Origin of the sequence: Pseudoalteromonas sp. H103 (assembly GCF_001469205.1) — a bacterium.
GTDB lineage: Bacteria > Pseudomonadota > Gammaproteobacteria > Enterobacterales > Alteromonadaceae > Pseudoalteromonas > Pseudoalteromonas carrageenovora.
Genome location: NZ_LOFG01000018.1, coordinates 1 through 115,343, shown reverse-complemented (window position 1 = coordinate 115,343; position 115,343 = coordinate 1). Strand labels below are relative to the sequence as shown.

Sequence of the window (115,343 nt, the reverse complement as noted above, 5' to 3'; positions counted from 1 at the left end):
TAGACTCCTAATACAGTGTGTAGTTGATACATTAACACTCTAAATTTAGCTTTAGGTTTTATGGCCAAGCGTTTAACTCTGTTTTTGGGTTTTACCCAAATATAAAAGCCGAGTATTACGTTTACTAAAAGCATTAAAGCACATACAGACATCCAGTTCTTGAAGGGCTTGTTCCCATCACTGTCTTCAAACAATAACCAGCGATGTAAGCCTAAAGTAAAACCATAAAGCGTATCGCTACTTTCGTAGCTGTGCAGCACTTGTCCCGAGTAAGGGTTTACACTCACGTAATGTCTATTTGCTAACCTAAATTGCCACGCGAGTGTTTTATCAGCCTCGGGCATAAAAAAGTTTATTTTTTGCTGTGTATGGCTTTGCACATATTCGATTAGTTTTTGGTTGCTTAATGTTTTTTCCTGAGGGGTAACTTGCCATTTATCTGGTTGAATAAAATGCTGTATATCTTTAGCGTAAATTAATACTGCACCCGTTAAACTTACTATTAATAAAAACAATCCGCTAATTAGGGCTAAACCTAAATGGATTCTGCGTAACCAAAGTTTCAAAAAGTGTATCTCAATGTTGAGCTAATACACTTATTGTAAATGATAATACGAGCAGTTTTCAATTAAATACCGCTCTAGTGTTTCATGCTTCGCTATTAATTGTATAAGGTTGGTTTTCGATTATGCAGTTTTCAATGTTAAAGTTGTCATGCATAAAACGTTTCACGTCAGTAAGTTTAACTCTAGTTTTTGTGCTAATTACTAGCTCACAGTGACTTTGAGTATCATCAAGTAGCCACACTTTTATACTTACTACAGACTCAATATTAAATTCTTTTTTAATAGCGCGAGTTAGCGCATCTGTATCTAAGTTGCTAGGTGCTGCTTGCATTAAAATTTTACAACTTTCTTTTAATAATAAAACGCCGTGGTAAATCACATAGATTGAAATAAGTACCGTGGCTATCAAGTCTACAATATACCAATCAAATAAAATAATGAGCGTACCAGCAATCATCACTACAATAGACGCCATAGCGTCAGAAACGTTATGAATAAATGCAGCTCTAATATTCATATTGTGGTTTGCGCCTGCTTTATAGGTTAGTAATGCCGTAGCTATATCTACAATAAGCGCAATTGCAGCAACCCAAACTACTACCCAGCCATTAATAGGTTGCGGGTTTATGTAATTTGCTATTGCCTCAAAAATTAAATACACACCTATAACTATTAACGTGCTGCTATTAAAAAGTGTGGCGAGTATTTCGGCGCGTTTATAACCAAAATGATGAGTTGAACTTGCAGGTTTAGCACCGATTTTACGAGCGACTAGCGCAATGAATATAGCCCCAGCATCACTTAGATTGTGAAGTGCATCTGCTATTAAGGACAAGCTACCCGAAAACATGCCACCAATAATTTGCACTACACTCAGCAATACATTAATTAAAATAGCGATAAAAAGCTGCTTGTTACTTTGGTTATCATCTACATGGCTATGTGCGTGATTGTGTCCCATAGGGCCTCTTTTTTATGTGCAGACTAATATTAGGGCGTGTTGACCTTTGTGGATTGAAATTTGTTCAATCTAGGGGCGATTAAATCGCGGCGCGAGGTTTGTAACCTAGTGGGCTAAGTAAAAACCGAGCAAAGCTTCCGCGTCCTGCTCACGCCCCTTACCTACATCCATGTAGGCAACAAAGAGTTTATCGTCCCTAGAAAGAACCCAAAGGGCAGCGCATGTTTGGCATTTATGCTGCGTTATCGCCTATTTATGGGGAACAACCACACGACATAGGCTCTGTCTTGCCTAAAAACCAAACATACAGCTGCAAAATTAATCACGAAAGGTCAACACGCCCTAATACCATGCGTATTTTTACATTGTAAGTAAAGTGAATTAACACCATGGGACTAATGATAGTGCATACATATTCAAAATTTAACAAAGCATGCTAAATACTGATTTTTTATAGGGTTTAATGCCAAATACTTGCGAGTTTAGTGATTTAGTGCATTAATGTAAGTAATATAAAATGATTAAAGTTGCTGAGTGAAAGCATGGATAAAGGTTCAAACTTTAGTATGATGTCAGGGAAAGGCCAGTCAATTCGAAGTAAACTAATTATAACCTTTATAATTATTGCTTTAGCTCCACTTTGTTTACTGACGTGGTTTAGCTTTAGTCATGTTAATAGCACGCTTAAACAAAATTTAGATAACGAACTCAGTGAGTTAAGTGATATTGGTAAGCAATTTGCTAATATTTGGTTTACTGATCACATTAAAGATTTATATTTGCTAAAAGCTCAACTCGCGACAGCTCCTTTACAAAAGCAAAACTTAATAGATAAATTTGAGAAGCAGTACGATTTTGTCAATCACGTTGAACTAGTTGATGCTAGCCTTGGAGATACGCAGCCTACCTCTGATTTTTTTAGCTCATTAGAAAAACAAAGTGTTGATAACATTTTTAAACGTGTGTCTGTATCGAGCAAGATACAGTTTCACACGATGGGTCTTTCTAAAAAAGCGATTCACTTAGTTGCAATCCCCATCTTAAACTCTAATCAACAATTAGATGCTATTTTACTGGCAGATGTAAATTTAGCAGGCTTATTAAATAACCTAAATAAAATACATGCAGAAAATAAAGACATAACATTTTACGTTATGCACCATAATAAATTACAGCAACTTATTGAAGGCCCAGATAATTCCCTATTTCTTTTTCAAAATAACTCTGTGCTAGATCGAGTTTTTTCTTACAAAAATACTAATAACGAAACTCTCTATGCCTATAAAAGTAATTTAAATTTTTTAAATGAAGATGGTTGGCAATTATTGGTATCTAAGCCTGTAAGAGTAGCGCTTCAGGGGGCTGATAATTATAAACAGTTAGCACTATTAACTAATGCAGCTGCGTTGATATTAATACTTATTTCATCTTTGTGGTTTGGGCGCAGGCTATCTAGGCCATTAATTAATCTTGCTAAAACAGTAGAAAATATTACTCAAGGTGGCACAGGTAAGGTTGCGATCCTTAATGACAGTAAAGAGTTCAATCAACTTTCATCAGATTTAAATGAACTGGTAGAAGTAAAAGCAAAGCAACAAACTACCTTGCAAGAACAACGTACAGCCTTACAAGTTGCGCTAAAGCAGCTCGCAGAGCAAAAAAGTGCGCTAGATGAGCACGCTATTGTGGCGATAACGGATTTACATGGCACTATTACTTTTGTAAATAAAAAGTTTTGCGAGATCAGTGGCTACGATGAGCATGAGTTAATAGGTAAAAATCATCGCCTTTTAAATTCAGGTAAACACGACAAAGCATTTTTTAAAGAAATGTATCAAACCCTCAAACGTGGTGATGTATGGAACGGCCATATTTGTAATAAAGCAAAACATGGTGGAATTTATTGGGTAGATACCACCATTGCGCCATTTTTAGATGAGCATGGTAAGCCGCAAAGTTACATTGCTATTCGAACTGATTTAACAGCACTTAAACTGCAAGAGCTAGAGCTTGAGCAACATAAAACACAATTACAGCTTGTAATTGACTCAACCGCTGTGGGTATTTGGGATTGGTATGTTGATACAGGTAAAGTTACATTCAACAACAGATGGGCTGAAATTATCGGCTATCAGCTAAGTGAAATTGAGCCTTTCAGTATAAATACTTGGTATAAGTATGCTCACCCCGAAGACTTGATCATATCGGAACAAAAACTCAAAGAGCACTTTACCGGGCAAACAGATTACTATGTGCACCAAGCCCGTATGAAGCATAAAAATGGGCATTGGATTTGGGTGCTAGATACTGCAAAAGTGGTTGAGTGGAATAGTGATGGCTCACCAATGCGTATGATTGGTACTCATTTAGATATATCAGCTCAAAAAGCGACTGAACATGAGTTACAAGGGAGTCGAGACAGGTTTGCATCTTTAGTTGCTAATATACCTGGAATTATTTATCGCTGTAAGTTTGATGAGAAGTTAAGCACTCTTTATATGAGTGAGCAATCGATTGAAATAACAGGTTATTCACCTAATGAACTAATTCATAATGAATCTTTAGATTTTTATGACTTAATACATAAAGATGACGCACTAAAGGTAAAAAATGAAATTTTGCGCTGTGTAGGAGCTAAACAATCTTGGTCTATTGAGTACAGAGTAAATGCCCGTGATGGAAGCTTGCATTGGGTAAATGAAAAAGGCCAAGCAATTTACGCAGATGATGGCAGCGTTTTATATTTAGATGGTTTTATTTTAGATATTACACAGCGTTATAACACACAACTAGAAATAAAACGTCAGCAAAGCCTATTAGAATCAATGAGTAAACAAGGGCAAATTGGCGCCTGGGAAATGGACTTAGAAGCGCATACGCTTTATTGGTCTGACGAGGTTAAAGTTATTCATGATGTGCCTGAAGAGTTTGAACCGAATATTGATACTGCTATTGAGTTTTACAAACCAGGAGTGCATCAAGATACTATAAATACTCTGTTTGAATGTGCAGTGACGCTTGGAGAGAGTTGGAGTGTTGAGCTTATTATTTTAACTCATACAGGGCAAGAGCGCTGGGTTAAATCAATGGGGCAGGCAGAATTTAAAGACGATAAATGCGTACGAGTATTTGGCTCATTTCAAAGTATTGACGCTCATAAACGCTTAGAACTCGAAAGTGAAAAAGCCAACAGATACAACAAAAATTTAGCATCATTAACTGTTGCGCCAGAGGTGCAAAATAGTGAAGTGGCTCAAGTTAAAAAATTAGCCATTAAATCAATGTGTGAAGTATTAGATGTTGCACGCGCATCGATATGGATTTTTAACCCACAACGAAACGCAATGGCTTGTCATGGTCTATATATTCAAGGACAGGGGTTTGTTGATTCTGATGCTGTATTAACCGCTAAAGATTACCCATGCTATTATAATTCCATTTTTGAACATAATTTAGTGGCTATAGAAGATGTATATACGCATCCGGCAACCACTGACTTTACAGACTCATATACTAAGCCACTTAATATTAAGTCAATGTTAGACGCTGTAATTTCTAGCGGAGACGGAAACTTAGGGATTTTGTGCGCAGAAACCGTAGGTGAGCATCATCATTGGAGCCAAAGTGAGGAAACCTATCTTCGCTCTTTGGCGACGTTAGTGGGCAGTACGTTAGTATCTCAGCAACGTAAAGTTATAAGTGAAGAGCTAAAAGTCGCCCTTGTAAAAGCCGAAGAGGCAGCCGTTGCTAAGAGCGACTTTTTAGCCACTATGAGTCACGAAATTAGAACGCCTATGAATGGTGTACTGGGTATGCTTGAGTTGGTGGAGCTTGAGCCGCTATCAAAACCAATCGAAACTAAAGTTGGTATCGCTAAAAAAAGTGCTCACTCTTTATTAGGGGTCATTAACGATATACTTGATTTTTCAAAGGGTGAAGCAGGTAAAATTGAACTTGAAAAAATTAACTTTAATGGCCGTGATTTAATAGGTGAAGTTGCTGCGGCTCAAGCACTGTCAGCACAGGATAAAGGCATTGAGATCATTCTTGATTTAGTCTCGCTAGAGCCTTCACAGTTGTGCGGCGACCCTGGTCGTATTCGTCAAGTTGTAACTAATTTACTCAGCAATGCCGTTAAGTTTACCAGCCATGGAGAGGTGGTGGTTAGTGCAAAAGTTAATAAATTAGCGCAAGGTTTAGCGTTTGTTATTAGCGTGAAAGACTCTGGTATTGGAATTAGTGAGGAAAAACAGCAGCAATTATTTACACCTTTTTCTCAAGTTGATGCATCAACAACGCGTGAATATGGTGGCACAGGTTTAGGTCTTGCTATATGTAAACAGCTTTGTGAATTGATGGGGGGAGAGATTTCTCTTGTCAGTAAACAAGGAGAAGGGAGCGTATTTACAGCCACTTTTATGCTTACTCAAGGTGAGCAAAAAGAGCGCTATATACCTAATGTTAACATGGCTGAGTTAACGGTTTTAGTTGTTGATGACAATGAAACAAATCGTATTGTTATTTCTCAACAACTCCAGCATTGGGGTGCCAAAGTAGTCCTTGCTTCTAACGCTAAACAAGCATTGGATATGTGCGCGCAGCGATATAAAAATGACCAAGAAATGTACAATATAGCAGTGCTTGATATGCAAATGCCCGAAATGGACGGCATTGAGCTGTGTAAAGTATTAAAAGCGGATGAGCGCTACAAATCAATGCCACTTGTAATGATGACGAGTATTGCGGGTATGGAAGGTGCGCAGAAATATTCAGATGTTGGTTTTCAGGCATATTTTCCAAAGCCAGTAACAACGGCCGATTTAATTTCGGCGTTGTCTGTTATTACAAGTAACGAAGATGATGAAGTGCTGCCATTAGTTACACCAGGTTATATTTCTTCGCTTAAAAAAGTAGGAGAGCCTGCGCAAATATTATTAGTTGAAGATAACCCTATCAATCAACAGGTTTCTAAATTAATGCTTAAAAAGCTTAATTGCGAAGTGACTATTGCTGAAAATGGGCAATTAGCCATCGATATATTAAAAGCCCACGAGTCTGACTTTTTTAAAGTTGTTTTAATGGATTGCCAAATGCCTGTAATGGATGGATTTGCAGCCACCGCAGCTATTCGCAAAGGGTTGGCGACGATGAAACACAAAGATATTAAAATCATTGCGCTGACTGCTAATGCAATGGAGTCAGATAAAGAGCGCTGTATTAAAGCAGGAATGGATGATTACTTGAGTAAACCAATTCAATTAGATATTTTAAAAGATAAATTAGAGCAGTATATTTAGGATTAAAAATAAATGAAACAGCCCGTTATTATTCGTGACGCGAAGCCAAGTGACGCGAAAACTATTTTGCATTTTATTACTGAGCTTGCCATATACGAAAAAGAGCCAGATGCTGTAAAAACAGATGAACAAGCCATTATAGATACTTTATTTAGTGAAGGTGCTACCGCTCATAGTATTATTTGTTTACAAGATGATGAACCCATTGGTTTTGCTGTGTATTTTTACAACTATTCTACGTGGCTTGGTAAAAACGGTTTATACCTAGAGGATTTATACGTAAGCCCAGATAGTCGCGGTAATGGCGCAGGCAAAGCAATAATGAAACACCTTGCAAATAAAGCAATTAGTAATAACTGCGGTCGCTTTGAATGGGTGGTACTTGATTGGAATAAACCTGCAATAGACTTTTATGACAGTATTGGGGCTAAACCTCAAAATGAATGGATAATTTATAGGTTAACTGGGCAAGAGCTAATCGACTTTGCTAAGTAGTCTATTATTGCGATTAGATTAGTTAATCTCTTGGTTAGCGCTTTGGTTAATAAATTAAGTGCAATATTATAAACTCATAAAAATTAGGGTTTAATTAAGGTCCGAAAATGGCTAGTAATGTACTATCGTTTCTATAAGCTACTGGCATCTTAATTTATTATACTGAGCAGCTTTATGAATATTCAGCATTGGCAAAAGGCACGTCAAAGTAGAGATGCCCGTTTTGATGGGCTTTTTTATATTGCTGTTAAAAGTACGGGGATATATTGCAGGCCTATATGCCCAGCTCCCACTGCACACGAAAAAAATGTAACTTATTATCAGTTTGCACATAATGCTGCACAAGCTGGGTTTAGACCTTGTATTCGATGCCGTCCCGACAGTGCTCCAGGCAGTGCTGCTTGGCAGGGCACAAAAACGACAGCGCTTAGAGCAAAGCAGTTAATAGATCAAAACGATGAGCACGACTGTGAAAAGCTAGCAGCTCGCTTAGGAATAAGTAGCCGTTATTTAAGACGACTATTTTCTCAATATTTTGGTGTGTCTATTACACAATATAGATTATTTAATCAGTGTCATTTCGCTAAAAAATTAATTCAAGAAACAAGCCTCCCGCTTACGCAAATTGCGTTTGCATCAGGTTTTAAAAGTATTAGACGTTTTAACGACGCTTTTTTACAACAATTAAATATTGCCCCTTCTAAGCTTCGTTCAAGTGACAAACCATCAAGTTCTTCACTTAAACTAACTTTACCTTTTAGGCCCCCTTATAATTGGCAAGCGTTACATGGTTTTTTAGCAAAAAGGCTTATTAAGCCAATAGAGTGGCTTGATGATAAAAGTTATGGTCGTACATTTACCTACGCTAGTTGTAAAGGAAGTTTTAACGCGCGTTTTGTGGAACGTAAAAATTACTTTGTTGTTGAGATAGATATCGATAACACGCTTTACCTGCAACAAGTCATTAATAATATACGGCGCGTACTTGATTTAGACGCAGATATTAATTTAATCGAAAGTCATTTAGCTAATAATATAAATAACGCATTTACACTCACTCATGGTTTAAGAATACCGGGTATTTGGTCAAGCTTTGAGGCCGGAATAAGAGCGGTACTTGGTCAACAAGTAAGCGTTACAGCTGCACATAATTTAGTAACAAAATTAGTGAATGAACTTGGTGAACAACAAGGTGAACAACAAGGTGAACGAGTCTACTTTCCAAGTGCAGATCGCGTTGCTAAAAGTGAGTTTACATTTTTTAAAATGCCGCAAGCGCGAAAAAACGCATTGCACAACTTAGCTGAGTTTTGTGCACTAAACCCTGATTGTAATGATTTAGAACAGTGGCTAAGCTTAAAAGGAATTGGCCCTTGGACGGTTAATTATGCAAAATTAAGAGGGCAAAGCCTGCCCGACATATTACTAGATGGGGATTTAGGGGTAAAAAAAGCACAGGCTGCGGCAACCCCATTTGAGAGTGAAAATTGTGCTCCTTTTCGTTCTTACTTAACGTTTCAACTATGGCAGCAATTATAATGATAATTCAAACACGTATCCCAAGCCCAATAGACGATATTATTATTCAGGCAACTGAAGTAGGGGTTAGCTATGTGGGCTTTTACCCGCATGTAGAATATGTTCATACCCCTTTTGAAGAAGTAACGAATACAGCAATACTTTGCTGTGCTGAACAGCTCAATGAGTACTTTAATAATACGCGTACCACTTTTAATGTACCTCTTGATACAAAAGGCACAGCATTTCAACAAAGTGTATGGCAAGCATTGTTAAATGTGCCTTATGGGAAAACGAACACCTACGGTGATATTGCCACGGCATTAAGTAACCCAAAAGCAGTCAGGGCTGTTGGTGCCGCAAATGGAAAAAACCCTATCAGCATTATTGTACCGTGCCATCGTATAATAGGTGCAAACTCAAAACTTACAGGGTATGCCGGTGGACTTGAGAGAAAAAGTTGGCTACTAAAGCATGAAGGGATAATTTAATAGAGACAGTACTGGCAGCTTTATTATCACAAGCTACAATTTAATATTATTTATTAATAAAAATTATTATGAGTATCAGCAGCTTAAATTATTTATTTATAATTATTTTGATGTTTTCTTCAGCAGTGTTTGCTAAGCCTCAAACGCTTCTATTTTGTTACGAAGATAAAGATATCGCGCCTATGTTTTTAGGCGTAGGGCAAGAAGTACCGATAGATAAACCAGGTGCTTCTATAGAAGTGCTTCGTAAATTAGACGCTGAATTAGACAGTGTTAAGGTTGAATTTGTAAGGAAACCTTGGCGCAGGTGCCTAAACGATCTTGAATTTAATAAGGTAGATGCGGTTATTGCAAGTTACCGCCAAGGTCGTGAGCGGATTGCAGCTTACCCGTTTAATGAAAAGGGAGACTTACAATCGCAATTTGCTGTGAGTCGCTTTAGTAGTTGTTTAATTGGTAATTCTAAGTTTCATAAGGAGTGGCACTCTCGCGAAGTTTTTCAAAACAAAGCATTCACTATTGCTATACCTAATGGTTATGGCCTCAATAGCACCTTAAAAGATGAGCCTTTATTTATTCATAATACGTTTTCTAAAGCTAAAGCATTTGAGCTTCTTGATAAGGGAGTAGTACAAGCGAGTGTTGATTTATGCAAAGTAGATGATTTAAATGTATCGAGCTACCCGCATAATAAAAATGTTAAGGCCATTTATCCTCCTTACGAAACCACAAATGGTTATCTTATTTTTTCTAAACAATTTTACACAGAAAATAGCGCTTTAAGCCTTGAGATGTGGCAATGGTTATCTAGGTTTGATAGCGCACCTGTTTATGTAAAATACTTACAAGCCTTTGAGCAATAACTAGGTTTAATAACGATATGAAATTGGTATTAATGGCATATTAAGGTAGCATAAGCGCACTTTTTCTCTTTAGGCACGGTAATGGCTCAATTATACTTTTACTACTCAGCGATGAATGCGGGTAAATCAACCACTTTATTGCAATCGGCATTTAACTATCGCGAACGCGGTATGGAACCGGTTATTTTAACAGCTGCAATTGATAATCGCTCAGGGGTAGGAAAAGTATCATCTCGTATTGGCCTGCAGGCAGATGCACATATATTTGATGAATCTAAAAATGTATTTGATCTTATTAAAACGCTGCAAGATGAAAAAAAACGCCATTGTGTGTTGGTTGACGAGTGTCAGTTTTTATCAAAAGAGCAGGTAATGCAGTTAACTGATGTAGTGGATGAATTAGGTATTCCGGTACTATGTTATGGCCTGCGTAGCGATTTTAGAGGCGAGTTATTTATTGGCTCACAGTATTTATTAGCGTGGGCCGATAAGCTGATTGAGCTTAAAACGGTGTGTCATTGCGGACGCAAAGCAAACCATGTGCTGCGTACGGATGAAAATGGCAATGCCATTGCCGATGGTAACCAAGTGGAAATAGGCGGCAACGATCGATATGTTTCGGTGTGCCGCAAACACTATAAAGCAGAATTAAATATGGGCCGACAAAGCATTTAAAAATGAATCAATATCTTCGCCCGTAATATCTAAATGCGTTACTAGCCTAAGTTGCTTGCTTGGGCTAATTAATATCCCTTGTTGTGCAAGCTCATTGGCAATTTTACTAATGTTATTGCCGCCTGAGTAACTTGCATACACCATGTTGGTTGTATTGCTCATATCAACGCTAAAACCATTTAGCTCATTTAACTTATTTGCTAAGTAGCGCGCATTACCATGATCATCACTTAAACGGGTTACGTTGTTTTCAAGTGCATATTGCCCAGCGGCTGCCAGCATTCCTGCTTGTCGCATCCCACCGCCTAGTACTTTTCTCCAGCGCCTAGCTTTGTTAATTAATTCTTGTGAGCCTAATAATAACGAGCCTATTGGCGCACCTAAGCCTTTAGATAAACAAATTGAAACAGAGTCAAAGTGCTTTGTAATTGCTGTTATATCAACATTTAGCTCAGCGGCTGCATTAAATGCACGCGCACCGTCTAAATGCAGTGCTAAATTGTGCGTATTAACAAAGTCGCGAGCTTGGGCTAAGTACTCAAGCGGGAGCACTTTTCCACCAATGGTATTTTCAAGGCTAAGCAAGCGAGTGTTTGCAAAGTGGCTATCGTCAGGTTTTATAGCTGCGGCAACTTTGTTAAAACATAAGCTGCCATCTTTTTCGTTTTCGATAGGTTGAGGTTGTATAGAGCCAAGCACGGCCGCGCCACCGCCTTCAAACTTATAATTATGGGCATTTTGCCCACAAATATATTCATCTCCGCGTTCGCAATGTGCCATTAACGCCAGTAAATTAGCTTGTGTGCCAGAGCTGCAATAAAGCGCGGCTTCGAAGTTAAAACGTTCACAGGCGTATGATTCTAATTGGTTTACGCTAGGATCATCGCCGTATACATCATCGCCAACAGGTGCATTGTACATTACATCGCGCATGGCTTTTGACGGTTGAGTAACGGTGTCTGAACGAAAATCTATCATTGTTGTTATTCCTTTATTAGTGCAGGCTTTATTATTTTTATGAGTTTACACAAACTCTTCAAAAATTTGATCACGGGTGGCCTTATCAAAATAACTCCACGCAATAAAGCGACTTATTTTTTGTCCTTGCGCCATATCTATAATTTTATATTCAGCAATAGGTAGAGTGCTTAGCTTTTCTTCTAACGCAGCAAGTGTTTCTTTTTTTGAAACCAAGGAGGTAAACCATATTACTTGCTCTGCAAATTGCTCGCTTTCAGTAATCATATTACTGATAAACTGGGCCTCACCACCTTCGCACCACAACTCGTTATTTTGGCCGCCAAAATTAAGGGCGTTTTGCGGAGCTTTTCCTAAATTTTTCCACTTTCGCTCAGTGCCCTTGTTAGCCTCATCCGCGCTTGCATGAAACGGAGGATTACACAGAGTTACATGAAACAAGTCTTTTTGATTAATAATGCCCTCAAAAATAGAAGATGCATTCTTTTGTTGTTTTAAGGTGATTTTTAAACCGTTAAACTGCGCAATTTGCTTAGCAATTTTTATTGAGCTTGCATCTACATCACTACCCGTAAAGTGCCAGTTGTATTCGTGGATACCTGTAAGAGGGTAAACTAAGTTAGCACCGGTACCAATATCAAGCGCTTTAATTTGACGCCCTGTAGGTATGTTCTGTTGGTTATCTGTGCTTAATAAATCGGCCAAGTAATGTATATAATCTACTCGCCCTGGAATAGGGGGGCATAAGTTTTGATCTGGTATATCCCAAAACTCAATATTATAGTGCGCTTTTAACAGAGCCTGATTAAGTGTTTTAACTGCCTTGTTATTGCTAAAATCTATGCTTTTATTGCCCGCAGGTGTTACCACTATAAAAGGTGCTAACGCATTATGTTTTTCGCATAACAGGTCTAAATCATAGCCATTTAAATGCTGATTGCGAGGGTGTAGTTTGTTGCTATTAGGTTTTGATTTCATGGCTTAAAGTTAGCAATTAAATAATGACACAATTGTATCAAATGCATGGCTAAAAAGTGCAACCATTTACTTTAGAATTAGCATGGCAACTGGTAGGATGAGTTTATAAAAATTATAAAGGAAAATACGTGGCAATCACTCAGCAATCACATTTTGTTCAATTAGCCGAACAGCAAACGTTGCATTTACGTCGTATTGCGAACAATGAGCAATCAGGTCCAGTGGTGTTTTTAATGCATGGCGCAGTAGAAAACGGCAAAATTTTTTATACTCATAGTAATAAAGGGTTAGCGCCTTTTTTGGCTGAGCAAGGCTATTGCTGCTATGTGGCAGACTTACGTGGGCGCGGAGAAAGTAAACCGCTTATAACTCGCCATTCAAAATATGGCCAAACAGAAGCCATAGTAGAAGATATTCCTGCTTTTATTGATCATATTGAACAATTAGAAGGTAAAAAGCCTGACTACTGGGTTGCCCATTCTTGGGGCGGCGTATTGATGAATAGCGTATTTGCGCGCTTCCCTGAATATTTAAAAGACGTTAAAGCCTGTGCTTATTTTGGCTCAAAGCGTTCACTGTTTAATAACCATCCTAAGAAGTTACTGCAAGCGAATGTTATTTGGTACTTTATGGCGCCGTTACTAGCTAAAAAACACGGGTTTTTAAATGCGAAAGGTTATAAATGGGGCAGTGACAACGAATCGCAAAAGTCGCACTATCAAAGTATGCAGTGGGCTAAAAAAAGGCCGTGGGTTGATAGTGACGATGGTTTTAATTACGCAAGTGCGTTAGCTAAGCTGCATGTACCGCCTACGCTTCATGTTGCAGGTGTAAACGACAAAGCTCTCGCACAGCCTATTGATATTAAAAAGTTTATAGCAGAGTCTGGGCCTGGCAAACAAACCTTAAAAATTTACGGTAAACGCCATGGTCACCATGTTGATTACGATCATATTAATATGCTTACCCACCCAAGCGCCCGTGATGAGCAATTTAGCGATGTATTAACCTGGTTTAATGATCATAGTTAATTAAGGTGTTCCATCTAGTAGTTTTAAAAGTGGTGTTTTATAGCGCTGCCAATGGGCCACTGCAGATGTATTTACAGGTTGCCTAATAGCTTGTTTGCTTAGTGTTGTTACGGCCGACTTACGTGTATAAAACTGCAGACACTGTGGCTCAAACTGGCAATTTAAGAACGAAAATAACGCGTTTAGTTGCGCTTTAGGCTCAGTTACTAATTGCTCATAACTCAAATTGTAAATGGCGATATCTGGCATACTCCTCCAATGCGCCATTAGTTCGGTATAAAGTGTGTGGTAGTGCTTAAACTCTGTTAAATCACAAAAGTAAGGCTCATTTTGAGCAAAGTAATTACTAAATACCGAAAAAGCCGTTGCGTTAAAATCCCGACTTAAATTTACAAACTTAGCGTTTGGAAATAGTAAATAAATAAGCCCAATAGACTGATAATTACTCGGTAACTTATTAACAATATAAGGGCGAATTGGCTGTGCTGTTTTTAATGTTTCAATATAAATATTACGCGCTTTAGCTATTAAATCACTTGTAAGCAAGCTTAAACACTCAGGGTAGGGCGTTTGCGTTTGTTGCTCAATAAAAGCCACCACCTGATTACTAATGCTTGAGTTTTCACCCAGTGTTGAAAACTGTGAATGATTTGCCAGCATCTGCTCAAGTAACGTTGAGCCACTGCGTGGCATGCCTATTATAAATACGGGGGTTATAGAGCCGGTAAAAGTGTGATCTGCACTTTTGATAAGTGCTGGCGTATTTTGCTCTAAAATACGTTTATAAAACGGATTCAGCTCGGTGGTATTAAAATCAGTGAGTTTTTTTTGTAGTTTATTGGCAAGTACATAGTAGTTAAATGCTTGTTCTGTATCGTCTAATTTATCGTAGCTTTTACCTAATGCGTAATAACACACCATTTTTAAACGCAGATTATTGGTTTGCGTTAAAAAGTGATGCAAATTACTTACGTAGTTGTGCTCTTTATTAAAGCGACCTAGCTGCACCAACTCAAATAATATGTAAGCCGTAACTGGATATAGCCCCATGCTGAGTGCATGAGCAAACGTAGTGTGTGCTTTGTTGAGCTCACCGTAATTTAAATAGTGCTGGGCTAAGTAGTAATGAGGCTCAGGGTTATGACTTGCTATGCTTTTGGCGTATTCAAGCGCTTTTAGTGCATCGTTAGGAGAATTAACGCCATTAAACGCATCAGCAAGCGCGTGTAGTGGCTCTAACATATGTGGTAAAAGCCCACATGCCTTTTGCAATAAATAAACCGCTGCATCAAAGCGCTCTAACCTAAGAGCTATCCTGCCTAAACCAAATAATGCTTCGCCACTTTGCGGGTTACTATTTAAAATTGCTTTAAAATGAAACTCAGCTTCTTTGAGTTTATTCTCTTGGAGTAATTGGTTGGCTTTTTTAATTAGCATGATGAGGCATTATTGTTTTTTAATTAATATAAAATAAAAAAGGCGAAATGTCTTAACATTTCGCCTTGGTCTATCATGAAAATAGTTTAGAAAGTATACGTAGCTTTTGCGTAGTAAAAGCCGCCGTTAATTCCATAAGGAGATGTTTCGTAGTACTGACCACCCCAGTTATTGTTAGGGATATCCGTACGGTCTTCAAAATCAAGTTTTTCAGCATCTTGGTCAAACAAGTTTTGAGCACCAACCGAGAAACTAACAGACTCATTTAAGAAGTATGTAATTTCAGCGTCAATGGTTACTGCTGCGTCAGCTGTTTTTGCTGTTGCATCGTAATCTACGTGAACACCTTGGTACTCGCCGTAGTAGTTAGCACGTGTAAATAACGAGATTGATTCCCACTGTTGTGCCCAAGTAAGCGTTGCACGGTGGTTAGGTAAATCTTCTTCTAAACGTTTAACTTTAAATTCACCGGTAATGTCGCTGAACTTCGTTACTTCAGTTTCATTCCAGTTGTAAGCAAGGCTAAATGTAGAGCTACCACCTAGCATGTCAGCTGTGTAGTTTGCTACTAAATCAATACCTTGTGTTGTTGTATCAAAGTCATTTGTGAAAAAGCTTACTTGTGCGTAGCTTTGCGCATTTGGTACGCCTGCTGCTTCTAACGTGTCTTTATCATCTTGGCTAAGTACAATTTTTTCAGATTGGCTGATACGGTCATCAACTTCAATGTTGTAGTAATCAAGTGTTAAAAATAAATCGCCAATAGTGTAAACCGCACCTAATGTGTAACTTTGCGACTCTTCTGGCTCAAGCTCTGTACCACCTAATTGCACTGCAATTGGGTTTGTTGGTGGTAATAGTGCTGAATCTTGTAATACGCCATCACTTAAGTTTGTTTGTACGTTACTTACATTAGCTTGGCCAACAGTAGGAGCACGGAAACCTGTGCTTACTGAACCACGTACATTTAGATCTTCAGTTACGTGGTACTGCGCCATTACTTTGTAGTTTGTTGTTGTACCAAAGCTGTCGTAATCTTCAAAACGTACCGCAAGGCCCATTAAGAAGTCTTCGGTAAATGGTGCTTCAATATCTACATAAGCTGCGTAGTTACGGCGTGTATATTCGCCAGCGTCAGAAGGTTTGAAACCAGGGAAACCATTGGAGCCAATACCAAAACCTTGCTCAGTTAAAGGGCCTGCAGTAAACGATGCTTCATCACCTGAGATAACAGTGAATGTTTCTTCATGCCATTCTAAACCACCGGCAATATTTACATCGTACGCTAGGTCAAAATCAAAGCCTTTAGAAAGGTCAAAGTTAAAGTTTTTCTCTAGTTGCTCGTATTTACCTGGGCTAAAATCACGCGGGCTATCTGCACCTAATGAGGCATTAACCGTATCGTAAATAAAGTAGCGAGATTCGTTTAAACCAACTGTACCGCTTAAATCGTAAAACGCGCCTTTAAAGAAGCCACCCGTAAACATACCCTTTGTACCAATAGTTAAAGAGGTATCTGTGATGTTGCCACCAAAGTTAGGCGTAAAACCACCAGGGATCGTTTCATTAAATGCAAAACAATCAGGGTTATTAGCAACACCGCTAATGTAATCTGGATTATCAAGCACGTTATCGTCGATTGCGATAGTTGGACAGTTACCGCTCATGTCTTCTGTTAAATCGGCAACTAGCAGTGTTTCACCGCCATCGTTTGAGTAAACACCTGGGCGAGTATGCGGGTTACGGTAGTAAAAACCACCACGTACGTCACGCTCAGAGTAGTTACCAAACATATAAAATTCTGAGTCGTTTGTTAGTTCTAAACCAAAGTTACCAAAAATTGAGATATCATCATCAACCTCTGGAGCACCCCAAACTTGTGCAAGCGAAGAAACTTCTGGAACACCTGCAGCAGAAAGTGCGGCTGCATCAGGGCGTTGCTCTGAGCGACTTGTCGCATCTGCTGTTTTATATTGAAAACTTAAGTTAGCAAAACCGTTGTCGGTAAAGGGTAAGCCTACGTTACCTGAAATCTGTGTTGTGTCGCCATCACCTTCATAGTATTGACCATGGCGTACTTCGAACTTACCACCTTCAGAGGCATCTTTAAGTTGGAAGTTCATTACACCGGCAATAGCATCAGAGCCGTATTGCGCCGCAGCACCATCACGCAGTACTTCTACTTGTTTAAGTGCAATGCTTGGAATAACTGAAATGTCGGCGCCTTGTGCACCATCATTTATACCGCCGCCTAAAAATGCAATTACAGACGCGCGGTGGCGGCGTTTACCATTTAAAAGAATTAATGTGCTGTCTGAAGGCAAACCACGTAAGTTTGCAGGGCGTACAAGTGATGCAGCATCACTGATTGGGTTTTGATGAACATTAAAAGAAGGAACTGCGCCTTTTAAAAGCTCAAGCATATCGGTGTTACCCGATTTTTCTAATTCTTCACCGCCAATAATATCAATAGGAACAGGTGAATCACCAATTGAACGAGGAGCAGAGCGCGTACCTACTACAGCAATCTTCTCAACATTTTTATTTACTTTAGTTTCGCTTTGCTCGTCTGCTGCTATAGCTGAGCCTGAAATAAACAACCCTGCAGTGGTTGTTGCTAATGCAAATTTAATTGCTTGATTTAGCGCATTGTTTTTTAATTTCATTCTAAATTTCCCCAGTTAGAATAATTCTTGTTTTGTAATGCTTGTTTTGCACTACTATTTTTAGATTTTGGACTAGAAAAGAGAGGAGTTAACAATTGTATAAAAATGTATTAAGAGTACTTCTTGAACAATTAAGTTAACCTCAATTTTATGTCCTAGTTACAGCCTATACATAAAAAACAGAGAGGGCAATATTAATTAACCATTCAATAACAAAAACTTCAAACAAACTAAAAGTGCAACAATGGTGCGTTTTTAAGGTGAAATGAACTATATTGGTGCTTTGTGGGGGTGTGATTTAGTAAAATAATGCAGTTGTAAAATGTTCAATGTTGCAATTTTGTTTCTTTTGCCGGTTTTTATTTGTTTTCTAATTTTTTTAGAGCTTGGTTATAAAGAGCTAACTGCTGTCTATATGCATCCCATACGCAAGGGCAGCAACTTCCTCCTCCACAACATTCATCGGGTTTTGGTTTTTCAGGTTTTTGCAGTGATTGATTTTTATTATGATGCATAATTGTACACATTTAGTACCAAGTTGGTGCAAAGAATAAGGTAATGCATGGTGTAAGTAAATTATTCTTTGTGAACGAGTGTGCCTGTGTGAAAATAACCGTTATGCGATTATATAAAGTTATTCACCGTGCGCCTTGGCGGGTAGTTAAGATTAGTAAAAAGCGCCAACAGCTTCGCTTTCGTCGTGCTATGGTGGCGCTTAAAATTGCGCTCGAACAAGAAAAACAAGAAACCAAAGAAATGCTCACTATATATAGGCGCTACACGCAAGGCCAAACCAATAAAGAAGAGCTAAAGCGCGCTAATGAGCAATTTGTTGATATTTTAAAAGGGCTAGGGTTAGGTGTTTTTGCGTTGTTACCCTTTGCGCCTATCACCATTCCTTTAGTTGTAAAGCTTGGCAGCTTAGTAGGCGTTGATGTATTACCTAGTTCGTTTAATATCAACAAACCTATAAAAGAGCTAGATCAAAAAATAGCTCAAGAAAATCAAGAGCAACAGTCTAACAACTCGATAAAAAAGTGACAGAAATCCCTCTAAATTAGCTATACCTTTTAACTGTGCTTATTGATATGCTCTTAAGTACCATTTTTATAATATATGAGCTTTTTAATGAGTGCATTACTTCGTCATACTTCTTCTGGTATTCCTTTATCTTTTATTCTTAAAAACGAGTTAACTGACTGGCAATCTCAACAACCTGCTTTTATTCAAACATGGTTAACCAATAGCGGCTTTGAAAAACAAGGCTTAGCGTTAGTGCCAGATGCGCAAACGGGTGAGTTAAGCCACGTATATTGTTTATTACAAAGCAAAGAAGACTTTTGGGCTGCAGGCGAGCTTGCAAATAAATTACCGCTGGGCACGTATCAAATTCAGGGCAATGATGCCTTTATAGAGCAAGTGGCGCTTGGTTTTGTGTTAGGAGGCTATGAGTTTAGTGAATATAAAGAAAAGCCAACTGCTAAAGCACAATTAGCCATTGCCGATGACGCGCTATATCAGCGTATTAAGCAACAAGCCGATGCTATTTATTTAGCACGTGATTTGGTTAACACACCGGCAGTAGATATGATGCCGCAGCATTTATCGCAAGTGATGGAAGACTTAGCCAATAATTACAATGGCGAGTTTACCCAGTGGATTGGCGATGAGCTACTAGAGCAAAATTACCCAACAATACATATGGTAGGTCGCGCGAGCGAAAATAAACCGCGTTTACTTGATTTAAAATGGGGCGAAAAAGATGCACCGCTTATTACCTTGGTAGGTAAAGGGGTATGTTTTGATTCAGGCGGGCTTGATTTAAAACCAAGCTCGGGCATGCGTAACATGAAAAAAGACATGGGCGGAGCAGCACATGTTATTGCATTAGCACAATTAATTATGGCCGCTAACTTACCAATTAGATTGCGTGTTTTAGTGCCTGCGGTTGAAAATGCGGTATCGCGAAATGCATTTCGCCCAGGTGATGTAATTAAAACGCGTAAAGGCATTATGGTTGAAATAGATAATACCGACGCAGAAGGGCGTTTAGTATTGTGCGATGCGCTTAGCGAAGCACAAAACGATAACCCTGAGCTAATTATAGATTTTGCGACCCTTACAGGTGCTTGCCGTGTTGCTCTAGGTACTGAACTACCGGGCTTTTTCTCAACAGAGCGCGATGTAGCAAATGGTATTATTGATGCAGGAATGGGTGTAAGCGATCCGGTGTGGCAATTGCCTTTGTTTGATCAGTATAAAAGCTTTTTAAAGAGCGATGTAGCCGATATGGCAAACTGTGCCAGCACACCCTTTGGTGGTGCAATTACCGCGGCGCTTTATTTAAAAGAGTTTGTAGAGCCAACCACACCATGGGTACATTTTGATGTAATGGCGTGGAATTTACGTGCATTACCTGGGCGCCCAACCGGCGGCGAAGCGTTAGGTATTCGTGCGGTATTTAATTACTTACAAAGCCGCTTTAATAAGTAAGTTTTTGATTCAATAGTAAGTGAATAACTTGAGCTTATGAGCGTTAAACCTCATACAGCTCAAGTGGTAAATTGTCTGGATCGGCAAAAAAGGTGAATTTTTTGCCGGTTATTTCATCCATTCTTATCTCTTCCACAGTTATATTTTGTGACTCTAAATACTGCTTTGCTTGGACTACGTTTTTAACTTTAAATGCTAAATGTCTTAAGCCTTGTGCTTCTGGATAGCTTGGTCTTGTAGGCGCTCCATCAAACGAAAATAACTCTATTTGACTACCATCAGCCATGGCTAAATCTAATTTATAAGAGTTACGCTCAGCTCTAAAGTGCTCGTGAATAATTTTAAGTTTAAGTACATGGCTATAAAAGTGTTTAGACCGTGCGTAGTCACTGCAAATAATAGCAGCGTGATGAATACCTAAAAGTTTCAAATTTAATTCCTTAAAGCAAAAACGCACTTAAAAAGTGCGTTTTATGTATGGCTTATTACATGTGTTTTTAGCTTGGCTCAGCTTCTTTACATGCTTTAACTGCTGGGGCTACAAGCTCAAGGCCTGTTAGCTCACAAGGTGGTAAGGTTGCATCACTTACTTTAATAGGTGTTACACGCTCGCCCCATTTTATGTAGCTTGCTGCCCACGTTAAACCGGCGCCAAACGCTGCCGACATAATATTTGAGTGTGGTTTAATTAGCCCTTTTTCAACAGCTTCACACAACGCAATAGCAATGGTTGCGGCCGACGTATTACCGTAGTCAGCAATATTTACCATTACTTTTTCATCAGGTACTTTTAAACGATGCTGAATTGCCTGAATAATACGTAAATTAGCTTGGTGTGGCACTAATACGTTTATGTCATCAAGGCTCAAATTGGCTTGCGTTAATACATCATCACACGCTTCGCTCATGCCTTTAACAGCACGTTTGAAAATTTCACGGCCTTCAAACAGTAAGTCAGATGGACCAATTGGCTCATATTTATTTAAATCACTACCAAAGTTGGTGATATGTAAAATATCTCTGTCTTCGCTGTCGCAACCGGTTTTAGTACCAAGTAGGCCAGCAGGTGTGTCTGCGGCTTCAAGTACTACTGCACCTGCACCATCACCAAATAATACTGCGCTGTCACGGCGTGCCCAGTTTACATACCAAGTCATGCGCTCAGCAGCAATAACCACGGCTTTTTTAATCATACCCGCCTGAATTTGTGCGGTAGCAGCCTGAAGGGCATATAAAAAACCAGAACACGCAGCATTTGTGTCCATAGCTGCAGCACCTGTAGCCCCAATATTTTTTTGCACCAAAGAGGCTGTATTTGCCACTACGGTAGAGGGGGTGCACGTTGCTAAAATAACTAAATCGATATCTTTTGCGTCAATACCTGCACAATCTATGGCGTGCTTTGCAGCAACGGTTGCAAGTTCAGCGGTACTTACATGACTAACTCTTCGAGACTTTATACCTGTACGTGTGGTGATCCACTCATCATTGGTATCAACTATTTCGCTAATTTCATCGTTGCTAATGCTTGCTGGTGGAATGCATTTACCCCAACCAGTGATATGTGCGTAAGACATAGTGTGTTCTCTTAAAAGGTGGTCTGACATGTATTTCTAGTTGGGGAGTTATACCAAAAATTGCTCTTTAAGAGAAGTTATTACCCTATTTTGTCCCTTAAAGTTTTAATTTAGTGCAATTTTTGATTCATAAGCGGGGCATTTATCAATATAACCGTTCGAATTTAAAGCAAATAAAGGTATTATTAATTTAAGTTTGTACTGATAAAAGGGAAGTGCATGAGTAGCAAAATTAAAGCGTCGTTATTTAATCATTTAATAGATTCTGAGCGGCAATTATTAGACCCAGATATACGCCAATCAAGGGATGCATTAAATGCCTTGCTCGATGATGAATTTATTGAAATTGCAGCTAATGGCACTGTGTTCGATAAACACCATGTAATTACCCGCTTACCTACTGAAGTTGTGCCACAGTTTTATAATCAGCACTTTAAAGGGCGAATGCTTAGCGATGATGTAGCACAAATTAGTTATCAAGCTGCTTATAGGCGCTCAGCCAGGAGTGAATTTAATTATTCTCTACGTATGTCGCTTTGGCGAAAAAGCAACGAACAATGGAAAATGGTATTTCATCAAGGAACGCCGTGTGCGCTATTTACCATATCAATGGATGATGATTAACTGCTTTTATTAACGTTTTAAATTTTATAGGTAAACCGCACCTTGTTTATGCAAACCGATCCTACTATCAGTCGCCTTTTAATGCTTCGCAGTGGCGCTATTGTTGTGCAGTTAATTGCTGTACTGAGCGTGTATTTTTTATTAGAGCACCAAATAGCGTTATTGCCTTTATTAGTGGTAATAGCGATAGAGGCTATATTTCAATTAGTGAGCGTATTTGCCTATCGAAATGTGAGCCAAGCTCGCCCAGTTGGCATGTTAATGCAGCTCACTGCTGACGTATTATTTTTAACTATTTTGCTTTCACTAAGTGGTGGCGCAACCAATGCGTTTGTGTCGTTACTGCTATTACCTATAATGATTGCAGCTGTAACGCTGCGTGAAAAAGGACTCGCTTATATAGCGGTTCTTGCTATTGCCGCCTATAGCTTTTTATTAATTAGAATGCCCGATCACAGTATGCATCAAATGAATATGAGCGGGCACTTTATAGGCATGTGGGTAAATTTTGTTTTAAGCGCAAGCGTAATCGCCCTCGTTATTGGCGCTATGAGTAGAGCATTAAAAGAACGCGAACGTACAATAGCCAAAGCTCGCGAAAAACAATTACGCAACGAGCAACTGGTAAGCCTAGATGGCGCAGCGGCGCAAATAACACATCAACTCGCTACACCTATCGCTAACTTACAATTATTATTTGAAGAGCTTTTAGAAGAGCAACCAAATAACCCTGTCGTTGTGCAAATGCGAACGCCACTAAATCAATGTGCTACGCAATTAAACGACTTTAGAAAGCTCTCTGCTCAGCTTCGTAATAAAAATACCACCGAGCACATTACAGTAAACCAGCTACAAAAGCAGATCACCGATACATTATTACTGCAATACCCTGATCAGCACATTAATTGGTTAAGTGAGCCAATAGCAGCCACCTTAAAAAGTGATGCAATGCTATTGCCTGCTATTCTCAATTTGCTACAAAATGCATGTATTGCAAATCAAAAAAATAACAAAACCCAGTTAGAGCTAAGCTGGCAGCAAGATAATCAACACAGTGAATGTGTATATTTGCTAATTCGTGATTTTGGTAGCGGTTTTAGCCAATCACAATTAGCAGAGCTTGGCGGGCAACTTATGCCTAGCAGCCAAGGTATGGGGCTTGCAGTATTGCTTTCTAATGTAACGTTTGAGCGACTAAACGGCTCGCTAACTTTGTATAATCATGCTGGTGGCGGGGCAGTGGCTAAAGTAAAATTAGCCATAGCAAATAATGAGCAACCACTTATATGAAATTACTTATAATTGAAGACGATATAAACCTCGCCAGTACACTAGCTCGGCGTTTAACAAAACAAGGCTTTAGTTGTGAAGTTGCGCATAACCAAAGTGATGCATTACTCAGTGCACATAAACACTTACCAGATTTTATTTTGCTCGATATGAAACTAGGTGACGACAATGGCCTTGCCTTAATTAAGCCACTTCGCAGCTTATTACCGCAGGCGTATATTGTATTATTAACAGGGTTTGCAAGCATAGCCACCGCTGTAGAGGCCATGCGTTTAGGCGCTAACGACTACCTTACTAAACCCGTTGATATGGCCACGCTTTTAAAGGCCCTAAACGCAGATTTAAATACACAAAATGTTAGTGATGTTGCCACACCAGTTATGTCACCAGAGCGTTTAGAGTGGGAGCATATTCAGCAAGTGCTACATAGTAATAACGGTAATGTGTCGGCCACTGCGCGGCAACTCAATATGCATAGGCGCACATTGCAGCGTAAGTTACAAAAAAAGCCGGTTCAGCAGTAACCGCTTAAGGGGTATAAAATGAGTGATGATGCGGCTACATTAATGCGTAATCAAAAAATTATATTATTCGATGCACAATGCAAATTATGTAGTGCGTGGTGTAATTTTATTATTAGGGCCTGTTTATCTTTCGAGGTTAAATTTGCAGCAGCCTGTTTGGTAATTAGGCAAGACAGAGCCTATGTAGTGTGGTTGTTCCCCATAAATAGGCGATAACGTAGCATAAATGCCAAACAGGCGCTGCCCGAAGGGTTTCTGCCTAGGGGTCATTTACTCTTTGTTGCTCGGTTTTTACTTAGCCCACTAGGTTACAAACCTCGCGCCGCGATTAAATGGCCCCTAGATTGAACAAATTTAATCCTGAAAGGTCAACAGGCCCTAGTAACGATACCAATGCTATTTTTAAACTGTGCAGCGTGCAATCCCCAAAAGGTGCACTGCTATTAACTCACTTTGGGTTTTCAACCACACAATACGCCTCAATGGTTTACCTACAAAACGGCAAAGCGTACACGCAAAGTCATGCTTTTTTTGAAGTAGTAAAGCAGCTCGGTTTCCCCTATAAATTAGCAACCGCATTTAGTGTTTTACCTAATACCTCTAATAATTGGCTGTACGATAAAATTGCTTTAAACCGCTATACCTTATTTGGCAAATATCAGTATTGCAGAGTACCCAACTCAGAAGATGCAAAACATTATTTATAATTGGCTAAGTTAACTTAGCTATAAGTAGATGCTTGGTTTAGGTGGCTGTGCTAAAATCGCCGCGTTTTAAATTATCAGGGCTTTGAAATGGCAAGTACAGCGCACGCACTCCACATATTGGTTAAACACAAAGAAATAGCAGAAGACATTATTAAGCAATTAGGTAAAGGTGCCAAGTTTCAAACCTTAGCTAAAAAATACTCGTCGTGCCCATCAGGTAAAAAAGGCGGTGACCTAGGCGAATTTAGACGCGGGCAAATGGTTCCACAGTTTGACAAAATAGCCTTTAATGGCGCTATTTTAGAGCCGCATTTAGTTAAAACTAAATTTGGCTGGCATGTTATAAAAGTACTTTACCGTACTTAATAAGCTTACTGACAATTACTAAAAAGGTTGCACGCTGCAGCCTTCAATGTATTAAGTAGTTATTTAATAAACATCCAAACACCTGCGCCAATCATAAATAGGTTTTCTGTGAGGGATACAAAACCTAAAGGCACGTTACTATCGCCCCCTACACATGCGCATTTTAATTCACGCTTATCTATATAAACGGCTTTAATAACAGAAACTGCGCCAACACCGCCAATAAATAATGAAATAGGTGCCACAGTATAAGCGGGTAACGCCGCTATCATTCCAATACTCACAAATGCTTCTAAAAAGGGGTAAACATACGCATACCTAACAACTTTCATAGCCAATAGGTCGTAGGTGATAAACGAGTTTGTGAAGCTAAATAAATCGCGCAACTTTTGTATAGCCAGTACGCCCATTGTTAACGCGACAAACAGCATAACTGTATGCATAGAAAAAAGTGTAAAGCCAGTGGAGTAGCTAAATGCAAAGGCAAGTAATAAGGTAACAGCAAAAATGGCCGTTACGGGAGTGTAAGTAGTACCTTGTTGTCCAGGCTCCGATTTATTAAAGTAAGCTCGCAGGTCGTCATACCCGCCAATGCGTTCGTTATCGATAAATGTTTGTGGTGTGGTATCAACATTGTGCTTTTGTTGAAATGCATCGGTTTCTTCGCGCGAAGTCAGCGGCTTATCATCTACCTTATAGCCTTTTCGCTTAAGTAAATCTTTTGATTTGAGTCCAAATGGGCAAATATGTTCATCGGTTGCCATTCTATATAATGTTGCTGACTTAGCCATGCTTGCTCCTTATGCGTATTTAGTTACTCGTTAGCCCTTAAGTAATAGTGAGTGAATAGCGGTATGAAAGAAGTTAATGGCACTTTGTAATATTTACGTGACATTTGAAGTGAAATAGCGCGCAGCACACTTATTAAGAACACACAATAGACAGTGCATGTATAGTGCCAGCGCTTTTATAGCAGCGCAGATGATAAAGTTTAATGGAAAGAGAAATAATTAACAGGCTACAATTCCCAGCCTTCATAGGTATACGTTTGCTTAGACTTTTATTTATCTATAATAATTAGATCTCTATGAAAGTTTTATTAGTTTACTTGAGCTGCTTGTTCATTCAACAAATGAACGTTCTGGTGATGAAGCCACCCCCTGTAAAACAGACGTAAAAAATTTATCGTAAACATCGTTGAGCTGTTTATTGTAATCGCTCCAACCTTCTAAGTTTACTCTAAATTCCAAATTCGAATAAGCATACTCAGAGAGCGCATCAATATTAGTTTTGTTCCATTGCTCCTCCGGTGCAAGTGCTTCTTTTGTACCTGAGCCGTTAATATTGAATCCATACACCATAGAATGCAGTGTTAGTTCAATTCTTGCTTTTTCGGCCCAATCCAAACCCTCTGTTGCTTTATTCCATGCTGTTTTCACATGCAAAGGCGCATTAACAGGAGGGAAATGTATACTTCTAGACTCACCTATTTCAACGATGCCATCATTATTTAAATCTACCAAATCTGAGCCATCAGGTTGGCTTAATAGATTTTGAGCACCTTCGGCACTTAATGAATCAACACTAATAGTAGAGGCGAGGCTATTGGCTTTTTTTACGAGTTGTAGTTCATCAGTAGTGAGTGACTTTAAAAATGCCTTTGGGGTATTAGAGTCTTCCTTTGCTTGCTTTAGAATGTCTGCAAAACTAGAAATTTCAGTTTCATTTAAATCACGGATTTGTAGTTTATTTAGCGAAGAGACGCTAAGTTTAGTGTCAATATTTAACATTATACATTCCCTATATGATTAAACAGGTAACTATGCCTCTTATAGTAAGCAGGGTAGTTTTGATGTTGTTTATAGACGGCATAATATTGCCGATGTCTTCTTTAAAGCATTACTCGATAAATAGGTACAAGTTACATGCCAAAATATTTAAACGAAGAAATAGAGATATGTTGAAGTTCGTTATATCAGGAGGAAGTATTGGACTGCTCATCTCTATAATTAAAAACTAAGTTTAAATGTTGTTAGCTATAGAGGATTGTAAAAAAACGCCCACTATTAATTAGCGGGCGTTTTATTGTTGAAATACTTAGCCAATTTTATTTATAAAGCTAATAACTAAACTTCTTGCTTGGCTTCTTCTTCACTAATTTGTTTTAGTGCTTGAATAAACGAATCGCTTGGTTGTCCGCCACTAATTGCATATTTATCGTTGATAATAAATGTAGGTACCGAGGTAATACCGAGTTGCTTAAAGCGGTCTTGCTCTTGACGTACTGTTTGAACGTATTTATCTGAGTGTAAAATACTGCGGGCCTCTTCTTTATCAAGGCCAACACTTGCGACTACATCAAGCAGTGCCTCTTCTTGATTTAAATATTTTAAATCGGTGAAGTGTGCTTCAAACATGGCAAGAAATAATAGGCCAGGTCTTTCTTCTTGCGTTTTGTAGTAAAAGGCAAGATACAAGACCTGACCCTGCTGGTGTGCACGCGATTAATTACAGAAATAAAATCATATTTAGATTTTACTTATAAACATGAAATTCAAATACCTCATGGAAGAGCTGGTGCACCTGGGCTTCATGCTGAAGTTCGATCAGTAAATAAAATATTAAAAGAGAACCCCACAGTTAGTTTTTCAGATATTTCGATTGCAACTGTGAGGTTAAAAGGCGATGACGCAGGAACAAATTTCCCTGCTTGTATGAATTGTTCTGGTATATTACAAAAGTTTGAAATTATTACAGGAAGAGTTGATTAATGAAATGTGAAGCTCCACCACTTGTTGTGTTTGATGCGCTAGTTAATCAAGATAATACCTACTTTTTCAAAGGAGCTCCCTTTACGGGCGTGGCTATTTTCTCTGAAAGGGGGATTGTTGTTAGCAAAAAGCAATTTTTTAATGGTCAAATATTGGGTGATTACGATTTTCCTTTTATAGATATTAAAGGGCTTGAGCTTTTAGATGCGGCCATTGATCAAGAATGGGATGGAAATTTTCAGCTTATTCACGAAGGCAAACCTTTCAATGGTGTTGTATATGAGACTGCCTATGGATGGGTGTGTGATGTACGTTGTATCGTTAATGGATGGATTGCTGATGCAATGGCACAACACTTTCAAAAGCATGATTGCTACTCTGAATTATTTTATGGCGCAGGGTCTCTTCAGTATGAATATGAATGGAATGAGCCTTCAGTGATGTCTTACTATGAAGCTAGGTTTCAAGCAGAGGATAAAAGAAGTTTAAAGTTAGCTTTTAGTAAAGAAAACAGGCTTCGTGGTATATATATCTATAAAAGTATTGACGATATTTTTTGTTTGAATGCTGCAGTTGATAATTCACCGCTAAAAATTACTAGCTTTAACGATATAAAAAAATTGCCTTCTGATAATGTTATAGAACTTAGCTTACAAGACGTAACGGATATAAAATTTACAGAATTACTGCCGTCGCTGTTAGAATTCCCAGTTAATACGCTTTTTGTCTCAAATATTAGCAGGAATATTTTATATGAGCTTAACAAACATGCTTGGCTGGAGCTAGAAGAACTAAGCTTTCACCATTTAGTTAATCTAGCGCTAGATGAAGTCATTGCTTTTCGAAATGATAATTTTAAGAAGGTAAATATTTCATACGAAAATAAAACTTATTAATGAGTATGTGAAACTTATGGTTTTTCACAAGTCTTTTCTCTATGCTCTTTTAAAGTACTATTAACCAATTGGTCTGCTTGGCGAGTGGTTTCTGGGAGTCGATATTTACACGCTAGTTTTAACACCCACTTCACTGCAGTATCTAGTGATACTTTATGGCCAATGGATACATAAACGGGTTTGATATTATCTTGCGTACGTAGCACTTTGCCAATAATCACGTCGTCATCTATTAAATCAGACGTTGTGCCACGGTGTTTTGCAAGTTCTTTAAACTCACCTAATAACTTGCTCTTGCCACAGCCTATAGTGGGGATATCTAAGGTGACACCTAAGTGACAAGCAAGGCCGAAACGTCTTGGGTGTGCAAGGCCATGGCCATCGCAAACGATCAAATCTGGCACAGTTGTGAGTTTATTAAATGCACTTAAAAGTGGTGGGAGTTCGCGGAAAGAAAATAACCCGGGAATATAAGGGAAGCTAATAGGTTCAATGCTGGTTTGTACTTCAAGTACTTCTAATGTATCAGCATTCAGTAGTGTAACTGCGCCAACAACTTCAGATGATTGTTCGTTATAGGCAACATCGACACCAGCAATTGTATTTATATCATTAAATTCGTTATGTATTTTTACAGATTTAGCTAGTTTTTCTTGTTTCGCAATAAATAGCAATTCATCGAAATGTTGTTGCTCTTCCATGTGACTTATAAAATAGTATAATTTGAAGTATCTCATCAAAGTATAACACACTAAAGCTGAGTTGATTTAAGACCAGTTTAAGAAACCACCCACCTTTAATGATTTGCCTACACTTAGGGCTATTCACCGAGGAAGAAAAGAATAGGGTCAGAAAAGAATAAAAAGAGTGGGGCACTAATTAGAAAGTTCCGGTCAAGCAGGCAGCTGTGTTTCCTTGATCTTTTTATTCAAAAAACCAAATGTTGTTATTTTTTAAACTCACTTTAGATATGACTACGCATCTAATAATGACGTCGATTGGTGTGAATAAGCACTGTGGCTTGAATAAAGAACGCCATATGAATTTAGGCAGTTTTAATTAAGCATCATTGATGATTAATTAAGGCTCTTGGCTTTCGCCTCAGTCATCGTTTGGTACCAATGTCAGTCCAGTTCTTGGCAGCGATGGCATTGATATCGGCAGCTATGTAGACAATGCACGCCAAGTGCTTGACGAAAAGCTAGTGCTACCTGCTGATGTGGTGCAGAAATACAAGCGCTAGGTAACACTTTACAAACATTTGAAAAATATTCTGATAAAATTGAATTTCGCAAAGTGCAGCAGAAGTTTCAAACCGGTAGTAGCTTAAAGCCAACGTTTGATGTGACAAATTACACCATTGGAAAGATTCAGTTATGAGCGATTTAAAGTACCACAATGACCACTATAAATTAGTGAACTTGCAAAATGCCTTTCATATTCATTTAGATACTTATAACAATAGGTGGCAGCGTTATCTCGAGCTAGAGCCCGCGATTTATGAGGAGCCGCAGGCACGGTTAAGTAGAGATGCAATGAGTTGTATACGTGTTAGCTTTACTGCACAAAAAGCAGAAAAAGGGCTTGAAGGCGTGTCTATTATGCGCTTTGGCCTAGATTTATTACATGCGCACTATAATTTAGTGTCAAACCCCGGGCAGCGCCATATTTTTACTTTAAAAGATCACGTATTTCGCTTAGAAGGTCATTCTGAACATCGCTTAATCATGGTTGATGATTGGTTACTGCAATTAAGTTTAGCCCTGTGTTTAAGAGATGCTGATGCGACTGAGCTAATCTGTCGATGCGAAGAAAGTCGGCTTGAGTACCCTGACGCCCTTGACTTCGCACTCCTAAATTTTGTGCGAAATATATTTGTACAAGACGCGGACCAAACAGTGTTATTACGCGAGGTAATGGAAAAATCAGGCCCTGAGCATGTTGATGAATTTAGAGCGCCTTATGTGAACATGCTTTTCTTGCCTTATTTGGATGTGTGGGTAGCGCTTTTATCAAACGATGAAGCTCATTATAAACGGGCAATCTACAAGGCTATTGAATTACATTATACATTTTACAATGACCCACCTGAGGGCGCAGTTACGTGGACAGGCGATGTAGCTCTGCTAATAAGCGCAGTGGCTAGCCTTGCCTATGATAAACATGGTTGGCAAGTGCCCGACACCCCTTACCTGCCAAAGTGGCTAATTTATAAAGAGTTTGAAAATGCTTAAATTAGCATTGTTTGGCTACGAGGCTGCATATTGCAGCCTTTAATTTTGCTAGCTAACTAAACTTCTTGCTTAGCCTCTTCTTCACTAATTTGTTTTAGTGCTTGAATAAACGAATCGCTTGGTTGTCCGCCACTAATTGCATATTTATCGTTGATAATAAATGTAGGTACCGAGGTAATACCGAGTTGCTTAAAGCGGTCTTGCTCTTGACGTACTGTTTGAACGTATTTATCTGAGTGTAAAATACTGCGGGCCTCTTCTTTATCAAGGCCAACACTTGCGACTACATCAAGCAGTGCCTCTTCTTGATTTAAATATTTTAAATCGGTGAAGTGTGCTTCAAACATGGCAAGCTTTAATTCGGTTTGCTTATCTTCTTCACGCGCCCATGTAAGTAGGCGGTGCAAATCAAAGCTGTTGATCATGATGCGTTTGCCATCAAAATTAAACGTAAAGCCAGCACGCTTTCCTGCTTCGAACATGTTTTTACGATTTTCATCGCCTTGCTCTTCGCTTAGGTTGTACTTTTGCATTAAGTGTTCGTTTAAATCTTGACCTTCAAGTGGCATATCAGGGTTTAGCTCAAAAGGATGCCACGTAATATCTGCACTCATTTCGTCTTTAAGTTGGCCAAGCGCTGTCTCTAGGTTTTTATAACCTACCACGCACCATGGGCACATTACGTCTGAAACTATATCAATTTTAAAGTTTTTCATATTTATCCTTTTGAGGATTGCTTTGGTATAAAAGGGATATTGGGATGAAGTATGTATTATCAATCCTTAAACTAAAAAGAGCAGCTAATGGCTGCTCTTTATTAAAGGGTTTAAGCGTTTAGCCCAAACGGGTCGTCAATACTGTAACTCGGTTGTGTAAACCAATGAGGACCGTTGTCGGTCATATAAAAATGATCCTCTAAACGTACGCCTAACTCATCGGGTATAACTAGCATTGGCTCGTTACTAAAACACATGCCAGGTGCAAGTGGGGTTTTGTCTCCACCTACTAAATAGGGCCACTCGTGAATGTCTAAGCCAATACCATGGCCAGTACGATGCGGGCAGCCGGGTGTTTGATACTGTGGCCCCAATCCTTGAGCCGCTAAATAGTGACGAGCGCCTGCGTCAACATCTTCGCAGGTAGCACCAATATTAGCGGCGTTAAATGCGGCTATTTGCGCTGCTTTTTCATGATCCCAAAACATGCGCTGGCGCATAGTGGGCTCTCCAAATACATAAGTACGGGTAATATCCGATAGGTAATCGTGTACTTTACAGCCGGTATCTATTAATACCATATCGCCTTTTTTAAGTACTTGCGCATCTTTAACACCATGGGGGAATGACGTTGCCACACCAAACAATACAATGCAAAAATAGTTACCAGGTGCACCTACCTTTTGATGCGCTTTTTTAATAAAGGCCTCTACTTCTGTGGTGGTAATACCTTCGTAAAGCATACTTGCGGTTGCTTGATGTACAGCTAAAGTCATGTCCATTGCGCATTGCATAAGCGCTAATTCGTTTACCGACTTATGCATTCTACAGTGTGCAGTAACGCTTTGCGCATTGATTATATTCAAGCCATTTTGCGCTTTGTTAATACCATCGAATATAAAAAACTGCGCACTTTCATCAATGCCTACTGTGGCATTGTCATTAATGTTTAGTTGCTTTAATACGTTAACAAATAGCGCGTAAGGGTTTTCGTGCTCTTGCCAACCATGAATTGGGCCTTCAACCACTTTAAAGCCATTTAGGGTGCCAATTTCAAAATAAGGCGCTATGTATTGTACTTCACCAATAGCAGGTAGTATTGCGCCAACCATGCGCTCGCTTGCATACCATTTCATACCTGTAAAGTAGGTGAGGTTTGACCCAGCGTTTAAATAAAGGGCATCTATGTTATTGGCCGCCATATAAGCTTGCGCTTTTGCTATTCGCTCAATATGTTCATCAGCTTGAATAGGCTGTACCGAATGGGTCATATTACTTAAACTGGCCAGCGCTTGCTCTGGGGTATTGATACCCACACCGATTGTGCTCATAGGCTTCTCCTTAGAATTTTTTAACATTGTGAATAATGTATTTTTTAAATTCAATTATCTGCGACCAGCCGCATTTATAATTACTTTAATGAGGCTGGCCCAAGCAAAAAGCTATGTAGTGTGGTAATGGCCGTAAATACCCATTTTTGCTATTTTTTTGCGTAAGCAAGGCGTGTTAATTTATTACTAGTGTGGTAGCTATCTAGCCCCGTTACAGCCACAGTCTCAATAGCCTGTAAATCTAAAAAACCATCACTTTGAAGGGCTATCTCATCTAAGTACACATCTGTAATTTCACCTATAACCAACTCGGTGCCATTAACGGCTAGGTGTTGGTGCTCAACATATTTTACAGAGTATTTTAATCTCGATTCTTGCACAAAAGGGGCTGTAAATTCATTTAGGTATTCTGGCGTTAAACCTGTCGCGTCAAATTCCGATTCGCCTTTGTCATATCGAGCCGATGTTTGATGCGCTTGCTTATAAATTGCTTTATTAACTTGGTTAATAGTGTAACAACCCGTTTCAATTATGTTTTCGAACGTATGGCGAGGCACGCTATTGGGGCGCATGATCATGCCAACCAGTGGCGGGTGAGCACCTAAATGTATAACGGAGCTAACAATGGCAAGATTAGTGTTGCCTTGTTTGTCTTGCGTGCCAATTAAGTTGGCGCTTTTAAAGCCCGAAAGTGAATTAATTAAATGAGTACGAGTGTGTTTTTCAAGTGCGTTTATGCGCTCTTTAGTAAAATGCATTAAAGGTCCTTACCACGGTATGGTCTCGCCTTGCCAATCTAAATAGGCCGGTTCACCATTAAGTTCTAAATGAGGGTTATTAAATGTGAGTGTAAAAAGTTGTTTTGCTACAAATTCAGCTGTAAAAAGTTTTCCTGCAGGTACGTTTTTTTGAAATGGTTTTGAAAGCGCTGTATCGGTCGTGCCTGGGTGAAATAACACCAGCTTGGTATTTTTAGCGCGACGTGCCAGTTCTACCGCTGCGGTTTTAAATAGCATGTTTAAGGCCGCTTTAGATGCTCGATAAGTATACCAACCGCCTAATTTATTATCGTTAATACTGCCAACCCGCGCACTGAGTGCTGTAATAGTGCACTGCGTTTTATGTGTTAAAAGTGGCAAAATACTTTGCAGGCAAAGCAGGGGGGTTAGCGTGTTTGAGTTTAGAAGTTGGTTGAAATACTCAGCGTCTATATCTTCAAGTTTTTTTTCAGGCATGTGGGTTTTGTTGTGCAGTGTGCCATTAAACAAAATAACTTGTTTTATATTAGCATTCTGCTCTTTTAAGTAGGCGGTTACTTTAGCTAGGCTTTGCTTTGTGTAATCGGTTTTTAAATAAACAACACTGCCATCTGGCTCAGTAGATTTAGCGCTTACGCATACAATTTGATAAAGCGGCACATTAATTTGTAAATGCTCAATATAGGCTTTTGCTATTGCACTGCTTGCGCCAAATAAAACAATCGTTTTCATTTAACACCTCTAGTTTTAATACTACATTGGCCGTTTGAACATTTGGTATTTGGCATTAAAAAGCGGCTAATTGAATGCCTATACTTTGCAAAAAACAAGTATCCGCAGTCAGCGAAGAAACTAATTATTGGCAAGCGAAAAATTTTCAACCAGCGATGCTTACCTACAATTCTCCATGCTTGGTATGTAACATCTAAGCCGTATATCATTTCACCAGTGTGTGTTTGCGCTTGTAAATAAGTCATTGCTTTATCTTTATCAATATATGAATAGCGCTCACTAAAATCGGCGGCGTTAAGATCCTCAAGCTTAATTTTATTTTTAGTGTCTGATTGCTTTAGCTGCGCCATTTCTGTGCTACAAAGGGGGCAGTTACCATCATAAAAAATGATCATAAAATTGGTTAGCGTTTATTTTCCATATACTTTTTTACGACAAAGCATTGCAAATGGATCTATTAAATATTGCTTCATAATGATATTAATAGCACTCCACGAAACAAAGGAGACTGAGAAATGAGTGAACAATATGCCGCCTTGCGAGGTAATGTAAATTTACTAGGGCAGTTATTAGGGCAAACAATTAAAGATGCCCAAGGCCAAGCGATTTTAGATAAAGTAGAAGAAATTCGAGCTTTATCAAAGTCATCTCGCAGTGGTAACGAAGACGACCGTCAAGCATTAATCGAAGTATTACATGCGCTTAGTGACGAAGAGCTTTTACCGGTTGCCCGTTCATTTAATCATTTTTTAAATTTAGCTAATGTAGCAGAGCAGTTCCACACTGTTTCGCGTTTTAATGATGTTGGCTTTTGCCAACTAAACCCTCTCACTCAAACATTAAAAACGTTAACTGCAAAAGCAAAAGAAGGCCAATTAGACAGTAATCATCTGGCCGAAACACTCTCAAAACTCCACATAAACTTAGTATTAACTGCTCACCCAACCGAGGTGACGCGCCGTACAATGATCAACAAACAGGTTGAACTCAGTGAATGTTTAGCGTCGCTTGAACGCAAAGATAATTTAGAGCAAGAACGCACTGCTATTTTAAACCGTATTGCACAGCTTATTAGCCAAGCGTGGCACACAGACGACATTCGTCGTTCGCGTCCTACGCCTATTGATGAAGCTAAATGGGGCTATGCAGTTATTGAAAATAGCTTGTGGCATGCTGTGCCGCGTTTTTTACGTGAATTTTCAGATCAAGTAAAAGAGCATTTAAGTTTAGAATTACCAATCGATTACAGCCCTATAGAGTTTACCTCTTGGATGGGGGGAGACCGCGATGGTAACCCGTTTGTGACCGCGCAAGTGACCACGCAAGTGCTTGACCATGGCCGTTGGATGGCTCTTAATTTATATATTCAAGACTTAAAGACGTTGTGCGCTGAACTGTCTATGTCTGATGCAAGCGATGAGCTTATTGAACTTGCAGGACAAGAGTTTGAACCGTACCGTGCTGTAATTAAAAAGCTTAAAACGCAAGTTGCTGAAACCGTGGCTCATTTAGGCGCTAAAATTAAAAACAAGCGCAGTGATTCACAAGACTTAATTACTGATATTAATCAAATTAAACACCCAATAGAAGTATGTTATCGCTCGCTATTAAAGTGCAACATGAAAGTAGTCGCAGATGGCTTATTACTTGATTTACTGCACCGTATTAACAGCTTTGGCCTGCGTTTAGCTAAGTTAGATGTGCGCCAAGATTCTGATCGTCACAGCGATGTATTCTCTGAGTTAACACGTCATTTAGGCTTAGGTGATTACAACCAATGGCAAGAGCAAGATAAACAAGCATTTTTGCTTACCGAGCTTAATTCTCGTCGCCCGCTAATTCCTAAAAATTGGCAACCAAGTCCAGATGTGCAAGAAGTGCTCGACACCTTCGATGTAATTGCAAAGCAAGATGAAAAAACATTTGGCTTATACATCATTTCAATGGCGCGCACTGCTTCTGATATTTTAGCGGTACAACTACTGTTAAAAGAAAGTGGCTGTCAGTTTGATTTACCTGTTGCACCATTGTTTGAAACACTTGATGATTTAAATGCGGGTAGCGATGTAATTACTACACTGCTTGATAACGTGTGGTACCGTGGGCACATTAAAAACACTCAAAATGTAATGATTGGTTATTCAGATTCTGCTAAAGATGCGGGCATGATGGCTGCAGGTTGGGCGCAGTACGAGGCAATGGATAAATTAGTACAGCTTGCCGATGAGCGTGGCATTGAGCTTGTTTTATTCCACGGCCGTGGCGGTACAGTTGGGCGTGGCGGAGCACCGGCTGCTCAAGCGCTTCATTCACAACCACCGGGTTCTTTAAAAGGCGGCTTACGTGTAACTGAGCAAGGCGAAATGATCCGCTTTAAGTTTGGTTTACCTGATGTAGCACTACAAAGCTTAAATATTTACGCAGGTGCAGTACTGCAAAGCAACTTATTACCACCACCGGAGCCAAAACCGCAGTGGCGTGAAGTAATGAAGTTAATAAGTGAGGAGTCGTGTGAGCACTACCGTAATGTAGTTCGTCATGATGAAAACTTTGTACCTTACTTTAGAATGGCAACTCCAGAGCTTGAGCTGTCTAAATTACCATTAGGCTCACGCCCTGCTAAGCGTAATCCAAATGGTGGCGTAGAAAGTTTACGTGCCATTCCGTGGATTTTTGCATGGAGTCAAAACCGTTTAATGCTACCTGCATGGCTAGGTGCCTTAACAGGCTTAAAAGCAGCGCTTGATAAGTATGGACTTGAAACGCTACATGAAATGAGCCTGCAATGGCCGTTTTTCAGAGCGCGCCTAGAAATGCTAGAAATGGTATTTAGTAAAGCCGACAGCTGGTTAAGTGAGCATTACGATAACGCGCTGGTGGAGGATATGTACAAACCACTGGGTGTGTCACTGCGTAAAGAGCTTGAAGAAGCGATTAGCCTTGTTCAGTCACTCAGCCCGCAAAAAAGCTTATTAGCGGACCAACCATGGATCAAAGAGTCTATTGGGCTTCGTAATCCGTACACCGATCCGCTTAATGTACTGCAAGTTGAGCTACTACGACGTGCACGCTCAAGCGAAAAAGGCAGCGAAGGCGACATTGATAATGCATTAATGATCACCATGACAGGTATTGCGGCAGGTATGCGTAATACAGGTTAATACGTGATTTTATTATAGTGATAGTAAATCACTAATTTAATGTAATCGGTATTTTAAAAGGGAACACGCTGTGTTCCCTTTTTTTGCGTTTAATGGCCTAGCAATTTGGGCCTTAACCTTTTAAACTACTTAGCCATTGAATAATTATAATATGTTATGGCTTCAGCAACTTTTACTGTGCAACAAGACACAGCTCTTACAAATTCACATATCTCTTTAAGCGTAGCGCAAACTCAAGCTTTACGTAGTCAATTAAAAGCCCAACGCGGCATCTTAAATTCTAAAAATATTAAACAACTATGCGCGCAATTTAATGTATCTGATGATGCGTTATTACAAGGTTTGGTACCGCTTGCCTCTGAATTTTCAGTGGCTCCCGTTTCACACTTTCATGTGGGTGCTATTGTTAAAGCGCTTGATGAGCAAGGAGATGTAAATTTTTATTTTGGTGCTAATGTAGAGTTTGACCATCAAGCACTTAGTCTAGTGGTGCATGCAGAGCAGTCGGCTATTAATAATGCGTGGTTAAATGGCGCTAAAAAAATAGTTAAAATAGCAATTAGTGATGCACCGTGTGGTTACTGTAGGCAGTTTATGAACGAGCTGGCCGACGCTAAAGAATTTGATATTTTACTGCCAGAGCAACATTTTAAACTCGCTGAGTTATTACCACATTCATTTGGGCCTACCGATTTAGGCAACGAGTTTAGTTTGTTTAATCCAAAGCCTCAGCAGCAAGAGTTTGCTAATACTGCGCTTGATGGCAAATTAGCAGTCATGGCGCTAAATGCATATGTACCCTATAGCCAAAACTTTAGTGCTGTTAAAATTAGTACCTTTGATGATGGTGATTTTTACGGCAGTTACGCAGAAAATGCAGCCTATAGCCCAAGCCTTTCGCCACTGCAAAGTGCGCTTAGTCAGCTGTTTTTAGCGGGGCTTAGCTTTAATGGTAATACGGTTAAATCAATCACCCTTTTAGAAACACAAGGTCATGAAAATCAAGGTGGAGTGGCACGTGCCGTACTTGCAAGCTTTGACAACCTACCTGAAATAGAAGTGATTAGCGCAGAGCTAAGATAACCTGAACTCTGGTTAAAATAACCTGCCAAAAACAATAAAGCACAGCAATTGCTGTGCTTTATTCGTTTAATTAAAGTGCTAAGAAGGGATTAGCCTAATAGTACTTTTGCAGCTTCTAATACGACTGCTACTGATTTTCTTTCAATTTCGCCGTGATCTACATTTGGAATTTCTTGACGAGTACGGTTAACAAGTACACCCGCAACACACGCAGCTTGTAAGCCAAGAGCTGCACACATTGTAAATAATGTAGCCGACTCCATTTCGTAGTTCATCACGCCTAGGTTTTGCCACTCTTCACAGCTACCTTGTAATGACTTTGGTACATAGCCAGAGTGTGTATCGTAACGCTCTTGCCCTGGGTAGAACGTATCGCTTGAAGCGGTAATACCAATATGAAAGTCAATATCTAGGTTTTTACACGCTTGTACCATAGCTTGTGTTGCGTAAAAGTCAGATACCGCAGGGTAGCTAAGCGGTGCAAAATGTTGGCTTGCACCATCTAAACGTACAGATGCTTGGCTAATTAAAATTTCGCCTTCATTAATGTGTGGCTGAATAGCGCCTGTAGTACCAATACGTAAAAATTTACGCACGCCAAGTTGCGCTAATTCTTCTACAGCAATCGATGTAGATGGACCGCCAATACCAGTTGAACATACCACTACTGAGTGGCCATTTAACTGACCTAAATACACATGAAATTCGCGAGTTTGAGCTAGGCAGGTTGGGTTGTCTAGGAATTGTGAAATACGTGCTGCACGATCAGGATCGCCCGGTACAATCGCAAGTTTTGCACCTTTAAGATCGTCAATACATAGTCCTAAGTGAAATACCTTTTCCATAACTAAACCTTTTATAAAAATTTGTTGTCAATCTAGCATCATTGCCATAAACGTTTACCAAGTACAGGACGTTTGTCCGTTTTGCATTAATCCCCTTTAAAAATATTAAGATACAACGATTTATTCATCTACTTTGAATATTCAATCAAGCACTTAACCGGTATAAGCAAAGGCGCTGTTGACTTGCCCATGCAGACATTATATGTATCGGGAAAGAGCAATAACACACTAATGTTTACTGATTAAAAACAGAGTTAAAGTTATTAAAATTCATATGTTTAATGTTTTATTTTAACTTTATTTAGACCCTTGCCGCTGCGTTTTTAGAGCGCAAAAAATGGTTTATTAAAATTAAATTAAAGTTTAGGTATTTTTTATCTTTTTGCATAACTAATCAAAATAATTCAGTTTCACACAGTAAAAGTTTATAGAGGTTTATTATGAGCACACAATTTCAAGCATTTAAAAATAAAGTTGAGCACTGCTTGTGCTCTCCTGGTGATGGCGTATTTACTGTAAATACAGCTAAAGAGCGCAAAGCCGCACTTCGTAATAAGCTTTATGGGCAAACCGAAAATGTAGATCCACTTTGGCGCGACTCTTTAAATGAGTTACCAAACTCGCCTCACAAAGCGGTTATGCTGGGCATTAGCTCAGATTGTGGTGGTGGTATTTTACGTGGTGCAAACTGGGGGCCGTTATTTGTACGCTCTGCGCTTATAGATCAACAACCGCAGTGTCACTCATTCGATTTAGGTGATGTACGTGTAATCCCTCATTTATTGCATGATAAATACTTAAACAATGCAACTATTTCTAATTGTCAAAAAGCCCTTTACGGCGATGAAAATAATGACTATTACGTAAGCCCGCTTTCTATTACTGAAGACGTGTGTGATAGCTTTTATGCGACGTTTAAAGATAAAGGTATATTTGGTATTGGTGGCGATCATTCAATTAGCTATCCGCTAACTAAAGCCTATTTAAAAGCAAAGCGCGAGCAAGGTAAGCGTACTGCAATTATTCATTTTGATGCGCACACCGACTTATTAGTAGAGCGTTTAGGTATAGATTTATGCTTTGGTTCGTGGTGTACACATATTTTAGAATTTTTACCGGCACCTCATCATTTAATTCAATTTGGTATTCGTTCAAGCGGTAAACCAAAAGTGCATTGGGAAAGCACCTTTGGTGTAAAGCAGCATTGGGCTGCTGAAATAATAGAACGTGGTGCTAAAGCGGTTGCTGCCGAAACCATTGCACAGCTAAAAGCAGATAATGTAGATGAAGTTTACGTAAGCTTTGATATAGATGCGCTAGATGCCGAATTTGCATCAGCCACTGGCACGCCAGAAGATAATGGTTTAACCCCACAGCACGCACTTGATATTTTATCGGCCATTGCCGATGAGTTTCCTATTACTGGCGCTGATATGATGGAAATAGCCCCATTTACCGACAGCTCTTTAGTAGGTCAATCAAGTTCAGAAACAACTTTACGCGAAGGGGCTAAAATTTCAGCATTTTTAATTAGTGCGATGAATAAGTAGCAAGTTAAAACTTAAAAAATCTAGTCCTATCAGCGTATAGGGCTAGATTTATTAGACTAAAAACTAGCGGTACGGTTACCCTCAACTATAGTTGGTTTATACCCATTTATAGTTTTGAGGCGTAATTAAATGAAGTTGTATTTACTTATACTGTGTTTTGCATGCATAAGGGTTAATGCAGCTGAAGTTACTATTGTGACTGAAGTTTTTCCTGATTTTCAGTACATTGACTCAAACGGCCAACTTGCTGGGCGCTCTGTAGATAAAGTAAAAAAAGCACTTGATACCACTGATATTAAATACAGTATGTCTGCAAATAGTTGGGCTGTATCTTATAACGCGGTGCTTAGAGATAAGCACACCTGTATTTTTTCAATAGTGAAATTACCCAACAGAGAAGATAAATTTAGCTGGGTTGCTGAACTAGAAAGCTTTGACTCAGCTATATACGCGCTTAAATCACGTAACATTCGATTAAATACGCTCAACGATGCAAAAAATTATAAAACAGCTGTACTACGCGATAACTTTAGCCACCATTACTTACTAGAGCGAGGCTTTAGCGAAACTAAAAACTTACTTATTATTGACAGTTTAGACAAAATAGATAAATTAATAAGTACTCGTCACAGCATTCTCGATTTTGTTATTTTGAGTAACAAGCAGTTTAACTTTCGTGCAAAGCGAGAGCCTAAATTAAAACTCCTCGAACCTGTTTTAAACCTCAATACTCATCAGTCCCCACTTTACTTTGCCTGTAATATAAATATGGAGCAAAGCCTACAAGATAAACTTTCGGCTGCGTTTGACGAAGCTAAAAAGTAAAAAAACAATATAATTCAATTACCTAAACGTACTTTATGAAATTCTATAAATATAAATTGCTGCGATTAAAAAACCGACTATAATCAGCTGCTTTTTATTGAAAAAGCGCTAACTTTTTGGAGCGTTAAATGGGTGATTTAATCGGGATTAGCTTGTTGATCTTGATCAGTGCGTTGTTTGCTATGTCAGAAATTGCAATTGCGGCGTCGCGAAAAATAAAACTGCGTGTAATGGCAGATGAAGGCAATATAAAGGCTGCGGCAGTACTTAAGCTGCAAGAAAACCCTGGAGCCTTTTTTGCCATGATCCAAATCGCATTAAATGCGATTGCCATTTTAGGCGGTATCGTGGGTGAGCAAGCTCTATCTCCATACGTACAAAGTGTACTCGTAATTTTTTATCAGGGCGCACACGTAGAAAAAATTAGCTTTTTATTCTCATTTTTTACTATTACCTCATTGTTTATTTTGTTTGCCGATTTAATGCCAAAGCGTTTAGCGATGATCATGCCTGAGGCTGTTGCAGTAAGAGTGGTGACTATTATGCGCTGGGTTACGTTTGCGCTTACACCGCTGGTGATGTTTTTTAATGGTGTAACCAACTTTGTACTGCGTTTATTTAAAGTACCCGCTGAGCGAGAAGATATAGTAACAACCGAAGATATAGTCGCAATGATGGATGCAGGCGCAGAGTACGGCAGCTTACAGCAACAAGAGTATGAGCTAATAGGTAACGTTTTTGATTTAGAAGCTCGGTTTTTATCAAGTGTAATGACTCCTCGCGACCAAATTGTGTATTTTGATTTAAATGAAAGTAGCCACGATATAGCGACAAAAATTATTGATCACCCACATAATCATTTTTTAGTGGTGTCGGGTAATTTAGATAAATTACGGGGCTCGGTAGAATCAAAAGATATACTACGACAAGTATTAAAAGGTGAGCCTGCTAATATTAAACAAGAGCTGATTGAAACAGATGTGTTTTATTTACCAGAAACATTAAGCCTATCTGAAGCCTTAAATGCCTTTAAAAGTGCAGCTAAGCCGTTTGCTGTTGTAGTAAATGAATATGCACTTTCTGTCGGTATTGTAACTGTAAAAGACTTGATGAAAGGGTTTATGGGCGATTTGATCACTCACCAAGGTGACGAATTAATTATACAGCGCGATAAAAATTCATGGCTGGTAGATGGCTTAACACCTATTACCGATTTAGCTAAGGTACTAGATATTGAAGAGTTTCCTGAGCAAATGCATTATGAAACAGTGGCAGGCTTTTTAATTTATAACATGAAGCGTATTCCTAAGAGGGCTGAGCATTTAACTTTTTCAGGATTTAAATTTGAAGTGGTTGATGTAGAGGGAATTAGAGTTGAGCAATTATTAGTATCAAGAGTTATACCAGAGCCAAGTACACACACTTCTCTATCTTAATTGTATATATAACTAAACTTATATATGGCCAAGCTTAAAAAGCTTGGCTTTTTTATTGTTGTGATAAAAATGTGTCCCTAAAATATAAAGCCCTGCCAACATATTAAAACGTTTAATTTTCATACTCATGTTTTTAAGTTTTCATTGCGTTAACATCAAATACAACCTATTACGTATATTACACTTAAGAGTGTAAGTTTGTGTAAATTCCTCATAATTTAGATTCATAATCAGCCAGTTTTAATTTAGAATGATCGTTCACTCTAAACTAAAAGGTATTTAACATGCAGCGTTCCCGCATCGCTTTATTTGTATTATCAGCCCTCGTTGGTTCTGTTGCTTTAACTGGTTGCGATAAAGCGGCTGATCAGTCACAAGCATCAGCGCCTCAAGCTGTTCCAGTGGGTGTAATTACATTAAAAAGCCAAGCGCTTACTCTCAAAAAAGAGCTTCCTGGTCGTATTAGCGCATTTCAAATTGCTGAAATTCGTCCGCAAGTAAGCGGTATTGTGCAATCTCGATTATTCGAAGAAGGTAAGGAGGTTAAAAAAGGTCAAGCTCTTTATCAAATTGACCCTGCTACTTTTGAAGCAGACCTAGCCGCAAGTGAAGCCGCCGTTGCTCGTGCGGAGGCAAGTATTGCGAGCTCTAAATCAAAAGCGTCTCGTTACAGCGAACTATTAAAAATTAAAGCCGTAAGCCAGCAAGACTTTGACGAAGCTGATGCAGCGTCTAAACAAGCAAACGCTGAATTGTTAACGGCTAAAGCACAATTAAAGTCAGCGCAAATCAACCTTGATTACAGCCATGTATCTTCTCCTATTAGTGGCCAAATTAGTAAATCAAGCGTAACAGTAGGTGCATTAGTAAGTGCTAATCAAAGCACTGCACTTGCAACAGTGACTCAATTAGACCCAATTTATATTGATTTAACCCAATCAAGCAACGAGCTTACTCAGCTTAAAAAAGCACTCGCTTCAGGTAATTTAGGTATTGATGCTCAAAGCCAAACTGACGTTGAATTAACTATGGAAGATGGCTCTGCATACTCTCATAAAGGAACATTGCAGTTCTCTGAGGTTACCGTTGACCCAAGCACGGGCTCTGTCACGTTGCGTGCTAAATTCCCTAACCCTGAAAAACTTTTATTACCGGGTATGTATGCTCGTGCCTCTGTGGTTGAGGGTGTTAAAGCCAATGCTATTTTAGTTCCTCAGCGTGGTGTAAGCCGAAATAATAAAGGCGAGCCAACAGCTATGGTGGTAGGCAAAGACAACAAAGTAGAAAGTCGCGTATTAAAAGTAGATAGAACCATTGGCTCTAATTGGCTTGTAAGTGACGGTTTAAGCGATGGCGATAAATTAATTGTAGAAGGTTTACAAAAAATTCGTCCAGGAGCGCAAGTTACGCCTTCTGAAGTGCAATCGTCTACTAGCGCCAACAACGCGCAATAACGGAGAGTTTTAATGTCACGATTTTTTATCGACAGACCCATTTTTGCATGGGTACTGGCAATAGTAGTGATGCTAGCGGGTATTTTGGCGATTCAAAGTTTGCCAATTGCTCAGTATCCGTCAATTGCACCGCCGGCAATTAGTATTACAGCAACGTATCCAGGCGCATCTGCTCGTACGCTTGAAGATACGGTTACGCAGGTAATAGAGCAAAAAATGAAAGGGCTTGATGGCTTGCTATACATGTCATCTACGTCTGAATCGAGTGGTTCAGCAACACTTACACTTTCATTTAGTGCCGAAACAGATCCTGATATTGCACAGGTACAAGTGCAAAATAAATTAGCGACCGCTACACCTCTTTTACCTGAAGAAGTACAAAGGCAAGGTGTAACTGTCGCCAAGTCTGCACGTAACTTTTTGATGGTTTTAGGTTTTGTATCAAAAGATGGCAGCATGACCAATATCGATATTGGTGATTATGTTTCGTCAAACGTTCAAGACATTGTGTCGCGCGTTGAAGGGGTAGGTGAAGTACAATTGTTTGGTTCTCAATACGCTATGCGTGTGTGGTTAGACCCAGCTAAACTACAAAACTACAAGCTAACACCTGCTGATATTAGCGCGTCAATTAGTGCGCAAAATGCACAAGTGTCTGCCGGCCAATTAGGTGGCATGCCCGCAATTGAAGGGCAGCAGTTAAACGCGACTGTTACAGCGCAAAGTCGTTTACAAACTGCTGAGCAGTTTGAACAAATTTTAGTAAAAACAAATGCAGATGGCTCTTTTGTGCGTCTTAAAGATGTTGCGCGTGTTGAGCTTGGCGGCGAAAGTTACCGCGTAGTTGCACGTTACGATGGTCAACCAGCATCGGGTTTAGGTATTAAACTTGCCAGTGGTGCTAATGCACTTGATACAGCTGACGGTGTAAAAGCAGCCATTGAAGAGTTAAAACCATACTTCCCTGAAGGCTTAGATGTCGTCGTACCTTACGATACTACACCGTTTGTATCGCTATCAATTGAAAAAGTTGTACATACTCTCATTGAAGCGATTGTGTTGGTATTTGTTGTAATGTACTTATTTTTACAAAACTTCCGCGCAACGCTTATCCCAACTATAGCGGTACCTGTTGTGCTTCTAGGTACATTTGCGATTTTGTATACTTTTGGTTACTCAATAAATACATTAACTATGTTTGCTATGGTACTGGCCATCGGCCTATTAGTTGATGATGCGATTGTTGTAGTAGAAAACGTTGAACGTGTAATGAGTGAAGAAAAACTCTCTGCGCTTGAAGCAACGCGTAAATCGATGGATGAGATTAAAGGTGCGCTGGTTGGTATTGCAATGGTGCTTTCAGCGGTATTTATTCCAATGGCCTTTTTTAGTGGCTCAACGGGTATTATTTATCGTCAGTTTTCGATTACGCTTGTATCAGCTATGGGCTTATCGGTACTAGTGGCGCTAATTTTAACGCCTGCTTTATGTGCAACGCTTTTAAAGCCAAGCCACGTTCATAATAACGACTCTCTATTTGGTAAGTTTTTCACCGGATTTAACCGTGGTTTTGATAAAACAAACTCAGGTGCTCAAAGCTTTGTGAGTCGTATGATCCATTTATCTAAGCGCTACTTGCTTATTTATGGGGTGATAGTAGGCGGAATGGTTTATGTATTCTCAAGCTTGCCAACGGCATTTTTACCTGATGAAGACCAAGGTATTTTGTTTAACCAAGTATCATTACCAGCAGGCTCTACAACACAAGAAACACTTGAAGTTGTTAAAAAGGTAGAGAATCACTTTTTGAATGACCAATCTGATGCAGTAAACGGTATTTTTACCGTAACTGGTTTTAGTTTTGCAGGTTCTGGTCAAAACTCAGCGATTGCCTTTGTTAACTTTAAGCACTGGGATGAACGCCAAGGTGATGGTTTATCTGTGCAAGCAGTTGCAGGTAAAGCAATGGGCTATTTTTCAACAATTAAAGAGGCATTTGTATTTGCTTTTCCACCACCGGCAATTGTAGAACTAGGTACAGCCAACGGCTTTAACGTATTTTTACAAGACCGCGTAGGTTTAGGTCACGATGCACTGCTAGCTGCACGAAATCAGTTATTAGGCATGGCAGCACAAAGCCCAATACTTGCAGGTGTTCGTCCTAATGGACAAGAAGACATGCCAGAGCTACAACTTGATATTGATTTAGCAAAAGCAGAAGCACTTGGTTTATCGCAAGCAGATATTAACAGTACGCTTGCTACGGCATGGGGTAGTAGTTATGTAAATGACTTTATTGACCGTGGCCGTGTTAAAAAAGTATATCTACAAGGTGATGCCGATTCGCGCATGGTACCTGAGGATTTAAACAAATGGTATGTACGTAATGATAGTGGCGACATGGTTCCGTTTTCGGCATTTGCTAGTTCATTTTGGACATATGGCTCGCCACGACTAGAGCGCTACAATGGTTTTTCTGCAATGGAAATTCAAGGTAGTGCTGCGCCAGGTTACAGTACAGGCCAAGCAATGGACGAAATTGAGCGTTTAGTTAAGCAGCTACCAAATGGTATTGCATCTGAGTGGACCGGTATTTCATTCCAAGAGCGCTCTAGCAGTGGCCAGGCACCATTGTTGTATGGCTTGTCATTATTGTTTGTATTTTTATGTTTAGCAGCACTTTATGAAAGTTGGTCGGTACCATTTGCAGTAATGATGATTGTGCCTTTAGGTATATTTGGTGCAATTATGGCAGCGCTTGGAGGCGGCTTATCAAACGATATTTACTTGCAGGTAGGGTTACTAACAACCATAGGGCTCGCCTCTAAAAATGCGATACTTATTGTTGAATTTGCGATTCATAAAATGGATGAAGGCTTGGGCTTAGTGGATGCTGCTATTGCGGCTGTGCGCTTGCGTTTACGTCCAATATTGATGACTTCTTTAGCGTTTATTTGTGGTGTTTTACCGCTAGCCATTGCATCAAGCGCAGGTTCGGGTGCACAAAACGCATTGGGTATTTCTATAATTGGTGGCACACTCGCTTCGTCAATTTTAGTGGTGGTATTTGTACCGTTATTCTTTGTGTTAGTGCGTAAAGTTTTCCCTGGCAAAAAGAATGATACAGTTAAGGAGAGCGCACAATGAGCATTAAATCCTTCAGCCTAAGTGCACTTACATTACTTATATTAAGTGGTTGCCAATTAGCACCAGAACAAAAAGATATTGCTTTACCAGTACCTGATGCATATGCATCAGGTACTGAGCAGGCTTCAGCTGTGCAGCTAAACTGGCAGCAGTTTTTTAATGACGAGAAACTGCAAACATTAATTACCCAAAGCCTTGAGCATAATAAAGACTTACAAATTGCGATGCTTAACGTGCAGCGAGTACGTGGGCTTTATCAAATTGAAGACTCAGCATTATATCCATCACTTGATTTAAATGCCTCTGGTACACGCCAGCGTTTACCTGGGGATTTATCAAGCACGGGTGAAGCAGCGATTAGTTCGCAGTATAGTGCAACTGTTGGTATTACCTCATATGAGCTTGATATTTGGGGAAAAGTACGTAACCAGTCAGCACAGGCACTGCAAAACTTATACTCTACAGAGCTTAGCCAGTACAGCACGCAGGTATCGTTAATTTCAGAACTTGCTAATGCATGGCTTAACTATGCAACAGATTTACAGTTGCTAGAGCTTGCAAAAGAAACATTAACCTCGCAGCAAGAATCACTTTCGCTTACGCAAAAAAGCTTTGATTTAGGTGCAACGTCTTCTATTACACTTGAGCAACTTAAAAGCACCGTTGCTACAGCAAAAGTAGATATTGCGACCTACAAACGTTTACTTAAGCGTGATAAAAGCGCGCTTGATTTGTTAGTTGGCAAGCCTGTTTCGGCCGATTTACTGCCAACTAAAGATTTAACCAATCTGATTAGTATGCCAGAAGTACCGGTAGGTTTACCGTCTGACTTACTCTCGCAGCGCCCAGATATAAAAGCGGCTGAGCATTTACTACTAGCAGCTAACGCGAATATTGGCATTGCACGTGCTGCGTTTTACCCAAGTATTAGCTTAACGGCTAATGCAGGGACCGCTTCAAGCGACTTAAGTGGTTTGTTTGATTCGGGTTCGGGTACGTGGAGCTTTGTACCTTCAATTAGCTTGCCTATTTTTAATATGGGGCGTAACCAAGCAAATCTTGATGTGGCAAAAGCCGATCAAGCAATTGCGGTGGCAACGTACCAGCAAAAAATTCAAAATGCGTTTCGCGAAGTTGCCGATGCACTTGCTGATAGAGAAGGTTACCAAGAGCAACTAAGTGCGCTTGATATGCTTATAAGTAGCCGACAAATCACGTTTGATTTATCAAAAATGCGTTACGAAAAAGGCGCAGATAGCTACTTGCAAGTACTTGATGCTCAGCGTACGTGGTACGGCGCGCAGCAACAGTTAATTTCGGGTCAGCAAGCGTATCTTGCAAGCCAAATTAATTTGTACAAAGCGCTTGGTGGCGGATGGAACGTAACCAGTGAAACAGCTCAGGAAGAGAAATAATATTTGCGGCTTTTAAAGCCGCATTACATATTTATATAGCGAGACTATTTATAGCTCTTGCTTTACTGAGTTTATGACTTGGTAGTGGAGTTGAACATGAAGCCTAAAGCAAAAAGGCAAACAGATCCCGCTATAGCGCAAGCTAGGCGCGAACAAATACTAACAGCTGCTGCAGAGTGTTTTCGCCGAAAAGGTTACCACGGTGCAGGCATGGCTGAAATATCTAAAACGGCAGGGATGAGTGCAGGCCATATTTATAATTACTTTGAAAGTAAAGAAGCAATTATAGAAAGCATTATTGAAAAAGACATGGAAGAAATGTTTTCTATCTTCCAACAGTTTGAAGATCACCCTGGTGATGTTTTAGCAGCTCTTTTAGATGGCTTAAACATTGGTGTTCAAAGGCATATGGACACAGGGGCATGTGTAGTTGATTTAGATATGATGGCTGAAGCAGGTCGTAACGCTAAAGTAGCTTCACTGCTGCGCGATATGGATATTCAAGCACGCACACGTATGAGGCAGCTTTTAACAAGTGAGCGAAGTACACTAAAAAATATTGAAGAGCAGGAGCTTGAAAGCCGCATTAACGTTATTTTTTCGATGATGGCAGGGTTATTACTGCGAAAGGTACTTTATCCTGAATTAACAGAAGAGACCGTTTTAATCGCTTTACGCCCAGCAATGAAAACATTATTAATGCCTTTTGATGAAGCGTAGTCGCACTTTTTTACCCCTAAACAATAAGCTAGCCAAATTTGGCTAGCTTATTTGCTCAATACCTTAAAAACGCTCTATTGACCATTGCAACGCAATGATTGCAATAGCGACAGACCCCATAGGCATAACCCATTTTTTATACCATGTGTAGTTTCTCGCATAGATTAATACTGGCAAAGCAATGAGTAATATACTCAACTGGCCTATTTCAACGCCTAAATTAAATGCCAAAATACTGAGTAATTGGTAATCGCTAGAAAGGCCAAGCTCGCCTAATACACTGGCAAACCCCATACCGTGTAATAACCCAAAAGCAAATGTTAGCCAACCTAAGCGAAGTACAAGTGGCCAGACATTATTTAAAGCTGCAAAAAGCACTGATAAAGCAATTCCAAGCTCTACCCAGCGACTATTTGGCGAGACTAAGTTCATAGCTGTGGCGGTAAGTGTAATAGAATGTGCAAGGGTAAAGGCAGTGACGATCCAGGCGGTATGCTTAATTATTTGCTTTTTAAAGCTGATCCCTTGCCATGCTTTATTGCTGCGAGTTAATACACAGGTAAGTAATAAAGCGATTAAAAATAAAATATGATCAATACCAATCCAAATATGTAAAACACCTTGATACACGTACTGATTAAACGTACTGAGGTAACTTGATTGCTCAAAGCTAAATGTTTGTTTAGCATCGTCGGTGCTAAATACGCGTGATACGTCGTTAATATTTACAATAGATTTATGGTTTGCATCAGTGTTAAAAAAGGCTGAATAAGTAAGTGTGATGGGCGATGCGTTTTTGCAATTAAATAAAAGCGGAATGACTAAATAAGGCTGATTGAAATGATTGTCGAGCTGGTATGTCCCTTCACTTTTTAAAAGGCACAACTGATCATTCTGTGTAACCTTTAGATTATCGTTAACGAAGCGCGTAATTGAGCCGCGTTTGGCTTTTATTTCAGTCCACGTAATTTGCCCATTTTTATCTAAATCAAGGGCAACTTCATGCTCTAAATCGGTAATGTTAATTTGCCAATTACCCGCGTATTGGTTGGAGGGGGCGTTGTTATTTAAGGTAATATAACTAGTGCTTAACTGATGAGCAAAGCTGTTCATTGAAAAAATGCATAGCATTAAAGTCATTATAAATAGATAAGGCGTTTTCATAGTGTGTCTCTTTACATCGCTTGGGCTTGAATGAGTAATTGCTCATCGGCGCTCATTTTGGCCTGCTGCCAATTAATATGAGCCCAGTAAAGTGCTTTGTCGCGATTAGGTTGTACGTCTAGATAATATTTAGCTAAATCACTCGCATGAAACGTATCTTTGCGAAGCTCACGTAGTGTAACTCTTTGCGCCATTAGATTTTGCCATTTTTTACCTGTTTTATTTAATTTTTTTTCTGCAATGGCGAGTCTTAGCAAAATAGCATCTTCTAAATTATTTTTGTCAGGGAGTAATGCACTCAATGTATTTAAAACATCGGTATGCTGAGCAAGAGCAAGGTGAATATCAGCCCACAAAACAATTAGGCTTACTGGGGCGTTTACTAAATTAACACTTTGTAAGTGTGAGAGTGCTTGTTTGTAATTACCAAGGCGATAGCTCATTTCGCTCAAAACATGTTTTGTAGTAAAGCTAGTGGGCTTATTATTAATTATTTTGACTAATGCTTGATAACTTTTTAATAAATCTTGATGCTGGCTTTGTACGTCTAACACACAGGTGCTAGCAGTAATTGTGCTTACGTGAGAAATTAAAGCAATGCAATGTTGCTTTGCTTTTAAAAACTGCCCCTGAACCATGTGTATATTAGCTAATAATAAATGACTGTTACTGTGCATTGGCTCGGTAATTAAAACCGCATTAGCTACAGCGATTGCTTGCTCAAAAAGATGCTCTTTTTGCAGTACTCTTGCATATAAATAACCAATTTTAGGTGATGGAGTTTGCTCATATAATTGTGCTAAACGCGTTTTTAATAAACCTTGTAAGCGCTCTGTTTGACCTACATATTGACTGTTAGTAACTAAGGCATTTATTTCTTCAAGGGTAAGAGAAGCGCTCAGAGTAGAGTTACTTGTTGCAATTACTGCATCTTCTTTTGGCGTGTAAGGTGCAGCATTTAGCCCTAAAGAGGTTATGCTTATAGCTATAAATACTACGGGTTTAAATACTGAAAAATGCATTTTTATATCCTTTGAAAAAAGCCATCCATGGCCATCAGCTTAATTACTAATTACCGTTTGTTGAAATAAGTCCATCAACGTCGGTATCTGTGTTGGTAAACACTCTGCCATTTACAGATAGCGGCTCTGCATTTGGGCTTTGGTTAAAAGCGTCAGTTGCAAATTGCGCAAAATCAACCTCTAGAGCATCTATTGAAATACTAACCGTAGCGGTTACTTGTGCATTAACACCATCACTTACCCCAAACACAAAGCTATCTGAGCCAGTCGCTTCTTTATTAGGGGTGTAAGTAAAATTACCGTCGCTATTTACTGTCGCTACACCCAGTGATGGCTCACTCGTTAATGAGTACGTTAATGAGTCGCCATCGTTATCGCTGGCACTGAGCATATCGGTAATCGTTACTTCCGTTTGTGTACTAAGCATTACATCACTTGCTGTAGGCGCTGTATTTACAACCGGTGTAGGTTGTTTATTATCATCATCGCTACTGCACGCCCCAAGTGTTAATACGCTAAGTAATACACATACATGGGTAGTTTTAAAATTACGCATTAGTTAACTCCTTATTTAGAGCCTGCAAGGGGAGTTGCAAGGTATGGGAATGTTGAGTCCATCATAGTTGCATCAACAGGTGCGCCATCAGTAAATGGAACTGTCCCTGTGTTAGCATCTTCTGGTGTACAAAGACCAAGGTTAGTTTCTTCACCATTTACAGGAATAGGATGACATAAGCGACCCATAACAACGCGAAGTGCAATATCTACAACATCATCACCTGGGCGACGGCCATTTGGAAAGCCTGCTAAATCATCGCCTGCTACACCAAATGCTGATTGATCAGCTTGTGGTGTTGCTGCAATACCTGTATTTAAACGTAACATTTCTGAAGGGGTTACTGTGGCTTGTTGGTTAACACCTGCAAAACCTGTTAAAAATGCAGTGATTAAATCAGTACGCGGAAAGTTAGTAGGGGCTAGGGTTTCTAGATTTGCACCAAGCGTTGTATTTACTGCATCTTTAAATAAAATATTTAATAGTTCAGGTAAAGAAGGGTGAGATACATAATCTAAAAATTGAGCATCATCTTGTGGCTGAGCACTTGAAAATGTGTCTTTATCTTTAATACCAATTACAAGCTCGTTGACTAATGGGTTACCTAAGCGTGAAACTTGCGTTAAAGCGCCGCCATTAACCGCGTTGTTTGCAAATTTAGCGTTAGGGTTCAATATGCGCGCTTGCGGTAAACTTGCCGTTGTCCAAGAGCCTATAACACCATTACCTTCGCCGGTAACACAACTTTTAGGTACTTCAATTGCAATTGATGTTACGTTTTTATCAGCTAGGTCGTCGTTATCTGCCGATTGTGTAATACCACCAGGGAAACCACCGCCATCGCCAGCACCCGGCGCACTATCACCTTCAACTGGTACATAGTTTACCAAATCGAATGTTTTACCTAAGTTAACTACAAACGGGTCTTTACGCTGCCCTACAAAAACCTGTGCCATTGAATCACAATTGGGAATAGATACCTGATAAACAAACTGATCTGCGTAAGCTTGGTAATCGCTCATTGAGCCAAACGTCTTATCACCCACATAATCTAAAGGCTTAGAGAAGGTGCTAGAGTTTGAAGTGGTGTTATTTAATACAGTTGTCTCACCTGTGCGCTGTGCTCCGCTTATCATACTCATAGTGTAGGATTCACTAAAGTTGGCTGCACTATCATTACCTGCTGCTACACCGCCAACATTTTTAAGGGGTACAGATACAGTACGCTGGTTACCTTCTGGGCCAACGGTTAATTGCACACCTTGGTTATCGTTAGGGAGCATGCTTTTAAAGTTAAACGCAAATGTAATATCTTCAACAGCATCACCATCGTTATCAATATGAATGCTGTAAGTTGCGTCAGGGTCCATAGCAAAATAGTTTGGGCCGCCATAAGCATCTTGAAGTGGAATATAATTAGCAATAAATGTGACGTAATCGCCACGGCCTTGCTCGTAACTGTTAAAAACATAGAAATCGGTTGAATCTAAAGTCGGGAAACGGCTTATATTTGGCGCTTCTCTGTGGCTAGATGCCTCACTTGGTGCACTTACAAATGTACTGCATACTACTACTGCGAGTATTGATGGAGTTAAAGCTTTCATGACTTTGTCCTTTAGTTTTGATTGAAGTCATAACTAATAACGAAGCAGAATTGAAGTTGGATGCAAAAAAGTTAAATTTATTTTATTTTGTGTTAAAAATAGTTAAAACAGAAAGTTGGCTGCTTATAAAAAAGCAGCCAATGATAGGTTAAAAATTTAAAGCAGTACTAACTCAGTAGTGTATAACACCTCGGTTGGTAAACCATTAGGCGAGCCACCGATAGACTCCAAACTTACTGCTAGTAACGCGATGTCGGAAGCTTTAAAGCGTTTATCTTTCAACAAGAGTTTATCACCTTGTTTAGGTAGCAAGCCTAAAGATATTGGTGTGTCCTGGCCTTTTAAAATCATCCACAGCTCGTAATCTTTGTTTGTTTGTGCAACTAATTGGCTGCTGGCTTTAATAGCAAGCCCTTGTGCATTAACATCAATAAACCAAAGCGATTGTTTATCTTGGTTCTGTACCAAGGCAATTTGCTCAGTTTGCTTAACACTTGTCGTAGGTTGAATAACCAAAAAGGCTAAAATAATACATGCGGCTGTTGCTACAAAAGACCACGTACGCCAAATTGAAGGCTTAGTATGTACTACCGTTTTGCTAGACTGAGGTTTATTTTCAATCCGCTGCATTATTTGCACCCATACTTCGTCGTTAGGTATCTTTGGTGTAATGGCACTGGCTAAATTATTTAAATTTTGCTCCCACATGCTGGTGGCTTCACGTGCTTTATTAGAGGTAAGCAGTAAACGTTGAAAACGTTTACGTGCTAATCCTCTTAATGTACCTAGTACATACTGCCCTGCAAGTGAGTCAAGTAACTCTGGTTTGTCATAGTTCATAATGTTAAACACCTTTGTAGCTGTAACAGCCCACGCCTTATCCAACTTTTAACTGTGCCTAGCGGTGTTTCTATATGATCCACTAATTCACTATGGCTCAGCCCTTTGTAATAGGCTAAATGAATAGCCTGCTTTTGTTGCGGCTCAAGTTGCTCTATACAATTAACGAGTTTTGTTTCTTCATCGTAATTTATATCAATACTTTGCGTATCATATTCATCGTCGCTTAACGATTGCTCTTTGCGAACTTTGTGATAGCGCAGCGAATCGAGGCTGCGATACCTTACAATGCTTATCATCCAACTTATAACCGTCCCCTTTGAGGCATTATAATCTGATGCGTTGTGCCAAATTTTAATAAAAGCATCTTGTAATGCCTCTTCTGCATGAGCTCTATTGGTTAACATATTTAAACTAATCGCAAACAGTTTGCCGCTAGTTAGCTGGTATAAACTCGAAAAAGCATTTTTGTCTCCTTGTGCTGTTGCGCACAAAAGAGGGAGTAATTCGTCATTGTCCATAGGGTTCCTATTTTTCTTATTATCAGTGAGTAAACGATTAAAGGTGGGAATTGGATGCAAAAATTATTATTGCTTTATAGATTAGCTCCTTTATACGTGAGTACAAGGATTAAACGATCATAGTTAAATTATTAACATTTGAGAATAATTTATCTATAACTGTGTAAAAAATGCATAAGCTCGTTGTTCAGGAGAACTGTATTTTATTTATATTCTTATTAATCAGCTTGTTACGATTTTAAAGATGTATATTTTAAAGGGTTTTGATGGCGCGATATTTGCAAATGTACAAGTAGTAACGTTTAAAAAAACGAATAATATTATAAAAAGGAGAAGTTATGTGGGCTGCAATTAGTTATTCACTATTAGCGCTACTACTTATTTTTGTCGGATGGGAAGTGAGCTCTGTTTATTTTGCTATTGTTTTTTATTGGACCGCGCTTTCACTTTTGCTTGTAAGCGCTGCCTATATTTTTAATGCCGCTAAAATTTTCAGAAAAAGAGAAAATGGAGTCATCCCATTTTATATACGCTGGGCATTTGTACCATTTTTATTTGGAGTACAAATTTATAATGCCTGGTCGCGTAAGCACGATAAAGTACCGCCTATTCAGCAAATTAACGATAACTTATTTTTAGCCTGTCGCTTATTCCCCTCAGATATAGACACGTTAAAAGACAACGGTATTACAGCTATTTTGGATGTAACGTGTGAGTTTGATGGACTTGAATGGAGTTCAACGCAAGAGAACATTAATTACTTAAACATTCCGGTGCTCGATCATAGTATTCCTACTCATTCACAGTTAAATCAGGCCATTAACTGGATACATAACCATATCAAAGAAGACCGTCGGGTAGTTGTGCATTGTGCACTGGGTCGTGGAAGGTCTGTATTTGTTATGGCTGCTTATTTACTTAGCCAAAACAAAAATGCTGATGTGCATGAAGTACTTGCGCAAATTAAAGAAACGCGTGAAACCGCTAACTTAAATAAACATCAACTACGTCATTTAGCCAAACGTCATAAAAAAGGTGAATTGGTTATCAAAAATAAAGCAGTGTTAATTGCTAATCCTGTATCGGGTACGCGCTTATGGCAGGAAAAAGAGCATTTAATAGTTGCTCGTTTGTCAGCCTATTACGATTTAAAAGTACTTACTACATCAAAAGAAGTAAACGGCGTTGAGCTTGCTAAACAAGCAATAAAACATAACCCAGATATTGTGATTGCCTGTGGTGGTGATGGTACCGTTACAGAAGTTGCCAGTGTACTTATTAATACAAAATTTAAACTTGGGATAATACCATTAGGTACCGCTAACGCCTTAGCTCATGTATTAATGGGAATAAGCTCTAAATTAATTCCTGTTGAACAGGCCTGTGATTTAATTATTGATGGTCAAACAAGTTTAATTGATACCGCATACTGTAACAATGAATTAGTACTTTTACTCGCAGGCATTGGTTTTGAGCAGTCAATGATAGAAAAAGCGGATAGAGAGTCTAAAAATAGATCAGGGCAATTTGCATATCTAAGTGGCTTTTTTGAGGCTTTTGGCGAAGAAAGATCCCAGTTATTGAATGTTAAGATTGATGATAATGAACCTCAAGAAATATGTACCAACAGCTTTATAGTTGCTAATGCAGCGCCTTTTACAACGTTATTAGCTCAAGGTGGCGGGCAACCCGATCACAGTGATGGCTTACTTGACGTAAATTGGTTAACGCCAAACAAAGAGGATTCAACAACGGTCCTTAGTATTGCAGAATTAATGTTCAGCAGCTTGACGCAAACTCAGCTTGCTATTAACTCACATCATACTAACGCAAAAAAAGTAGAAATTACTGGGGAGGGAGATCTCAAGTATGTACTTGATGGTGAAGTTAAAACCGCTAAAAAGCTGGTTATAACTATTGAGCCTGCTTCATTAAATGTAATTTGCAAAGAGCAGTAAGTATCACTCAACATCATTAAAAAGGAGCTATTTTAGCTCCTTTTTTTGTGTCATTTTTTAATTGATGGCCAAACAAAGCCAGTAGTATCAGGCGCTTTAGAAGAGGTGCCTTTTGGTGCACTTTTTGGTTTGCGAATAGGCTTATTATTTATAGTGTGTATGTAAAGGGCTTCCACTTTATCTCGCGCCCATGGCGTTTTACGTAAAAATTTTAGACTCGATTTTATACTCGGTGAATCAGTAAAACATTTAATTTTTACTTGTTCGCCTAGCGTTCTCCAGCCAAGTCGTTGCTCTAACTCAACAAGAATTTGTTCTAACGTTACCCCGTGTAAAGGGTTTTTAGGTTGATTATTCATAGTAATACTACTTATTTAAACTGCGTGCATTGTAGCTTAAATCAGCTTTTAGCGCTAATTCACTGTAATGGTTTTAGGCTTTTTAGGATAAATAGCATTACCTTGCTTATCAATTTTAAGCCAAATGAGCTGACTGTTATTATGCTCAGGTTTTTTAAGAGCACACAATAAAGTAAAAGAATGAATTTGAATTAGTGCGCCTTCGCTATATCTCTTATTATCGTACCAACAACTTTGGCCTTGGTTTGAAAGCTCATTTGCATCAATTATGGCGTGTGTTTTAATTGTACTTGCATGGCTATTAGTTACAATATTTAAGCAAGCAAGGCTGATGATAAGCGCTATTTTATTATACATTTTTGGCCTCAATAGAATGATAGTTTAAAAATAGTACACGGTACTAAAAAACATGCTAGGGTAAGTAATAGCTTTATACAACACTGACTTAAACACAGAACAATAAAAAGGTGCACACACATGCAATTTAACCAAACTATGATTGACGAATTTACACTATTAGCTAAATTTCCTCGCGACAGCAAAATGCAGGGGATAAAACTACACTCAGACGCAGAGGCTAACTTACTTAGTGCGGCGCAGCGTTTATTCGATAAAGGTATTATAGATAGCCCAGATGGCGGTTACTTAACTGATCTCGGCTTAGATTTGATTGAACATGTCACTGTTATTCACAGCGCACTGCAAAATTAAATAGCATCAGGCTGGTTTTGTGGTGCAGCGTCATCAAATGCCGCTAACTTGTTACAGCGTTCATAAATGGCTGCTATTTTAGGATATGCAGCCATATCTACTTTAAAACGTATAGCATTAAATACCTGAGGCACTAAACAAATATCAGCAAGAGTAGGCTGATCACCTACACAGTAATCACTACTATCACTGAGCATTAATTCAATTTTTTCAAAGCCGACTTCAATCCAGTGTCTATACCATTTGTTTTTAGCCTCATCATCAACGTTTAGTTCGTTCGATAAGTACTTTAAAACACGTAGATTATTTACTGGATGAATATCGCAGGCAATGGCATAACTAATATTTCGTATTTTCGCTTTTTGCCACGCTGAGCCTGCAATGATTGGCGACTGCGGGTAGGTTTCATCAAGCCACTCAAGTATTGCAAGAGACTGTGCTAAATAGCCCTCTTCGGTTTCAAGAGCCGGGAGTAAGCCTTGAGAGTTAACGGCTAAATAGCCCTCATCTAATTGCTGCGACTTTAATAGGTTAACTATTGCAAGGTCATAATCTATTGCCTTTAAGTTAAGCGCTATACGTACTCTATAAGCCGCTGATGACCGAAAATAGCTATATAGTTTCATAATGAGTCCTCTGCACCGTTAAATTGTTTTTTAATAGTACGCCAACAGTCTGTGTAGTTTGTTTGGCGCTCTTGTCCTTCAAGTGCATATTTAGTTGGTGAAATGATGTAGCGCGATTCGAACATGAAGGCGAGCGTATTTTCATATTTTTGTGGAATAAGCTCTGCGTTTGACGCTTTTTCGAATACGTCAGCTTCTGGACCGTGTGGCGACATACAATTATGTAAACTAGCGCCTCCTGGTACAAATCCGTGCTCTTTTGCATCATATATGCCTTCAATCAAGCCCATAAACTCACTCATAATATTACGATGATAGTAAGGTGGGCGAAAGGTATTCTCAGCAACCATCCAGCGTGGTGGAAATATCACAAAATCAACATTTGCCATTCCCTCTGTCGCTGATGGTGATGTAAGTACAGTAAATATAGAAGGATCTGGGTGGTCAAAGCTCACTGTATTTATAACATTAAAGCGAGATAAGTCGTATTTATAAGGCGCACTATTACCTGTCCATGCAACCACATCAAAAGGGGAGTGCTTTATTTCACAGCTAAATAAATTACCATTAAATTTAGAAACTAACTCAAAGTCGCCTTCCTTATCTTCAAATGCAGCTACAGGATATTGAAAATCTCTGTCATTGGCATAACCATTTGCGCCAACCGGTCCGCGCTCAGCAAGCTCTAACGCATGGCCGTAGTTTTCACAAATGTATCCTCGGGCGCTATCGTTTATTAAATCAACTGAAAACTTTATCCCGCGTGGGATTACTGCTATTTCACCTGGCTTAATTGTCAGTTTTCCACACTCAGTGTGTAATAGTAATTCGCCTTGCTGGGGTACAAACAACATTTCACCATCGGCATTATAAAAATAGCGACCTTGCATTGAGCTGTTAGCTACATAAACATGAATACCGATACCCGATTGCCCATTAGCGTTGCCATTTGCAGCCATTGTTATTAAGCCATCAATAAAATCTGTGGGCTTTGTTGGAATATTAATAGGATTCCACCGTAGCATAGTGGGTGGTGTAACGGCCTCAGTAATAGGGGCTGTTCTTATTAGGCCGTTATCCATTGCTTGGTAATCACCTTGCACTACCGAAGGGCGTAGTCGATACATCCACGTTCTACGATTTGCGGCTCGTGGAGCTGTAAATGCGGTAGAACTAAATTGTTCAGTATAAAGATCATACTTAACTTTCTGTGGAGTAAATTGGCCTATAGGCAGTGCACCGGGTAGCGCTTGTGTTTCAAATTCATTACCAAAACCGGTCATATAAGTTAGCTGTGTGTTCATAACAGGCTCCTGTGAGAGTGGGGTAGTGTTGTTATGTTTTGAGTTATTATTTGTATTTAGCTAAGATACTCTCAAGTGAGAGCAATATCAAACAACCACTTAACCAACGCTGTAAATAAAAGTGCACAGCATATTTATCAAATGTTCTTAGGAGTGTTTAAAAGTGAAGTTAAATTTAGAGACATTTTTACCCTACCAACTAACTAATATAGCAATGCGTGTTAGTAATGATTTTGCACAGGTATATCAAGATAAATACGACTTAAATATACCGCAGTGGCGCGTGCTTGCTAACTTAGCGCAGTACGGGCAAAGTAATGCAAAGGATTTATGTATTCAAGCAAGTATGGATAAATCCACGGTATCTAGAGCTGTGAAAGCACTTGTTAATAAAGATTTAGTCTGTAGCAAGCTTAATGAAAACGATAAACGCGCAGCATTGCTTATGTTAAGTGAGCAAGGTGAGTCTTTCCATTCTAAAATTGCGATTGAAGCAATTAACTGGGAAAAGCAATTATTGAGTGGGCTGTCTGATGATGAATACCAAGTATTAAATACTGTAATTGAAAAGCTAAATAATAAATTAAATGCATAAAAAAGCCCACGAAGTGGGCTTTTAAAGTATTAACTAATTTAAGTGATTAAATTAGAAAGTGTAACGAACACCTACACGCATTTGCCAAACCGAGGCACTATTTTCAGTAGTAGTACCTACGTTATTTGAGTTAAAACCAGAGTAAACGTAGCGCCCTTCATCATCAATAGACGTTGATACAACACGGTTTCCTACGAAAGTACCTTTTTTAAGTACACCCCAGTCGTCATTAAGTAGATTTGTTAGGTTATCAATTACGAAGAATGCTTCACCTTTGTGACCTTCCATAAAGCCAGGAAGCTCTTGTGTTAACTTGAAGTTGAATTTAACAAACCAGTCAGAATTTTGAGAATTACGACCAGTAATTTTACCGCGCTCTAATCCTTCTGAAGAAATAAATTCATTGAATTCATTTATTTCATCTGCGGTCATGTCATAAACAACGTTAGGATCATTTTCAAGTGGTACATAAAGCAGTTGACGAGAGCCAAAACCATAGTTATTGGTATCACCAAATGTATTATCGCTGTTATTGAATACATAGCTATATGGTAAACCTTTATATGCTTCACCGAATAAATTAAAGCGGGTAGCAAAACCATCTACGAATTCATGTGAGTAGCCAAGTGTAAGAGTAAAGCGATGTGGGATTTCATAATCTGATGTAGCTACACCAGGATTACTCGGGTCAGTTAGTGCTAAATTACTGTAATTAGAGTCAGCAACAGAACTAGTCATCGGATTAACATCGTTTGAATCTGTGTACGCGTAGCCAAAGCTAGCGTTAATGCCATTGTCGTACTGTTTACTAATACCCAATGAAATAACAGACGAGTCACCGCTATTGCCACTTACATTTGTAAGTAGGTAATCACGTGAACGAGTTTCACCTGGATTTAGAGTATCTTCTTTACCTGTATATAATGGACGTCCATCAAATGTAGTTTGACCAGAATTAACTAAACCAAGATCTATTAGAGTAGCAGCATCTTTCTTCTTAGAGAATAAGTAATCAAGTGATATTACGTAGTCATTCTCGGTAGTATAAGTAGCGCCCAAAGAGTACTTCCACTCTGATGGTAATTCAAAATCAGGGTCTACAGCATTTACATTTGAATCACCTGAACCAATTTCTGTTCCAGCTATGGTATCAAATTGTGATTGTGGTACTTCGTAGCCTGGTGTTCCGCCGTTTACATTTGGTGTATTGAATAAATCTACACCGCGAATTTGAGAGGTGATTTGCGTAATACCATCATTCGAATAAGAATTAGATAACCAAACGTTAGGGTTACCACCAGAGAACAGACCAACACCAGCACGAACTTCAAGTGCATCTGTTGCATACCACTGGAAGCCAACGCGTGGTTGAATTAAATCGATACCGTCAAAGGTACTTTGATTACTGAAGCCGTATCGGCTAGTATAGTTTTTATTGAGATTTGGTTTGTCATCACTAGTATATTTATCATAACGAAGACCAAATGTTATGCTTGCATCAATGTCAGTGAAGCTGTATTCATCTTGAACATACATTGTATGTTGTGCGTATTCAAAGCTTGCTGCTACATCATTCGGATCATTTGTAGTTGCAGCATTGTTATAGTAGATACGTGCAGCTTGACCGTTTTCAAAGTCCTCAACAGAATCAAAACGCCACTCACCTTCGGTATGCTGTACGAATAAGTTAAATACTTCGAGATTTTCATACTCATAACCTGCTGTTATTGTATGTTGGTCAAGATAGTATGTAGCTGCAAATTTAGCTGTAGTTGTGTCATAGTTTAAATCGTTAGATTGACGAGAGTCATCTGGACCAATATAGATTGTACCGCCGTTTTCAGTGCTAATCTGCATTTCACCAAAGCTGCTCGCTGCGTCTAAAGATTCAACTCGAGCATCTAGTTCCGATTTACCTATACGAACTTCAGTAGAGAAATCATCTGACCAATCTGAGTAAACAGAGGCGATGATTGAGGTGAATTCAGCACCTTGCTCATAGAAGTGGTTAGATAATGAAAGCTCATCATTGTCAGCATCTGATTGAGAAATAGTGAATGCATCATTGTAGTTATAAATGATGTTAGCACGGTGGTTTTCGTTGATGTTCCAATCTAATTTAACTAAGATTTTTTCATCTTCAATAGGTGAGCTAGATGGCATTCCACCTGCATCGTAGTTATATAGAGATTGTGATGCCGCTTGAACTCGAGAAAGGTCATCAGCAGTAACACTACCACTTGTCAGGCCACCGTAGTTAAATTGTTGTACACCTTCAAGCTTTTCATATGAAGTGAATAAAAATAGTTTATCTTCGATTAATGGTAGGCCAACGTTAAAGCCGTAGCGCTTCTCAGTGTAATTGCCTGCGTCGTAATCTTCACCTTCAATTGAGTCTCCTTGCATAGAGTCATTTGTATAATCAAAGAATACACCACCGTGAACTTCATTTCCGCCTGATTTAGTTACAGCATTAATGTTACATGATGTAAAACCACCGTATTGCACATCAAATGGTGCTAGTTCAGCAGATACTTGCTCAATTGAATCGAAAGAGAAAGGAGCGTTAATAGTTGGGTAACCGTTTGAGCTTAAACCGAAGTTATCGTTCATACGAACGCCATCTAGCGTTAAGCTGTTGTAGCGAGGGTTACCACCACCACAGTTGATTGTTCCGCGGCTGTCATCAATTGTAATACGTGGGTCAATACGAATAATGTCTTTTAAATCACGGTTAATTGCAGGCGTGTTTTCAAGATCTGTAAGTGTAAATGTAGACGCTGGGCCAGTACCACCAGACATAGAGCTGATTGGCGCACCTGTTACTACAATTTGTTCCATGCTTGATTGTGGCTCAAGAGACACGTTTACAGGGTAATCGTTACCGATGTTTAATATAATGTTATTGAATTCTTGATCTGCATACACATCAGAATCTACAACTACTTTGTAAGGACCACCAACACGAAGGCCTTTAGCTGTGAAGTAACCAGCGTCATTTACTTCAGTTGTTTTTACTGAGCCAGAAGGTACGTGTAAAATTGTTACCTTAGTACCTGCAGCAGGGTTGCCGTTAGGACCAGTAACTTGACCTTTAATTGCAGAGGTCGTTTCGTTAGCCATTGCTGCGCCACTTACACCAACACATGCTGCAATAGCAAGTGAAAGAGCTGTTTTGCGTAATTGAGTTTTCATTTAATTTTCCCGTGTAGTTATTAATTAAATTTTTATATATTTTTATTTTAAAATTTTAATCTAAATAAGTTTAAAACCTACTTAGTTCAAAATTCTTACATAGTGTACCTTATTTATTCGTTACAAATAAAATACAACTGTAATATTTTTTTAATAAATTGCTATGTTTATGACTATTTAGACTTTTTTTGAGTAATAACTCTATATCGGGAGATATATTACGGGGCTTTTATGACAAACATGTGAAATTGATGTGCCTTATACAAAAAAACCCACTACAAAGTTGCAATGGGTTTAATTAAGTTTATTTAGCTACGAATGCGCTTAAATTATTAGTTAACTAATATTAAAACTTATAGCTAATGCCTACTTTAGCTTGCCAAGCAGATGAACTCGTTTGATATTGGCTGTAATTACGAACATCAGCACCATTAAATTTGCCATCAATTATATAACGACCTTCGTCATCTAAACCGCCAAAGTCGTAAACAGCTTGGTCAGAAAAACCTAAGCGTTTTTCTACGCCCCAATCACTGTTTAATAAGTTTGCGAAGTTATCAACCATGAAGTAAACCTCACCACTGTGACCTTCAGCAAAACCTGGGATTTCTTGCTTAATGCTTACATCCATAGTAGTTACCCAAGGTTGAGTTCCTGAGTTGCGACCTAAGATTTCACCACGTTCTGAGATACCAGCACGATTTAGAAGTGTTTCTAACTCATTCCAAGATAAACCAGATTCATCCCAATTCACATTTGGATCATCAGCACCCGTTGGTATGTAAGCTAGGTAAGCTGAGCTTGAGTAAAAGTCGCGTGTGTCACCTAGGTCACTATCTTGATACATACCCATAGTGTAGCTAAATGGACGACCAGAGCGGCGCTCAAAATACACGTTAAACTTAGTTGCATAGCCACTGAAAAATTCAGTGTTATACGCTAGGTTTACTTTAAAACTGTGCTCTACTTCGTATGAACCACGATCTGCAAAGTCTTCATTACGGTTACGTGTAATATTGTATTGGTAGTTACTCTGAGCACGAGAAGATGAACCAGATGATGCCTCAGTTACGTCTTGATGTGCATAACTTGCAGAAACATACAGGCCATTTTCAAACTCTTTTGCAATGCCGGTAGAGATAATGATTGAACGTCCATCGTCAGATGAATTAGTCATTGCAATATCAAAGTTATCAGCAAGGTCGCCAGTATAAATACTTTCGTTGATTACACGCTCGCCATCAGCAGCAACACCAATTGGGTTTATAGCCGTGTTATGCCATACAGCTTCGTTTTCTTTTTTATGGTAAGCAATTTCAGCCTGCCATTTGAAGCCTTCGCCAAGTAATTCTGAGTCAAACTCGTACTCGAAACCAACTTGAGCTCGAATGCTTGATGGAAGCTCAAAATCAGGGTCTACATAGTTTGTGCTACCCGCACCTTGGACTAACGTGTTTTTAATAGTGTCAGGTACTTGCGTAATATCGGCTTGGTTGTTGGCGTAATAATCATTAATAGCACTTTGAGGTGCTTCAACAAATGTAATACCGTCATTTTGGAAAGAGTTATTGTACCAAACGTTTGGAATACCACCTTGGAATCGACCTATACCACCATTAATGGTTAATGCTTCAGTTGCATAATATTTAAAGCCAATACGCGGTAAAACTATATCTAAGCCATCAAGATTCTCTTGATTGCTAAAGCCGTAAGTACTTAAAAAGTTTTCGTTTAAAGTTGGTTTATCGTCTGATGATAAACGCTCATAACGAACGCCCGCTGTTACTTCTAAATCATCACCAACATAAAAAGTATCTTCAATATAAAGTGCTAACTGGTTACGTGTTGCATCGTATGCAGTGTCATTTGGGTTATTTGTGTACGCGTTACTGTAAGAAAAGTCGTATGTACCTCTAAAGTTACCCACTTCACGGTTTTGAAAACCTTCGAAGTCATCAAATTCCCAAGAACCCAATGAGTTAGATGCAAATAAATTATATAAATTTAGCGATTCATACTGCATACCAAAGTTAATTTCGTGCTCATCCATTAAGTAAGTAGCATCGAAAGTAAGTGTTAAGTTTTCAGTCGATGAGCTATTTGCATGGCGGAATTCGTCTGTACCAAACTCATAAGCTGGGCCGCGGAAGTATTCTTCAACTTTCACAAAACCAATATCAGAGTTAGTTAAGCTTCTTGATGATACATCTTTGTAAGCAATGCCAATTTCTGTTGAGAAGTTTTCATTCCAGTCTGAATATAATTTTGTCGCAAAATTATTGAATTTAGTAGCGTAAGTATAACGGCTTGACGCTAAGCTAACTGTACTGCCGCCAGTGCCGACATTTGTTTCGTCTTTATCGTCTTGCCATTGGTAAGTGAAATCTAAACGATGATCATCATTAATATTCCAACTTAATTTAACAAGCAATGACTCGTTTGTGTCTTCAGGGTCGCCACCTAGAGAGTCGGTTAAACCGTATTCATTATTTAAAATATTAATAAATTGGTTGTAGCTTTCTTCTGTTACATCATATTCATTCGTTGCACCAGAGCCTTCAAAACCGTAATCTAAATCAAGCTCACTTGTCCACTTGTTGTAGTTTACAAAGTAAAACAAAGTATCATCAATTAATGGTCCACCAACATTAAAACCATAACGCTTTTCAGTTTGAATAGGCTCAACTTGTTCAACAACGTAAGTACGGTGTCCATCTTCATCTAAAACAGGGCTACCATCAGCATATACTTGAGAAATGCTATCTACATCACCAGCTATATCTGGTGTAGAGATTTCATAAAAGCCTGAAAATTTAAACTCATTTGTACCAGACTTTGTTACCGCATTAATAGTACCGCCACCAAAGTTACCCTTAGAAGCAGAAAACGGAGACACATCAACAGAAATTTGCTCAATTGCATCAAGTGCTACTGGTGGTTGAGAAGTAGGGTAGCCGCCATAACTTAAACCAAAGTCATCATTTTGGCCAATGCCATCAACAGTTAAACCGTTTGAACGAGGGTTACTTCCTGCAAACGTTAGCTCGCCATTACCATTAATACTTGCAAGTGGGTTTAAACGTGCAATATCTTTAATATCACGATTAAAGCTTGGCATGTTTTCTATAGTATCAGAACCAAAAGTGCTGCTTGAGCCACCAGATTGCTGAACAATTTTATAACCAGAAACTTCAATTTTTTCGATATTTAGTGGCGATAGCTGTGAGCTTAAACGATATGTTTCACCAAGGTTTAGAAAAATATTTTCAACAGTTGTGTCGTTAAACGTATCTGAGTCGATGATCACCATGTATGGACCACCTACACGCAAACCGTTAGCGATAAAAGTACCGCTTTCGTTTGTAGTTAACTCACTAATAGTGCCCGTTGGTTGGTGAACAACCTTTATTTTAACGTTTGCAGCATTGCCACCTGAAGGCGTTGTAATTTTACCTCGCATTGCAGATGAGGTATCAGCAGCCATTGCACTTGTAGAAACACCTAGCGCTAAAATTACAGCACCAGTTAATTTCGAAAGTCGAAGCTTAGTCATATTGTTGATTTCCCGTGTGTAGTGTTTAAGTTAAATTTGCAGTTTACTTATTTGATAGGCATCTTAAGTGCCGTTTCTAGTTCTTTAGCTGAAGGATCAAACAGGGCATTTAATACACCAGCTAAGCGAATACCCGCTTGTTGGAGGCGTGTTTTCACAATAGGTGTGTTGTTGTATATGTAGCTATAGCCAACTTCGTCATTAGTATATTTATAAATTTTCATTGCTAGGTTATGAGATTCTTCAACCCATGTTTTAGGTGAGCTTTGTAAGTACTGTGCAATGAGTTCACTATTATTTGTATCAATAAATTGTGCGTATTCAGTAAACGATAAGTTCTCGTTTTCAACTAATTTTGTATCCCAAAGGCTGTGAAGATTTGTTTCTTCATTAAAAAACGAAACTTTAATTCGGTTTCCGCCTCTGTCTTCACCTCTGCCAGCATGAAATGGTTGATGGCTATCACCTACTAAATGCACTAAAAAACGCAAACTAAACTGCTTAGCGTCTAATGTGCTGTTTGCATCAGTGAGGGTTTGCATTGAGTAATGAATACCTTCGAGAATATTGCTCACAGATTCTTTGTTTTTTGTGTGCTCATGCTTAAAACTAAATGATTTTCCAGGAGCTGCATTTATGTAATGCCAGCGAGAAGATTTTTTTTGCCAAAAATCGCCCGGTGCTGAGCGCATTTCGTCAGGCCATGTTGATATTTGTGCTAGTGATTCGCCATCTAAAAAAGGTGTGATAGCTCTTTTAGTTGCTTGTGTTAAGTGCGACTCGGCAATTTTACCTACCACACGGTGACCATTTTGCCCCCATGCATACGAATCACTGCTTGTGAAAATTGCACTAATCAAAAGCGCAGAAGAAATTGAATATTTTATTTTGCTGTGCATTAGAGCTTCCTAAATGTATTTTTCGTATTGTTACAATAAGGTAATGCGGTCAATTGTCCTTATTTATTATGCTAATAGGAAGGACTCAATAACATTCATAATTTCTTATCTAATATCATTTAAAATCAAAGGTTTATTTTTAATGGGTAAAATTACTTGTTGTAATAAGTAAATATAATTGTTCAAATACATCACTGGTATATTTTTGAGTGGATTTACTTTGAATTTTAAAAACATCATGTTGCATAAAACTACAGTTGTTACATTTTTGTTTCTGTTGTTGCTTGTTACATGGATTTGCGGTCAACTAACGGTAAATAACGATGATTTACAGTTTCCTGTCATGATAAAAACTTCAACTACATGTCAAACAACAGCAACAAGTAATACAAGTGAACTCATTGTTTTTACACCATCAAAAAAAATAGCCAAGTTATTAACAGAAAGTTTGTGTGGCGATAACGTTGTCGCTAAGCAATATGGCTCTGTAATAGGGTATTGGGGATATAGAACAGCTGACAGTTTAGAGTTTGTGGGCAAAGGTATTGCAGATTTAATATTGGCTAAGAATAATATAATGGCTGCATTTAGAGCAGAATCAACTTACAACTATCAACCGGTAGTGGGGTTTTCTAACTACACTGCTTTTTTTATATCATCTAAAGAAAAACCTCGGCTTACAAAACAGTACTTTTTAGATAAACGCATAGGTTTGCTTGATTACCCAACCAGTCGTTCTGGACATATTTTACCTAAGCAAACGTTTAAAGAGCTTGATATTAACTTGGCTAATTTAAAAATTACTTATGCAAGCTCACATAACGAACTACGGGACTTATTGGCCGATGGCAAAGTAGATATTATTGCGTCATTTTGGAAAGAAAGTGATGCAACACGTTTTTCAAAAAATTACATCACACCTTTAAGCAGTAATATTGCAGGAACGCGCTGGTACTTTAAAATGCAACAAAATAATACTGATTTACTGTGTGCAATACAGTCTCATTTACTTAACATGTCAAAAGATCAAACTCTGCATTACTACCAAAACGTTAAACCTTACTGGAGTTGTAACACAAAATCAGTGAGTTTTATTAAAGGTCTAGGCGATGAATAAATTTGTGTTTTCAGGCTTAGTAGCTGGCTTATTTTTGGCTTTATCATTGGTGTTTTACGTATCAGTTAGCCAAAAAACGCAGCAAGTAAATACACACAAAATTACGCAGATTGAAAAGCAAATAGCGTTGGATCTGCCATTGCTAGACTTATCTAATGAGTTACTAAAGCACTCAGGAAATAAAGATGCAGTTTTAACTTACATAAAAACATTAAATACATATATTAATAGTAACGCCTTAAGGGTAGTAGCAATTGAGCCTAAAGGTGAGCTTGAGTTGCCTTTGAAATCAAGGCAGTTTAGCCGTACTTTAAATGGTAGCAACGGCGCCGTATCAATTGTTTTTAAAATAAACAATACATACTTAACAGCAACAAACGCTTCGTTTCATCTTGTATTTTTAATTATAAGTGTACTTGTAAGCTTTTGGTTAAAGCATATTTTTACACAACAGCTTAGGACTAATTTACTTGAGAGTAACGACGATACTACTACAGTGCCATTACCTCTTGTCCTTATAATTGATTTAAACAATAAAACAGTTTCAAATAGTTATAGAGCAGAGCTGAAAGTGTGTTTGGCAAATAAACCACTGTGTTTTTATTTAGCGCTAGTTGATTACTGTCGTAATAACTCAGATGTTTCGCTCAATCATAGTAAAAATGTACCTGATGAGCTGATAGAGCTAGCAAATAAATATTTTTATAGGTTAGTTGAGCTTGGCCATACAGTAAGAAAAAGACCTAACTTCAACAATAGTCTTGAAAAAACACTGAGCGAAGTTCGTGCAGCCCTGGATGAAGTACTCATTGAGTACCCTGATCAAAAAGAGCTTTATTATCCGCCTAAGGCATATGGGGAAGGGTCGCGTTCACGATTACATAGTTATGCACTAACACATATCGCAAACGGAAATATTGAAGTAATAGGAAAGTGATTTTACTTTCCTATTACTGTAACTTATTTATTTAGGCGCAAATTCAGACGCTTTAATCGGGCTATTTTCAGATATAAAAGTTTTAAGTGCTTGAGCATCGGTAACATCAGTGCTTACAAAACCTTTTAACTTATTAATAGCTGGGTAACCGTCTCCGCCTGATGCGTTGTAGCTATTTAAGCTCATACGGTATGTTTTATTTTTATCCAGAGCTTTACCATTAATATATACATTCATTAACTCACCATTTTTGCGATCGAATGATATTTTATGATATTGCAAATAAGCGCCTGCATCTGCAGGAAAGCTTGTGACAGTCGATAGGTAACTGAATAAATCGCTGCCTTGCCAATCTATGTAAGTAATGCGGTTTTTAAAAGGATGTACTTTTAAAACATCTTTATAACTGATTTCCCCAGCTTCAATGCCGCTTCTTATCCCGCCACCACTAATTAACCCAAAATCAGCGCCTACTGCGTTCATTTGTGCTTGAATAATTACTCTCGCAAGGTTTGTTTGTTGGTAACGTACTTTGCTCCTATCGCCTTCTAAACGAGCATCAACACTGCCAATTTTACCTGCTATTTGCTTTGCGCCTTTAGCTTGATAAGTCGCTAAAAAAGCTTCAAGTGTTGGGTCTGGCTTAATGTATTCGTTTGCTAATACTTCTTTAGTTGAGCCATCGGCTTGTACTTTATCTACGTATAAGTTTACTGGCATTAATGTGTAGTCAATAAGTGTTAATTTTTCGCCTTCAAGTTTAAATTCAGCCTTACCCACATATTTACCCCATTCGTGGGCTTGCATAATCCACGTGCCATTTTGCTGATCTGGTTTGCACGCAAGGCCAGGTTTGAAGTTTGCATCGTTAACGTTTGTATCGCTCATACACACAGGCTCTTGAGAGTGCCCGCCTATGATCATATCAAGAGTATTGGCAGGCAGTGAGCGGGCAAGTGTTACATCACCAGGGGCATTAATACCAAAGTGTGCATCTACATAATGGCCCATGTGTGTAAGTGCAATAGTAACGTCAGGGTTATATTTAGCTTTTATTTCTTTTGCTAGTTTGGCTGTAACCTCTGTAGGGTCTTTAAATTCTAAATGACCAATATATTGAGGGTTACCTATTTTTGCTGTATCGGTAGTCGTTAAGCCAATAACAGCTATTTTCAATCCATTCTTTTCTAGTATTTTATAGCTTTCAAAGGCGTGTTCGCCTGTGCTTTTATCAAAAATATTAGCGGATAAAAGTGGAAAAGTAGCCCATTGCTGTTGCTTGTTTAAAACCTTAATCGGGTTGTCAAATTCATGATTACCAAGCGCCATTGCATCGTAACCTAATAAAGACATGCCCTTAAAGTCTGGCTCTGCTTGTTGCAAATCAGACTCAGGAATACCTGTATTTATGTCACCACCAGAGAGCAATATTACTGCATGGCCTTTACTTTTTGCTTCTGCGCGTAAAGAGTCTATAAGCGTTTTGCGAGCGGCCATGCCGTATTCGCCTTTTTCGTTGTGCCAAAAACGACCGTGATTATCATTTGTATGAAGAACCGTTAAATATTGAGTAGGCGAACTGCTAGAAATAGAGTCTGGGGTAGAGGAGGTACACCCAATGAGACTAAGAAAAACCGAAAATAAAATGATTATGCGCATAAAATACCTTTTGATTAAGCTCTACTTAATTTATCAAGCCGGTAGTTTAAACTAGTTTTGCGCTAAAAAAACGGACTTATTTATATTTCTACTTAGGCTTTAACATCATAGTGCCCTTTACGGCTTGCTCACGTCGTTTTAATTCTGCTTTAGCGAAATTAGATTGTCGGTGTTTAGTACTTATCATCCAAATTAAAAAGCTGGCGGGCAACTTCGTGTAAGCTTCACCTTTATGTAAACCAAAATCGCAAATTGTGTGTGTGTTATTAAGCATTGTCAGCTCCTTGGTATTTATTTTTTTAAGGTAATAAATGTAAGCTCTCTATTTAAGATGATTTAGTTGTACTAACTTTGCTTTATATAACTTAAAAGAATATAACTAGCCTTATATGTAATTAAAGCGTTACCAATACGGTCTAATTTGTATCTTGATAGATTTAACAATCGATTTTAATACCATGTCGCTTTAATCTGCAAGTAGGTTAATTAATCGTTAAAATTATAACAACAGGAATGAAACATGAAAAAGCTTTTACTTGGCTCTGGGCTTGCGTTGGCAAGCTTTGCAAGCACTGCAACTATTGTCGAAATGAACACAAGCCAAGGTACAATAGAAATAAATTTATTTGATCAACAGACCCCCAAAACCGTAGAAAACTTTTTAAGCTATGTTCAAGATGAATCATACAACGAAACGGTGATTCATCGCTCTGTGGCAGATTTTGTAATTCAAGGCGGTGGCTTTACGTATTCTGATTCGTTTGATGCAATTGATACTAAGCCTACTGTAGAAAATGAGCCTGTTTTTTCAAATGTTAAAGGCACCATTGCTATGGCAAAGCTTTCTGGCGATGAAGACAGCGCAACAAGCCAGTGGTTTTTTAATATTTCAGATAATAGTGCTGCACTTGATACGCAAAATGGTGGCTTTACGGTGTTTGGAAAAATTACTGCGGCGAGTCAATCTACACTCGATAAAATTGCAGCATTGGTTCATTGCGGTGAAGTACCCGTGGTAGATATTACTGAGCAGCAATGCTCAAGCAGTGATGTAAGTATAAGTAGTGCAAATTTAGTGACTATTCAAAGCGTAGTGGTTATGGATGACGATCCAAATTCAGCTGCAGGCCTTAGCGTAACAACAAACACATCACTTGATAGTGGCGATACCTCTACCGATTCAGGTAGCAGTTCAGGTGGTTCATTGGCGTGGTTACTGGGTGGTGCTCTATTGGTGTTCACACGTTTGAAGCGATTTAAATAAAAATGTAAAAGTATCCATTATCAGCGGCTTAATTTTAAACCGCTGATAATATTTAAACTAAAAAGCTATTATTCGCCAAATCATGGCAAGCCATATCGCAAATACACACCCGCAACCAAATAAAAAGACGTTAAAGCGAGCTCTTACATTATTTTGCCCTAAGTGGATTACAGTATGCGCAACACGCGACACTACAAATAAGCATGCTAAAGCAGCCACTAAATAACTTGCATTATGAAGCTGTAAAGCAAGTAAGCAGCCGGCATAAAATAAAACGGGGATCTCAAACTGATTAGAAAAGTTCCTATCGGCTACACGCACTGTGTCGCCTGCTTTATCTAATTGCATTGTTTTAAAATCATTCAAATTTAGCTGTTTATTTTTAGCGGCTTGTATACGCCTTTTACCCATAACTATCATCACAAACAGTGAGAGTGTTACTTGAGCAAACATGGCTAGAATAATAATTTTTTCCATAATGTTCCTTTATTATTGTTTTATAAAGCTTAAGTATGAAGGGCTTTTTCACAATGTGTTACATATTTTAGCGTTAAATTGTGGCAAATCCTTAATTGTTAATGTTAATTTAGCTCTATTACGATGTTTGAGCGCGTAACTAGCGCAATACTTTACTGGAAAATCAAAATGAAAAAAATTATTGGCTTTAGCGCCATAGCACTGGCAGTTTTAAGTGGTTGTTCAAATACATCACCTGTTTCAACGTCTCCTCAAGCGTCTTTATTAGCTGATTCATTAGTTGTAAGTCCAAACGATAACCGAGAATATAAAACGTTAAAGCTAGCAAACGAAATTGAAGTTATTTTGGTATCAGACCCAAGCGCCGAAAAATCTGCGGCTTCGCTAAGTGTAGGGGTTGGTTTACTGCATGATCCAATGTCACAACAAGGTATGGCGCATTATTTAGAGCATATGTTGTTTTTAGGCACTGAGCGTTACCCAGACACAAAAGGGTATTCTGATTTCATGACCAAAAATGGTGGCGCCCACAATGCCTACACGTGGCTCGATATTACCAACTACATGTTTAAAATTAATAACGATGCGTTTGATGAAGGACTAGACCGTTTTTCTGACTTTTTTAAAGCGCCTAAGTTATATCCTGAATATACCGATAAAGAAAAAAACGCGGTAAACGCAGAGTGGTCAATGCGTCGCGAGATGGACTTTTTTGGTCAATTTAAGCTAGCCCGTAAAATGATGGGCGATCATCCCGCTAATCGCTTTTTAATAGGAAATTTAGAAACGCTAGGCGATAAAGAAGGCAGCTCGCTGCACAAAGAAACAGTCGATTTTTATAATAAGTACTACTCTTCCAATATCATGAAAGTGGCGCTTATTTCTAACTTGCCAATTGCTGAAATGGAGCAAAAAGCGCAAAAGTACTTCGCTGATATAAAAAATAAAAATATCGAAAAGCCAGCTGTTACCGCAAAAGTAGATTTTGATAAAGCAGGCGGTAAGCGTGTATTTTACTCTCCGAATGAAGATGTTAAACAGCTACAATTAGATTTCACTATTGCCAATAATGCTGATGAGTTTGCAGTTAAACCAAATCGTTTTGTTGCTTATTTATTAAGTAATGAAATGCCGGGCAGCCCTGCACAAATATTACGTGATAAAGGTTGGGTGTCGCAGTTATCAGCTTCACCATCGCCAACTCAATACGGTAATTACGGCACACTGAATGTAAATATTGAATTGACCGACGAGGGTATGAAAAATCGCGAAACAATTGTCGCGACAATTATGCAATATATCGATTTAATTAAAAAAGAAGGTGTAGATAGTAAGTACTTTAACGAAATTAAAACGTCGCTTAGCAACCAGTTTAAATTTTTAGAGAAGGGCGATGAGTTTAACTATGTAAGCTCGCTTACCGGCAGCATGCAGGTTTATCCACTCAATCATACTATTAATGCCCCTTATTATTATGCAAAATTTGATGCTGATGCAGTTAATAATGTGCTGGATCAATTAAATGCTAAAACGCTACGAGTTTGGTATATATCTCAACAAGAAGAAACAGATTCGCAACTACATTTTTATGAAGGCAAATATCGCATTAACGACATTAGCGATGATGAAATTGCCAGCTGGAAAAAGCCGAGTGAATTTAAATTAGCACTGCCTAGTGTAAACAACTTACTGCCTGAGAGCTTTGCAATTAAAACTAAAGCGTTTAAAGAGCAAAAGCACCCAGTACTAGCTTATGATAAAAACGGCGTGAAAGTATGGCGTCAAGCAAGCCAAAAGTTTGCAGAGCAACCAAAAGGGCTTGTTGAAGTATATATAAACACTCAACCTGGCTTAACCGATATAAATGCTGAAGTGCTTTATTCGGTATGGGCCGACTTATACAATATTCAACAAAGTCAGCTAAGCACTGAAGCTGCCATAGCGGGTATGAGTGTGAGTCTTGCGCCAAGTAATGGCCTTGTATTATCAATGAGCGGCTTTACAGATAAACAAGACGTATTACTTAAACAAGCGCTTAGCGGTTTAAAAGCTGAGGTTACAGCACAAGCATTTAGCCAAGCAATTGATCGTTATAAACGTGATTTATTAAACCAGCAGAAGCAGTTTCCGTATGCGCAAGCATTTGGTGAGTATTCAAAACTCATTCGCACAGGCAGTTTTGATACAGATGCACTAATAAAAGCGACTGAATCATTATCTGTTACTGATTTAAATAATTTAAAAACAGCAACCTTTGCTAAAAACGATTTACGCGTGTTTAGTTATGGTAACTATAACCAGCAAGATATTGATGCAATAGCTGGCGAATTAAGCGCTACGCTTGAAAGCAACCATACGCACAGTGAATTTGCACGCAGCAAAGCATGGTTACCGCAAGTAGGCGAAACACTGGTACTTCAAAAAGATATTGATGTTGCTGATGTAGCTGTTGTTGATATGACCGTACACCCAATAGCTGGTTATAAACAAAAAGCACAAGCAGCAGTACTACAAAGCCACTTTAGAACCGTTGCGTTTGATAAAATGCGTACCGAGGAGCAACTAGCTTACGCTGTAGGTGCATTGGCTCGCCCAATAGAAGAATACTCAGCCATTGGCTTGTTTATTCAGACACCAGTTAAAGGCCCTAAAGAGATACAAGCACGCTTTGATCAATTTAAAAAAGAGTATGCGGTAGAGCTTGATAACATGAGTAATGATACATTCGAACAGCTTAAAAATGCGACGCTTGTATCACTTAAAGAGCAACCTAAAAATTTAAGCGACGAAATGAGCCCGCTTATAAATGACTGGTACCGCGAAAACTTTAAATTTGACTCAAAGCAAAAGCTGATTAATGAAGTAGAAAAAGTAACACTTGCAGATATAAAACAGTACTACAAGCAAACCATGTTGAACCCTCAAGCAGCGCGTTTAAATGTGCAGCTGCGTGGTACTAAGTTTATTGAAAGTGACTTTGCTGATTTACCTAATCAAACAAAAATCACTACGCTTGATGCTTATTACAATGGCATTAAGTTACAAAAATAAACGTTATACATAAAGTTAAAATAAACCCCAGTGTAGCAATACATTGGGGTTTATTTATTTCTATAGCTATATAATATTTATGCCATAACTATAAAGCCTATAACCGCCATTGATGCCGCTATTAATGTATACGGCAACTGTGTTACTGCATGGCTCATTAAGTTACAACCAGAGCCTTGGGCTGCAAGTACTGTAGAGTCTGAATAAAAGCACGCTTGGCTACCAAAAGATGATGCCGATAATAACGCGCCAATCACCAGTGGAATATTAGCGTCAACCGCAGTTGCAAGTGGCATAACTATAGGTATAGACACTGCAAAAATACCCCAACTAGAGCCTGTAGCAAACGCTAACACCGCCATCGCAATAAACACGACTGCAGGTAAGTATTGCGCCGTCATATAAGGGCTTAAACTGCCTATAACAAATTGCGGTAAGCCTATTAAATCGCACACATCTTTAAAAATAAACGCGGCGATCACAGTACCAATAGCCGGTATCATACTTTTAAAGCCATCAAGCATGCGCTCAATCATTTCGCTAAAGCTCATTAATTTTTGTAGTGCATAAAAAGGAAGTGTTACCGCCATACTCGCTAGTAAGCCTTTATATACATCTATTTCAAAGTAAACGGTAAAGGCTACAAGTAAAATTATTGGCAGTAAAAAGTTATGTAATTTCCCTTTAGGATCGGCATCTTCAAAGTTTTCTTCTACAGCTTTTACCGCATATTCGTCGGCTGTTTGAATATCACTAAACTGAGCAGGATCTACGCTGGCTTGTTCTATTTTCGCCATTTTTTCTGCTTTTTTCATGGGTCCAATAGCAGGTATAACACCTAATACCACTAACAAAACCACCAATACTGCAAACCACGCATAAAGCATATAAGGAATTGCTTGAATATATACCGCAATGCCTTTCCCTTCCTCGGCAATGCCGTTATCTACTAATAGTCCGCCAAAAAATACTGCCCAAGTAGATAAAGGTACAAGTACACAAATCGGTGCCGCTGTTGAGTCAACAACGTAGGCAAGCATTTCTCGGCTAACTTTAAATTTATCAGTAATGCGCTTCATCGTTTCACCTACGGTAAGCGCATTTAAGTAGTCATCAATAAAAATAACCACGCCTAAACAAAAGGTCATAAATAGAGAAGAACGTTTACCTTTAGTGTATTTTAACGCTAATTTTCCAAACGCCGACGCACCGCCAGTCCGCACTAATAAGGCGATTAAAGCGCCAAAACCACCACATACGAGTATTAACCAACCTATGGTTTCGTCGGTCATTACTTTGAGCGATGTGCTGGCAAAGTTAGCAAGCACCTGAGCCGGGTCGGCTATTACTAACCCAGCTAAAGCACCAATAAGTAAAGATAAAATAGGGCGGCGTAAAACAACAGCCAAAACAACAACCACCGCTGGTGGCAGTAAACTTAACGCAGAGGGTTCAAGCATTTAAGTGTTCACAAAATTAAAAGCATATTTAAGAATTTAAATTGCTTATACAAAAACAAAGAAGATGATAGTTTGTTGTTAAATCATTTTCCAAGTCACTGCTTTTGTACGCGAGAGGAGTATTTAAACTGTTATGTTAAATTAAGGGTTTAAATAAAACGCGTTGGCTTTGGCGCCAGACGGAGCAAGGAATGCATACCGCTATTGTTGTGCCTGTAAAAACATCGGCGCAAAAATAATCTGGTTTTGCATTTCAGTCAATAAAAATTTATGTGCATAAATAACTTTTTTATGGAGACTTTTAATGAACGCCGTATTTAAAACAAAACGTTTATTGCTTCGCTACGCAAATGAGCACGATTCAGCCATGCTACTTACTTTGGTTAATCAGTCGTTTACAGCATCTCATAAACACCAGGGTTCTGGCCCTTATGATATTACTTATTTTTAAAAGCTGTTCAGCTTATTCACCTCACCAAACTTAATGCACATTACTTATTATTTTTATATTACATTTCACAAATTAGGCAGGAATAATAAATAGCTCAAGTGAGTAAAATTACTATTCATAATAACCAAATAACGCCTCGAATAAATTATTAAGAGAGCGGGCCAATATATGATTTGTAAAATCACACATTAAAGTATCAATTATCTTACTAGCGTTTTTCTACCCGTTACATTTCACCTTTTAAAAACCTTGAATTTAAGTTACCGCAATATTGTTACATGATATTTGCATATTAAAAACCATAAAATTTAACATACCCAAGTGATTATTTAGTTTTTTTAATTAAAGGTTGCTTGCTTTTAGTTCCTTAAGCAGGTAAATTCTCGCTGCCATCAGGTTAAATGCTTGCCTTTTATTATTTTTGGAGTAATAAAGTATTGCTTTTTTCATGGTGGGAACCATTTATTAAATAAATTGATGAGAAAAATAATGTTTTTAAAATATAAAATGCTACCGCTTGCTGCCATAATGTTAACAGGTTCGGTGAATGCTGATGCAGTTGTTATCAAAAACCCGGGCTTTGAAAGTGGCCTAACTTATTGGACTATAATTGATGACGCACGTGCATCAATTATAAGTAATTCTGGTACGCAATCTCTACAACTAATGGGTTCACCAGCGCGCGTACACCAGTGGGTTGACGTTGAAAAAAATACAGATTACATCCTTACCGGCTATGTAAATGGTTCTGGTAAGTTTGGTGTTAATAATGGCTATGATGTAGTAAAAAAAGTTGTGTTTGATGTGAGCAAATGGAGAAAAGCTGTTGTTCCATTTAACTCTAAATCTCGCTCAAGAATTCAGGTTTACACTAAATTCAATGACGAATTCCAACATGGCTATTTTGATGATATACAATTAGTTAGAGCGGATTCTATACCAACAGACCCAACAGACCCAACAGACCCAACAGAACCGACTCCTGTGCCAGAACAGTGTGGCGTGACTAAGTTAGAAGTTATCGAAGCTAGCGATGATGGTTCGTATAACAACAACTACTCACCAGAAAAAGCGATCGATGGATTTTTAACTAATTCATCTCGTTGGTCTTCTAAAGGTGACGGAAAATGGATCCAATTTGACCTTGGCGGTGAAACGACGATTGATAGTATAAAAACAGCATGGTTATCAGGCGATAAGCGTACTGCTTACTTTGATATTGAAACATCACTAGACGGTGAAAACTGGGTTCCTGTAGTTACAGATGCTGAATCTCAAGGTGATGACTCGCTTAATAAAGATGATTTAGGCGATGTTTATGCACGTTTCATCCGTATTGTTGGTTACGGAAACAGCTCATCTGAAGATTCTGAGTGGAATAGTTTACTAGATGTAGAAGTGTATGGTTGTGGTGAACTTAAAGAAAGCCCAATAGAAACTCCGACTGAACCGACTGAACCGACTGAACCACCTGCTTCGTGTCCAATTACTCGCTTAAGCGCTTCAGCGAGTGATGATGGTTCATCAAGCGGCAACTACGGACCAAGCCTTGCGGTAGATGGTTCTTTGAAAGAGGCTTCTCGTTGGTCTTCTAAAGGTGACGGCAAATGGCTACAGTTAGACTTAGGTGGCGAGACAACTGTTGATTCAATTCAAACAGCTTGGTATTCAGCAGATAAGCGTACTGCTTATTATGATATTGCTGCGTCATTAGATGGTGTTAACTGGGATTCAATTCTTACGGGAGCAGAATCACAAGGTGACGAGGATCTAAATGCGAATAATTTAGGCGATGTGTATGCGCGTTTTATCCGCGTAATTGGCCAAGGTAATAGCTCTTCTGAAGATTATGAATGGAACAGCTTACTAGAAGCACAGCTTTACGGTTGTGGTGAGTTAGTCGATAGCCCAATTGAAGTGCCAACTGACCCTACGGATCCGACAGAGCCTACAGACCCAACTGATCCAGGTGAATCAATTCCAGACTTGAAGATTCCTGAAAATATCACCAATGGTTCAATTTTTGAACTGGAAGGTAGTGATCCAAGAATTAACGACTCTACTTTAGTGTTCCTTGCACTTGAAGAACAAGTTACTACGCCTAACGGTAACGGCTGGCGTCATGAGTACAAAATTAAAGAAAGTAAACGTATCGCGATGACTGATACGTACGAAGAGTTCCAAGCAACTATCAAAGTTGATCTTTCAACTGGCGGTAAAACTATCGTTGCACAGCATCACGCAGGTGATACTGGTACAATCATGAAACTTTATGTGTCTGATACTGATGAATCAGGTTTTTATGATAGTAAAGCTGCAAATGGTATTTTTGATGTGTACGTTCGTATTCTTAACAAGAGCGGTAAAGAAGAGAAAAAAGCCCTAGGTACTATTAAGACCGGCGATTCATTTACTTTCCACGTGTTAAATGATTACGGTGTAGTTAAAGTATCTGCTTTTGGTAAGGACTTAGAGACTGAAGTTGAAGATGATTCAGAGTCATACTTTAAATTTGGTAACTACTTACAATCACAATACCCTGAAGGTAATGATAACTGTGGTGAACATGGTGATTCTTCTAGCTTCAAGAAATGTTTTGAGAAAATAGGTATTACAACGTCTAAAATTACAATGACAGACGTAACATATGTTCGTAAAACAAAATAGCCTTTGCGAATAACATATCTAAACCCGTATAGCGCTTGCTATACGGGTTTTTTATTTTTTAATATTAGGTAGTTTTATGTAGGTATTACTTATGTTTGATAAACTATTAGAAGTCCAGTTGTTGTGGTCAACTAATTTTAGCCACAGTCTTTGTATCTAACCTCAGATTCATTTGGTTATAAACCAGCATTATAATTGTGTGATTCAAGATTGTTGTAATATTCGTTGATATAATCGCTTACATTATATGTATCATCTTTAAAGTTATCATATCCAACCTTTTACCAGCTTCGTTTTATAGCTTCTAACTTCACTAGGTGCCGGTGATGTATCTCTTATAGTTTAATATCTATGGCAGTTGCGATGCACATAGAATACGCTGCACAACATGCTAATTGGGTAACGCTCTGTTGGTTTAACTTCTCAATTAACAAGATCGGACATTAGAAGGGTGGTAGCCTTTTTAATATCCCCTCTTTAATTCAATGCGTTGGATTGTTTTTTAAGCACATGAATTTTATGCTGTTCAAGCGATATTGGCGATATTGGCGATATTGGCGATATTGGCGACGTTGTGGTTGTCTGTCCATTTAGTTCTTATTTAATTGAATAACTCATTTATTTACTGTTGTTTTATTAACCACCACCTTAGCAGGATCTTTTTTATGTGTAACCTTGGCTGACGACAATGTGAGTAGTTTCTAATTTGATTACCGAGGAGTAGGTGTCGCGTTTTGACTTCGTTATTTTTACCCAAATTAACTACGCTAGTACAGTGTGATTTTGCTCATAAAGCACCTCGTATTAGAATTTACAATGTAACTCACTGTGTTTAGTAAGCTATGGGTAGTCCATAAAAGCATGATGCGATAGGGTAGTGTGGGGTTTTATGTAGTAAAAATTATTACACGTGGTTATTTGTTCTAGCAGTTAGTTAAATCGTAAAATATTCACATTAGTCAATTACACTAATGTGAATATTACGCTTATTATCTTGTTTTATAAAGAATTTAAAAATGTTAATAAAGCTGAACGTTTTGTGTTGCTTAGAGATTCATAGGCAATACGAGATTGCTCTGCTTCTCCACCATGCCACATAATCGCTTCATTAATAGTACGTGCACGGCCATCATGAAGATAGTTTGCATCAGGTGCACACACATCATCGCCTTGGTAACCCGTTGGATTAGTTACTCCACCCGTAACACATGATGATAAACCAAGGCCCCAAAGCGGTGCTGTGCGCCATTCTGCTCCAGTTGCATTTCCGCCACCTAAGTTGTCAGCAAGACCTTCCCCCATATCATGAAGCAATAAGTCAGTGAATGGGCGAACAGTTTGGTTTCGAAGCTCTGCGTGCACAGCAAACTCGCTAGTTTTCATTGTGCTTCTATGACAGCTCTCACAACCCGTTTCGTTGAAGACTGTTTCACCTAAAATCACGTCTGGATCGTCAAGGTCACGCTGTGCACGAACACCTAGTAAAGAAACATATTTAACGAGATCATTTAGGTGTTCATCGGCAAGTTCTGAGCCTGTATTATTGCCACATGTAGTTTGTTCAGGTCCGCAGTCTGGTGTCGGTACTACTGATGTCATTACACCCATATCTGTATTCAACGCACCAGCAACTTGATGCATAATGCTTGTTGCATTGCCTTTATAGCCAAATCGTCCTAATCGTGTTTCTCCAGTGATAGGGTCTGTCGATAAACGCGCTTTACCAGAAATGCCATCTCCATTAAAGTCTGCCTCATCCTCACGTTCTAATATTGTCTCTTCACTTATAGCTTCAAGTAAGCCAAGACCAACAAGTTGTGGGGCTAAGCGAGCAGAAAAACGGGCTGGGCGACCTTTTGAAAACTCATAGTTTGGTGAACGTAATCCGTTATTTTCAGTCCATGAGGCAATTTTTACTGTGCCTTCACCTAAATCTGTATTAATACCTATATTATTTGGTTGTAGGATGTAGCCGCGTAGCGGGTCTGGGTTCCCATTTTCATCTGCAATCGCAAAGACCCATTTATCAAGTGGCTGACCAACATCTGCTACAGATGCGCGTCCGTTTCTTTCATGGCAGCCTGCGCAAGTTGCGTTGACATAGTTAGGGCCTGCTTTACCAACAAGTTCTGAAAATATACCATTTTCAACACTTTCATCATGTCCACCAGTGTTAAAGTTCGTATGATGGACACGACGCCCTTTTACAAATGTTTGCGCATTGATATTAGACAAATTAGTCGCCATCTGCATGAAGTGGTTATCAGACTCTGCAGTGTAATTGTAAGGTAAAGTAGTGCCGCCACCAAGACGACCATTTTCTGCTATTGGGTAAGAATCCTCACGTTCGGATTCCTTATCTTCAAAGTCACCCACTGTTTTCCATGGTACAAGACCTTCACCTACAATATATAAGTAGGTCGTGCCGTAATAGTTTTCGCGTCCTTCAGGTACACCGTCTAGAAACTGGCTAACTTCAAATTCCATACGTTGACCTACGGCCAGTGGGATATTATCAGATGCAGACCAATTTAAAGGACGGTAGCGATCAATGACTAATTGATAGCGGTATTGGTCGCCATCATCGCTAATTTTGTTGAAGTTATTATCGTAACTACCATGATCTAGCTCAACAACGTTACCGCCTAAATTACCATGATATTCAGCAACTGTGTTCAAGCCGAAATACCAAGCTCTGAGCTCTTTTGCGCCTAACTTCCACTCAGTTATGAATGTTATTTCTATAGTTGAGCCACCTTTGGCAACGTAATCAACAAATTCAAATTGTGCTGTACGGTGGATCCAATAGTGAGATAAATAATGGTCATAGGCTTGGAATTGGTCTTCTTTTGCATGGCGGTCGCGGCCGCGATCAGCGAAACGAGTAACTAATGCGTCACCTCTGTCAAATGAGATAGCTTGTTCAAGCTGGGTATTGGCGTCAAATAAAGGAACAATACTCGTTAAATCTGTATCATATGGATTGTCACCGTTATCAATGTTGTCACCGCTATCGTTGTTGTCACCGTTATCGTTGTTGTCACCGTTATCGTTGTTGTCACCGTTATTGTCATTATCGACGAATGCAGTGCTGCTAAAGGTTAGATTAAACCAAGGCGACGTTTTTACTCTATAATCACTGTCTAAATATGTAAAAGCGTAAATAATCTGATCGCCGTCATTTAGCCCAGTAAGGCTTTTTGTATTATTGTTACCATTATTGGTCATTCTGAAATTACGCTGTGTACCTTCATTGACAACATAATGTACATCAGCCCAATCAGGTAAATTAACAACAAAATCAAGTGAAGTTTGTGAGGTGATTTCAATATCTAAGGTTTTGGTTTGTATGATTTTACAACCAGCTTCATCGACAACTGAACCAGGAAGAGTGTCGGTGCATTGATCCTGCTCATCAAGTACTCCATCATTATCACTATCAATAACCGTATCGATTACCTCAGGTTTTATAAGAACTAAGTCTAGCCAATTAAAGTTAAAGCTTCCAGCTTTAGCTGTAATAGTTAACGTGTGTTGTGATGCTTCTAGTTCTACTGTATTTAAAAGCAATGTTTCATATTCATGCCAACCTTCTGTAGCCGTAACACCGCTTGCTATAACTTCACCATCAATAGATAGCGTAAAACTACCCGTTATTGCAGATGCTACGCGGGCATTAATATCGTATGTACCTGCACCTAAATTTAGTGTGTAATCAAGAAATTCTTCAGGTTCTATCCATCCAACGTTGTAGCCGCCGCCTTGATCTGTTGTTGTTCGTATGTCAACAGCATCATCACGGTATTTACCACCAATATTTATCGGTGTTTTATCATAGTAGTTAGTGTAATCCTCAGCTTCAACGCGCACACTCTGTGCAATTAGTATTTGGCAGCCGTTACTATCGACATTTTTACCAGGCTGGGTATTAGGGCAAGTATCATTAGTATCTGATACACCGTCATTATCAGTATCATCTGGGTTTAAAGTGCTACTGCCACCTAGCCATGCTATGTCGTCGATTGCCATTTCAAACGGGGCTGTTGGTAAATCATTATCAAGGCTTGCTATATAAAAAAGGCCTTTTAATGATTGCAGTGCTATTAATCCACCACGTAACTCGTTAACAGGAATAGTTACAGTAGACCATTGACCATCACGAACTAATCCGTAATATTCTTCACCAGCCGGAAATTCAATCCAATTTATGTTCGTGTATGTATCTTCAATGCCTATTTTAAACGACACGTCTGCTGGTATTTTAATTTTAAAACTTAATACACCATCTTCTGAAAAGTTACTTAGGTCTCTAATTTCGCGTGCTTGAATACCAGCACCAAACCATTCATTTTTAGAGGTATAATCCCACGAAATAACGTTACTACCTTCAAATGGCGGTTCATTACCTTCAATGATAGACTGAGCATTCCACACAAAAATATCAGCACTTGCGCCTATTTCAAGCTGGTTGTTAGTGGCTGTTGTGTCTGTGTATATGCCAAAGCTGCCATCTTCTGGAACTGTTTGATCACCAATAAGTACTTCTCCTTGGCCATCTAATTCATATACTCGTACGTAATCTACGTACATTTTAGCCGGTTTTACGGCTGTAACTTGGCTGTTCGTAATTGCATCTGTGAAATTGCCACCGACAGCTAAATTTAGTAATAAATAAAAGGGGGCTTGAAATTCGCTTGATTCCTCTGTGATAGAAAATGGTGCATCGAATAGGTCAACCTCAACACCTTCATCTTCCACTGTGAAACGAATTTGTGAATCAGTCCAATAGGTGCGGTAAGTGACAAAGCGGTTTGTTAAAGGCGTATTTGATACGTGAGCATTATCATTTTGCCATGCGATACTTGCGGCACATGTTGGGTTTCCATCACTACACGCATCTTCAGTGTAAAATATTAAGTTAGAGCCAACATAATGATTGATATCGGCACCTGGGAAGCCTGCATTTTCACGAGCTTGTGCCTTGTGGCCCATTTCCATCATATCAATTTCGCCTTTAGCAGGCCAAGATTGATTTGTAGTACCCAGTAACCACGCCGCAGGCCATAATCCGATATCCACATCGGGTACCATAATACGTACTTCTATCATGCCATATTTAACAGCTATTTTATTTTTTGTTTGTACTTTACCAGAAGTAAATGCATAACCATTACTTGCCTCGTCGTTAGCTTCTAAAACAAGTGCTCTATTGCCAATTTCATACGGAATATCATCTATATATGCATTTTTTTTCGCATACCATTGCAGCTCTTGATTACCCCAACCACATAACCCCTGGTCGCACCCATCGCCAGTATCTACTGTCCATGTTTGATCATTTAATGTGTTAAAGTTTTCTTCCCAAAGAATGGGCCCTATTGCTGCATTGGCATGCATTGTCGTTGACAGCAGGGATAACGTTAGCCCTGTGAGTAATATACTTTTTTTCATCTATTAGTTCCTAATAACTATCACTAATTAAAACTATACAAGAGATAAAATCCATCAAATTGAAAAAGAGACATATGAGACTTGCTAATACATAGACCAACATATCGTTGTGGATATGCCAGATTCTATTTAAAGCAAGACACTTTGTTTTTGAACAATTAATGATTGTTTAGGAAAATAATTCTAGTAATTTAGTATGTTAAATAATGAAATGTTACATTCTTAATGGTTGTTTTAATCGGAAGTGGGGATGATATAAAATGGGTACAGCTTTGTCATTATAAAATTTAACGAAATTGTAACAAGAGTCAGCGCTTGGTGTTTTAATGTGGTTTATTCAAAAATTAGATAGATATATTGAAGCTATGATTTATCAGGCAAGAAATGTATTTCTTGCCTGATAAATACAGAAGTAGAAGGGATTAAAGTCGTGCTTGCTCTATTTCATTAGCAACATTTAGGTTGATATTAAGCCAGATTTTTTCAAGTGTAGAAACCAAACCATCATAACCGTCGTCTTCTATAGGTACTACGTTTGAAAAGTTATGGATACTAATTAAACGTCGTCCGGTTTCTGGGTGAGTGTAATATAAGCGCCACAGCCCCGAGATATCCGCATTGCCCTCTAAATCACCATTAAAATGATGAATTTCGTATTCAAGTTCATAAAATGTTTGTTGATCAAGCTCTGTAATTACAGGCAACCCTTTTATCACCATCCAATTAGGCATGGCATTAAACAAGGTTTGCTGTGCACTTGCTGTTAGCATTGAATCAGGCGATTCGCCCCATAAGTTGTAATTAGCAGCATGAATTTGGTTACTGTCTATTTTCATCGCAATGCCCAAATTATTTAGCGCCCCTCTAAGTACAACGGTTTGGACTCTAAGCTGTGCATCTGTGGCCACTACATTTCGAGATGATGCACCTATAGGCTGCTCAAATTGATAATACTGCGTTGCAGTTTGTATTGATGCGCTACATCCCGCCAAGACTAATAAAAAACTTGCAGTTAAAAGTATAGATTTCATTATTGCTTCCTTGGTTTTGGATCAGCGGGTAGCGATTTGTCAAAAATAAGCATATTAGGTTGCTCGTTTAAACCACGGGTGAGTGGCTGCAGCCCCTCACTTAAACGTTTAAACTCTTTGAGTGTTTGTTGAATCTGATGATGAAGTTCTGAGCCTGCTTGGTAACTGGCCATCGTTTTATCAAACTGGCGCATGGTTACCTCAAATTGCTCCATACTTTTAGTCATTTTTTCAAAGTTACGATTAAAGTCACCCGGTAAGTTTTGGGTATCTTTTTGACTTAGCAGTTCGCGCATTTCATTGGCAAGTGATTGATAGTCGCTAAATGTATCCTGCATTTGCGCTAAGCTGTCTTCAATTTTTAAGCTGTTTACTTTGTTTAATACATCAGAGACTTGGTCTGCTAGTACCGTAATTCCGCTAGATATACTTGGAAACACATCATATTGTGCAAGTTTATCGAGGTTAGCTTTAGGGGCATCTGGGTAAATATCAAAATCAACATACACTGCACCAGTAAGTAAATTGCCAGGTTTTAAAGAGGCGCGCATACCATTTTTAATCCATCCTGTTAGGCTGCTTTGCCAAAACTCTTTGGCTGCTGCGCTATCGTAATATAAACGACCATATTCTACCTTTATAAGAACAGGTACCGCCGTATTGTGGTTTTTAAAGTGTGCTGGCTTACCATTAACAATGACGTTAGCTGGCGCCTCTACTACAGTGCCAATACGTGTACCACGGTACTCAACTGGTGCACCTGGACGAAGGCCGCGAATCGATTGCTCAAAATCAATTATGTAGTAATCAAAATCATAAAAACGCTCTTCAAGGGCTTCTTTATAGCTTTGGCTAAGTGAATAACTGTGACCATCTTGCGCTATTTCACCCGGGGTTTGTTGCTCTGGTAAACCTACAGAGATACCGCCTTTTAACAACTTACTTAAAGAGCCTGTATTTATATTTATACCATCAGCAGAGAGATCAATCTCTATTCCGGCGTTAACCCAAAAAATAGAATTCATGGTGATTAAGTTTTGATACGGTTCTTTAATAAAAATACCGTATTTCATTGCTTGGTTTTTCCAATCAAAGGTGGCGGTTTCTACTTGACCAATTTTATAGTTTTTGAAAAATATACCCGTGCTAACTTCAAGTACTTCGGCGTTGTAGCTCATTAATTTGAAGCGGCCACCTTTTACATCTTTACCGATTAAAGCGGGTTCGTCTTGCAGTTCAAATCGCTCTTTTAATTCTTCACTTTCACCAGGCGAAAACTCTAAATACACACCCGAGAGTAGTGTACTCATACCGCTTATTCCTGTCTCATCAATACGCGGTTTTACAACCCAAATCTTGGCATCTTCTGTTAATAATGAATCGTAGTTTTTGTCTATTTGTGCACGCGCTATAACGCTGTCTTGTGAGTCAGAAAGGCGAATATGGTCTATTTGTCCTATTTTTACACTGCGTACTTTTATTTCTGTTTTACCAGCAATTATGCCCTCTGCTTGAGGCATTTTTATGTATATAGTCGAGCCTTTATTTGCTTGGTATTGATAAAGCATCCACATACCAACAAGTAGCGCAATAACCGGAATGATCCAGATGGCGGAAATTTTCGGTTCTTTTGTTACGTTTGCCGTTTCTGTCATGCTTTTTTCTCTGAAGTTTTGTTTTTAGGTGAATCCCACAATAAACGAGGATCAAATGCGTGAGCTGCCATCATTTGGCATATTACCATAACTGTAAAAAATACAATGCCGAGCCCTGGGGTTACCGACATTAAGTTACCTAATTGCACTAATGCAACCAGTATAGCAACAACAAATACATCTATCATTGACCATTTACCAATAAATTCAGTTAGTTGGTAAATTTTTGTATAGCGTTTTGTATGGCAGTTTGCAGGCCTTGCAACCATAAAGCACAAAAAGCTAAGTACAAATGCTTTAGCCAGTGGTACTACTACGCTTGCCAGAAATATAATGGCAGCAATAGGGTATGAGCCACTTTTCCAAAGCGTAATAACACCACCAATTAAAGTAGAAGGTGATTCATCGCCAAGGCTAGTGGTATGCATAATTGGCAAAATATTGGCTGGAATATAACAAACTATTGATGTAATAAGCCAAGCCGCCGCTTTTTGTACACTGTATGGGTTTCTTACATGTGTTTTTGTGTGGCAACGCTCACACACATCACCAGTACATAGCTGATGACACACATGACACGCTTTAATGTTTTCATCTATTGCACGTTTAGCATGTTCAGCACCCTCGAGCACTTTCGCGGGTTTTATTTGCGCCCAAAGCCTAGGCCTATTTAAATGGGCAAGTGCAGCAATATACAAAATTACAAACCCTACATAAGCCCAAAAGCTTGCTCCAAAGCTTATATCGGCCAGCGACATAATTTTAACCATGCTGACAAGCACACCAATTAAGAATATTTCACTCATTATCCACGGCTCAAGTGACAGGGTTACTTTTAGTAAACGCCTAGCAACGCCATCAGGAAGGGTTTTTAGTACACCTAAATGCAAAGGAATTAAAACAACGAGCAGGCTCATTGGTAGCGCAATAATGCTTAAATCGATAAATAAGCCCAGCAGCTCGCTATCGTAATTAAATAAAATACGTGCTGCGTCGGGCAAAGTAATAGTTTGGGTAATGCCGCTACTACTAAATGAGATAAAAGGATAAAACATGCTACTAAGCAGCATGAGCAATGCACTAAAGCTTAGTGCAACAATGCGGCTGTCGTGGTTAACGTCAGCTTCGCAAAGTTTATGATGGCAATGAGGGCAAATAGCCATTTGCTTTGCAACTATGCGAGGTATATCAATAATGAGGTCGCAACAGGGGCATACAGTTTGCAATTTAATACCAAGCTAGAAGAATATTTCTTCAATTTTGCTATATTTAGTACATTAATACAACGCGTTCTGATAATAAGCGCTTTAGCGGCCAAACAGTTTAATATTGTTTGGCCGTGTTTTTAATCAAATAAAGCGACCGTTTGGCGTGTAAGGGCTATTAAATCACCCGATTGCGACCAAATACAGCCATCTTCTAACCCGTAGCCATCTTTAGAGTGATGGGTAATAGCCTCAAAACCTAGCCAATCACCGGGTTCTAAATTAGGTGATTGAACAAATTCTAAATACCACGACATACTGCTTGCCGGCGCAGGTTGTTTAAACATTTGTAATAAAGTAGGTGGCCATGCATCGGTAAGAGCAATTACATGAGCTTCTGAAATATGTTTTGGCGTATGCTTAAAGCGCATCCAACCACCCAAATGCGATGTGTGTGCACTACTAAAAGGCATGTCACCTTGCTGCGGACATAAATCAACATGCTGAAAAAATTCAGGCATCTGACCTTTTATAAAAGGTAATGTATGTGTCTCGTCAACAGGCTTTAAACTCAAAGACTTTGATACAGGCACATTAATCTCCGAGTCTCTGTTTTTTGCAAAACATGCTTGTACTATTACACATACTTGTTCGTTTTGAATGGCTTTTGCAAGTACTTGTGTACTGTTTTTTCCTTCTCTGAGTATTTCAACAGATAAAGAGAATGGTGTATCGGCTAGTAATGGGCCAACAAAATTAGTGCTTAATGAAAGTAATCGACGCTCGTCATTTACTTGTCCTCTGATAGCTTGATACAAAAGTGCGGCTGAAAGTCCGCCAAAAGCTGTACGACCTTGGCACCAATTTGCAGGGAACTGCATTGTTTGGTTATTTTCATCTGATTGTGATTTGCCAAGGTGTGTTGCTTGGGTAAGTAATTGCTCAAAATGCATGAAGAAGTCCTTAAAAGTGCGATTTAATAAATTTATAACACACTCAAACTTGTCAGACCAGTATTTAAAAGCCACCTCTGGTGGTGCAAAAATCACCATTCCTTATAAAAAATAGGGTTATTTGTTAAATAAATCACAAAAAATGAAATTAATTTCATTTTTACAGTTGAATTAAGTTTGGCGCATCCCTATTTACTATGTCATCGAACGTATTAATGAATAAAGAAGTTGGAGAAATTTCATGGGTAAAATTATTGGAATCGATTTAGGTACTACAAACTCTTGTGTTGCAGTACTTGATGGTGACAAAGCACGCGTAATTGAAAATGCGGAAGGCGATCGCACAACCCCGTCTATTATTGCTTATACGCAAGACGGTGAAACTTTAGTAGGTCAACCTGCTAAACGTCAAGCGGTTACTAACCCAACAAATACATTGTTTGCTATTAAGCGCTTAATTGGTCGTCGTTTTGAAGACGAAGAAGTTCAGCGCGATATCGGTATCATGCCGTTTAAAATCATCAAAGCTGATAACGGCGATGCATGGGTAGAAGCGGGCGGCGAAAAACGCGCTGCACCACAAATTTCTGCTGAAGTACTGAAAAAAATGAAAAAAACTGCAGAAGACTTCTTAGGTGAAGAAGTAACTGAAGCGGTAATCACAGTACCTGCATACTTTAACGATTCACAACGTCAAGCAACGAAAGATGCTGGTCGTATTGCGGGCCTTGAAGTTAAACGTATCATCAATGAGCCAACTGCTGCTGCCCTTGCTTACGGCATGGACAAAAACAAAGGCGAAAACATTGTTGCAGTATATGACTTAGGTGGCGGTACTTTCGATTTATCAATCATTGAAATTGATGAAGTTGAAGGCGAGCACACATTTGAAGTACTTGCTACAAACGGCGACACTCACTTAGGTGGTGAAGATTTCGATAACCGTGTAATCAACTACTTAGTAGCTGAGTTCAAGAAAGATCAAGGTTTAGACTTAAAAACTGATCCTCTTGCAATGCAACGTGTTAAAGAAGCTGCTGAAAAAGCAAAAATTGAACTTTCATCTGCACAATCTACAGAAGTTAACCTTCCGTATGTAACTGCTGATGCAACAGGTCCTAAGCACATGAACGTGAAATTGACACGTGCTAAGCTTGAGTCACTTGTAGAAGATTTAGTTCTTAAGTCAATTGAGCCACTTAAACGTGCGCTAGCTGATGCTGATTTGTCAGTAAACGATATCAACGATATCATTCTAGTGGGTGGTCAAACACGTATGCCACTAGTACAAAAAACAGTATCTGAATTCTTTGGTAAAGAGCCACGTAAAGATGTTAACCCTGATGAAGCAGTTGCAGTAGGTGCGGCAATTCAAGGTGGTGTTTTAGCGGGTGACGTTAAAGACGTACTATTATTAGACGTTTCTCCATTATCTCTAGGTATCGAGACAATGGGCTCAGTAATGACTGCGCTAATTGAGAAAAACACAACGATTCCTACTAAGAAATCGCAAACTTTCTCAACAGCAGAAGATAACCAGTCTGCGGTAACAATTCATGTATTACAAGGTGAGCGTAAACGTTCAAGCGATAACAAATCTCTGGGTCAATTTAACCTAGAAGGTATTCGTCCTGCACAACGTGGTACACCACAAATCGAAGTAACATTTGATGTTGATGCTGATGGTATCTTACATGTATCTGCTAAAGATAAAGATACAGGTAAAGAGCAAAAAATCACGATTCAAGCGTCTTCAGGTTTAAGCGATGAAGAAGTTGAAAAAATGGTTCGTGACGCAGAAGCTCATGCTGAAGACGATAAGAAATTTGAAGAGTTAGTAGCTGCTCGTAACCAAGCTGATGCAATGGTTCACGGCACACGTAAGCAAATTGAAGAAGCGGGTGATGCACTTCCAAGTGAAGACAAAGAAGCAATTGAAGCGGCTGTTGTTGACCTTGAAGCTGCAATTAAGAGCGATGACAAAGCTGAAATTGAAGCTAAAACTCAAGCACTTGCTGAAAAGTCTCAAAAGCTTATGGAAATTGCACAAGCTAAAGCTCAACAAGGCGGCGCAGACGCTGGCGAGCAACAGCAACAATCTACGAAGCAAGATGACGACGTAGTTGATGCAGAGTTCGAAGAAGTAAAAGACGACAAGTAATTGTTTGCTGAGCTTCTAGCTAACTTAAATACCATGACTCAGTTAAGTGTTTAAGTTAGGATGAACAATTGAGGCGCGCAGGCTAAAGCTTGACGCGCCTTTTGCATGTAAATTAGATGGTAAATCGATACGATTTATCGGTTTATCAAGCAGCCTAGCTGCAAACAGAAAAGAGTAGTGTGATAGATATGTCAAAACGCGATTATTACGAAGTCCTCGGCGTAAGCAAAGATGCGAGTGAGCGAGACATAAAAAAAGCGTATAAACGCTTAGCGATGAAATATCATCCAGATCGTACCGCAGGCGATAAAGAACTTGAGACCAAGTTTAAAGAAGTTAAAGAAGCGTACGAAATATTAACTGACGATCAGAAACGTCAAATGTATGACCAATACGGCCATGCTGCCTTTGAACAAGGCGGTGGCGGCGGTCACGGTGGCTTTGGCGGTGGTGGTCAAGGTGATTTTGGTGATATTTTTGGTGATGTGTTTGGTGATATTTTTGGTGGCGGCGGTGGCCGACGTCAATCTCGTCAACAACGTGGATCTGATTTACGTTACAACATGGACTTAAGCCTAGAAGAGGCCGTTCGTGGTAAAGAAGTAGAAATTAAAGTACCTACATGGGTTAGTTGTGAACCATGTGATGGCAGCGGTGCAAAGGCAGGTTCTAAACCAAAAACATGTACTACGTGTCATGGTGCTGGACAAGTACAAATGCGCCAAGGCTTTTTTGCTGTTCAGCAAACCTGTCCTACGTGTCAGGGACAAGGTCAAATTATTTCAGACCCTTGTAACAAATGTCATGGACAAGGGCGTGTTGAGAAAACTAAAACGCTTTCAGTTAAAATTCCAGCTGGCGTAGATACAGGCGATCGCATTCGATTAACTGGCGAGGGCGAAGCAGGCATGCACGGCGCGCCGGCAGGTGATTTGTATGTTCAAGTGTCAGTACGTGAACACAAAATATTTGTTCGCGAAGCTAACAACTTATACTGCGAAGTACCCATTAGCTTTACCACGGCTGGTCTTGGCGGCGAAATTGAAGTACCAACGCTTGATGGCCGAGCTAAGCTTAAAATACCTTCAGAAACACAAACGGGCAAAATGTTCCGTATGCGTGGTAAAGGTGTAAAGTCTGTACGCAGCGGTGCTCAAGGCGATTTAATTTGTAAAGTTGTGATTGAAACGCCAGTTAATTTAAACGAGCGTCAACGTGAACTTCTTAAAGAATTAGAAGAAAGTATGGGCAAAGATAGCTCAAAGAACCGTCCTAAAGAGCAAGGCTTTTTTGATGGCGTTAAAAAGTTCTTTGACGATTTAACTAAGTAATTAGTTATCGTCTAAAATAATAAAAAACGGTGCTTATTAGCACCGTTTTTTTTGCTTGAAATTATTTAACACTGAATTGGTTAACGCGATGACACCTGCAATAGAGCTACTTAAAAAACGACAAATTACATTTAATGTGCTTAGTTATGAGCATGACGCGAATAATAGTAACTATGGGCAAGAGGCGGTCGAAAAGTTGAATCTCAATAGTGCTCAGGTTTTTAAAACCTTAGTGCTCGAAACAAGCGAAGGGCAGCTTGTAGTAGCAATAACGCCTGTTACGCAGCAGGTGCAATTAAAGCAACTCGCAAAGGTGTGTGGTACTAAAAAGGTTACAATGGCAGAGGCTTCAAAAGTACAAGCTGCTACTGGGTATATTTTAGGTGGTGTTAGTCCGCTGGCTCAAAAAAAGCGCCTTGCTACATTTATACACCTAAGCGCGCAGAATTTTAATCCCATTTATGTTAGTGCGGGTAAACGAGGGCTAGAAATTTCACTCTCGCCAAACGATTTAGCGTCAACTACTAATGCTAAATTTGCTGATTTTTAACACTCCCTTCTTTTTCTTCTGTAACTAACAAGCATAAATTTCATGCTCGGAATTTGCTGCTTTAGCTATTTTTAACTACATTCAAATTACCCTAAGCACTATGTATTATGGCTGTGTGTATGAATTTTACGGAAGTGAATTATTTTGCAATACTTGTGGCTTCGTTGTCTTCTTTTATGCTTGGTGGAGTGTGGTATTCAAAGGTGCTTTTTAAAAATGCATGGCTTGAGAGTATTGGGTTAACTGACCTCGATTTACAATCTGCAGATCCTAAACTTATTTTTGTTGGTAGTTTTTTATTAGCATTTATAGCTGCATTAGTACTGGCGTTATTTTTAGGAAAAGAGGCAGGTATAGGGGAGAGCTTAGGGACTGGTTTTGCTATTGGTTTGTTTTGGGTGTGTAGCTCCTTAGGGCTAAGTTATATTTTTGAGCAGCGTCCTTTAAAGTTGTTTTTAATTAATGGCAGTTACCACGTATTACAATTTTCATTAATGGGGCTTATTCTAGGGCTTTGGCCTTAAATTTTAATTTTTGCTGTGCGTTGTATTTGCTCCTTTTTTATAAGTAGGGTAACTTTAAATTAGTCTAATAAGGGAATTGGTAAACATATTGATGAAAATATTAGTTGTTGATGATATGCCACTCATGCGTCATGTATTAATTAATATGTTGAGAAAGCTCGAGTACAACAATATTGTTGAAGCAACTGATGGCCTTCAAGCATTAGCTTTTTTACATGATCAACACTTTGATTTAGTTATTACTGACCTACATATGCCAAAAATGAATGGCGTAAATTTACTAGACAACATTCGAAAAGATGAACAGCTAGCAGATATTCCTGTATTAATGGTTACCTGCGAAGACAGTGCAGATACAGTAAAACAGGTAATAAAAGCCAAGGTTTCTGGATTTATTGTTAAACCATTTAATATGAACGTGCTTTCATCGCAACTAGGACGATTTTTTTTTAGAGATTAACGTATATTTGTTATCCTACCCTCATTAGTTCAACCATCCTCTTTAAAGGAAATAATGGCAAAACCCAACAAAAAAGGCCCCACCAAAACAGTCGATATATTTTGCTCTGGCTGTAAAGCCCCTCTATTTAAGTATCGCAAAGGCGGAAAAGGCGCACTGGTTAAATGTTTCAAAGAGCGTATCAGCCAAGACTTTACATCGCAGGCGTGTATTTGCCCTAATTGTAGCCGCCCTTTTGCTCGCGAAGCGATTATACGTGGAGCGCCGGCATATAAAATTATTGGTGGAAAAGTTACTTTTAAATAAACAGTTTAATTAAGCATTAATCATGCGGACATATGCCCTTGTGAGATTACGCAATATTGATAAAATCGCCCGGTTTTGCTGTTTCAATGAATGAAAAAACACCCACCCCATGGATTGGGCCAGTTTTTTGGGTTTTTTAACGGATAAAGGATCGTTGTGTGATAGCACTCTTATTTGACATCATAGGTATGACAGGTACTTTTTTAGTAGTTGGGTCATTCTTTTTACTTCAGCTTGGTAAAACATCTCCAACCAGCTTAGTTTACAATATGATGAATTTAACAGGGGCAATATTGTTGTTAATTAGCCTATGTTACAACTTTAATTTAGCGAGTTTTGTAATTGAAATATTTTGGATAGCCGCATCATTAATTGGCTTATACAAATACATCAAAAATAAACCAGCATTAGCTGTAAATTAAGAACGTATTAATTTTTTAAAGCTAAATAAGCGCTGCAAACATCATTGTTTGCGGCGTTTTTTGTTTTCGAATTTAAACCAAAGTCATAAATAAAGTTAAACACACTTGTTAACAAAAAGTTTATATCCCTGCATCATATAAGTAGGTACACTAGCGCCCTAAAATTTTTCAGGCTATTTTTACGGGCAGGCCATGTTTTCGTTTTCAAAAAACATAATAACCATATGTTTATTATTAGTTTTAATTTTAGTTGTTACATTTTGGGTTGGACGCGCTCACGATGTAGAAAAAGCAACAGTTCAAGCGCAGCGTCAGGTTACTCAATTAAACGATTATATTGATACTGAACTCGCTCGTTTTTCAGCTATTCCTCAGCTACTTACTTACAATCAGTTAATGATTGAATTTGCAAACGGCAATCAAGCCCATTACAACGCCATAAATAACTATTTAGCTGATATACAACAAGCCAGTGGTGCATCAGATATATTTGTACTTAATGCGCAAGGTGCAGTGACAGCAAGTAGTAACTGGCAAGCCGATTACACCTTTTTAGGCAGTAACTTTGCCTTTAGGCCTTACTTTAAACGTGCATTTGCAGGTGAAAAAGTTGCCTACTTTGCACTAGGTATGCGTTCAAAAGAGCGCGGAATTTATTTTTCGCAGGCTGTTTATCACGACAACAAAGCAGTGGGTGTTGTTGTATTAAAAGTAAATGTAAGCAAATTTGAAAACGACAGAGAGCTTTTAAATACATCTAAAGGTAGCCATTTTTATTTAGAGCTAAGTGATAAAGTAATTGCTATGTCTGATATGCAAACATGGCGTTTAAATAGCTTTAGCGAGTTTGATATAGCAAAGCGACGTAATATAAAATTACGCCGCGCTTATTTAGATCATCAACCTGTATATATCGAGCAATTTCAGTATACAAGCCAAGGTATTTCGCATTTTAAAATTAATAAAAAGCTTTATGTGAGTGCAACAAAACCACTGCGTTATTTTAGCGCACGTATGCACGTACTTGTTGATATTACAAAAGTAAATGCAGATCAATTAATACGCTTGTTTTGGGCATTTAGTATTTATGTTCTAGTTATTATTGTTGGTTATAGTTTACTTGCTCGTTTTACGGGTTATAAAAAGCTAGTTTACTCAAGACATAGTCTTGAGCAAAAAGTGATAGAGCGCACTCAAGAGCTTGAAAAAACGCAAGTTGCATTAGTTCAATCAGCAAAGCTTGCAACAATAGGGCAATTAAGTGCAGGTATTAATCACGAAATAAACCAGCCTCTTAGTGCTATTAATACTTACCTAGCAAGCGCTAAACGTTTACTTGCTAAACAAAATTACACTGCACTTGGCGAAAGCATTACGGTGGTTGAGGGGCTTGTAGGTCGCGTTCACAAAATAGTGGGACAGTTAAAGCATTTTAGCAAACCATCACAAACCCAGTTAAGGCCTTATCCGCTAGCGGGCTTATTAAATAACGCTTTAATGATTGCCAGCTCACAACTAAAGCAAGATAACGTACACGTAGAGCAGCCTAATTTAGATGGCGGGTTAATAGTGTGGGTTGATTCACTTAAATTTGAGCAAGTGTTAGTTAATTTAATAACCAACGCAAGCCAAGCTATGAATGGCGCAATAATACGTAAATTAAGTTTTAATGTTGAGTGCTTTGATAGCCGAGTAAAACTCTCAATTTTAGATACTGGGCCTGGGATAGAGCAACATGCTTTTGGGAATATTTTCGAACCTTTTTATAGTACTAAAGAGAGTAACGGCTTAGGCCTTGGGCTATCTATTTCAAAACAAATTATTGATTCGTTTAATGGCTCTTTAAGTGCGCATAATCGACTACAAGGCGGGGCTGAGTTTATAATCAGTTTATCAAGCACGCAGGATAAAACAGATGATTGAAAACTCACAGTGTAAGCACATTATTGTAGTTGATGATGAAGCGATGATCAGAGATTCATTAAAGCAATTACTTACCCTCGAGGGTTATACAGTTGAATGCTTTAATGATGCAAGTACGGCTCTAACAAAGCTTAATCGTCGTTTCATGGGCGTTGTACTGAGTGACATAAACATGCCTGCAATGGATGGCCTTACACTGCTTGAGCAAGTAACGGCGTTCGACAGCGAACTGCCTATCATATTTTTAACAGGGTACGCAGATGTAACTATTGCTGTTAAAGCTATGCAATTAGGCGCGTATGACTTATTTGAAAAGCCAGTAAATGAAACATTACTTGATTGCATCGCAAGAGCCTGCGACAAGCGAAGTCTAGTAATACAAAACCGTGCACTTAAGCTCGCTGTTAAAAAAACGTCAGCGCCCGGAGTAAGAATATTAGGCGATACGCCTAAAATGCAAGACATGATGCACTTACTTAACACGGTAATTGATACGCCAGCAGATGTAATGATTGAAGGGGAAACAGGCACAGGCAAAGAGCTTGTCGCTCGTTATTTACATGATCAAAGTATCCGATGTGAAAGTAACTTTGTTGCTATAAATTGCGGCGCAGTACCAGAGCAATTAATTGAGAGCGAATTATTTGGAGCCGCTAGTGGCGCTTTCACTGGGGCTACGCATGCGCGAAAAGGCAAGTTTGAATATGCCCAAGGTGGAACCGTATTTTTAGATGAAATAGAAAGTACACCGTTGTCTTTACAGGTAAAATTATTGCGCGTTTTAGAAGAGCGTAAAGTAACCCCGGTAGGTGAAAACACCCCAATTAATTTAGATATACGCATTGTAGCTGCCACTAAAGTAAATTTACTTTCACTTGTTGAAAAAGGTGAATTTAGAGCCGATTTATATTATCGACTAAGTTTAGTAAAAGTAGACATTCCGCCACTTAGAGCTCGAAAAGCTGACATAGTATTACTGTTTAAGCATTTTAGCTCTATTGCCGCAACACGCTATCATAAGCCGCCAGCGCCACTCAATAGTGAAATACAGCAGCGATTATTAGCATACGATTGGCCGGGCAATGTAAGAGAGCTTAGAAACCAAGCTGAGCGCGCGGTTTTATTAGGAGTAGAGCTTGCTTTTAGTGTTAGTAAAACGCAGGCTAAAGGTGAGCTTTCACCCGACTTAAGCTTATCTGAAAAAGTAACTTTTTATGAGCAGTCATTAATTGAAGAAGCCCTAGAGCGTAATCATGGCAGTATTAAAAATACGATGGATACACTGCAAATAGCTCGTAAAACCCTTTACGATAAAATGAGTAAATACAACTTAAACCGCGATATGTTTATTGACTGAATGTGTGGTTTACGTGACAGCTTCGTTTTTATGATGTGTGGGAAACCGCACATTAGTTGTCTTTTTTATATCTAAAAATAGCTAACTACCTAAAATTTAATAACATTTTATCATTGGCAGTAAAGTTGCCTTATTAGACCTGACAACAAGTAGATTCTAATAATTAGGACACATAATGATAAAGTTTACACACTCTACTATTTTACTCACCTCAATAAGTAGCTTGGCTTTTTATTCGCACACGGCTTGCGCTACTGAATATGACGTTTATGGTAAAGCCGAAGTGCAAATTGCTAATACAGATACAGGTATTATGCGCTACGCAGATAAAGGGACACAGATTGAAGCGCCATTTTCGAGAATTGGTATTCAAGGGCAGCATAAATTAAATGAATATTTAAACGTTGTTTTTAAATACGAAGTGCAAGTTAAAGGCTTTGAGCAAGATGACACCGAAGAGCCCTTTAGTGCAAGAAACACCTATCTTGGTTTAAAAGGTCAATTTGGTGAGCTGGTAGTGGGAAGAAACGATACCCGCTTTAAATACTCTGAGGGAAAAGTCGATAACTTTAACGAAACCCAAGGCGATATAGCCCAAGTTATTGCAGGGCAGGATAGACTTGGCGATACGCTAACATACACTTCTAAGTATTGGCATAATACGCAATTTTCGTTTACTTACGCCCCAAAAGACGACAATAAAGATAATGAAGCTGGATTTGCAGCGACCGTTATTTATGGTGATCGTAGCTTAAAAAACACTTCATATTACTTTTCAGTAAGCCATGTTGACTCTCTTAATAATATTAATGCAAGCCGAATAGCAGCTGCCTATAAATTTGAACAATTAAAGCTCGGGGCACTGTACCAGCATTCTGAATCAACAGATGGTATAAAGTCGGGTAACGGTTATGTGTTAAGTGCAAGTTATACGCTTGATAAATGGGTACCTAAATTACAGTTCGCTAAAGATGACTCTTTGCTTCGTCAAGCATCAGATGCAACGCAGTGGACAACAGGAGTAGATTACGTATTTGATAAACAAACCACCGCTTACTTACTCTATACTGATTTAGACCTACAAGAGAACGCCGATAATAGCGTTGCACTTGGCTTAAAATACAAATTTTAGGAATTAACAATGACTCAATTAACACACAAAAAATCAGATCCTAAAAAGCCTAAAATGCAATGGTTATGGCTATTACTTGGGCCAAGTATTATGTTGCTTACATGTTTAATAGCACCGCCAATAGGGATGTCTGAAGCCGCTTTTAAAACAGCAGGTCTGGCGTTTTGGATGGCTTCGTGGTGGGTAAGTGAAGTAGTGCCTATCCCTGCAACGGCTTTATTGCCGATTGTTATTTCCCCCTTAGTTGGTATTGCTGCCATTAAAAGTGTAACTGCACCGTACGCTCACCCACTCATATTTTTATTTTTAGGGGGATTTTTAATTTCTATAGCTATGGAGCGATGGGGATTACACAAGCGTATTGCCCTTAGTACGATGCTTTATGCGGGTAAAAAACCAAGTTTACAAATATTAGCAATGATGTTGGTAACAGCCTTTTTATCTATGTGGATGTCAAACACAGCCACTGCGGTAATGATGTTGCCTATAGCATTATCTATTACACATTTAGTAAAACAATCAGACCCAAGTAATGAAGGGTTTGGCAAAGCGTTGCTACTTAGTATTGCTTATGGTGCAAGCATTGGCGGGATTGCCACTTTGATAGGTACCCCTCCTAATGCACTCATGGCAGCGTACTTATCAGATAGTTACAAAATTGAAATTGGCTTCGCACAGTGGATGCTTGTTGGCGTGCCGTTAAGTATTAGCATGTTGATAATAAGCTGGCTGTGGTTAACTAAATTTGCTTACAAAGTAGATGAAAACGTTAAGAATAATCAAAGTATTGATACAAAAGCGGTATTCACAAAACAGTTAAGTGAATTAGGCACAATGCAGCACGCAGAAAAAGGCGTTTTATTTGTATTTATATTAGCAGCGTTATGCTGGATTTTTAGACCAATCCTGGCAGATTTAAGCGGTTTATCAATATCAGACACTGCTATCGCCATAGCGGCAGCACTATTATTATTTGTATTACCGGCCAATAAGGGCAGTAATGAGCGAATACTTGACTGGAAAAGTGCATCAAGTGTTCCTTGGGGTGTATTACTTTTATTTGGTGGTGGTTTAACACTTGCTTCGCAAATAAAGGCATCTGGGTTAGCCGATTACATCGCCCATATGATTGAAGGCGCAAGTGCAATTCCACTTGTGATGAGTGTGCTGGTGGTGGTTGCATTAATTACATTTTTAACTGAGATAACGAGCAATACAGCCACGGCCGCTGGGTTTTTACCATTACTCGGGCCTGTTGCAGAGTCAATTACAGGTTCACCTTTAGTATGGGTAATACCTGCTGCTATTGCATGTAGCTGCGCGTTTATGATGCCTGTAGCCACGCCGCCTAATGCTATTGTGTTTGGCTCTGGACAGATACAAATGCGCGATATGATCCGCGCAGGTTTTGTACTCAATATTGTCGCTATTGTATTAATTACGCTAGTAACGATGACTATTGCAGCGCAAGTATTTGGCTTTTAATTATCCTCTAAATTAGTTCCAACCAACCCTATGAGCAGCCTAAAATTTAATTTAGGCTGCTATTTAATTACATTAGTTAGTGTTATTGCTCGAAAAACAGAACAAGGTTATAGTCCTTTGTAACTTTAAAAATTGAGTAATCTATTTTGAGCACCGACACATCTGACACACAGCCACTCATTTCCCAATTTGATGAATTACAAAAGAGCTTTAAAAACACGCCCTATTTAGCAATTGATAAACGTATTGTTTTATTAAAAAAACTGCGTGTGCGTATTGTTAGCCTAGAGCAAGAGCTGGTAGATGCAGCCTCAAAAGATTTTGGCTACAGAACCGCGTTCGACACTTTACTTGGCGATATATTACCTACAGTGCAAACACTTGCGCACATTATAAAAAAGTTGCCTAAATGGGCTAAGCCCAGTAATCGTTCAGTGGGTTTAAGTTTATGGCCTTCAAAAGTAAGTGTTAATTATCAGCCAAAAGGTGTGGTTGGTATTATTGCCCCGTGGAATTACCCAATTCAGTTAGCTTTAGTGCCCGTGCTTACAGCTATAGCGGCAGGTAATAAAGTGATGCTAAAACTTAGTGAGTTTACACCGCACACCAATGCTGTAATCGAACAAATATTTAAAGACGACATGCAAGCGCACTGTAAAATAATACAAGGCGGTAGTGATGTGGCGGCGCAATTTTCGGCGCTCCCTTTTGCCCATATTTTGTTTACGGGCTCAACAAGTGTCGGCAAGTTAGTTATGGCCTCTGCCAGTCGTAATTTAACGCCAGTAACACTTGAACTTGGTGGAAAATCGCCAGTCATCATTACGCAAAATGCAGATATTAAAAAAGCTGCTCAAGCTTTATTATTTGGAAAAATGGCTAACGCAGGGCAAATATGTGTAGCCCCTGATTACGTATTTGTACCAAAAGCGCTTGAGCATCAACTTATTCAGCAGCTGTGCGAACTCTACAAGAAGCATTTTAAAGATGGTGTTGAAGGTAAAAACTTAACCTCAATTATTAGTGATGCACACTATAAACGGTTATCAAGTTATTTAGAGCAAGCACAAGAGCTTGGTGCAAACATTGTTAAGCCACTTGAGCAAAATCAGCAAGATGAGCAAAAACATCGAATGGGTCTGCATTTAGTGACTCAAGTGACTGACGAAATGCAGCTTATGCAAGAGGAGTTATTTGGTCCAATACTACCAATAATGAGCTACGAGACGCTTGATAGCGCTATTGATTATATTAAGGCAAATCATCACCCATTAGCACTTTATATTTTAGGCCAAGATAAAAACGCTCAAGAGTATATTATGAAACAAACAATTAGCGGCACCGTTGCCGTTAACGATACTTTAGTACAAGTAACCGCAGACGATGTACCTTTTGGTGGAGTAGGGCATTCAGGAATGGGGCATTATCATGGTATTGAAGGGTTTTTAACGTTTAGCCACGCAAAAAATACATTAGTATCGGGCTCATTTAACCCGCGCATTGGTTTATTACTCAAACAAAGCAAGCTCATTATTAAATTATTAAAGTGGCTTTACATAAAATAGTTTTAAATTAAAAGGCTGAATTACATGAGTAACCCAGCCTTTATAATTTTAATTGTTAGATAGTAAACTAAAACAAACGACCTTCACCAGCATAAGTGCCGGCCTGAATTTTTGCATAAATTGCGTCGGCTTTTTCTTTAGCTTCTTCTATTTCTTTAGGTAGCATTTTACGTTCATCGAGTTTACGGCTATGGCTTGCTTCCATGTTACCGTTGTACTCTGCAATGGTGTTCCAAATATAAGATTTTTCTAAATCTTTTGGCATACCTAAGCCTTCAAAATACATTAGTGCCAAGTTAAATTGTGCTAATGAGTAATTATTAGCGGCGGCTTTTTCGTACCACGTGCGAGCTTGCTTATAATCACGTGTAACGCCTACGCCGTTTGAGTACATTACACCTAAATTAAACTGAGCAGCAGGCAAGTTCTTTTTAGCGGCCTTTTCAAATAGGCTTACAGCCATTTGATGATCAAGCTTTACGCCTTTACCCTCGTCGTATAAAACAGCAAGAGCAAACATAGAGTCAGGATGGTTCTTTTTAACACCTTGTTGATAAAGCGACGCTGCTTTGTAGTAATCGCGTGTTACACCGTATCCACCTTCGTACAGTTTGCCTAGCTCGTAAATCCCTGGAGCAAAGCCTTTATCCGCAAGGTATTCAAATTCTTTTAGGGCGACTGCAAATTCACCTTCGTTAGCGGCTCTAATGCCATCCTCTAACGTTGCATTAGCAAAAGGGCTGGCAAGTAAAACGCCTGCAAGAACGAGTGCTTTTAAATTAAACTGTGACATAACAATGTCTCCAATTATTAATAGTTACGATAGGTATTAAATTTTTGCGCTATTTACGCATTATAAACGTTTAATACTCAGTACATACAATGATGATTAAATCGTTTACTGTTTATAAATGCAAAAATGAGTGCCTAGAATTATGTTTTACGCCTGCTTTGATAAAAACGCAAGGTGAGCGCTTTTAAGGTAACGTGGATAAAACACAGCTCTGTAAACACTTATATATTAAGTTAAGCATATTGGCTTTAGGTGTGTAAGATACAGATTTTACAGAAAATTTAAAGGAATAAAAAAAGCCCGTTAGGGCTTTTTGGAGTCATATTAACCGTCACTAATATGAGCAATGTAGCAAGTAGATGTGATTTTTTATGCTATTACTTCAATTGAGTAAGTAATAACACTAAGCGGCACGTTCTTGTTTAATGTGTCAGCATCCTTGCTGAATACTCTTCCATGGGCACTGAGGTCGGTACATTTCGTTTCTGGTAATGATTATTAGTTAGATTACCAAGCAAGTCAATATTTAAATGATAATTATTATCAAGTAAGGTTTTCGGAATTATAAAATTTAAAATAAGGAAAGTGATGCTTAATAATCTTAAAACTAAAAAAGTAATAAATGCATGCTTTGCTATCAGCATGGTATTTTTGTGTAGTTGTTCAGCTTCATTTACTTACAACAACTTGAGCTGGCTTTCGTCATTTTGGGTGGATGATTATATTGATTTAAATAAAACTCAAAATAAGCAGCTTAAACAGATCATTAATACGACCCAAGCCTGGCACAGAAGTACGCAGCTGCCTGCCTACAAACAAGATATTCAAAACATTAGGTCACTTTTTAACAGCACGCTAAGCACCGAGCAGTTAAAAAAACAGGTGGTTTTTGCCAAAAAGCATTGGCAAAATCTACTCGAATACGCGCACATGCCTTTAGCTGAACTCGGGGCATCCTTATCAAGTGAGCAACGCGGTGAGCTACTAAGTAATATTCAAAAACAAATAGATGAAGAGCGCGAGGAGTTTAACGAACAGACACCGCTTGAGCGTAAAAACGATCGTTTAGAAGAGCAAATCGAATATTATGAAAAATGGGTAGATGAACTAACTAATGATCAAAAAGCACTAATAATTACAGCTAACGAGCAGCATAAAGACTCCAAATCACTGTGGTTAGAGTATAAACAAAACCGTTTAAATGTGGCTATTGAGATATTTAAAAACAAAAACTTAACGCAAAACGAATTAATAGCTCAGTTAAGTACAGTAATAAAAGAACGCGAGCGCTACATGAGCGAAACGCTACTTAAAACAAATGAAGAAAACCTCAATTTATATATTAATTTATTGTACCAATTAAATACCACACTCAGCGATAAGCAACGCCAAAGCGTAAATGATCAATTTGATGAGTTAATTGGTACGTTAAACGATATAATACAAAGCTAAGTTACTGAATCGGTTATTTATTGACTGTTTTGTTAGTTTGTTAGCCGCAGAAGACGTTTTAGTAAAGGCAATATATGGTTACTGATTTAAAAAGCATTCTAAATACTTGGCATGCTCAAAAAGATACTCAGGAATGGGTGTTAGCTACTTTATACAAAATAGAAGGCTCTAGTTACAGAAAACTAGGCGCTATGATGCTTATATCGAGTTTAGGGCAGCGATTAGGAATGCTCTCAGGTGGTTGCTTAGAGGCAGATATTCAGCGCCATGCCAAACAAGTAATGGGCACTTTAACCAGTAAAACAATTAGTTATGATGCAACCGATGAGGACGATTTAACATTTCAACTTGGTATAGGTTGCGGTGGTATTGTACACATATTATTGCAGCCTATTCATAAGAATAATGAATATTTACAATTAGATCATGTATTTAAAGCATTAAGTGACAACAAGCCCGGTCAATACTCCCAACAAGTTACCCCAGTTTTACCCCAAGGTAGTGGTGTGTTTACACAAAATGATGAGCAACACGACTTATCGATGAACCGAAAAGCTAAATTAGTTGAGATCAATCATGCCACTTGGCTTCAAACCTCAATCTATCCGCCACCTCATTTGTTAATAGTAGGAGGCGGTGCAGACGCAATCCCTGTTTATACGTTAGCAAAGCAGCTTGGCTGGAGTGTGAGCGTTTGGGATACGCGCGCTGCTAATGCCAAAAGGGAATACTTTAAAAATGCTGATGCTATTTTACGCTGCTCACCAAGTGAATTAAAAACGTATTGTGAAAAACACAAAGTAGATGCCGTCATTTTAATGGCCCATAGTGTTGAATTAGATGCCAGCGTACTTGCACAGTTTGTAAGTTTACCGTTTAAATATATTGGTTTACTAGGCCCAGCACACAGGCGAGAGCAAGTGCTACAACATGCAAATACCACTATTAAAAATGTACACGCACCAGTATTTGGCCCTGTGGGGTTAAATTTAGGCGGAGATTCGCCCGAGAGCATTGCGCTTTCGTTAATAAGTGAAATACATGCGGTGCTTAGTAATAAAAATGCGCAATCGTTAAGTAATTGGGGGCATTAGGTTTGCTAATTGCAAAAGTGATTTTGGCTGCTGGGCAATCATCGCGTTTTAACGGCTGTAAATTAATTGCCAATGTGGGGTTTGGGCAAACCATGATTGAGCGAGCGGTTAAAACGCTTCAAGCACTTGATGATTCGGTTGTTTACGTAGTAACAGGCGCTTGGCATCAGGAAATTGAACAGGCACTTTATGGTTATACAAATGTTCAGCTTATTGAAAACAAACAATGGGGTAAAGGGCTAGGGGGGAGCATTGCAACGGCAACTGAGGCTGTCTCTAAGCTAAACACCTACGATGGTTTTTTGTTTATGCTGGGCGATCAGGTGGAATTACAAACGCAGCAAGTACATGAGTTAGTTAAAGGGTTTACTCATACACCTTCGCGCTGGTGCGCAGATTACGGCGAACGCTTAGGGGTACCTGCTATATTCCCAGCTGTTGATTTATCCAAGCTTGCAAGCTTAACTTCAGATAAGGGGGCGCAACACTTATTGCGCAGTAAAAACGAAATCGTAAATACAATTAATATAAGTCATGCAAAATTAGACATTGATACGCAAGAGCAGCTAAGTGATTTTTTAGCTAAGCATGAATTATAAGTACACGATAAGTAATTAAATTATATAAGTTTTAATCAAGGTTTTTAAAATCTTGGGTATTAATCAAGGGGCAAGCTATGGTGACGTTTACAATTAATGGCAAGGTGGTTGAATCACACGCAAGTGAAGATACACCATTGTTATGGGTTATTCGTGATGAAATTGGGTTAAAAGGTACAAAGTTTGGTTGTGGTATTGCAATGTGTGGTGCGTGTACTGTGCACTTAGATGGGCAAGCAACACGGTCATGTGTACTACCAATTGGCGCAATTGCGGGTAAAAACATTACCACAATTGAAGGGCTTAATAACGAACACCCTCTTCAAAAAACATGGGTTGAAGAGCAAGTACCACAGTGTGGATATTGTCAGTCTGGGCAAATAATGCAAGCTGCTACATTACTTGCTGCTAACCCAAACCCATCTGAAGAAGAAATAGTTAATCATATGAATGGCAACTACTGTCGCTGCATGGCATACAAACGCATTAAAACGGCTATTAAACGCGCTGCCGATGAGTCACAAAATGTTGTTAACATTTTTGATCCAAATGCCCAAGACGCTTAACTGGAGCCTGTAATGAAAAAATTATTTCAAAAAAATAGCGAAACCGTTAATTTAAATCGTCGCTCGTTTATGATTGGTACTGCCAGCGCAGGTTTGGTGATGGCATTTGCACCCGCTCTATTTTCAGGCTCGTTAAGTGCAAAAGAGTCAATTACACAGCAAGCTTTTTCACCAACAATTTGGTGGACTATGAGCAGCGATGGCGCAGTAGAAGTCAGTATTGCTAAAGCTGAAATGGGTCAACATATTGGTACTGCATTGGCGCGTATTGTAGCTGATGAGCTAGAGTGCGATTGGGATAAAGTATCAATTACTTATGTAGACACTCACGAAAAATGGGGTTACATGGTAACGGGTGGTTCATGGTCGGTATTTCAAAGCTTTAAGCCGTTATCGCAAGCGGGCGCTGCGGGCAGAATTGCATTAATAGATGCAGGGGCTGCTATGCTGGGTGTACCGTCGAGTAAATGCCATGCTGAAAAAGGTCACATTATTTGTGGTGATAAATCTCTAAATTACGCTGACATTGTTAAAAAAGGCGAGTTTAACCGTACTTTTAGTAGTGAAGAAGTGGCAAAGCTACCATTAAAACCGGCTAATAAACGTCATTTAACTGGGCTAAAGCAAGACTTTAGAGCGCTTGATATACCTGCTAAAACAAATGGTACAGCTGTTTACGGCATTGACGTAGAAGTAGAGGGCATGCTGTACGCTCGACCTGTTATTCCACCAACGCGTTATGGCAGCACAGTAACTAATGTTGATGATACGACGGCTAAAACGATTAAAGGCTATAAAGGCTTTGAAATTTTAAACGATCCTAGCGAAACCGTTCAAGGCTGGGTTGTTGTATTAGCTGATAACTACCCAAGTGCAATAAAAGCGGTAGATGCACTAAAAGTGACCTATAAAAAGGGTAAAACCGCGAATGTAACCGAAGCCGATATTCAAAATGAAGGCAAACGATTATGTGAGCAAAGTGACTCAGGCACATTATTTGTTGATGAAGGCGATATTAAAAACACGCAAGCCAATGCCAATGAATCATTAGAGTCGATGTACACCACGGCTACGGCAAGTCATTATCAGCTAGAGCCACTCAATGCGCTGGCTGAATTTAAAGACGGTCAGTGGATAATTCATACGGGTAACCAGTGGCAATCACTTACATTACCAGCCATTGCAAAAGCGCTTGAAGTAGCCCAAGAGAAAGTCATAATTCGCCCTTATTATTTAGGCGGAGGCTTTGGACGTCGTTTATTTGGTGATTGGACCGTACCTGCAGCCCTCACTGCAAAAGCTGTTGGTAAGCCCGTTAAACTTGTATTTACACGAGCGGACGATAGCTTATTCGATCAGTCTCGCTCTGCATCAGCTGCAAAAATGACGGCGTCTTTTGATAAAAGTGGCGCTTTTACTGGTTTAGAACATGCATTTGCTGCAGGCTGGCCTACTAAAGCAATGGCACCTGGATTTTTATCTCCAGGGGTTGATGGTAATGGTAAATTTGATGCATTTTCAGCATCGGGTGCAGATCATTGGTATAGCATGAGTAGTCACCGAGCACGTGCCATTAATAACGAAATAGCACAAAGTACATTTACCCCTGGTTGGCTGCGCTCAGTTGGTCCTGGTTGGATTGCATGGAGCCTTGAATCGTTTATTGACGAAATTTCCCATAAGCAAGGCAAAGATCCGGTTCAATTTAGAATCGAAATGCTAGACGGGAAAGGTAAGCAAGCGGGTAAAGCGCCCGAAAGTGTGGGCGGTGCACTGCGTTTACGTAATGTGCTTAAAAAGGTGTCAGATAAAGTGGCCTCTGTTAAGCTTGGCCAAGATGAGGGTATCGGTTTTTCAGTGAGTTCTGGGCAAGAGCGTACAATGCCAGCATGGCTTGCAACCGCAGCACATGTCCATGTTAATCGAGATAGCGGTAAAATAACGCTTAAAAAATTATATGTAGTTGTAGATGCAGGGCTAATTGTTCACCCAGATGGTGCATTAGCACAAATTGAAGGCTCTTTACTGTGGGGCAGTAGCCTTGCATTACATGAGTCAAATACGTATAAAGATGGGCAGGTATCGGCAACTAACTTTAATACTTATTTACCACTAAGAATGCAAGATGTTCCAGATATGGACATTGAATTTTTACAAAGTGATGAGTTTCCAGTTGGTTTAGGTGAGCCTGGAGTTATAGGTGTTGCGCCAGCCATAGGTAATGCAATATTTAACGCAGTAGGCGTGCGTTTACGTGATTTACCTATGAAGCCAAGTGAAGTTAAAAAAGGGCTAAAAGCCTAAAACAAATATAATTTAAGGGACTACTTATGTAGCACCTTAGTTATTATTACCAATGCGCGTAATTATGTATTACTGCGCATTGGTACTACATCATATTGTTTTGCAATTATTATGTATTAATAGGTACGGCAACTGTTTTACCTGTTGGTATAAGTTAAGGTTTGTTTATGCTAATCGACCCTACAGGGCGAGAATTTAGTTATTTACGTTTATCTATTACAGACGTGTGTAATTTTAAATGTGTTTATTGTTTACCCGATGGTTATCAAGGCGGCCAAGAGCGCGGTTTTTTAAGTGTTAATGAAATTAGCAATACGCTTAAAGCCTTTGCCCATCACGGTATAGAAAAAGTACGGATCACAGGCGGTGAGCCAACTTTGCGCAAAGATTTTATAGATGTTATTCGCGTTGCAAAAGATACCAGCGGCATAAAAAAAATAGCTGCGACAACGAATGGTTTCTCTCTTCATAAAAATATTCATAACTGGGTCGATGCAGGCCTAAATGCAATTAATGTCAGTATTGATACCTTAGACCCGCGTATGTTTAATACGATTACCGGGCACGATAAATTTGCATCTGTAATGAGCGGTATAGATACCGCACTTGAAACCGGTATTGAGTCGGTAAAAATAAACAGCGTGCTGATGAAGCAATACAATGGACAAGAGTTTGAAACATTTTTAAATTGGATTAAACATCGTCCGGTAACCATTCGCTTTATAGAGCTTATGCAAACAAGCGATAATAAAACATTTTTTGATGCAAACCATGTCTCGGGTCAGTCTTTAAAAGTGAAGCTATTACAAAGCGGTTGGCAGCAAATTGCGCGAAGCGCTTCTGCTGGGCCTGCTCAAGAATTTGCTCACCCAGATTACCAAGGTAAAATTGGGTTGATCATGCCCTACAGTAATGATTTTTGTAGTACATGTAACAGATTAAGGGTAACCGCTAAAGGCAATTTGCATCTGTGTTTGTTCTCTGAAGAAGGTATTTCATTAAGAGAGTATATGGGCGATAACGCAAACACCGCGCTAATGGATTTACTTTCACGGTATATTAAAACTAAAAAGCCCACCCACCTGTTACACCAAGGCAACACAGGTATAACCACAAACTTGTCTATGTTAGGTGGTTAGTATTTAGCTAAAAAGCGGCAGTTGTGTACCTAAAGTAGTAAAGCTGTCCCGGTAATGTGAATAATGCCTGTATTAACAAGGTTTTATTTCTTCAAAGCTTGTTAATTTGTTTTTTCAGGTTACAATTATTTTTTGTTTTTTATTAAGTTAATTGAATGGATATCGCAGCTCTTAATAGTACTAAATCATTAAGAAAGAGCGTTCTTAGTTGGATGTGTCTTTGCTTTGGTTTTTTGTCGTTTGCATTTGCGGTCTTTAACTTAACAGTAAACAATTTTGCGCTACTGGGTTATATCGAAGTCTTCTTTTCAATTTATTGTTTTTTCACCTATATATCACTCTTACGTCGCCCATTAAGATTTTGGCAGTCTATAGTTATGTGCGCACTTATAACGCTCATTGTTATTTTAGCTACTGCGCTTGCTACACCACATAATGGGGTATTTGTATGGTCGTTCGCATTACCTATTTTGTTTTACTTATTGTTAGGTAAGCAATACGGGGTTGTCTTATCTGCTAACTTGCTCGTTATACAATCTTATATTTTAGGGACTAAATCGAGCCTTAGCCCGTTTACCACTTTCAATTTATCTTTGAATTTAATGTGTGCTTATTTAAGTATTTGGGCTATCTCGCATGTTTTTGAAGGCAGTAGAGCTCATTTTTCTAAACGGCTTAAAAATTTAGCGTTACTTGACCCATTAACTGGAGCTGGTAATCGGCTCTCTATGAATCACTATTTTGAAGTGGAACTACAAGATAAGTCGCAACTATATGTATTTTTACTCGACTTAGACTTTTTTAAACAAGTAAATGATAAACACGGACATGCTGTGGGTGATAAGGTATTGGTTGAGGTAGCTACTTTACTAAGAGTGACGCTGGGTAAGGGGTATGTATTTAGAGTTGGCGGTGAAGAGTTTGCTTTATTTTGCTCTTTCCCACATGAAGACGAAGCACTTAATGCGGCTGAAAAAATAAGAGCTGATATTGAAAATACTCATTTTAAAATTGATGGTTTAGTGATTAACATTACTACCAGTATTGGTGTGGCTAAATTTAGAAGCAGTAACACGCTTGAGGGGCTAATAAACCAAGCAGATAAACAGTTGTATAAAGCAAAACGTTTTGGCCGCAATAAAGTGTATTGTAAGTTTAAAAAAGAGCCTAAATTAGAAAAGGTAATTGCTTAGGGCGTGTTGATCTTTGATGGTTGAATTTGCAGCAGTGTGTTTGGTTTTTAGGCAAGGCGGAGCCTATGAAGTGTGGTTACTCCCCATAAAT

95 protein-coding genes and 1 pseudogene (1 of these 96 running past the window's edge) are annotated in these 115,343 nt (G+C 38.9%); 54 read left to right on the top strand and 42 right to left on the bottom strand.

Features of this window, described 5'->3' with window-relative positions:
- A protein-coding gene (locus ATS74_RS16135; RefSeq protein ID WP_058549893.1) for a PepSY-associated TM helix domain-containing protein crosses the window boundary here: on the bottom strand, positions 1–566 show its 5' portion. It extends 505 nt beyond the left edge of the window; 566 of the gene's 1,071 nt are visible here — the first part of the coding sequence; the start codon lies at positions 564–566; its stop codon lies beyond the left edge, outside the window.
- 82 nt (positions 567–648) lie between these two features.
- The gene (locus ATS74_RS16130; protein WP_058549892.1) at positions 649–1,527 is read right to left on the bottom strand and encodes a cation diffusion facilitator family transporter; all 879 of its coding nucleotides are present in this window, start codon (positions 1,525–1,527) and stop codon (positions 649–651) included.
- A gap of 542 nt (positions 1,528–2,069) precedes the next feature.
- Here ATS74_RS16130 and ATS74_RS16125 point away from each other — a divergent pair.
- The 6 genes from ATS74_RS16125 (at position 2,070) to ATS74_RS16100 (ending at position 10,866) form a co-directional block, all read left to right on the top strand.
- A complete protein-coding gene (locus ATS74_RS16125; RefSeq protein ID WP_058549891.1) occupies positions 2,070–6,824 on the top strand; it encodes a PAS domain-containing protein in 4,755 nt (1,584 codons plus the stop codon).
- 12 nt (positions 6,825–6,836) lie between these two features.
- Entirely contained in the window at positions 6,837–7,319 is a 483-nt protein-coding gene (locus tag ATS74_RS16120) for a GNAT family N-acetyltransferase (protein WP_058549890.1), read from the top strand.
- A 174-nt stretch (positions 7,320–7,493) separates the two neighbouring features.
- Positions 7,494–8,858, top strand: a complete 1,365-nt coding sequence (locus ATS74_RS16115) for a DNA-3-methyladenine glycosylase 2 family protein (RefSeq protein WP_058549889.1) — start codon at positions 7,494–7,496, stop codon at positions 8,856–8,858.
- Positions 8,858–9,328 (top strand): methylated-DNA--[protein]-cysteine S-methyltransferase, encoded by a 471-nt coding sequence (locus ATS74_RS16110; RefSeq protein ID WP_058549888.1) that lies wholly within the window; start codon positions 8,858–8,860, stop codon positions 9,326–9,328. Before ATS74_RS16115 ends, ATS74_RS16110 begins: the two co-directional genes overlap by 1 nt.
- 110 nt (positions 9,329–9,438) lie before the next feature.
- The gene (locus ATS74_RS16105) at positions 9,439–10,191 is read left to right on the top strand and encodes a transporter substrate-binding domain-containing protein (protein WP_235592025.1); all 753 of its coding nucleotides are present in this window, start codon (positions 9,439–9,441) and stop codon (positions 10,189–10,191) included.
- 81 nt (positions 10,192–10,272) lie between these two features.
- The gene (locus ATS74_RS16100) at positions 10,273–10,866 is read left to right on the top strand and encodes a thymidine kinase (RefSeq protein WP_058549886.1); all 594 of its coding nucleotides are present in this window, start codon (positions 10,273–10,275) and stop codon (positions 10,864–10,866) included.
- On the opposite strand, the gene ltaE is transcribed toward ATS74_RS16100, so the two are convergent.
- On the bottom strand, positions 10,840–11,844 hold the full coding sequence (ltaE, locus tag ATS74_RS16095; RefSeq protein WP_058549885.1) for a low-specificity L-threonine aldolase: 1,005 nt from the start codon (positions 11,842–11,844) through the stop codon (positions 10,840–10,842). The genes ATS74_RS16100 and ltaE overlap by 27 nt on opposite strands.
- A gap of 45 nt (positions 11,845–11,889) precedes the next feature.
- Positions 11,890–12,822: a 23S rRNA (adenine(1618)-N(6))-methyltransferase RlmF gene (gene rlmF, locus ATS74_RS16090; RefSeq protein WP_058549884.1), complete on the bottom strand. Its 933-nt coding sequence runs from the start codon at positions 12,820–12,822 to the stop codon at positions 11,890–11,892.
- A 128-nt stretch (positions 12,823–12,950) separates the two neighbouring features.
- Between rlmF and ATS74_RS16085 the strand changes: the two genes are divergently transcribed.
- Positions 12,951–13,853: an alpha/beta fold hydrolase gene (locus ATS74_RS16085; RefSeq protein ID WP_058549883.1), complete on the top strand. Its 903-nt coding sequence runs from the start codon at positions 12,951–12,953 to the stop codon at positions 13,851–13,853.
- Here ATS74_RS16085 and ATS74_RS16080 read toward each other — a convergent pair whose 3' ends face one another.
- The 3 genes from ATS74_RS16080 to ATS74_RS19775 form a co-directional block, all read right to left on the bottom strand.
- Positions 13,854–15,290, bottom strand: coding sequence for a tetratricopeptide repeat-containing sulfotransferase family protein (locus ATS74_RS16080; RefSeq protein ID WP_058549882.1), 1,437 nt, complete (start codon positions 15,288–15,290; stop codon positions 13,854–13,856).
- An 86-nt stretch (positions 15,291–15,376) separates the two neighbouring features.
- Positions 15,377–17,956, bottom strand: coding sequence for a TonB-dependent receptor plug domain-containing protein (locus ATS74_RS16075; RefSeq protein ID WP_058549881.1), 2,580 nt, complete (start codon positions 17,954–17,956; stop codon positions 15,377–15,379).
- A 359-nt stretch (positions 17,957–18,315) separates the two neighbouring features.
- Positions 18,316–18,471, bottom strand: coding sequence for an oxidoreductase-like domain-containing protein (locus ATS74_RS19775; RefSeq protein ID WP_082660669.1), 156 nt, complete (start codon positions 18,469–18,471; stop codon positions 18,316–18,318).
- 103 nt (positions 18,472–18,574) lie between these two features.
- Between ATS74_RS19775 and ATS74_RS16070 the strand changes: the two genes are divergently transcribed.
- Positions 18,575–18,997, top strand: coding sequence for a hypothetical protein (locus ATS74_RS16070; protein WP_058549996.1), 423 nt, complete (start codon positions 18,575–18,577; stop codon positions 18,995–18,997).
- An 87-nt stretch (positions 18,998–19,084) separates the two neighbouring features.
- Entirely contained in the window at positions 19,085–20,449 is a 1,365-nt protein-coding gene (locus ATS74_RS16065; RefSeq protein ID WP_058549880.1) for a leucyl aminopeptidase family protein, read from the top strand.
- Between the two features lie 43 nt (positions 20,450–20,492).
- Here ATS74_RS16065 and gloA2 read toward each other — a convergent pair whose 3' ends face one another.
- Both gloA2 and ATS74_RS16055 read right to left on the bottom strand, forming a co-directional pair.
- The gene (gloA2, locus tag ATS74_RS16060; RefSeq protein WP_058549879.1) at positions 20,493–20,879 is read right to left on the bottom strand and encodes an SMU1112c/YaeR family gloxylase I-like metalloprotein; all 387 of its coding nucleotides are present in this window, start codon (positions 20,877–20,879) and stop codon (positions 20,493–20,495) included.
- Between the two features lie 67 nt (positions 20,880–20,946).
- The gene (locus tag ATS74_RS16055) at positions 20,947–22,026 is read right to left on the bottom strand and encodes a ketoacyl-ACP synthase III (RefSeq protein WP_058549995.1); all 1,080 of its coding nucleotides are present in this window, start codon (positions 22,024–22,026) and stop codon (positions 20,947–20,949) included.
- 219 nt (positions 22,027–22,245) lie between these two features.
- On the opposite strand from ATS74_RS16055, the gene ATS74_RS16050 reads away from it, so the two are divergent.
- From ATS74_RS16050 to ATS74_RS16025, 5 genes are all read left to right on the top strand, one after another.
- Positions 22,246–22,650, top strand: a complete 405-nt coding sequence (locus ATS74_RS16050) for a nuclear transport factor 2 family protein (protein ID WP_058549878.1) — start codon at positions 22,246–22,248, stop codon at positions 22,648–22,650.
- 48 nt (positions 22,651–22,698) lie between these two features.
- Positions 22,699–23,940, top strand: a complete 1,242-nt coding sequence (locus ATS74_RS16045) for a HAMP domain-containing histidine kinase (RefSeq protein ID WP_201023034.1) — start codon at positions 22,699–22,701, stop codon at positions 23,938–23,940.
- Positions 23,937–24,464 (top strand): response regulator transcription factor, encoded by a 528-nt coding sequence (locus ATS74_RS16040; RefSeq protein WP_029771697.1) that lies wholly within the window; start codon positions 23,937–23,939, stop codon positions 24,462–24,464. Before ATS74_RS16045 ends, ATS74_RS16040 begins: the two co-directional genes overlap by 4 nt.
- Before the next feature lie 344 nt (positions 24,465–24,808).
- Positions 24,809–25,171 carry a thiol-disulfide oxidoreductase DCC family protein gene (locus ATS74_RS16030; protein ID WP_235592024.1) on the top strand — a complete coding sequence of 121 codons (363 nt, stop codon included), beginning with the start codon at positions 24,809–24,811 and terminating at the stop codon, positions 25,169–25,171.
- 87 nt (positions 25,172–25,258) lie between these two features.
- A complete protein-coding gene (locus ATS74_RS16025) occupies positions 25,259–25,537 on the top strand; it encodes a peptidylprolyl isomerase (RefSeq protein ID WP_004588770.1) in 279 nt (92 codons plus the stop codon).
- Positions 25,538–25,596: 59 nt separating this feature from the next.
- Here the strand turns inward: ATS74_RS16025 and ATS74_RS16020 are convergent, their stop codons facing one another.
- The 3 genes and pseudogenes from ATS74_RS16020 to ATS74_RS16010 all read right to left on the bottom strand — a co-directional run.
- Positions 25,597–26,328, bottom strand: a complete 732-nt coding sequence (locus ATS74_RS16020) for a MauE/DoxX family redox-associated membrane protein (protein ID WP_058549874.1) — start codon at positions 26,326–26,328, stop codon at positions 25,597–25,599.
- A gap of 330 nt (positions 26,329–26,658) precedes the next feature.
- A complete protein-coding gene (locus ATS74_RS16015; protein ID WP_058549873.1) occupies positions 26,659–27,327 on the bottom strand; it encodes a hypothetical protein in 669 nt (222 codons plus the stop codon).
- 336 nt (positions 27,328–27,663) lie between these two features.
- Positions 27,664–27,966, bottom strand: a pseudogene (locus tag ATS74_RS16010) (DsbA family oxidoreductase); the annotation flags it as partial.
- 18 nt (positions 27,967–27,984) lie between these two features.
- Between ATS74_RS16010 and ATS74_RS16005 the strand changes: the two are divergent.
- Together ATS74_RS16005 and ATS74_RS16000 are read left to right on the top strand one after the other, a co-directional pair.
- Positions 27,985–28,308 carry a YwqJ-related putative deaminase gene (locus tag ATS74_RS16005; RefSeq protein ID WP_082660659.1) on the top strand — a complete coding sequence of 108 codons (324 nt, stop codon included), beginning with the start codon at positions 27,985–27,987 and terminating at the stop codon, positions 28,306–28,308.
- Positions 28,308–29,204 (top strand): hypothetical protein, encoded by an 897-nt coding sequence (locus ATS74_RS16000; protein ID WP_058549871.1) that lies wholly within the window; start codon positions 28,308–28,310, stop codon positions 29,202–29,204. Before ATS74_RS16005 ends, ATS74_RS16000 begins: the two co-directional genes overlap by 1 nt.
- A gap of 14 nt (positions 29,205–29,218) precedes the next feature.
- Here ATS74_RS16000 and nfi read toward each other — a convergent pair whose 3' ends face one another.
- Positions 29,219–29,905 (bottom strand): deoxyribonuclease V, encoded by a 687-nt coding sequence (gene nfi / locus ATS74_RS15995; RefSeq protein WP_058549870.1) that lies wholly within the window; start codon positions 29,903–29,905, stop codon positions 29,219–29,221.
- A 675-nt stretch (positions 29,906–30,580) separates the two neighbouring features.
- Between nfi and ATS74_RS15990 the strand changes: the two genes are divergently transcribed.
- On the top strand, positions 30,581–31,438 hold the full coding sequence (locus ATS74_RS15990) for an immunity 49 family protein (protein ID WP_058549869.1): 858 nt from the start codon (positions 30,581–30,583) through the stop codon (positions 31,436–31,438).
- Between the two features lie 56 nt (positions 31,439–31,494).
- Here the strand turns inward: ATS74_RS15990 and ATS74_RS15985 are convergent, their stop codons facing one another.
- The 5 genes from ATS74_RS15985 to ATS74_RS15965 all read right to left on the bottom strand — a co-directional run bounded on the left by ATS74_RS15985 (position 31,495) and on the right by ATS74_RS15965 (position 35,370).
- Positions 31,495–32,154 (bottom strand): DsbA family oxidoreductase, encoded by a 660-nt coding sequence (locus tag ATS74_RS15985; protein ID WP_058549868.1) that lies wholly within the window; start codon positions 32,152–32,154, stop codon positions 31,495–31,497.
- Between the two features lie 110 nt (positions 32,155–32,264).
- Entirely contained in the window at positions 32,265–33,485 is a 1,221-nt protein-coding gene (locus ATS74_RS15980; protein WP_058549867.1) for a M24 family metallopeptidase, read from the bottom strand.
- A 149-nt stretch (positions 33,486–33,634) separates the two neighbouring features.
- The gene (locus ATS74_RS15975; protein WP_058549866.1) at positions 33,635–34,243 is read right to left on the bottom strand and encodes a flavin reductase family protein; all 609 of its coding nucleotides are present in this window, start codon (positions 34,241–34,243) and stop codon (positions 33,635–33,637) included.
- 9 nt (positions 34,244–34,252) lie between these two features.
- Positions 34,253–34,975 carry an SDR family NAD(P)-dependent oxidoreductase gene (locus ATS74_RS15970; RefSeq protein WP_058549865.1) on the bottom strand — a complete coding sequence of 241 codons (723 nt, stop codon included), beginning with the start codon at positions 34,973–34,975 and terminating at the stop codon, positions 34,253–34,255.
- Entirely contained in the window at positions 34,972–35,370 is a 399-nt protein-coding gene (locus ATS74_RS15965; protein WP_058549864.1) for a thiol-disulfide oxidoreductase DCC family protein, read from the bottom strand. The genes ATS74_RS15970 and ATS74_RS15965 overlap by 4 nt, the downstream gene beginning before the upstream one ends.
- Positions 35,371–35,490: 120 nt before the next feature.
- On the opposite strand from ATS74_RS15965, the gene ppc reads away from it, so the two are divergent.
- The gene (gene ppc, locus ATS74_RS15960; protein WP_058549863.1) at positions 35,491–38,136 is read left to right on the top strand and encodes a phosphoenolpyruvate carboxylase; all 2,646 of its coding nucleotides are present in this window, start codon (positions 35,491–35,493) and stop codon (positions 38,134–38,136) included.
- A 156-nt stretch (positions 38,137–38,292) separates the two neighbouring features.
- Positions 38,293–39,219: a cytidine deaminase gene (cdd, locus tag ATS74_RS15955; protein WP_058549862.1), complete on the top strand. Its 927-nt coding sequence runs from the start codon at positions 38,293–38,295 to the stop codon at positions 39,217–39,219.
- 89 nt (positions 39,220–39,308) lie between these two features.
- Here the strand turns inward: cdd and udp are convergent, their stop codons facing one another.
- Complete coding sequence (gene udp / locus ATS74_RS15950) at positions 39,309–40,064, bottom strand: uridine phosphorylase (RefSeq protein ID WP_058549861.1); 756 nt, start codon at positions 40,062–40,064, stop codon at positions 39,309–39,311.
- 440 nt (positions 40,065–40,504) lie between these two features.
- Between udp and ATS74_RS15945 the strand changes: the two genes are divergently transcribed.
- The 7 genes from ATS74_RS15945 to ATS74_RS15915 all read left to right on the top strand — a co-directional run bounded on the left by ATS74_RS15945 (position 40,505) and on the right by ATS74_RS15915 (position 50,611).
- Complete coding sequence (locus ATS74_RS15945; RefSeq protein ID WP_058549860.1) at positions 40,505–41,614, top strand: arginase family protein; 1,110 nt, start codon at positions 40,505–40,507, stop codon at positions 41,612–41,614.
- A 129-nt stretch (positions 41,615–41,743) separates the two neighbouring features.
- Positions 41,744–42,439 carry a substrate-binding periplasmic protein gene (locus ATS74_RS15940; RefSeq protein ID WP_058549859.1) on the top strand — a complete coding sequence of 232 codons (696 nt, stop codon included), beginning with the start codon at positions 41,744–41,746 and terminating at the stop codon, positions 42,437–42,439.
- A gap of 128 nt (positions 42,440–42,567) precedes the next feature.
- The gene (locus ATS74_RS15935; protein WP_058549858.1) at positions 42,568–43,875 is read left to right on the top strand and encodes a hemolysin family protein; all 1,308 of its coding nucleotides are present in this window, start codon (positions 42,568–42,570) and stop codon (positions 43,873–43,875) included.
- Between the two features lie 284 nt (positions 43,876–44,159).
- Positions 44,160–45,329, top strand: a complete 1,170-nt coding sequence (locus tag ATS74_RS15930) for an efflux RND transporter periplasmic adaptor subunit (RefSeq protein WP_058549857.1) — start codon at positions 44,160–44,162, stop codon at positions 45,327–45,329.
- Between the two features lie 12 nt (positions 45,330–45,341).
- Complete coding sequence (locus ATS74_RS15925) at positions 45,342–48,476, top strand: efflux RND transporter permease subunit (RefSeq protein WP_058549856.1); 3,135 nt, start codon at positions 45,342–45,344, stop codon at positions 48,474–48,476.
- Positions 48,473–49,891, top strand: coding sequence for an efflux transporter outer membrane subunit (locus tag ATS74_RS15920; protein WP_058549855.1), 1,419 nt, complete (start codon positions 48,473–48,475; stop codon positions 49,889–49,891). Before ATS74_RS15925 ends, ATS74_RS15920 begins: the two co-directional genes overlap by 4 nt.
- Positions 49,892–49,987: 96 nt before the next feature.
- The gene (locus ATS74_RS15915) at positions 49,988–50,611 is read left to right on the top strand and encodes a TetR/AcrR family transcriptional regulator (RefSeq protein ID WP_058549854.1); all 624 of its coding nucleotides are present in this window, start codon (positions 49,988–49,990) and stop codon (positions 50,609–50,611) included.
- A gap of 63 nt (positions 50,612–50,674) precedes the next feature.
- Here ATS74_RS15915 and ATS74_RS15910 read toward each other — a convergent pair whose 3' ends face one another.
- The 6 genes from ATS74_RS15910 to ATS74_RS15885 all read right to left on the bottom strand — a co-directional run bounded on the left by ATS74_RS15910 (position 50,675) and on the right by ATS74_RS15885 (position 56,318).
- On the bottom strand, positions 50,675–51,775 hold the full coding sequence (locus ATS74_RS15910; protein WP_058549853.1) for a HupE/UreJ family protein: 1,101 nt from the start codon (positions 51,773–51,775) through the stop codon (positions 50,675–50,677).
- An 11-nt stretch (positions 51,776–51,786) separates the two neighbouring features.
- Positions 51,787–52,797, bottom strand: coding sequence for a tetratricopeptide repeat protein (locus ATS74_RS15905; RefSeq protein ID WP_058549852.1), 1,011 nt, complete (start codon positions 52,795–52,797; stop codon positions 51,787–51,789).
- Positions 52,798–52,843: 46 nt separating this feature from the next.
- A complete protein-coding gene (locus ATS74_RS15900) occupies positions 52,844–53,353 on the bottom strand; it encodes an Ig-like domain-containing protein (RefSeq protein WP_058549851.1) in 510 nt (169 codons plus the stop codon).
- A gap of 11 nt (positions 53,354–53,364) precedes the next feature.
- Positions 53,365–54,957 (bottom strand): DUF4331 domain-containing protein, encoded by a 1,593-nt coding sequence (locus ATS74_RS15895; protein WP_058549850.1) that lies wholly within the window; start codon positions 54,955–54,957, stop codon positions 53,365–53,367.
- A gap of 156 nt (positions 54,958–55,113) precedes the next feature.
- Complete coding sequence (locus ATS74_RS15890) at positions 55,114–55,797, bottom strand: anti-sigma factor (RefSeq protein ID WP_058549849.1); 684 nt, start codon at positions 55,795–55,797, stop codon at positions 55,114–55,116.
- On the bottom strand, positions 55,794–56,318 hold the full coding sequence (locus tag ATS74_RS15885) for a sigma-70 family RNA polymerase sigma factor (RefSeq protein WP_058549848.1): 525 nt from the start codon (positions 56,316–56,318) through the stop codon (positions 55,794–55,796). Before ATS74_RS15885 ends, ATS74_RS15890 begins: the two co-directional genes overlap by 4 nt.
- Before the next feature lie 338 nt (positions 56,319–56,656).
- On the opposite strand from ATS74_RS15885, the gene ATS74_RS15880 reads away from it, so the two are divergent.
- Entirely contained in the window at positions 56,657–58,276 is a 1,620-nt protein-coding gene (locus ATS74_RS15880; protein WP_058549847.1) for a diacylglycerol kinase family protein, read from the top strand.
- 50 nt (positions 58,277–58,326) lie between these two features.
- Here the strand turns inward: ATS74_RS15880 and ATS74_RS15875 are convergent, their stop codons facing one another.
- Both ATS74_RS15875 and ATS74_RS15870 read right to left on the bottom strand, forming a co-directional pair.
- The gene (locus tag ATS74_RS15875; protein ID WP_058549846.1) at positions 58,327–58,635 is read right to left on the bottom strand and encodes a VF530 family DNA-binding protein; all 309 of its coding nucleotides are present in this window, start codon (positions 58,633–58,635) and stop codon (positions 58,327–58,329) included.
- Positions 58,636–58,689: 54 nt separating this feature from the next.
- Positions 58,690–58,992 carry a DUF1496 domain-containing protein gene (locus ATS74_RS15870; RefSeq protein ID WP_058549845.1) on the bottom strand — a complete coding sequence of 101 codons (303 nt, stop codon included), beginning with the start codon at positions 58,990–58,992 and terminating at the stop codon, positions 58,690–58,692.
- 120 nt (positions 58,993–59,112) lie between these two features.
- On the opposite strand from ATS74_RS15870, the gene ATS74_RS15865 reads away from it, so the two are divergent.
- Positions 59,113–59,346, top strand: coding sequence for a TIGR02647 family protein (locus ATS74_RS15865; RefSeq protein ID WP_058549844.1), 234 nt, complete (start codon positions 59,113–59,115; stop codon positions 59,344–59,346).
- Here ATS74_RS15865 and maiA read toward each other — a convergent pair.
- Together maiA and hmgA are read right to left on the bottom strand one after the other, a co-directional pair.
- Positions 59,343–59,972 (bottom strand): maleylacetoacetate isomerase, encoded by a 630-nt coding sequence (gene maiA / locus ATS74_RS15860; RefSeq protein ID WP_058549843.1) that lies wholly within the window; start codon positions 59,970–59,972, stop codon positions 59,343–59,345. The two genes, ATS74_RS15865 and maiA, sit on opposite strands and share 4 nt — an antisense overlap.
- Complete coding sequence (gene hmgA / locus ATS74_RS15855; protein ID WP_058549842.1) at positions 59,969–61,276, bottom strand: homogentisate 1,2-dioxygenase; 1,308 nt, start codon at positions 61,274–61,276, stop codon at positions 59,969–59,971. Before hmgA ends, maiA begins: the two co-directional genes overlap by 4 nt.
- 163 nt (positions 61,277–61,439) lie before the next feature.
- Here hmgA and ATS74_RS15850 point away from each other — a divergent pair, with 163 nt between their 5' ends.
- Entirely contained in the window at positions 61,440–61,871 is a 432-nt protein-coding gene (locus tag ATS74_RS15850) for a MarR family winged helix-turn-helix transcriptional regulator (RefSeq protein WP_058549841.1), read from the top strand.
- 51 nt (positions 61,872–61,922) lie between these two features.
- Here ATS74_RS15850 and ATS74_RS15845 read toward each other — a convergent pair whose 3' ends face one another.
- The 3 genes from ATS74_RS15845 to ATS74_RS15835 form a co-directional block, all read right to left on the bottom strand.
- On the bottom strand, positions 61,923–65,066 hold the full coding sequence (locus tag ATS74_RS15845) for a TonB-dependent receptor (RefSeq protein ID WP_058549840.1): 3,144 nt from the start codon (positions 65,064–65,066) through the stop codon (positions 61,923–61,925).
- A 346-nt stretch (positions 65,067–65,412) separates the two neighbouring features.
- Positions 65,413–68,619 carry a TonB-dependent receptor gene (locus tag ATS74_RS15840; protein ID WP_058549839.1) on the bottom strand — a complete coding sequence of 1,069 codons (3,207 nt, stop codon included), beginning with the start codon at positions 68,617–68,619 and terminating at the stop codon, positions 65,413–65,415.
- 47 nt (positions 68,620–68,666) lie between these two features.
- Complete coding sequence (locus tag ATS74_RS15835) at positions 68,667–69,518, bottom strand: S1/P1 nuclease (protein ID WP_058549838.1); 852 nt, start codon at positions 69,516–69,518, stop codon at positions 68,667–68,669.
- A gap of 238 nt (positions 69,519–69,756) precedes the next feature.
- Here ATS74_RS15835 and ATS74_RS15830 point away from each other — a divergent pair, with 238 nt between their 5' ends.
- Together ATS74_RS15830 and ATS74_RS15825 are read left to right on the top strand one after the other, a co-directional pair.
- Positions 69,757–70,635 carry a hypothetical protein gene (locus ATS74_RS15830; protein WP_058549837.1) on the top strand — a complete coding sequence of 293 codons (879 nt, stop codon included), beginning with the start codon at positions 69,757–69,759 and terminating at the stop codon, positions 70,633–70,635.
- Entirely contained in the window at positions 70,628–71,572 is a 945-nt protein-coding gene (locus tag ATS74_RS15825) for a hypothetical protein (RefSeq protein WP_058549836.1), read from the top strand. The genes ATS74_RS15830 and ATS74_RS15825 overlap by 8 nt, the downstream gene beginning before the upstream one ends.
- Before the next feature lie 27 nt (positions 71,573–71,599).
- Here the strand turns inward: ATS74_RS15825 and ushA are convergent, their stop codons facing one another.
- Complete coding sequence (gene ushA, locus ATS74_RS15820; protein WP_058549835.1) at positions 71,600–73,231, bottom strand: bifunctional UDP-sugar hydrolase/5'-nucleotidase UshA; 1,632 nt, start codon at positions 73,229–73,231, stop codon at positions 71,600–71,602.
- Between the two features lie 88 nt (positions 73,232–73,319).
- The gene (locus ATS74_RS15815; protein WP_058549834.1) at positions 73,320–73,505 is read right to left on the bottom strand and encodes a hypothetical protein; all 186 of its coding nucleotides are present in this window, start codon (positions 73,503–73,505) and stop codon (positions 73,320–73,322) included.
- 246 nt (positions 73,506–73,751) lie between these two features.
- Here ATS74_RS15815 and ATS74_RS15810 point away from each other — a divergent pair, with 246 nt between their 5' ends.
- On the top strand, positions 73,752–74,495 hold the full coding sequence (locus ATS74_RS15810) for a peptidylprolyl isomerase (RefSeq protein ID WP_058549833.1): 744 nt from the start codon (positions 73,752–73,754) through the stop codon (positions 74,493–74,495).
- 57 nt (positions 74,496–74,552) lie between these two features.
- Here ATS74_RS15810 and ATS74_RS15805 read toward each other — a convergent pair whose 3' ends face one another.
- Positions 74,553–74,972: an MAPEG family protein gene (locus ATS74_RS15805; protein ID WP_058549832.1), complete on the bottom strand. Its 420-nt coding sequence runs from the start codon at positions 74,970–74,972 to the stop codon at positions 74,553–74,555.
- Positions 74,973–75,140: 168 nt separating this feature from the next.
- On the opposite strand from ATS74_RS15805, the gene ATS74_RS15800 reads away from it, so the two are divergent.
- Positions 75,141–78,023, top strand: a complete 2,883-nt coding sequence (locus ATS74_RS15800) for an insulinase family protein (protein WP_058549994.1) — start codon at positions 75,141–75,143, stop codon at positions 78,021–78,023.
- Between the two features lie 77 nt (positions 78,024–78,100).
- Here the strand turns inward: ATS74_RS15800 and ATS74_RS15795 are convergent, their stop codons facing one another.
- On the bottom strand, positions 78,101–79,483 hold the full coding sequence (locus ATS74_RS15795) for a Na+/H+ antiporter NhaC family protein (RefSeq protein ID WP_058549831.1): 1,383 nt from the start codon (positions 79,481–79,483) through the stop codon (positions 78,101–78,103).
- Positions 79,484–79,787: 304 nt separating this feature from the next.
- Here ATS74_RS15795 and ATS74_RS19770 point away from each other — a divergent pair, with 304 nt between their 5' ends.
- Both ATS74_RS19770 and ATS74_RS15790 read left to right on the top strand, forming a co-directional pair.
- Complete coding sequence (locus tag ATS74_RS19770; protein ID WP_235592023.1) at positions 79,788–79,934, top strand: hypothetical protein; 147 nt, start codon at positions 79,788–79,790, stop codon at positions 79,932–79,934.
- A gap of 489 nt (positions 79,935–80,423) precedes the next feature.
- Positions 80,424–82,601 (top strand): discoidin domain-containing protein, encoded by a 2,178-nt coding sequence (locus ATS74_RS15790; protein ID WP_058549830.1) that lies wholly within the window; start codon positions 80,424–80,426, stop codon positions 82,599–82,601.
- A gap of 999 nt (positions 82,602–83,600) precedes the next feature.
- On the opposite strand, the gene ATS74_RS15785 is transcribed toward ATS74_RS15790, so the two are convergent.
- From ATS74_RS15785 to ATS74_RS15765, 5 genes are all read right to left on the bottom strand, one after another.
- A complete protein-coding gene (locus ATS74_RS15785) occupies positions 83,601–88,052 on the bottom strand; it encodes a di-heme oxidoredictase family protein (RefSeq protein ID WP_058549829.1) in 4,452 nt (1,483 codons plus the stop codon).
- Positions 88,053–88,474: 422 nt separating this feature from the next.
- Positions 88,475–89,083, bottom strand: a complete 609-nt coding sequence (locus ATS74_RS15780) for a PqiC family protein (protein WP_058549828.1) — start codon at positions 89,081–89,083, stop codon at positions 88,475–88,477.
- Positions 89,083–90,738 (bottom strand): intermembrane transport protein PqiB, encoded by a 1,656-nt coding sequence (gene pqiB / locus ATS74_RS15775; protein WP_058549827.1) that lies wholly within the window; start codon positions 90,736–90,738, stop codon positions 89,083–89,085. The genes ATS74_RS15780 and pqiB overlap by 1 nt, the downstream gene beginning before the upstream one ends.
- Positions 90,735–91,901 carry a PqiA/YebS family transporter subunit gene (locus ATS74_RS15770; protein WP_235592022.1) on the bottom strand — a complete coding sequence of 389 codons (1,167 nt, stop codon included), beginning with the start codon at positions 91,899–91,901 and terminating at the stop codon, positions 90,735–90,737. The genes pqiB and ATS74_RS15770 overlap by 4 nt, the downstream gene beginning before the upstream one ends.
- A gap of 182 nt (positions 91,902–92,083) precedes the next feature.
- Positions 92,084–92,896, bottom strand: a complete 813-nt coding sequence (locus ATS74_RS15765) for a thioesterase family protein (RefSeq protein WP_058549825.1) — start codon at positions 92,894–92,896, stop codon at positions 92,084–92,086.
- Positions 92,897–93,137: 241 nt separating this feature from the next.
- On the opposite strand from ATS74_RS15765, the gene dnaK reads away from it, so the two are divergent.
- The 12 genes from dnaK (at position 93,138) to ATS74_RS15705 (ending at position 106,112) form a co-directional block, all read left to right on the top strand.
- The gene (gene dnaK, locus ATS74_RS15760) at positions 93,138–95,057 is read left to right on the top strand and encodes a molecular chaperone DnaK (RefSeq protein ID WP_058549824.1); all 1,920 of its coding nucleotides are present in this window, start codon (positions 93,138–93,140) and stop codon (positions 95,055–95,057) included.
- Between the two features lie 188 nt (positions 95,058–95,245).
- Entirely contained in the window at positions 95,246–96,388 is a 1,143-nt protein-coding gene (gene dnaJ, locus ATS74_RS15755; protein WP_058549823.1) for a molecular chaperone DnaJ, read from the top strand.
- An 88-nt stretch (positions 96,389–96,476) separates the two neighbouring features.
- Positions 96,477–96,938: a Cys-tRNA(Pro) deacylase gene (ybaK, locus tag ATS74_RS15750; RefSeq protein WP_058549822.1), complete on the top strand. Its 462-nt coding sequence runs from the start codon at positions 96,477–96,479 to the stop codon at positions 96,936–96,938.
- Between the two features lie 119 nt (positions 96,939–97,057).
- On the top strand, positions 97,058–97,462 hold the full coding sequence (locus ATS74_RS15745; protein ID WP_058549993.1) for a DUF1761 domain-containing protein: 405 nt from the start codon (positions 97,058–97,060) through the stop codon (positions 97,460–97,462).
- 91 nt (positions 97,463–97,553) lie between these two features.
- Entirely contained in the window at positions 97,554–97,922 is a 369-nt protein-coding gene (locus tag ATS74_RS15740; RefSeq protein ID WP_058549821.1) for a response regulator, read from the top strand.
- Between the two features lie 54 nt (positions 97,923–97,976).
- Complete coding sequence (locus ATS74_RS15735; RefSeq protein WP_058549820.1) at positions 97,977–98,228, top strand: hypothetical protein; 252 nt, start codon at positions 97,977–97,979, stop codon at positions 98,226–98,228.
- A gap of 158 nt (positions 98,229–98,386) precedes the next feature.
- Positions 98,387–98,650 (top strand): CBU_0592 family membrane protein, encoded by a 264-nt coding sequence (locus tag ATS74_RS15730; RefSeq protein WP_058549819.1) that lies wholly within the window; start codon positions 98,387–98,389, stop codon positions 98,648–98,650.
- A 192-nt stretch (positions 98,651–98,842) separates the two neighbouring features.
- Positions 98,843–100,573, top strand: a complete 1,731-nt coding sequence (locus tag ATS74_RS15725; RefSeq protein ID WP_058549818.1) for an ATP-binding protein — start codon at positions 98,843–98,845, stop codon at positions 100,571–100,573.
- Complete coding sequence (locus ATS74_RS15720; RefSeq protein ID WP_058549817.1) at positions 100,566–101,930, top strand: sigma-54-dependent transcriptional regulator; 1,365 nt, start codon at positions 100,566–100,568, stop codon at positions 101,928–101,930. Before ATS74_RS15725 ends, ATS74_RS15720 begins: the two co-directional genes overlap by 8 nt.
- A gap of 175 nt (positions 101,931–102,105) precedes the next feature.
- Entirely contained in the window at positions 102,106–103,062 is a 957-nt protein-coding gene (locus ATS74_RS15715) for a porin (RefSeq protein ID WP_058549816.1), read from the top strand.
- 9 nt (positions 103,063–103,071) lie between these two features.
- On the top strand, positions 103,072–104,547 hold the full coding sequence (locus tag ATS74_RS15710; protein ID WP_058549815.1) for an SLC13 family permease: 1,476 nt from the start codon (positions 103,072–103,074) through the stop codon (positions 104,545–104,547).
- A 146-nt stretch (positions 104,548–104,693) separates the two neighbouring features.
- Positions 104,694–106,112, top strand: coding sequence for a coniferyl aldehyde dehydrogenase (locus ATS74_RS15705; RefSeq protein WP_058549814.1), 1,419 nt, complete (start codon positions 104,694–104,696; stop codon positions 106,110–106,112).
- Between the two features lie 67 nt (positions 106,113–106,179).
- Here the strand turns inward: ATS74_RS15705 and ATS74_RS15700 are convergent, their stop codons facing one another.
- Positions 106,180–106,905, bottom strand: coding sequence for a tetratricopeptide repeat protein (locus ATS74_RS15700; RefSeq protein ID WP_058549813.1), 726 nt, complete (start codon positions 106,903–106,905; stop codon positions 106,180–106,182).
- Positions 106,906–107,493: 588 nt separating this feature from the next.
- On the opposite strand from ATS74_RS15700, the gene ATS74_RS15695 reads away from it, so the two are divergent.
- From ATS74_RS15695 to ATS74_RS15665, 7 genes are all read left to right on the top strand, one after another.
- Entirely contained in the window at positions 107,494–108,357 is an 864-nt protein-coding gene (locus ATS74_RS15695; RefSeq protein WP_058549812.1) for a DUF6279 family lipoprotein, read from the top strand.
- A 74-nt stretch (positions 108,358–108,431) separates the two neighbouring features.
- Positions 108,432–109,451, top strand: a complete 1,020-nt coding sequence (locus tag ATS74_RS15690) for an XdhC family protein (RefSeq protein ID WP_058549811.1) — start codon at positions 108,432–108,434, stop codon at positions 109,449–109,451.
- 2 nt (positions 109,452–109,453) lie between these two features.
- The gene (locus ATS74_RS15685) at positions 109,454–110,050 is read left to right on the top strand and encodes a nucleotidyltransferase family protein (RefSeq protein ID WP_058549810.1); all 597 of its coding nucleotides are present in this window, start codon (positions 109,454–109,456) and stop codon (positions 110,048–110,050) included.
- Between the two features lie 77 nt (positions 110,051–110,127).
- The gene (locus tag ATS74_RS15680) at positions 110,128–110,616 is read left to right on the top strand and encodes a (2Fe-2S)-binding protein (RefSeq protein ID WP_058549809.1); all 489 of its coding nucleotides are present in this window, start codon (positions 110,128–110,130) and stop codon (positions 110,614–110,616) included.
- A 12-nt stretch (positions 110,617–110,628) separates the two neighbouring features.
- A complete protein-coding gene (locus tag ATS74_RS15675) occupies positions 110,629–112,920 on the top strand; it encodes a xanthine dehydrogenase family protein molybdopterin-binding subunit (protein ID WP_058549808.1) in 2,292 nt (763 codons plus the stop codon).
- A 167-nt stretch (positions 112,921–113,087) separates the two neighbouring features.
- Entirely contained in the window at positions 113,088–114,059 is a 972-nt protein-coding gene (gene moaA, locus ATS74_RS15670; protein WP_058549807.1) for a GTP 3',8-cyclase MoaA, read from the top strand.
- Between the two features lie 155 nt (positions 114,060–114,214).
- Positions 114,215–115,252 carry a GGDEF domain-containing protein gene (locus ATS74_RS15665; RefSeq protein WP_058549806.1) on the top strand — a complete coding sequence of 346 codons (1,038 nt, stop codon included), beginning with the start codon at positions 114,215–114,217 and terminating at the stop codon, positions 115,250–115,252.
- Positions 115,253–115,343: the final 91 nt, after the last annotated feature.

Coding starts and splice junctions, on each gene's coding strand:
- ATS74_RS16130 (WP_058549892.1), bottom strand. CDS start 1,527: ATGGGACACAATCACGCACATAGCCATGTAGATGATAACCAAAGTAAC.
- ATS74_RS16125 (WP_058549891.1), top strand. CDS start 2,070: ATGGATAAAGGTTCAAACTTTAGTATGATGTCAGGGAAAGGCCAGTCA.
- ATS74_RS16120 (WP_058549890.1), top strand. CDS start 6,837: ATGAAACAGCCCGTTATTATTCGTGACGCGAAGCCAAGTGACGCGAAA.
- ATS74_RS16115 (WP_058549889.1), top strand. CDS start 7,494: ATGAATATTCAGCATTGGCAAAAGGCACGTCAAAGTAGAGATGCCCGT.
- ATS74_RS16110 (WP_058549888.1), top strand. CDS start 8,858: ATGATAATTCAAACACGTATCCCAAGCCCAATAGACGATATTATTATT.
- ATS74_RS16105 (WP_235592025.1), top strand. CDS start 9,439: ATGTTTTCTTCAGCAGTGTTTGCTAAGCCTCAAACGCTTCTATTTTGT.
- ATS74_RS16100 (WP_058549886.1), top strand. CDS start 10,273: ATGGCTCAATTATACTTTTACTACTCAGCGATGAATGCGGGTAAATCA.
- ltaE (WP_058549885.1), bottom strand. CDS start 11,844: ATGATAGATTTTCGTTCAGACACCGTTACTCAACCGTCAAAAGCCATG.
- rlmF (WP_058549884.1), bottom strand. CDS start 12,822: ATGAAATCAAAACCTAATAGCAACAAACTACACCCTCGCAATCAGCAT.
- ATS74_RS16080 (WP_058549882.1), bottom strand. CDS start 15,290: ATGCTAATTAAAAAAGCCAACCAATTACTCCAAGAGAATAAACTCAAA.
- ATS74_RS16075 (WP_058549881.1), bottom strand. CDS start 17,956: ATGAAATTAAAAAACAATGCGCTAAATCAAGCAATTAAATTTGCATTA.
- ATS74_RS19775 (WP_082660669.1), bottom strand. CDS start 18,471: ATGCATCATAATAAAAATCAATCACTGCAAAAACCTGAAAAACCAAAA.
- ATS74_RS16070 (WP_058549996.1), top strand. CDS start 18,575: ATGCGATTATATAAAGTTATTCACCGTGCGCCTTGGCGGGTAGTTAAG.
- ATS74_RS16065 (WP_058549880.1), top strand. CDS start 19,085: ATGAGTGCATTACTTCGTCATACTTCTTCTGGTATTCCTTTATCTTTT.
- ATS74_RS16055 (WP_058549995.1), bottom strand. CDS start 22,026: ATGTCTTACGCACATATCACTGGTTGGGGTAAATGCATTCCACCAGCA.
- ATS74_RS16050 (WP_058549878.1), top strand. CDS start 22,246: ATGAGTAGCAAAATTAAAGCGTCGTTATTTAATCATTTAATAGATTCT.
- ATS74_RS16045 (WP_201023034.1), top strand. CDS start 22,699: ATGCAAACCGATCCTACTATCAGTCGCCTTTTAATGCTTCGCAGTGGC.
- ATS74_RS16040 (WP_029771697.1), top strand. CDS start 23,937: ATGAAATTACTTATAATTGAAGACGATATAAACCTCGCCAGTACACTA.
- ATS74_RS16025 (WP_004588770.1), top strand. CDS start 25,259: ATGGCAAGTACAGCGCACGCACTCCACATATTGGTTAAACACAAAGAA.
- ATS74_RS16020 (WP_058549874.1), bottom strand. CDS start 26,328: ATGGCTAAGTCAGCAACATTATATAGAATGGCAACCGATGAACATATT.
- ATS74_RS16015 (WP_058549873.1), bottom strand. CDS start 27,327: ATGTTAAATATTGACACTAAACTTAGCGTCTCTTCGCTAAATAAACTA.
- ATS74_RS16000 (WP_058549871.1), top strand. CDS start 28,308: ATGAAATGTGAAGCTCCACCACTTGTTGTGTTTGATGCGCTAGTTAAT.
- nfi (WP_058549870.1), bottom strand. CDS start 29,905: ATGGAAGAGCAACAACATTTCGATGAATTGCTATTTATTGCGAAACAA.
- ATS74_RS15990 (WP_058549869.1), top strand. CDS start 30,581: ATGAGCGATTTAAAGTACCACAATGACCACTATAAATTAGTGAACTTG.
- ATS74_RS15985 (WP_058549868.1), bottom strand. CDS start 32,154: ATGAAAAACTTTAAAATTGATATAGTTTCAGACGTAATGTGCCCATGG.
- ATS74_RS15980 (WP_058549867.1), bottom strand. CDS start 33,485: ATGAGCACAATCGGTGTGGGTATCAATACCCCAGAGCAAGCGCTGGCC.
- ATS74_RS15975 (WP_058549866.1), bottom strand. CDS start 34,243: ATGCATTTTACTAAAGAGCGCATAAACGCACTTGAAAAACACACTCGT.
- ATS74_RS15970 (WP_058549865.1), bottom strand. CDS start 34,975: ATGAAAACGATTGTTTTATTTGGCGCAAGCAGTGCAATAGCAAAAGCC.
- ATS74_RS15965 (WP_058549864.1), bottom strand. CDS start 35,370: ATGATCATTTTTTATGATGGTAACTGCCCCCTTTGTAGCACAGAAATG.
- ppc (WP_058549863.1), top strand. CDS start 35,491: ATGAGTGAACAATATGCCGCCTTGCGAGGTAATGTAAATTTACTAGGG.
- cdd (WP_058549862.1), top strand. CDS start 38,293: ATGGCTTCAGCAACTTTTACTGTGCAACAAGACACAGCTCTTACAAAT.
- udp (WP_058549861.1), bottom strand. CDS start 40,064: ATGGAAAAGGTATTTCACTTAGGACTATGTATTGACGATCTTAAAGGT.
- ATS74_RS15945 (WP_058549860.1), top strand. CDS start 40,505: ATGAGCACACAATTTCAAGCATTTAAAAATAAAGTTGAGCACTGCTTG.
- ATS74_RS15940 (WP_058549859.1), top strand. CDS start 41,744: ATGAAGTTGTATTTACTTATACTGTGTTTTGCATGCATAAGGGTTAAT.
- ATS74_RS15935 (WP_058549858.1), top strand. CDS start 42,568: ATGGGTGATTTAATCGGGATTAGCTTGTTGATCTTGATCAGTGCGTTG.
- ATS74_RS15930 (WP_058549857.1), top strand. CDS start 44,160: ATGCAGCGTTCCCGCATCGCTTTATTTGTATTATCAGCCCTCGTTGGT.
- ATS74_RS15925 (WP_058549856.1), top strand. CDS start 45,342: ATGTCACGATTTTTTATCGACAGACCCATTTTTGCATGGGTACTGGCA.
- ATS74_RS15920 (WP_058549855.1), top strand. CDS start 48,473: ATGAGCATTAAATCCTTCAGCCTAAGTGCACTTACATTACTTATATTA.
- ATS74_RS15915 (WP_058549854.1), top strand. CDS start 49,988: ATGAAGCCTAAAGCAAAAAGGCAAACAGATCCCGCTATAGCGCAAGCT.
- ATS74_RS15910 (WP_058549853.1), bottom strand. CDS start 51,775: ATGAAAACGCCTTATCTATTTATAATGACTTTAATGCTATGCATTTTT.
- ATS74_RS15905 (WP_058549852.1), bottom strand. CDS start 52,797: ATGCATTTTTCAGTATTTAAACCCGTAGTATTTATAGCTATAAGCATA.
- ATS74_RS15900 (WP_058549851.1), bottom strand. CDS start 53,353: ATGCGTAATTTTAAAACTACCCATGTATGTGTATTACTTAGCGTATTA.
- ATS74_RS15895 (WP_058549850.1), bottom strand. CDS start 54,957: ATGAAAGCTTTAACTCCATCAATACTCGCAGTAGTAGTATGCAGTACA.
- ATS74_RS15890 (WP_058549849.1), bottom strand. CDS start 55,797: ATGAACTATGACAAACCAGAGTTACTTGACTCACTTGCAGGGCAGTAT.
- ATS74_RS15885 (WP_058549848.1), bottom strand. CDS start 56,318: ATGGACAATGACGAATTACTCCCTCTTTTGTGCGCAACAGCACAAGGA.
- ATS74_RS15880 (WP_058549847.1), top strand. CDS start 56,657: ATGTGGGCTGCAATTAGTTATTCACTATTAGCGCTACTACTTATTTTT.
- ATS74_RS15875 (WP_058549846.1), bottom strand. CDS start 58,635: ATGAATAATCAACCTAAAAACCCTTTACACGGGGTAACGTTAGAACAA.
- ATS74_RS15870 (WP_058549845.1), bottom strand. CDS start 58,992: ATGTATAATAAAATAGCGCTTATCATCAGCCTTGCTTGCTTAAATATT.
- ATS74_RS15865 (WP_058549844.1), top strand. CDS start 59,113: ATGCAATTTAACCAAACTATGATTGACGAATTTACACTATTAGCTAAA.
- maiA (WP_058549843.1), bottom strand. CDS start 59,972: ATGAAACTATATAGCTATTTTCGGTCATCAGCGGCTTATAGAGTACGT.
- hmgA (WP_058549842.1), bottom strand. CDS start 61,276: ATGAACACACAGCTAACTTATATGACCGGTTTTGGTAATGAATTTGAA.
- ATS74_RS15845 (WP_058549840.1), bottom strand. CDS start 65,066: ATGAAAACTCAATTACGCAAAACAGCTCTTTCACTTGCTATTGCAGCA.
- ATS74_RS15840 (WP_058549839.1), bottom strand. CDS start 68,619: ATGACTAAGCTTCGACTTTCGAAATTAACTGGTGCTGTAATTTTAGCG.
- ATS74_RS15835 (WP_058549838.1), bottom strand. CDS start 69,518: ATGCACAGCAAAATAAAATATTCAATTTCTTCTGCGCTTTTGATTAGT.
- ATS74_RS15830 (WP_058549837.1), top strand. CDS start 69,757: ATGTTGCATAAAACTACAGTTGTTACATTTTTGTTTCTGTTGTTGCTT.
- ATS74_RS15825 (WP_058549836.1), top strand. CDS start 70,628: ATGAATAAATTTGTGTTTTCAGGCTTAGTAGCTGGCTTATTTTTGGCT.
- ushA (WP_058549835.1), bottom strand. CDS start 73,231: ATGCGCATAATCATTTTATTTTCGGTTTTTCTTAGTCTCATTGGGTGT.
- ATS74_RS15815 (WP_058549834.1), bottom strand. CDS start 73,505: ATGCTTAATAACACACACACAATTTGCGATTTTGGTTTACATAAAGGT.
- ATS74_RS15810 (WP_058549833.1), top strand. CDS start 73,752: ATGAAAAAGCTTTTACTTGGCTCTGGGCTTGCGTTGGCAAGCTTTGCA.
- ATS74_RS15805 (WP_058549832.1), bottom strand. CDS start 74,972: ATGGAAAAAATTATTATTCTAGCCATGTTTGCTCAAGTAACACTCTCA.
- ATS74_RS15800 (WP_058549994.1), top strand. CDS start 75,141: ATGAAAAAAATTATTGGCTTTAGCGCCATAGCACTGGCAGTTTTAAGT.
- ATS74_RS15795 (WP_058549831.1), bottom strand. CDS start 79,483: ATGCTTGAACCCTCTGCGTTAAGTTTACTGCCACCAGCGGTGGTTGTT.
- ATS74_RS19770 (WP_235592023.1), top strand. CDS start 79,788: ATGAACGCCGTATTTAAAACAAAACGTTTATTGCTTCGCTACGCAAAT.
- ATS74_RS15790 (WP_058549830.1), top strand. CDS start 80,424: ATGTTTTTAAAATATAAAATGCTACCGCTTGCTGCCATAATGTTAACA.
- ATS74_RS15785 (WP_058549829.1), bottom strand. CDS start 88,052: ATGAAAAAAAGTATATTACTCACAGGGCTAACGTTATCCCTGCTGTCA.
- ATS74_RS15780 (WP_058549828.1), bottom strand. CDS start 89,083: ATGAAATCTATACTTTTAACTGCAAGTTTTTTATTAGTCTTGGCGGGA.
- pqiB (WP_058549827.1), bottom strand. CDS start 90,738: ATGACAGAAACGGCAAACGTAACAAAAGAACCGAAAATTTCCGCCATC.
- ATS74_RS15770 (WP_235592022.1), bottom strand. CDS start 91,901: ATGGCTATTTGCCCTCATTGCCATCATAAACTTTGCGAAGCTGACGTT.
- ATS74_RS15765 (WP_058549825.1), bottom strand. CDS start 92,896: ATGCATTTTGAGCAATTACTTACCCAAGCAACACACCTTGGCAAATCA.
- dnaK (WP_058549824.1), top strand. CDS start 93,138: ATGGGTAAAATTATTGGAATCGATTTAGGTACTACAAACTCTTGTGTT.
- dnaJ (WP_058549823.1), top strand. CDS start 95,246: ATGTCAAAACGCGATTATTACGAAGTCCTCGGCGTAAGCAAAGATGCG.
- ybaK (WP_058549822.1), top strand. CDS start 96,477: ATGACACCTGCAATAGAGCTACTTAAAAAACGACAAATTACATTTAAT.
- ATS74_RS15745 (WP_058549993.1), top strand. CDS start 97,058: ATGAATTTTACGGAAGTGAATTATTTTGCAATACTTGTGGCTTCGTTG.
- ATS74_RS15740 (WP_058549821.1), top strand. CDS start 97,554: ATGAAAATATTAGTTGTTGATGATATGCCACTCATGCGTCATGTATTA.
- ATS74_RS15735 (WP_058549820.1), top strand. CDS start 97,977: ATGGCAAAACCCAACAAAAAAGGCCCCACCAAAACAGTCGATATATTT.
- ATS74_RS15725 (WP_058549818.1), top strand. CDS start 98,843: ATGTTTTCGTTTTCAAAAAACATAATAACCATATGTTTATTATTAGTT.
- ATS74_RS15720 (WP_058549817.1), top strand. CDS start 100,566: ATGATTGAAAACTCACAGTGTAAGCACATTATTGTAGTTGATGATGAA.
- ATS74_RS15715 (WP_058549816.1), top strand. CDS start 102,106: ATGATAAAGTTTACACACTCTACTATTTTACTCACCTCAATAAGTAGC.
- ATS74_RS15710 (WP_058549815.1), top strand. CDS start 103,072: ATGACTCAATTAACACACAAAAAATCAGATCCTAAAAAGCCTAAAATG.
- ATS74_RS15700 (WP_058549813.1), bottom strand. CDS start 106,905: ATGTCACAGTTTAATTTAAAAGCACTCGTTCTTGCAGGCGTTTTACTT.
- ATS74_RS15695 (WP_058549812.1), top strand. CDS start 107,494: ATGCTTAATAATCTTAAAACTAAAAAAGTAATAAATGCATGCTTTGCT.
- ATS74_RS15690 (WP_058549811.1), top strand. CDS start 108,432: ATGGTTACTGATTTAAAAAGCATTCTAAATACTTGGCATGCTCAAAAA.
- ATS74_RS15680 (WP_058549809.1), top strand. CDS start 110,128: ATGGTGACGTTTACAATTAATGGCAAGGTGGTTGAATCACACGCAAGT.
- ATS74_RS15675 (WP_058549808.1), top strand. CDS start 110,629: ATGAAAAAATTATTTCAAAAAAATAGCGAAACCGTTAATTTAAATCGT.
- moaA (WP_058549807.1), top strand. CDS start 113,088: ATGCTAATCGACCCTACAGGGCGAGAATTTAGTTATTTACGTTTATCT.
- ATS74_RS15665 (WP_058549806.1), top strand. CDS start 114,215: ATGGATATCGCAGCTCTTAATAGTACTAAATCATTAAGAAAGAGCGTT.